This is a genomic window from Paucibacter sp. M5-1 (assembly GCF_027498415.2).
GTDB lineage: Bacteria > Pseudomonadota > Gammaproteobacteria > Burkholderiales > Burkholderiaceae_C > Roseateles_E.
Map to the genome: position 1 here is coordinate 2,248,299 of NZ_JAPZLM020000001.1, position 113,129 is coordinate 2,361,427.

Below are 113,129 nucleotides of genomic sequence, written 5' to 3' on the forward strand. Positions count from 1 at the left end.
CGCCGAGGTCGACGCGACCAGCGCCGTCTCCGAATCGATCGCGCAGGACAAGGACCTCAGCAAGCGCCTGCTGCAATCGGCCGGCGTGCCGGTGCCGATCGGCCGCCCGGTCGACAGCGTCGACGACGCCTGGGCCGCCGCGCTGGAGGTCGGGCTGCCGGTGGTGGTCAAGCCCCAGGACGGCAACCAGGGCAAGGGCGTGACGGTCAACGTCGCCAGCCGCGAGCATATGGAGATCGCCTACAAGGCCGCCGACGAGATCGGCCAGGTGATGGTCGAGAAATTCCTGCCCGGCAGCGACTACCGCCTGCTGGTGATCGGCGACAAGCTGATCGCCGCCGCGCGCCGCGATCCGCCGCATGTGATCGGCGACGGGGTGCTGACCGTCAAGCAGCTGGTCGACAAGGTCAACGCCGACCCCAAGCGCGGCGACGGTCATGCCACCTCGCTGACCAAGATCCGCTTCGACGACATCGCGGTCGCACGCCTGGCGCTGCAAGATCTGACCCCCGAGTCGGTGCCCGAGAAGGGCCGCCGCGTGATCCTGCGCAACAACGCCAATCTGTCGACCGGCGGCACCGCCACCGATGTCACCGATGACGTGCATCCCGAGGTGGCGGCGCGCGCGGTGGCGGCGGCCCAGGTCGTCGGCCTGCATGTCTGCGGCGTCGATGTGGTGGCCGAGAGCGTGCTGCAGCCGCTGGAGGAGCAAAGCGGCGGCGTGGTCGAGGTCAATGCCGCGCCGGGCCTGCGCATGCACCTGAGCCCCAGCTACGGCAAGGGCCGCCCGGTCGGCGAGGCCATCATCGCCCACCTCTACGGCCATGGCCACAAGAGCGAGGACGGCCGCATCCCGGTGGTCGCCGTCACCGGCACCAATGGCAAGACCACGGTAACGCGGTTGATCGCCCATCTGTTCGCGACCTGCGGGCTGAAGGTCGGCATGACCAATACCGACGGCGTCTATGTCGACGGCCGCCAGATCGACAGCGGCGACTGCTCGGGCCCGAAGAGCGCCCGCAATGTGCTGATGCATCCGGACGTCGAGGCGGCGGTGTTCGAGACCGCGCGCGGCGGTGTGCTGCGCGAGGGCCTGGGCTTCGACCGCTGCCAGGTGGCGGTGGTCACCAATCTCGGCGAGGGCGACCACTTGGGCATGAACTTCCTCAACACCGTCGAGGAACTGGCCCTGGTCAAGCGCGTGATCGTGCAGAACGTCGCGCCCAGCGGCTATGCGGTGCTGAACGCGGCCGACCCGGTGGTGGCCGCGATGGCGCCGGTCTGCCCGGGCCAGATCATCTTCTTCGCGGCCGACCGCCATCACCCGCTGATGGCCACGCACCGCGCCCAGGGCAAACGCTGCGTCTATCTGGACGGCGACCAGCTGGTCGCGGCCCAGGGCTCCTGGCGCGAGACCCTGCCGCTGCGCGACATTCCCTTCACCCGCGGCGGCACCATCCCCTTCCAGGTCGAGAACGCGATGGCGGCCGTGGCGGCCGGCTGGGGCGTCGGCCTGGACTGGGACACGATACGGCGCGGCGTCGCCAGCTTCAGCAACGATGCCGACAATGTGCCGGGGCGCTTCAATGTGATGGACTATCGCGGTGCCACCGTGGTGGCCGACTATGGCCACAACGCCGACGCGATGCGCGCGCTGGTGGCGGCCGTCGATGCGCTGCCGGCCAAGACCCGCTCGGTCGTGATCAGCGGCGCCGGTGACCGGCGCGACGAGGACATCCGCGCCCAGACCCAGATCCTGGGCCAGGCCTTCGATGAGGTGCTGCTGTTCCAGGACGCCTGCCAGCGCGGCCGCGAGGACGGCGAGGTGCTGGCGCTGCTGCGCCAGGGCCTGGAGGGAGCGACCCGCACCCGCCATGTGCAGGAGATCCGCGGCGAGTTCGTCGCGATCGACACCGCGCTGGCGCGGCTGCAGCCGGGTGATCTGTGCCTGGTGCTGGTCGATCAGGTCGAGGAGGCGCTGGCCCATTTGAGCCAGCGCATCAGCGCCGGCTGAACGCGACCTCCCCCTTTGGAGGTCGCCAGAGGCGGCATAAATGCGCAGTTTGGCCGGCCGGGGCCGCCCAGCCCCGGCCTAAGATGTAACCATCTTCGCGACCTGTCGCTGGCCCCGTGCAAGCGCCCCCGCCCTTCGTGATCTACGCGCTCGCGTTCAACCTCTCGGTCAATCTGATACTCGGCCTCGCGCTGTGGCTGGCCTGGTCGCGTGAACGCAGTCAGGGCTTCAACCGGCTGCTGGGCGCGAGCTTTCTGGCCCAGGGCCTGGCCACGCCGGCCTATCTGCTGTGGCGCCAGGGCGAGGGCCTGATCCACAGCCTCGGCGGCCTCGGCCTCGCGGCGTCGGGCGCGCTGAGCATGCTGATGATGGTGGCCGGTCTGCGCGACCTGGTTGGCCGCCCGCTGAGCTGGCGGCAGGCCACGGTGCTGGGCCTGGGCCTGCTGGGCCTGCTCGGTGCACTGCTGGACCAGAGCATCGCGGTGGCCCAGGGCAGCGGCGCCACGCTGAACACCTTGCTGGGCCTGGCCGCACTGCGCTGGCTCTGGCCGCATGGCAAGGCCGAGCGCCTGGCCGGCCTGAGCCTGGTACTGATCGGCCTGAACCAGTTCAATTTCGCGCTCGGCGGCGAGGCCGCCTTGGGCCTGCAGTCCAGCATAGGCGCGGCGCTGCGCATGCTGCTGGGCATCAGCCTGCTGCATGCGGCGCTGCGGCGTAGCAGCCTGGAGTCGCGCGGCCTGCGCACCCAGCTGCACTACATGACCGAGCATTCGCACCAGGGCGTGCTGGTGGCCCGCGAGGACGAGCCGCTCTATGCCAACGCGGCCCTGCTCGAGCTCTACGGCGTCGCCAGCCTGGCCGAATTCAAGCGCTACCAGCAGCAGCAGCCGGCAAGCCTGCGTGCGGCGGCTCTGCAGCGCCGGCGCGCCATCATCAGCGGCGAGCTGCCCCATGCGCACTGGGAAGGCGAGCGCCGGCGCAGCGACGGCAGCCTGATGCGGCTGATGTTCTCGTCCTGGCGCATCGACTGGGCCGACGGGCCGGCCGAGCATCTGGTGATCAGCGACGACACCGAGCGCTACAACGCCACCCAGGCCCTGCTGCACCAGGCCACCCACGACCCCGTCACCGGCCTGCCCAATCGCAGCGCGCTGCAGCAGCGCCTGCGCGAGCTGTGCGCCGAGGGCCGCCCCTTCGGCCTGATCTGGCTGGACCTGGACCGTTTCACGCTGCTCAACGAAGCCTATGGCCATGCCACCGGCGATGCGCTGCTGCGCGAGTTCGGCGCGCTGCTGCAGGCCGAGTTCGCGCCGCAGGCCCAGACCATGCATCTGGGCGAGGACGAGTTTGCGCTGCTGGTCATGGCCGGTGCCGAGCCGGCCCTGCTGCACGAGCTGACACGGCGCCTGCGCGCGCGGCTGGCGCGGCCCTTCGCGGTCGACGCCCACGAAATCTATATCGACGCCTCGATCGGCGTGGCCCGCTTCCCGCACACCGCCGGCGACCCCGAAGGCCTGCTGCGCGAGGCCAGCGCCGCGATGCACGAGGCCAAGCAGGAGCCCGGCAGCGCCGAACGCTGGGCCGACGAGGCCAGCAGCAGGCGCAGCAGCAGCGCGACCATGCTGGCCGAGCAGGCGATGCGCGCCGGGCTGAAGAATGCCGAGTTCGAGCTGGTCTACCAGCCCAAGATCGCCGCCGCCGGCGGCGCGCTGCTGAGCTTCGAGGCGCTGGTGCGCTGGCACCGGCCGGGCCATGGTGTGGTCAGCCCGGCCGATTTCATTCCGGCGGCCGAGCGCACCGGCCTGATCGTGCCGCTGGGCGCGATGCTGCTGCAGCAGGCCTGCCGTCAGCTCCGCGACTGGCGCGCCGACGGGCGGCTGGTGCTGCCGGTGGCTGTCAATGTCTCGCCGCTGCAGCTGCACGACCCGAGCTTTCCGGCCTTTGTCGCCCGCACCTTGCAGGCCTTCGATCTGCCGGCCGCGCTGCTGACCTTGGAGATCACAGAGACCGCCGCGGTGCGCGACGCCGACCAGGCCCGCGAGCGCATCAGCCGGCTCAACGAGCTGGGCATCAAGGTCGCACTGGACGACTTCGGCACCGGCTTCTCCTCGCTGAACCTGCTGCGCAGCATGCCGCTGGACGCGGTCAAGATCGATCGCAGCCTGATCGAGCCGATGCCGCAACGCACCGCCAGCGCGGTGGTGCGGGCGATCTGCCAGCTGGCCGCCGTGCTGGACCTCAAGGTGGTGGCCGAGGGCATCGAGACCCAGGCCCAGGCCGAGGCCGCGCGCGCCGCCGGCTGCAACGAGCTGCAGGGTTTTCTGTTCAGCAAACCGCTGTCGGCCGCTGCGGCGGGCGACTGGCTGGCGCGCCAGGCGGAGCCGGCACTCGGCTGACGCCGCCTCAGGCCGGCTGCGCGCTGACCTTGAAGGCCGCGACGATCTCGGCCAGCTTGTTGGCCTGCTCCTTCAGGCTCTCGGCCGCGGCGGCGGACTCCTCGACCAGCGATGCGTTCTGCTGCGTCATCTGGTCGAGCTGAGCGACGGCGGTGTTGACCTGCTCGATGCCCTGGCTCTGCTCGCGCGTCGCGCCGCTGATCTCGGCCATGATGGAGGTGACCTGGCCGACGCTGGCGACGATCTCGCCCATCGTGCCGCCGGCCTCGCTGACCAGGCGCGAGCCGGCCTCGACCTGCTCGACGCTGGCGCCGATCAGGGTCTTGATCTCGCGCGCGGCGCCGGCCGAGCGCTGCGCCAGCGCCCGCACCTCGCTGGCCACGACCGCGAAGCCGCGGCCCTGCTCGCCGGCACGCGCCGCCTCGACCGCCGCATTCAGCGCCAGGATATTGGTCTGGAAGGCGATGCCATCGATGGTGCCGATGATGTCGGCGATGCGGCGGCTCGCGCCGTTGATCTGCTCCATCGTGCTGACCACCTGGCCCACCACGGCGCCGCCGCGCTGGGCCACGCCCGAGGCGGTGGCGGCCAGCTGGTTGGCGCTGGCGGCGGCATCGGCGCTGTGGCGCACGGTGCTGGTCAGCTCCTCCATCGAGCTGGCGGTCTGCTGCAGATTGCTGGCGGTCTCCTCGGTGCGCTGGCTCAGGTCCTGGTTGCCCGAGGCGATCTGGCGCGCCGCCACCGCCATGTCTTCGCTGGTGGCGCGCACCTCGCGCATCACCGTGTCGATCTTGGCGACAAAGAGATTGAAGGAGCGGGCGATGTCGGCGATCTCGTCCTCGCCGCGGGCGAGCAGACGCTGGGTCAGGTCGCCATTACCGGAGCCGATCTCGTCCATCGCATCGCGCACGCCGGCCAGGCCCTTGAGCATCACGCCGATGGCCAGCGCCGACAGCAGCGCCGCGACCACCGCCACCGCGACCAGGGCCACACCGGCGGTGGCCAGCAGATCGCTCAGCGCGGCCAGCGCCTCGCCGCGCTCGGCAGCGGTCACCAGGGTCCAGTCGGTGCCGGGCACGCGGGTGGCCTTCAGGAAGAAGTCCTGTGCGCCGATCTCGGCCTCGACCAGCTCGGCGCCGGCAGCGCGGGCCAGCAGGGCCGGGCTCAGCGCGGCCGACAGCTCGGCCACCGGCTTGAGCGTCAGCGCGGCGTCCGGGTGGGCGACGATCTTGCCGCCCGGCTCGACCAGGAAGGCAAAGCCGCTGGGCGTCGGCTTGATCGACTTCAGGGTCGCGATCACATCGTCCAGTGCCACATCGGTGCCGGCCACCGCGCGGGTGCTGCCGCCGGCCTTGATGGCCATCGCGAAGCTGACCACCAGCTTCTTGCTCGACGAGGCGATATAGGGCGCGGTGATCACCGCCGCCTCACTGGCCTCGGCCAGCTTGTACCAGGGACGCGCGGTCGGGTCGTACTCGGCCGGGCGCTGGCGATCCGGCACCGAGACCATGCGCTTGTCGGCGCTGCCCAGATAAGCCAGGTCCAGGCGGCCGGACTTCAGCGCCTGCTCCAGCATGGGCTGGGGGCTGTCCAGCGCGGCGGCCGGCGTCAGCGCACTGACGATGTCCTTCTGCGCCTTGACCCAGCCTCCCATCGTGCCGGCATGGGCCTCGCCCAGATCGTTCAGCTGGGCCAGCACCTGGCGCTGGGCATGGCCGCTGACGCTCAGATAACTGGCCAGGGTCGCCACGCCGATGGCGGCGATCACGATCAGGATGCAGATCGCGATCAGGCGGCTTTTGATGGTCTTCAGCATGGGGCTCCGGGGGCTGGGCGCAAAGCGCACGAGTGTAGGCAGGCCAGGCCCCGGAACCAAGGGTAAACACCAGTTAGCGCGTGAACTCGGTCACGCGCCCCGCCTTCAGACCTTGTGCGTGGACAAGAGAATGCTGGTCTCGGTGTGCGCGATGCCCTCGATCAGGCGCACGCCGCTGAGCACCCGGTCGAACTCCTCCAAGGTGTCGGAGCGCAGCTCGGCGACCAGATCCCAGCGCCCATTGGTGCTGTGCAGGGCCGCCACATTGGGATGGCCGCGCAGCTCGCGCAACACCTCGGCCGCGCGGTTGCCCTCGACCGCGATGCTCATCAGCGCGCGAATGCGCTGGGCCTCGGCGGCAGGCCGCAGGCGCACGCTGTAGCCGACGATCACCCCCTCGCGTTCCAGCCGGGCGATGCGGTTCTGCACCGTCGCCCGCGCCACCCGCAGCTGGCGGGCCAGCGCGACGACAGGCAGGCGGGCGTTGTCGCGCAGCAAGGCGATCAATTCGCGGTCGGTGTCATCGATATTGGCCATAACGCCAATTTTATGCTAACACTTTGTCTAGCAAACCGGACAAATTGGTCGCTTTGCCATCTTTTCGTTAGCTGCACTCCTCTTCAGAATTTGCGCAAAGCGGCCAGCAAAAACGCCAGCCCGCGCCCGGAGACTTTCGATGACACGCTTTGTAGACGTACCCGCCCTGACCCAGCTGTTGCAACGACGTGGCGTCGCCGCGCTGATGGCCGAGCTCAGCGAGGCCTTGCGCGAAGACTTTCTGCGCTGGGAGGATTTCGACAAATCGGCCCGCGTGGCCAGCCATTCCGCCCAGGGCGTGATCGAGCTGATGCCGGTGGCCGATGCCCATCGCTATGCCTTCAAATACGTCAACGGTCATCCGGTCAACACCAGCCGCGGCATGTACACGGTGATGGCCTTCGGCGTGCTGGCCGATGTGGCCAGCGGCTATCCGCTGCTGCTGTCCGAGCTGACGCTGACCACGGCGCTGCGCACCGCCGCCACCTCGGCGATGGCCGCCAAGGCGCTGGCCCGGCCCGACTCGCGCCGCATGGCCCTGATCGGCAACGGCGCGCAAAGCGAGTTCCAGGCCCTGGCCTTCCACACCCAGCTGGGCATCAGCGAGATCGTCGCCTACGACATCGACCCGGCCGCCACCGCCAAGCTGGAACGCAATCTGGCCGCCTTCCCGGCGCTGAAGGTCCGCCGGGCGGCCTCGGTGGCCGAGGCGGTGCGCGGCGCCGACATCGTCACGACGGTGACGGCCGACAAGACCCGCGCCACCATCATCAGCCCCGAGATGATCGAGCCCGGCATGCACATCAACGGCGTCGGCGGCGACTGCCCCGGCAAGACCGAGCTGCATGCCGATGTGCTGCGCGCGGCGCGCATCTTCGTCGAGTACGAGCCGCAGACCCGCATCGAAGGCGATATCCAGCAGCTGCCGGCCGACCATCCGGTGGTCGATCTGTGGCGGGTGCTGGCCGGCAGTGCCGAAGGGCGCCAGAGCCGCGAGCAGGTGACGGTATTCGACTCGGTGGGCTTCGCGCTGGAGGACTACACGGCGCTGCGCCTGGTCTACCGCCTGGCCCAGGAGCTCGGCATCGGCCAGGAGGTCGAGCTGGTGCCGCCGGCCGACGATCCCAAGGACCTGTTCCGCCACACCCGGGGCGGGCGCGCCCAGCTCAGGCGCGCCGCCTGAAACGGGGCGTCGGCCGCAGCCGATGTGCAGTTTGTAGCGTTTTGCCGGTCCAGATCCGGCTATCGCGCGCTTGAGCCGGGGTTACAGTCGGACGCATCCCTGCACAGGACGTGTCCGAGGTCATATTGAGCCGCAAAGCTTCCAGCTCGCTGTTTGTCGCCATTGCAACGGGCGCCAGCATCGGCCTGCTGCTGCCGGCGCTGATCATCGGCGGCATCCTGATCGGCCTGCGCGAACCGCAGCAGGCCGAGCAGATCCAGCAGCGCGAGTTGCAGGCCAAGCTCGATGTGCTGGCCTCCAGCCTGCCCGAGCTGCTGTGGAACCTGGATGCGGTGGCCGCCCGCGAAGTGGTGTCGGCCATCATGAAGTCGCCCGAGGTGGTGCGGGTGCGGGTCAGCGATGCCTCGCAAGGCGTGCCCTTCATCGAGATGCGCTTCCCGGAGCGCCAGAAAGGCCAGCTCTACCAGGGCGAGCGCGAGATCTATCGCGGCAGCGCCCGCATCGGCCATATCCAGATCGAGCTGGACGACCATCTGGCCAGCGCCGCGCTGGCGCGCCAGCGCTGGCTCTACGGCGCCACCGTCGGCGGCCAGCTGCTGATCTCGCTGGCCCTGATCCTGGCGCTCTTGAACTCCCGCGTGATGCGGCCGCTGCGCGAGCTCGGAGGCTTCGCCAACGATCTGGCGGCCGGGCGTTTCGCGGCCCGGCTCAAGCGCGAGCGCGATGACGAGATCGGCCGCCTGGGCGGTCATCTGGAACATATGCGCGACGCGCTGCAGCAGCAGTTCGAGTCGCAGCGCGACCTGATCAATAGGCTGCGCGGCATGGCCGAGACCGTGCCGGGCGTGGTCTACCAGCTGCGCCTGCGCGGCAACGGCGAGTTCGCGTTCGCCTATGTCAGCGAGGCGGTCAAGGACTACTTCCGCCTCAGCGCCAACGAGCTGGCCGAGGACGCCAGCGCCTGGTTCGAGCAGCTTCATGCCGAGGACCGCAAGCCGGTGATGGACTCGCTGCTGGCCTCGGCCCGCCACCTGACACCCTGGCAGCAGGAATTCCGCACCCACCACCCCGACGGCAGCGAGCGCTGGCTCTACGGCAATGCGATCGCGCAGCGCGAGGAAGGCCAGGACGGCTCCGGCGTGCTCTGGCACGGCTTCCTGACCGATATCTCGCGCCAGCGCCGCGATGCGCTGGAGCTGGAGCGCTACCGCCATCATCTGGAAGAACTGGTGCAGGCGCGCACCGCCGAGCTGGCCGAGGCCACCCAGGCCGCCCAGGCCGCAAGCTTGGCTAAGAGCGCCTTCCTGGCCAATATGAGCCATGAGATCCGCACGCCGATGAATGCCATCATCGGCCTGACCTATCTGGTGCGGCGCGATGTCGTCGAGCCCGAGCAGCAGGAGCGGCTGCGCAAGGTGGCCGACGCCGCCGAGCATCTGCTCAGCGTCATCAACAATGTGCTGGACTTCTCCAAGATCGAGGCCGGCAAGCTGCAGCTGGACCGCGCCGAGTTCACGGTCGGCCAGGTGATGGACGGCATCTCCAGCATGCTGGCGCAGCGCGCGGCCGAGAAACGGTTGAAGGTCGAGCTTGAGCTCGACCCGGCGCTGGCGGCCCGCCCCTTGCTGGGCGATGCGCAGCGCATCGCCGAGGTGCTGCTGAACTTTGCCGGCAATGCGGTCAAATTCACCGACCAGGGCTTTGTGCGCCTGAGTGCCAAGGTGGCCCAGGAGTCCGGCAACTCGGTGCAGCTGCGCTTCGAGGTGCGCGACAGCGGCATCGGCATCGCCGAGGACGTGCAGCAGCGCCTGTTCCAGGACTTCGAGCAGGCCGACAGCTCGACCACGCGCCGCTACGGCGGCACCGGCCTGGGCCTGGCGATCTGCCGGCGCCTGGCCCGGCTGATGCATGGCGAGGTCGGGGTCGAGAGCGCGCCGGGGGCCGGCAGCCTGTTCTGGTTCACCGTGCTGGTCGAGAAGTTCGAGGGCCGGGCCCGACTGCCGCTGCCGCTGAGCCGCAACCAGGTGGCGCAGGAGCTGCAGAAGTCCTTTGCCGGCACCCGCGTACTGCTGGCCGAGGACAACGCGGTCAATCAGGAGGTCGCGGTGGCCCTGCTGTCCAGCGCCGGTCTGCAGGTCGATGTGGCCGAGGATGGCCAGCAGGCGGTGGACATGGTGGAGCGGCAGGACTATGCACTGGTGCTGATGGATGTGCAGATGCCCGTGATGGACGGGCTGGACGCGACCCGCACGATACGCCGCAGCGCGCGCGGCCGCGATCTGCCCATCCTGGCGATGACGGCCAATGCCTTTGCCGAAGAGCGCCAGCGCTGCCTGGACGCCGGCATGAACGACCATGTGGCCAAGCCGGTGGTGGCCGAGCAGCTGTTCGCCACCTTGCGGCTCTGGCTCAGCAGGCAGGCCACACCGACGAACTGAGGGCTAGCGGCTCTGCTTGATCAGCCGACCCGAGTCCTTCTGCAGCGGGCGGGCATTCATCGGGTAGAGCTTGGCAAAGATCTCGATCTGCTCGCCCGACAGCTGCACCGGCTGGCGCATCACCATCCACAGCACGCTCTCGCTGCAGGGCGGCGTCGTCAGCGAGCCCATATAGGTGTAGTAGCCGCGATCCTCGGGCAGCAGCTGCAGCAGGTCCAGCATGCCCGGCCCCGGCTGTGCCTCATGTTTTTCCAGCGGCAGATTGTTCCAGACGGTCTGCACCACGGCCTGCGCTTGATGGATGGGGCCGCGCTCCAGCAGCACGGCCAGTACCGCCAGCCGGCCCTCGGCGTCCTTGTGCACCAGATGGGCCACCATATCGAACTGGCGGCCATTGATGCGTTCCTCGCTGGGCCGATGGAAATGGAACTGCTGCAGCTCGAAGCGCCGCCCCATCACTTGCAGGAAGTTGCCCGGCGCGATATTGACCTGCACCGTGTGGCCGGTGTCCAGCACCGCGAAGCCGCTGGGCTTGTAGTCGAACTGGATGGGTTCCAGATCGACGCGAATGCCGTCGCGGATGTCGATCGGGCTCTGGCGCGTGCCGATGGCGCAGAGGCGGTACTCGGGCTTGAGCCCGCCCCAATGCTCGGGCGCGCCCTCGCCGCCATAGGCCCAGTGGATCTGCGCGGCCGGCTTGGCCGGCGCGGGTCTGCCGCGTTCATCGACGCGGCTGCGTGCCTTGGGCGGGGCGATAGGCTCGGTCTTTGACGTCAGGCGTTCGGCCAGTCGCTGGCGCAGCACGTCTGCCGACTCATCGCCGGCCGCCGGCTCGACCACGGCCGCTGCCACCGGCGGCTTCGGCGCTTTGCTCGTGCTCATGGCCGCCGGCCGGCCCTGGGCCACGGCGGCCGAGGCGACGAACAGCAGCATCAACAGACAGGCATGGCCGGGCGAAAGCGCCCGTATCGATGACAACATGATTTCTTCCGGCGCCGCCCATGCGGCCCCCTACCCCGTCTTCATCGGCCGAGCGGCGCCGCTCTTGAGCCGCGTCAGTACATCTGCGGCTTGACCTTGATCCAGGCCACCAGGCCTATGCCCATCATGCACATCGAGGCCAGCGCCAGCGCCACGGTCGAGTGCATCACCAGCGGCACGACGACGCCGGCCACCAGGCCATTGGCCGCGCTGCCGATGCAGGCCTGCAGCGAGGAAGCCATGCCGCGCCGGTCCGGCGCCTGGTCCAGCACCATCAGCGTCACGACCGGCACCATCAACGCCCAGCCGAAGGCAAAGACCGCGATCACCGGCAGCGCCCAGAAGGGGCTGGGCTCCAGCAGCAGGTTCAGCGTCACATTCAGCACCGAAACCAGCAGCATGATGACGAAGCCATGGCGAATCTGGTGGCGCGGCTTGATCTTGCCGGCCAGCCGGCCGCTCATCCAGGCCCCGCCCATGATGCCGCCGATCGAGAAGCAGAAGAACCAGAAGAACTGGGTCGGCGCCAGATGCAGGTGCTCGCCCAGAAACACCGGGGCCGCCAGCACATAGAGAAACATGCCGTTGAACGGGATGCCGCTGGCCAGGGCCAGGAGGAGGAAGCGCCGGTTGGTGCACATCTGCCGGTAGCCGCGCATCAGCGAGCCGATGTGGAAGGGCTGCTTCTGATCCTGGTGCAGGGTCTCGGGCAGCAGCCGCCAGTTCGCCACCACCAGGGCCGCGCCGATCAGCACCAGGAACCAGAAGATCGAGTGCCAGTCGGCATGGACAAACAGAAAGCCGCCCACCATCGGCGCGATCGCCGGCGCGATGCCGAAGAAGATCGTCACCTGGGACATCACCCGCTGCGCCTCCGAGGGCGGGAACATGTCGCGGATGATGGCCCGCGAGACCACCACGCCGGCACCGGCGGACATGCCCTGCACGGTGCGCCAGAACACCAGCTGGCCTATCGTGCCGGCCAGCGCACAGCCCAGCGAGGCCAGGGTGAACACCACCATGCCCCACAGCACCACCGGGCGGCGGCCAAAGCTGTCGGACAGCGCGCCATGGAACAGATTCATCACCGCAAAGCCCAGCAGATAGCTGGACAGGGTCTGCTGCATCTCGACCGGCGTCGCATTCAGCGCCTGCGCGATGCCGGAGAAGGCCGGCAGATAGGTGTCGATCGAGAACGGCCCCACCATGCCCAGACAGGCCAGCAGGACGGCAAGAGCCCAGCGCGGTGCGCGCCAAAGGGTGCTGGCATCGGGATTCATCGGGGTTTTGTGCGCTACACGCCCGCTCGGTCGGCAGGTCTGATGGGCAGTGCCGCAGTGTAGCGGCGCCCTCTAAACTCGGCACTCCTGTGGCTATGGCATGACGGAGCAATGACGGAACCCTTGAACATCGGCATCATCGGCCTGGGCGTGATGGGCCAGCGCATGCTGGCCCGTCTGGCCACCCACCAGCGGCTGCGCGCCGCCTGGGTCTGGGATGCCAATCCGGCGGCCGTGGCCCAGACCCTGGCCGCCTACCCGCAGCTACAGGCTGCGGCCAGTGCGGAGCAGCTGATCGCCACACCCGGCCTGCACAGCCTCTATATCGCGACACCGCCCGCTGCGCACATGAGCCTGTCGCATCTGGCCTTCGATGCCGGCCTGGCGGTGTTCTGCGAGAAGCCGCTGACGGTGGACTTCCCCGCCGCACAGGAGGCCATCGCCCGCATCGCCCGCGAGAAGCAGCGCGCTGCGGTGAATTTCTCGCTGGCTTCGGCGCCGGGCCTGGGCGCGCTGCAACTGGCCTTCGGCGCGGCCTCCAGGCTGCCGCTGGGCCCGCTGAGCTCGGTCGAACTCGAGGTGGCCTTCGCCGCCTGGCCGCGTCCCTGGCAGGCCGGTGCCGGCGCCTGGCTGGCCGAGCGCGAGGAAGGCGGCTTCACCCGCGAGGTGCTGTCGCACTTCGTCTTCGTGCTGCAGCGCGTGCTGGGCCATGCCGAGGTGCTGGACAGCCAGGTCGATTACCCCGCCGACGGCCGCAGCGCCGAGACCGCCTTGAACGCCCGGCTCGAAGCGGCCGGCGTACCCATCCGCATCGCCGCCCGGGTGGCCAGCGACGTGCCGGTGCCCGACCACAACCGCATGCTGTGGCGCGCCAGCGAGGGCGAGATCGAGCTGCGCGAGTGGTTCGGCGTGACCCAGCAGCGCCGCAGCGAGGGCTGGCAGCCGCTGGGTTCGTCCGACGCGCTGCGAGCCAGCAGCCAGGCCGACCAGCTGGACCAATGGGTGGCGCTGATCGAGGGCCGCTCGCACAGCCTGCCCGGCTATGCCGAGGCGCTGGCCGTGCAGCAGACCATCGAGGCGCTGCTGACAACCCGCTGAGTCAGTGAGTGACAGAGCCACTCGCTTCGCTCGGGCGGTCTGTCACGCCAATCAAAATAAGAGTGAAGCAAGCCGATAGGCCGGATTCTGTGCAAGACCTGACCCTTGCGGGCTTTGGTCCTGTGACCGCCATTCCTCTGGGCCGGGCATCACTGCCCGGCTCGGTGCCACCTACCCGCCAGCTCAGCGAGCCGCCTCGATACTGGCCTACTTGGTGTTGCTGCGCGTAGAGATTGCCCGTTTCACCCGATCCCATGGGCTGCGCTCATGGTCCCGCAGGGCTTGCACCCCGCACGTTTGATCGACTCGTCTCTGTTGCTCTGATCCTCGGCTCACGCCGGACAGCCGTTAGCTGCTACGCCGCTCTATGCAGTCCGGACCTTCCTCCAGCCCCAGGTTTCCCTGATCGGGCCAGCGGCGGTCTGGCTTGCTTCACGACCGCATTATCGTTCATCGCTTCAGGCTCGTGATCGCGCCCGCCATCATCGCGACGCCCAGCAGCTGCAACGGGCTCAAGGCGCGCCCGTAGACGGCCCAGTCGACCAGCACCGCCGCCGCCGGATAGACGAACTGCAGCAGCGCGATGCGGCCAGCCGGCAGCCGGTTGATGCCGGCATAGAGCAGCACATAGGCGAGGCCCGTGTGTATCAGGCCCAGACCGGCCAGCCAGCCCCAGGCCGCACCCCAGGCCGGCCAGCCCTGCGTCAGCGGCCAGGCCAGCAGCACCACGCTGCCGACCGCGCACTGCCACCAGGACAGTGCGAAGGAGCTGACCCCGCGCACCGATTTCGCGATCAGGGTCACGGCGGCATAGCTGAACGAGCCGCCCAGGCACATCAGCAGGCCCCAGCCATAGGCGGAGTCGATCTCCCGCCATTGGTCCAGCAGGCCGGTGGCCAGCGCCAGCCCCAGCAGCGCGATGAGCACCGCCGCGCCCTGGCGGCGGCTGAAGGGCTCGCGCAGGAACAGCACGCCAAAGGCCATCACCAGCAGCGGCTGCACATGGAAGACCATGGTGGCCACCGCGATCGAGCTGCGCTCGATCGCCGCGAAGAACAGCCCCCAGTTGACCAGCATCAGCAGGCCGGCCGCGACGGCGGCCAACAGGCCGCGCCGCGCCAGCCGCAGCTCGCCCAGACGCCCACTGATCAGCCCCCAGACCAGCAGGGCCAGGCCGCCGAAGGCACAGCGGAACCAGACCGCCGTCAGCGGATCCTGGCCGGCCTCCTCCAGAAACACGCCCAGCGTGCCCAGCAGCAGGCCGCCGGCCAGCATCAGGGCCTGGCCCTGGCGTTCTTCGCGGGAGGCTGTCGGTGCGGGAGCGAGTGTCGATGCAGGCATGCCGCGATGCTCGGCCAGCCGGCAAATCCTGTGAAGCGGATAGTTTTGCTGGCTACCATTCGCTTATCGAATAGCTGGAGCGAGCGATGCGGGATCTGCAACTGGACTGGCTGCGCGCCTTCGTCGCGGTGGTCGATGCCGGCTCGCTATCGGCCGCCGCACCGCTGCTGCACCGCTCGCAATCGGCCGTCAGCATGCAGCTGCAGAAACTGGAAGAGGCCGTCGGCCGGCCGGTGCTGCTGCGTGGCCCGCGTCATCTGGAGCTGACCCCGAGCGGCCAGGAGCTGCTGGGTTTTGCGCGCCGCATGCTGGAGCTGCATGGCGAGGCACTGACCGCGCTGCACGGCCCGCAGCTGGGCGGACGGCTGCGCTTCGGCGTGCCCGACGACTATGCAGCCGGCTATCTGACGCCGCTGCTGCGCAGCTTCGCGAACCGCCATGCCGGGGTCGAGATCGAGCTGGTCTGCGAGCAGTCGACCGCGCTGATCCCGCAGGTGCAGCGCGGCGAGCTCGATCTGGCCCTGGTCTCGCAGGACAAGCCCGGCCGCGGCACCCATCTGTTCGACGAACCCCTGGTCTGGGTCGGGGCCGCGCAGCACGAGGCCTGGCGGCGCGAGCCGCTGCCGGTGGCCGTCTACGAAAGCGGCAGCATGGCGCGCCGCGATGCGCTGGCGGCGTTGAACGCGCAGCGGCGCGGCCACCGCATCGTCTATCACAGCGCCAGCCTGGCGGGCCAGCTTGCGGCGGTCGAGAGCGGGCTGGCGGTGGCCGTGCTGACGCGCTGCAGCGTGCCGCCGGGCCTGCAGATCCTCGGCGACAAACAGGGTCTGCCACCGCTGCCCACGATGGCCGTGGCCCTGCTGCGCAGCCGCGCCTCGCGCACATCGGCGGCGGCCGATGCGATGCAGGAGCTGGCGCTGCGCACGCTTGCCTGACAGGCGGCGCGCGCCTCAGTCCTCGCCGTCTTCGGCCCGCTCCTCGTCGTCCTTCTTGGCCTGGCGGGCCAGCTCGGCCTCCAGCGGGCGCAGCGAATCGATCAGCGCTTCGGGTGGCTTGGGCGCGACCAGGCGCAGCGCCGGCGGCGGCAGCGCGCTCAAGTACGGCGGGCCGAACCAGTGCTGCTGGTCCAGCCGCCTGGCCACCAGCAGGGCCTGCGAGCAGACCAGAAAACCCAACACCCCCCAGGCCAGCGCCCGCCGGCCGCGCGGCCAGACCAGGCTGCCATGCCAGTACACAAGGCCTGCCAGCCCGAGCGGCAGGATCAGCCCTTCCAGCGGCAGCAGCTGGCGCAGCGAGAAGGCATAGGCCAGCAGCGGCAGCAGCGCGCCCACCAGGCTCATCAGCGCCACACCGACCAGGGCCCGCCACAGATGGCTGGCAAAGGGGAAGCGGTGCTGGAACAGCTGGGTCACCAGGGCCCAGAGCGCGGCCCAGCTCAGCAGCAGGCCCAGCGGCATCAGCACCGCGGCGGCATAGTCGATCCACGGCGAGCCCGGGTTCAGCGAGCTCCACTGGTCCAGCCACAGCGCGCCCAGCCACAGCAGCATCAGCCCCGCCAGCCAGCGCAGCGGCGGCGCCCCGGCGGCCAGCAGCAGCGGCTGCTCCGGCGCCAGCGCATCGCTGCTGCGGCGCAGGCGCAGCTGGGTGGCGCCGAGCTGGAATACCGCCCCGGCCCCCAGGGCCACCGACTCGCCGGCCGCCAGCCGCCGCCGGCCAAGCTGGCCGCCATTCAGGCTGGGTAGCAGGGCCAGCTGCGGGCCGGCCTCCTCCAGGCTCAAGCGGGCATGGGTGGCGGCCAGATGGCTGTCGTCCAGCACGATGTCGCAGTCCGGCGAGCGGCCGATCGAGACCGGCCAGGCCTGCAGCTTGTGGGTGGCGCGCACCTGGCCGTCGCGGCCCAGCACCTCGATCACTGCTGCTGCGCGCGCGTCCATCCGAAGCCTCCGAGGTAGTGGGCGCTCAGCTTGAGCGCGTTGTCAAAGCTGATGCCGCGGGCATCGAAACGGCCCAGCGCGCCCTCGGTGGCGCCATCCACCGTGGTCACCAGCACGCTCAGGTCGTGCAGGCCGGCCAGCTTGCGGTAGGCACTCAGGCAGATCACCGCGCGCAGCGGCGGCCCCTCCTTGACGCCCTTCTGGATGAACTCCTCGCGGCAGTGCGGCGCGGTGCGCTGCTTGTTGGAGCGGCCCAGGTTCTCGTTGCGAAAGCTGCCCGAGTACTGCTTGGCAAAGCGCAGCGCGCCGAGCTTGGCGCCGTCGTAGGCCTCGTGCGAGATGTCCAGATAGCCGGTCTGCAGCGCGCCATTGATGAAGACCGCATGCTCCATCCGGCATTGCGAGCGCTGGAAGTCCAGGCCCTTGCTGTCGGCCGGCGTGCCGCGCCCCCAGCAACGCATGAACTGCTCCTGCGGCACCGGCAGCCGGTAGCGCACATGATCGGCGCCGCGCCAGGGCTGGGCGATGAAGCGGCTCACCAGCTCGTCCTGATAGGCCATCAGCTGCTCGCGCAGGCGCGGCCAGGCCGGGCCGGCCAGCGGCTTGGCGGTGCGGCTGCGCTCGAACAGGCGCAGCGCGAACTCGGCCGGCACCAGAAAGCTCATCTGCTGGGCGAAGAACATCGCCGAGACATTGATGCCGACGACCCGGCCCTCCTCGTCCAGCACCGGGCCGCCGCTCATGCCCGAGTTGATGCTGCCCGAGTAGTAGATCAGCGCATCGAAGCTGCGCTCGACCAGGCCGTTGTAGGTGCCCTCGACGACGGCGAAGGCCACGTCGTGCGGGTTGCCCATCGAGTAGATGCGGTCGCCCTTGGACAGCGGCTGATCCAGCGGGCGAAAGCGCAGCGCGCCGGCATTCTTGAGCCCGGCGCCGACCACGCGCAGCAGCGCCAGGTCGCGCCGCACATCGAAGTCCAGCAGCTCCAGCTCGCCCGCCTGGCCCTCGGTGCCGGCATAGCGCAGGCGGTAGCGCTCGGGCTCCAGCGCGGCCTGGCTGATCACATGGTAGTTGGTGATCACATGGCCGTCCTCGCTGACCAGAAAGCCCGAGCCGACCGAGGCCTGGCTGTCCTGGTTCTTCAGCAGGGTGCGGATCTGCAGCAGCTGGCCACGGGCCCGCTCGTAGATGCGCCGGGCGGTGGCCGAGACCGCCGCGGCCGGCGCGCTGGCGGCCGCTGCCGGAGCTGCGGGCACCGGCTGCGGCTGAGCCAGCAGCGGCTGGGCCAAAACCTGCAGCAGCAGTCCGGCCACGATCAAGAGTTTGCGCAAGTCTGTTCCCTCCTCGTTGCGTCGCCGGCCATGCTAGCCGGTTTGCAGCCAGGAGGCCGCGCGGTCAGAGCAGTTTCCAGCCCAGCGACTCGCCGCCGCGCAGCGGCTTGAGCCGCGCCTCGCCGAAGGGCACGCTGTCGGGCAGGCTCCAGTCCTGCTTGAGCAGCGTGACGCGCTCGGTATTGCGCGGCAGGCCGTAGAAGTCGGCGCCATTGAAGCTGGCGAAGGCCTCCAGCTTGTCGAGCGCGCCCATGGCCTCGAAGGCCTCGGCATAGAGCTCCAGCGCGCTCATCGCGGTGAAGCAGCCGGCGCCGCAGACCGAGTTCTCCTTCATCACCGAGGCGTGCGGCGCGCTGTCGGTGCCGAGGAAGAACTTCGTGCTGCCCGAGGTCGCGGCCCGTATCAGGGCCAGGCGGTGCTCCTCGCGCTTGAGCACCGGCAGGCAGTAGTAGTGCGGGCGCAGGCCGCCGGTGAAGATGGCATTGCGGTTGTAGAGCAGGTGCTGGGGCGTCAGGGTCGCAGCCGTGTAGGCATCGGCGCTGTGCACATACTGTGCGGCCTCCTTGGTCGTGATGTGCTCGAACACCACCTTCAGCTCGGGCATGTCGGCCCGCAGCGGCGTCATCACGCGGTCGATGAAGACGGCCTCGCGGTCGAACACATCGATGTCCGGGTCGGTCACCTCGCCGTGCACCAGCAGCAGGAGGCCCTCGCGCTGCATCGCCTCCAGCGTCTTGTAGGTCTTCTTGATGTCGGTGACACCGGCATCGCTATTGGTCGTGGCGCCGGCCGGGTAGAGCTTGAGCGCGACCACGCCGGCGTCCTTGGCGCGCTTGATCTCGTCGACCGGGGTCAGGTCGGTCAGGTACAGCGTCATCAGCGGCTCGAACTTCAGGCCCTCGGGCACGGCCGCGAGGATGCGCTGGCGGTAGGCCTGGGCCTGGGCGGCCGTCGTGATCGGCGGGCGCAGATTGGGCATCACGATGGCGCGGGCGAACTGGCGCGCGGTGTGCGGCACGACGCTCTGCATCGCGGCCTCGTCGCGCAGGTGCACATGCCAGTCGTCGGGGCGAATCAGGCTCAGCTGGGTAGTGGTGGCGGTACTCATGGGCCGGCATTGTCGCACCCGTGGCCCGGTGGAATTCCCGCATGAAGCCCCCGCTATTCCCTGGACAGCGGCGCCGGCGCTCACCAACAATCGATGACCCTCACAGCACGGAGAAGCCATGTCCCGTCACGCCCTGTCCCTGATCGCCGCCGCCCTGCTGGCCGCCTGCGCCAGCACCGAAACCATCGGGCCGCCGGCCAAGGAGATGATTTATGCGGTGACCGCGAGCAACAAGCTGATCCAGTTCAACGCCGGCCAGCCGCAGAAGATCCTCAGCAGCAAGGCGCTGAGCGGCCTGGCCGCCGAGGAGCGGCTGCTGGGCATTGACTACCGGGTCGCCAAGGGCCAGCTGTTCGCGCTGGGCGACAGCGGCCAGCTCTACCGCATCAACACCGCCGACGGCAGCGCCAGCCGCATCGGCACGCCGGTGGCCCTGCCGCGCGAGGGGGCCACCGAATGGGGCTTCGACTTCAACCCGACGGTGGACCGCATCCGCGTCGTCAACGACGCCGGCTTCAATCTGCGCCTGCACCCGGACACCGGGGCGGTGGTCGACGGCAATGCGGACCAGCCGGGCCTGCAGTTCGACGGCCGGCTGGCCTATGACGCCGCCGACGCGAACGCCGGCAAGGCGGGCGCCCTGGTCGCGGCCGGCTACACCTACAACAAGGACAACGAGAAGATCACGACCAACTACGCGCTGGACGGCAAGCTGGGCACGCTGGTGCACCAGGGCACGAAGGAAGGCGTGACGCCGATGGTGTCACCCAATAGTGGCCGGCTCTACACGGTCGGCTCGCTGGGCCTGGGCACCTTCGAGCGGGCGACGCTGGACATCTCGGATGTATCCAACGCCGCCTACTCGGCCGTCACGCGCGGCAAGCTGTCGAGCTGGTACCGGGTCGATCTGGTCAGCGGCCGCGCGACGCTGATCGGTACGGTGGCCGGCGGCGAGGCGGTGGTGGGGGCTGCGATCGAGCCGTAAACACCTAGTCAGTTGGGGACAGAGCTACTCGCTTCGCTCGGGCGGTCTGTCCCGCAATGCCTATCAATGCTGCAGGATCTTCGCCAGGAAGTCCTTGGCGCGCGGTGAGCGCTCCTCGGGCTTGCCGAAGAAATCGTCCTTGCTGCAGTCCTCGACGATCTTGCCGGCGTCCATGAAGATCACGCGATCGCTGACCTTCTTGGCGAAACCCATCTCATGGGTCACGCACATCATCGTCATGCCCTCGTTGGCCAGCTGCACCATCACGTCCAGCACCTCGCCGACCATCTCGGGGTCCAGCGCCGAGGTCGGCTCGTCGAACAGCATCACGATAGGGTCCATCGACAGCGCGCGCGCGATCGCGACCCGCTGTTGCTGACCGCCCGACAGCTGGCCGGGGTGCTTGTCCTTCTGGGCGATCAGGCCCACGCGGTCCAGCATCTTCAGGCCGCGGGCCTTGGCGTCGTCGAGGCTGCGGCCCAGCACCTTGATCTGCGCAATGGTGAGGTTCTCGGTGATCGAGAGGTGCGGAAACAGCTCGAAATTCTGAAACACCATGCCGACCCGGGCACGCAGCTTGGGCAGGTCGGTCTTGGGGTCGGAGATCGAGATGCCGTCGACGACGATGTCGCCCTTCTGGATAGGCTCCAGCGCGTTGACGGTCTTGATCAGCGTGGACTTGCCCGAGCCCGAGGGGCCGCAGACCACGACCACATCGCCCTTCTTGATCGTCGTGCTGCAGTCGGTCAGCACCTGGAAGGGGCCGTACCACTTGGAGATGTTCTTGATATCAATCATGGCCAAAGCTTTCTAGCGAATGATGGCGATCTTCTTCTGCAGGCGACGCACCAGCATCGACAGGCTGAAACAGATCACGAAGTAGACGACGGCAGCCACCAGATAGGTCTCGACCGGCCGGTTGAAATTCTTGCCGGCGATCTCGAAGCCCTTCAGCAGATCGTAGGCGCCGATTGCATAGACCAGCGAGGTGTCCTGGAACAGGATGATGGTCTGTGTCATCAGCACCGGCAGCATATTGCGGAAGGCCTGGGGCAGCACCACCAGCTGCATGGTCTGGCGATAGCTCATGCCCATCGCATAGCCGGCATAGACCTGACCCTTGGGGACGCTCTGGATGCCGGCGCGCATGATCTCCGAGAAGTAGGCGGCCTCGAACACCGTGAAGGTGATGATGGCCGACAGCTCGGCGCGGTTGCTGGAACCCCACTCGCCGCCGACCGCAGCATAGAAGGCCGCAGGGATCAGCAGGAAGAACCACAGGATCACCATCACCAGCGGGATCGAGCGCAGCGTGTTGACATAGAAGGCGGCCGGCAGCACCAGCCACTTCTTGCCCGACAAGCGCATCAGCGCCAGCAAGGTGCCCAGCACGATGCCGCCAAAGGTCGCGATCAGCGTCAGCTCGACGCTGAAGATCAGGCCCTTGAGGATGAAGCTGGAGACGACGCTCCAGTCGAGGAAGGAAAAGTCGAGATTCATCGGCCACCTCCGAGGATGCCGGGCACCTGGACGCGCTGCTCGATGAAGAGCGCGATGCGGTTGATGGCGAAGGCCGAGACGAAGTACAGGCCGGTCACGGCCAGATAGACCTCAATGCCGCGCGAGGTTTCCTCCTGGGCCTGCATCGCGAACATGGTCAGCTCGGCGATCGAGACCGCGAAGGCCACCGAGGAGTTCTTGACGATATTCATGCTCTCGCTGGTCAGCGGCGGGATGACGATGCGAAACGCCATCGGCAGCAGCACATAGCGGTAGGTCTGCGGCAGCGTGAAGCCCATTGCCAGGCCGGCATAGCGCTGGCCGGTGGGCAGGCTCTGGATGCCGGCCTTGACCTGCTCGGCGATCCGCGCCGAGGTGAAAAAGCCCAGCGCGAACACCACCAGGATGAAGCTGGGCACCTCACGCAGCGGTGTGAACAGCGAAGGCAGCACGTGGTACCAGAGAAAGACCTGGACCAGCAGCGGGATGTTGCGGAACAGCTCGGTCCAGGCATTGCCCAGAGCCACCAGTCCCTTGCTCGGCGTGGTGCGCAGAATGCCCATCAGCGAGCCGACCACCAGAGCCACGATCAGGGCCAGCACGGCCACGCTGAGCGTCCATCCCCAGGCCGACAAGAGCCAGTCCAGGTAGGTGATGCTGCCGCCGCTGCCGAAGCAGCGCGGCACCATTTCCCCATCAATGGTGTCCTTGCAGAACACCTGCCAATCCCATGTAGCCACCGCTACCTCCGTCAAAAAATCGAGGCCGCCCGAACTGCGCCGAGCGGCCCCGTGTTGATGCCCTCAGGCCTTGCGTTTACTTCTTCGCGTAGTCTTCCATCGGCTTGTCATTGGGGTTGGCCCAGGCCGCCTTGGTGTTGTCATTGACCGGCATGCCGACCTTGGTGTTGGACGGCGGGATCGGCTGCTCGAACCACTTGGTCCACAGCTTGGCCAGCTCGCCGGACTTCATCATCGCCTTGATGCTGTCGTCCACCGCCTTCTTGAAGGCCGGGTCATCCTTGCGGATCATGATCGCGATCGGCTCGACCGACAGCACATCGCCGACCAGCTTGAAGTCGGCCGGGTTCTTGGCCTTCGCGATATTGCCGGCCAGGATGGCGCCGTCCATCACGAAGGCGTCGGCACGGCCCGACTCCAGCAGCAGGAAGCTGTCGGCGTGGTCCTTGCCGAACACTTCCTTGAAGTCCACACCGGTGGCGCGCTCGTTCTTGCGCAGGGTCTGGACCGAGGTGGTGCCGGTGGTGGTGGCGACGTTCTTGCCATTGAGCTGGGCGATCGAGTTGATGCCCGAATTGGCCTTGACGGCGATGCGCACTTCCTCGACGAAGGTGGTGACGGCGAAGGCCACATCCTTCTGGCGCGCCGCGTTATTGGTGGTCGAGCCGCACTCGATGTCGACGGTGCCGTTCTGCACCAGCGGGATGCGGTTTTGCGAGGTCACCGGCTGGTACTTGACGTCCAGCTTGGCCAGGCCCAGGGACTTCTGCACATCGGCCAGCACCTTGTGGCAGATCTCGACGTGGTAGCCGACAAACTTGCCATCGCCCAGCGTGTAGGACAGCGCGCCGGAGGACTCGCGCACACCCATCGTGACGGCGCCACTGTCCTTGATCTTCTTCAGCGTATCGGCCTGGGCCGACAGGGAAAAACCGGCAACGACGGCCAACACAAGCAATGTCTTTTTCATGGAAGCTCCTCTTTCAGAATCATTACGAGAACGCCAAGCAGATCACGGACCGGCCGAGCGCCGGGTACGGAGTTTCACGCATATCCGCCCTCCTGCCGCATTTGCAGCAAGATTTGAGCCACTATTTGCCGAGCACGCCGATGAAGGGCCGGACTCTAACGGTGCGTTCGCTGATCGCCCAATGCCGAATGCACGCACGGTTATGCAGCACACACATGAGGCTTCAGGGTTTTTCCTAGTTCCTAGCCCTCAGCTGCGCTGCGTCAGGTAATCCCACAGCGCCAGCGCCACCGGCTTGCTGCGCCGCGCCGCCTCGGGCCGTTCGCGGTAGATGCGCAGCTCCATGCTCAGCTCATACGAGCCCGGCGCGGTGGCCTGCACCAGACGTTTGGCTTTGAGTTCCTTCTTGACCGAGCTGGCCGGCAGGAAAGCCATGCCGTGGCCTTCCAGCGCCATCGCCTTCAGGCCCTCGGCCATATCGGTCTCGTAAATCGAATCGAGGTTCAGCGCCGTCGGCGAGTCCTTGACGACCAGCTCGACCAGCCGACCCAGATAGGCCCCGGAGGCATAGCTGAGGAACGGGATCTTCTGACCCGGATGCCCGGGCAGCGCGAACAGCGGCCGCCCCTGGGCATCGGCCTTGGCATAGGCGGCCAGGGTCTCGTGCCCCAGCGAGGCCATCTCGTAGCGCTCGGGGTCGAGCTGCAGCGGCTGGCTGGGGTGGTGGTAGACGATCAGCAGATCGCAGTTGCCCTCGCTGAGCTGCATCATCGCGTCGTGCACATTCAGCGCATTGAGGCGGCTCTTGACCGCGCCAAAGCGCTGGCGCAAGTCCATCAGCCAATGCGGAAAGAAGCTGAAGGCCAGCGAGTGCGGCACCGCGAACTCGATCATGTCCTGCCCCACCGCCTGGTGGCTGCGCAGCATATTGCGGGTGGCCTGCAGGCTGCCCAGCATCTCGACGGCCTGGCCCAGCAAGGTCTCGCCGGCGGCGGTCAGCCGGGTCGGGTAGGAACTGCGGTCCACCAGGTCGACCCCGGCCCAGGCCTCCAGCGCCTGGATGCGGCGCGAGAACGCCGGTTGAGTCACATGCCTGTGCTGAGCCGAGCGCGAAAAGCTGCGGGTCTCGGCCAGACTGACGAAATCTTCAAGCCATTTGGTTTCCACACTGCCCAGTGTAGCCCTGCGTCGCAGGCCCCTTGTTTGAGGTTCTCACCCCCCTAGGTAAAGGGGGGTGTGACGACACAATGTAACAAGGCTTGAGTACATTCGGGCGCGTAGTCCTCGAAGTTTGGCGTCCCCAACACCATCGAAGCGGAGCACCCCATGAGGCTCATCAAAGCACTGGCGGTAATTTCCCTGGTCGCGAGCGCGGCAGGCGCCGCCGCCGGCCCCATCAAGCTCACGTTCGATGGCCTGGGCCAGGCCGACAACACCTTGATGCGCGACCAGTACTCGGGCCAGGGCGTCAACTTCTTCTTCAACGCGGTGCTGGCCGGCGACAAGGGCTCCTACAGCAATATCGGCAATCGCCCCTCCGGCGACACCGTGCTGGGCCTGGTCGACCTCGATCCGGACCTGCCCGCCGCCGCCGCGTTCTGGGTCAATATCAAGGACGGCTTCGAGGACCTGCTGAGCCTGAGCTACCTCACCAACCAGAGCTCGGGTTCGCTGCGCATCTTCGACGGGCTCGATGGCCAGGGCAAGCTGCTGCGCGAGTTCAATCTGAGCAATGTCGTGCAGGAGAACTGCGGTGCCTTCTCGCTGTGCACCTGGCGCGACATCCGCACCGATTTCGAGGGCAAGGCCTACTCGGTGGTGTTCCAGGGCGGCAACCGGACCATGTTCTTCGATGACATGGTGTTCGGTGCCGCACAGCCGCCCGTCGATGTGCCCGAGCCGGCCAGCCTGGCCCTGGTCGCGGCCGGCTTCGGCGCGGCCCTGCTGGGCACGCGGCGCCGCCAGCGCGCCTGAGCGCAGCCCCGCGACCATAAGCAAGCCGCCACCCGGCGGCTTGTCTGCATTCAGGCCGGCGGCTCGGCAGCGCCGGACTGCTGCAGCCGCCACATCTGCGCATAGCGCCCGCCGCGCGCCAGCAGGTCCTCGTGATGGCCGCGCTCGATGATGACGCCCTGCTCCATCACCAGGATCTCGTGCGCATCGACCACGGTGGAGAGCCGGTGCGCGATCACCAGCACCGTCTTGTTCTGGCCCACCGCCTCCAGCTCGGCCTGGATCGCGCGCTCGTTGCGCGAGTCCAGCGCCGAGGTCGCCTCGTCGAAGATCAGGATCGGCGGGTTCTTCAGCAAGGTGCGGGCGATCGCGACGCGCTGCTTCTCGCCGCCGCTGAGTTTGAGCCCGCGCTCGCCCACCATGGTTTCGTAGCCCTTGGGCGTGGCCGCGATGAAGTCGTGGATATGGGCGGCGCGGGCCGCCCCCTCGACCTCCTCGCGCGAGGCACCGGGCCGGCCATAGGCGATGTTGTAGGCCACCGTGTCGTTGAACAGCACCGTGTCCTGCGGCACGATGCCGATCGCGCGGCGCAGCGAGCCCTGGCTGACGCCGCGCACATCCTGGCCGTCGATCAGGATGCGGCCGGCGTCGAGGTCGTAGAAGCGGTAGAGCAGGCGCGCCAGCGTGCTCTTGCCCGAGCCGCTGGGGCCGACCACGGCCACCTTCTTGCCGGCCGGGATCTCGAAGCTGAGGTTCTTCAGGATGGGCCGCGCGGCCTCGTAGGCGAAGCTGACGTTCTCGAAACGCACCGCCGCACCCGCGATGCGCAGCGCCGGCGCCCCTGGCGCATCGGCCACCTCGCGGTCGCGCTCCAAGAGCGTGAACATCTTGTCCAGATCGGTCAGGCTCTGCTTGATCTCGCGGTAGATCACGCCGAGAAAATTCAAGGGGATGTAGAGCTGGATCATGAAGGCATTGACCATCACCAGGTCCCCGAGGGTCATCGTGCCCGACACCACGCCCTGGGTCGCGCGCCACAGCATCGCGACCAGCGCGGTCGCGATGATCAGCTGCTGGCCGGTATTCAGCAGCGACAACGTGGACTGCGACTTCAGCTGCGCGCGGCGCAGCTTCTCCAGGCTTTCGTCATAGCGGCGCGACTCGAAGTCCTCGTTGTTGAAGTACTTGACCGTCTCGTAGTTCAGCAGCGAGTCGATCGCCTTGCTGTGCGCCACCGAGTCGAGCTCGTTGAGCTGCTTGCGGAACTTGGTGCGCCACTCGGTCACCAGCACGGTGAAGCTGACGTAGAGCACCAGGGCCGCGATCGTGATGCCGGCAAACCAGATGTCGTATTTGACGGCCAGCAGGCCCAGCACCAGGGTCACCTCGATCAGGGTCGGCACGATGCTGTAGAGCGAGTACGAGATCAGCGAGTGCACGGCCCGCGTGCCACGCTCGATATCGCGCGTCATGCCGCCGGTCTGGCGCTCCAGGTGGAAGCGCAGGCTCAGATCATGCAGATGGCGGAACACCTGCAGTGAGATGCTGCGCGCCGTGCCCTCGGTGGCCTTGGCGAAGATCAGCTCGCGCAACTCGGTGAACAGCGAGGTCATCAGGCGCAGCGCGCCATAGGCCAGCAGCAGGCCCAGCGGCAGCACCAGCAGGGCCTGCGGATCGCCGGGCTTCAGCGACAGGCTGTCGACCAGTTGCTTCAGCAGCAGCGGCACGCCGACATTGCTGAGCTTGGCGCCCAGCATGAAGCCCAACGCCAACCCGACCCGCCAGCGGTAGCGCCACAGATAGGGCAGCAGCTTGGCAATCGTCGCCCAGTCGGAGCGGGGCGGGGCCGGTGCGGCGGCGGGCTCGGGGCTGACGGCCGGGGTCGAGAGACTTGTGCGCATGTTTTTTGCTGGACATCGGACGGTCGCCGACAATGAGTCCAATTTTCCCAGGTATGCATCATGAGCCACGCTTCAAGCCCTTCCCCTGAAAACAACGCCACCCCCAGCAGCCAGCCCGGCATGCCGCGCGAGCTGGTGCTGCGTGTGATGCCGATGCCGGCCGATGCCAATGCCAACGGCGATATCTTCGGCGGCTGGATCATGGCCCAGGTCGATCTGGCCGGCTCGGTGCTGCCCAGCCGGGTCTCGCGCGGCCGGGTCGCGACGGTGGCGGTCAACGAGTTCATCTTCAAGCAACCGGTCTCGGTCGGCGACCTGCTGAGCTTTTACGCCCAGGTCAAGCGCATCGGCCGCACCTCGATCACGGTGCATGTCGAGGTGGTGGCCGAGCGCAACCCGGCCAACCCGCAGGTGGTCAAGGTCACCGAGGCGAACCTGACCTATGTGGCGATCGACCGCGACGGCAAGCCCCGGGTGTTTGCCGAACAGGTGTGAAAACTAGGGTCCTGATCCTCGGCGGCGGCGCCATCGGCAGCGCCATCGCCGCCCATCTGGGCGCCGAGCCGGGTTTCGAGATCTTCGTGCTGGAGCGCGACCCGAGCTATGCGCAGGCCTCCTCGGCCCTGTCCGCCGCATCGATACGCCAGCAGTTCTCGACCCCGCTGAACATCGCGCTGTCGCAGTACGGCCTGCAAGTGCTGCGCGCGGCCGGCGCCGAGGCCGGCTTGATCGAGCGCGGCTATCTCTATCTGGCCAGCCCGGCCGGTGCCCCTGACTTGCGCGAGCTGCATGCGCTGCAGACCGCCCATGGCGCCGACATCGCCCTGCTGGCCCCGACGCAGCTGAGCGAGCGCTGGCCCTGGCTGGCCACGCAAGACCTGGCCCTGGGCTCCTGGGGCCGCAGCGGCGAGGGCTGGTTCGACGGCTGGGGCCTGCTGCAGGCCTTGAAGCGCCAGGCCCAGGCCCTGGGCGTGCAGTATCTGAAGGGCGAGGCGCTGGCGCTGCGGCGCGACGCCAGCGGCGCCCTGGTCGGTGTCGAGACCGATACCGACCAGCGGCTGCACGCCGATCTATATGTGCTGGCCTGCGGCGCCTGGTCCGGCGCGCTGGCCGCCACTGCGGGCCTGGCCGTGCCGGTCAGTGGCAAGCGCCGCAGCGTCTACGCCTTTCGCACGCCCGAGCCGGCCGCCGACTGCCCGCTGGTGATCGATCCCTCGGGGCTGTGGTTCCGGCCCGAGGGTGAAGGCCAGTTCATCTGCGGCGGTCCGCCGCTGGGCGAGGACGCCGACGGCCTGCCGCTGGACCCCGAGCCCGGGCTGTTCGAAGAGCGGCTCTGGCCGGCGCTGGCCGCGCGCGTGCCCGGCTTCGAGAGCCTGCGCCCGCAGCGCGCCTGGGCCGGCTACTACGAGATGAATGCCTTCGACCACAACGGCCTGGTCGGCCCGCTCGACGCCTGCCCCAACCTGCTCTTGGCCTGCGGCTTCTCGGGCCACGGCCTGCAGCACGCGCCGGGTGTCGGCCGCGGCCTGGCCGAGTGGATCGCGCACGGCGAGTACCGCAGCCTGGACCTGAGCCCGCTGACACCCAATCGCATCGCGGCGGGCCGCCCCTATCTGGAACTCAATGTGATCTGAATCGGGCTCAGGCCAGCTTGAAGGGCAGCTCGCGCAGCGGCTTGCCCGTCAGGCGCGTGATCGCGTTGGCAAAGGCCGGGGCCAGCGGCGGCAGGCCCGGCTCGCCCATGCCGGTGGGCGGCTCGGCGCTGGGCACCACATGGACGGCGATCTGCGGCATGTCGGTGATGCGCGGCACCGCGAAGTCGCCGAAATTGCTCTGCTCGACCACGCCGTCCTTCAGCGTGATCGCAGCCCCCGGTAGGCACATCGACAAGCCCATCAGCGCCGCACCCTGCACCTGCGCCTCGATGCTGCGCGGATTGACCGCCAGATTGCAGTGCACGCCGGCGGTGACGCGGTTCAGCAGCGGCTGGCCGTCCTTCAGCGAGGCCTCCACCACATAGGCCACCACGGTGCTGAAGGACTCGTGCACCGCGACGCCCCAGGCGCGGCCGGCCGGGAGCTGCTTCTTGCCATAGCCGCTCTTGTCGACCGCCAGCTGCAGCGCGGCGCGGTGGCGCGGGTGCTTGTCGCCAATCAGGCGCAGGCGGTAGGCCACCGGGTCCTGCTTGGTCGCACGGGCGATCTCGTCGAGCAGGGTCTCCATCACATAAGCGGTGTGGGTCGAGCCCACGCTGCGCCACCACAGCACCGGCACGTTCACCTTGGGATGATGCACCGTCAGCCGCATAGGCAGCGGATAGGGCTCGCGCAAGCCCTCGGTGGCCGTGCCGTCGATGCCGTTCTTGACCATGAACTGGCCGAACACGGTGCCCGTCGTGATGGACTGGCCGACCAGCACATGGTCCCAGGCCAAGACATTGCCGCGCTCGTCGAAGCCGATGCGGGCGCGGTGCAGATGCATGGGCCGGTAGTAGCCGCCCTTGATGTCGTCCTCACGGCTCCACAGCGTGCGGATCGGCGCGTCCAGGCCGGCGGCCCGGGCGGCCTTGGCGACGTTGCAGGCCTCGACCACATAGTCGCTCGACCCGACAAAGCGCCGGCCGAAGCCGCCGCCGGCCATCTGCACCTGCATCGTCACCTGCTCGGGCTTCAGCCCCAGCACGCCGGCCGCCGCGGCCGCGTCCAGGCCCGGGCACTGCGTGCCGACCCACAGCTCGGCGCGGTCCTTGCCGAGGCTGACCGTGCAGTTCAGCGGCTCCATCGGCGCATGGGCCAGGTAGGGAAAGACGAACTCGGCCTCCAGCTGGCGCGGGGCCGTGGCCAGCGGCGCCATGTCGGCGTCGAAAGCGCGCGCGCCGGGCTGCTTCGCCAGCTCGCGGTACTGGGCCAGCAGCTTTTCGCTGTCGACCTTTTCGACGGTGCTGGTGTCCCAGTCCAGCTTCAGCGCCTCGCGCCCCTGCTTGGCTGGCCAGTAGCCCTCGGCCACCACGGCCACGCCCTCGCCGCCCTGGTCCACCGGGATGCGCAGCACCGCCTTGACGCCCTTGATCGCCCGCGCCGCGCTGTCGTCCAGCGAGCGCAGCCGGGCGCCGAACACCGGTGGGTGTGCGACCACGGCGGTCAGCTGGCCGGGCAGCCGGGTGTCGATGCCGAAGTCCTGCCGGCCGCTGCTCTTGGCGCGGGCGTCCAGCCGCGTCGTCGCACGGCCGATCAGGCGGAAGTCCTTGGGGTTCTTCAGCGTGACCTGCTCGGGCACCGGCAGCGCCATCGCGGCCTCGGCCAGCGCGCCATAACCCAGCTTGCGGCCGTCGGCGGCGATCACCTGGCCGGCCTGGGTGCGCAGCGTGGCCACATCGACATTCCAGCGTGCGGCGGCGGCGCTCAGCAGCATCGCGCGGGCGCGTGCGCCCAGCTCGCGGTACTGCGTGTAGCTGTTCTTGATCGAGTTCGAGCCGCCGGTCATGTGCAGGCCGAACAGCGGGTCGAGGTAGGCCGGGTCGCTGGAGCCGTTGCGGCTGCGTACCAGGCCCCAGTCGGCGTCCAGTTCCTCGGCCAGAATCATCGGCAGGCCGGTCTGCACACCCTGGCCGAACTCCAGCCGATTGATGGTGACCGTGACCTCGCCATTGGGCGCGATCTGCACAAAGGCCGAGGGTTGCTGTGTCGGCTTCAGTCCGGCCGCGGCGGGGGCTTGCGCGCTGGCCAGCAGCGGGTAGGCACCGAGCGCCAGGCCACCGGCGCCGGCGAGCTTCAGAAAGCTGCGGCGCGGCAGCGCGAGGGTAGATTCGTCGGCAGCGTCGCGTTCCAGCAGGTCTTGCAGCGCGCGCGGCATCTCAAGCGTGTGGTTCAACATGGTGGGCGCTCCTTCAGGCCAGGGTCTTGGCGGCATCGGCCACCGCGGCACGGATGCGGGCATAGGTGCCACAGCGGCAGATATTGCCGGCCATCGCGCCGTCGATCTCGGCGGCCGTGGGCTTCTTGCCTTTGGGCAGCGACTTCAGAAAAGCCGTCGCGCTCATGATCTGGCCGCTCTGGCAGTAGCCGCACTGGGCCACGTCATGCTTGACCCAGGCCGCATGCACCGCCGCGCCGACCTTGTCGCTGCCATCGGTCGTGGCCTCGATGGTGCGGATCTTCTTGCCCTCGGCCGCCGAGATCGGCGTGATGCAGGCGCGGATCGCCTGGCCGTCCAGATGCACGGTGCAGGCGCCGCACAGCGCCGCGCCGCAGCCGAACTTGGTGCCGGTCATGCCCAGCGTGTCGCGCAGGGCCCAGAGGATGGGGGTGCCGGGATCGGCGTCGACCGCGTGATCGCGGCCATTGACATTGAGGGTGCTCATCGCTGGGGCTCCGTCGGTAGGGAATGGCGGCCAGTGTCCGCGCCCGGCGTCGGCAGCGCTTGCCCGTTCCGACGCTTGTCTTGCCAATTTCGATGTTCCGTCGCCGGATCCGTCAGCTGCCGCTCGCGCCGGCGCTACAGTGGCTTGGCCTCGACCCCTCTGCTGCACAACACCCCGCCCATGACCATTGCCCGCCTGGCCCAGGAGATCGGCAAGATTGCCCGAACTGACGGCAGTCACCCAAGCGCTGTGGCCGCGCTGAGCGTCCACAGGCTCAGCGCCAGGAGCGATCCCCTGCCCTGCTTCTACGAGCTGGGCCTGGCCGTCATCGCACAGGGCGCGAAGCAGGTGACGCTCGGCGAACAGGTGATGAGCCTCGGTCCGGGCCAGTCCCTGCTGACGACCGTGGATCTGCCGGTGCTCGCCCAGATCACCCGGGCCGACCTGGCCGAGCCTTTTCTGGGCCTGATGCTCAAGCTCGATGCCCGCCACATCCTGCAGCTGGCCGCTCAGATGGAACTGCCGGCGCTGCCGCGCGAGCAAGCCCCCGGCGCCGTCTCGCTGAGCCCGCTGGACCAGCCGCTGCTCGATGCGATGGTCCGCCTGCTGCAGTTGCAAGACGAGCCTCAGCTGTGCGCCAGCCTGGCGCCGCTGATACAGCAGGAGATCCTGGTGCGACTGCTGAGCGGCCCGCATGGTCCCTATCTTCGGCAGCTGGTGGCGGCGGGCTCGCCCAGCCACCAGATCGCGCAGGCCATGGCCTGGCTGAAACAGAACTTTGTCCACGATGTGCTGATGGACGAGCTGGCCGCGCGGGTGCATATGAGCCCCTCGACCTTCCGGCTGCACTTTCGCAACCTCGCCGGCATGAGCCCGCTGCAGTACCAGAAGCAGCTGCGCCTGCAGGAGGCGCGGCTGCTGATGCTGAACCAGGCGCTGGACGCCGGCAGCACGGCCGCGCGCGTGGGCTACGAGAGCGCCTCTCAGTTCAGCCGCGACTACAGCCGCTTGTTCGGCGCCCCGCCGCAGCGCGACATCCAGCGCATGCGGCGCCTGCCGGCCGACGGAGCCTAGCGGCGCGGCGGCTTTCCCCACTCCCTCACCAGCCGCTCCGCCAGCGCCTCGGCCCAGGCCGCATAGCCGGCCGGGTTGGGGTGGAAGCCGTCGCGCGCCATCAGGCGCACGGCGGCCTTGCCATGCAGATGGGCCGGCAGGGCCTGCATGCCGCGCCGGGGCTGGGCCAGCAGGTGGCGGCCCAGCGCGCGGTTCATGCGCAGGGCCTGGGCCCCCATCAGCCAGCGCAGCGGCTGCGGCAGCAGCGGAAAGCTGTGCATCGGCGGCACCGCGCTGTGCAGCGTGAAACGCGGCGCGGCGGCGCGCTGCTGCAGCAGGTCATCGATCTGGTCGAGCTGCTGCAGCCAGCGCCGGGGCGAGAGCTGGCCGACCACATCATTGACGCCCAGCGCCGTCACCACCACATCGGCCGGGAAGATCTCGCTGACGCGCAGATGCTCGAGCGCATTGGCCGTCGTGTGGCCGCTGCGGGCCAGCACCTGCCAGCGCACCATGCCGCCCAGGCGCCGCGCCAGGGCCCGGCTCAGATGGCCGGCCAGCGCCTCGTCCTGGCTCGGCGCGCCGACACCGGCGGCGGACGAATCGCCGACGATCAGCAGGCGCAGCACCAGCGGGCCCTCGCCGGTCACGCCAGCCCGCTGGCCCTCGGCCTCGGGCAGGCGCAGGGCCTGGCGCCGCACGCGCGCGCCCTGCCACAGCAGCAGCGGCGCCAGCGCCAACCGCACGATAGGCGCGAGCTGCAACATGCCGAGGGCTTACTCGAACTTGCTGAAGTCCGGCTGGCGCTTCTGGAAGAAGGCCTGGAAGGCTTCCATCGCCTCGGGGCTGCGCAGGCGGGCGCCGAAGATCTCGGCCTCGGTCTTGATCGTCGCCAGCACGGCCTCGGCCTGCGGCGCGCGCATCAGACGCTTGCTCTCACGCACCGCGCTGGGGGCCAGCTTGTTGAAGCGCTCGGCCACGCGGCGCGCATGGTTGACGACCTCGCCGGCCGGCAGCACCGCATTGGCAATGCCGCACTCGACCGCCTGCTCGCCGGTAAAGGGGTCGCCCAGCAGCAGCTTCTCGGCCGCGCGGCGGTTGCCCATCAGCTGCGGCACCAGCAGGCTGGAAGCGAACTCGGGCACCAGGCCCAGGCTGACGAAGGGCATGGCCAGACGGGCGTCGTCGGCAACGAAGACGAAATCGCAGTGCAAGAGCATGGTGGTGCCGATGCCGATGGCACCGCCGGTCACGGCGGCAATCACCGGCTTGTCGCAGCCCAGCAGCGCGCGCATGAACTGGAACACCGGGGCGTCCTCGCCCGAGCGCGGGCGGGCCATGAAGTCCTCGAGATCGTTGCCCGAGGTGAAGATGCCGGGCTGGCCGTAGATCAGCACGGCGCGAACCTCGCCGGCCGTGGCGGCCGCGTTGATCGCATCGGCCATCTGCTGGTACATGTCCGAGGTCAGCGCGTTCTTCTTCTCGGGGCGGGCGATTTCGATGCTGGCCACGCCGTTGACGATGGCGGTCTTGATGGTCATGTCGGGGTCTCCTTGGAATGGATGTGATTGTCGGGGTTCGCGGCGGCCCGGGCCGTGGCCGTGAGCGCCTGCACCTGGGTCCAGTGGTTGGCCAGGTGCATCAGGTGGGCGCGCTGGTATTCGGCGCGGTCCAGCTGGCCATAGGCGAAATGTGGCTTGAACTGGCCTTTGTGCGCGCTGAAGGCCTGCATCGCGTCCAGCAGGCGTTGCACCGCGATCTTCAGGCCTTGCTCGGGATCGAGCGCGGGCGCACCGGGAATCGGCTCGGCAAGATCGTGGCTCATCTGGCCACGGGCGTCGAACACCGCGAAGGCGGTTCGGCCCAGCGTCTGCTGGAACAGCGCGCTCCTGGCTTCGGGATAGCCCTGGATCGAGAACTCGATGCTTTGCGCCAGATGCTGCAGCAGCTGCGGCAGGCTCCAGCGCTCGTGCGCCAGATGGTGCTGGCGCAACATCAGCTCCAGCACCGACTCGCGGGCCTGCTGCCAGCTGCTGAAGCCGGGCGAGAGCTCGCCGGCGCAGCCGCTCAGCAGCAGCGGCGAGGCGCAAGCCAGCAGCAGATGGCGGCGCTTCATCTCAGCCAGGCCGGCACCTGCGGCCACAGGCTGGCCTCGAAGTGCTTGCGAAAGAAACCGAAATGGCCGATGCGGCGTGCGCCGACGTCCTTCGGTGCGATGCGGCGCAGCTCGGGGCTGGCACCGGCATAGAAGCCGTGCAGCGACTCGGTGTTGCGGCGGGACATGAACTCGTCGTCGGTGAAGGCCAGCGACAACATCGGCGTGCGCAGCGCGGCGTAATGGGCACGCAGCGCCTCGCCACCCTCGCCCATCATGTAGCCGGGGTCCAGGCACCAGCGCCGCCACTGCGCCATCACGCCGCGCGGCAGATCGCCCACCTTGCGCAGCTTGCGGCCCGGGAAATAGCCGAACAGCGGCAGGGCGAGCGGCACGACGACATACCAGAGCCACCAGACATAGCGCCTCAGGCCCGCCGAGTTCTCGCGCCAGTAGCCGCTGCCGCAGCCGACGGTGATCGCGCGGCTGACACGCTCGCGGTTGGGCAGCAGGCCGAGAATCTGACCGCCCAGGCTGTGGCCCAGCCAGTGAACCGGTGTCGTCTCGCTGCCCAGGCGGCGCGACAACTCATCCAGCGCGGCGGCAGCATCGCGCTCGGCCCAGGTGCGGATGTCCGCGTCCAGGCCCTTCAGCGAGCGCCGCATCTCGGCCGGCCGCGAAGCGCCCATGCCGCGATAGTCGAAGCTCAGCACCAGCCAGCCCTGCGCCGCCATCCAGTGGGCGAAGTCGGCGTAATAGCGCTGCTCCACGCCCATGGCCGGCGCGATCAGCAGGCCGGCCCTGGCCGTGGCTGCATTGCCATACAGATGGCCCTTCAGTTCAAAGCCGTCGCCGGCGCGGAAGCTGATCGTCATGCTGCGGAACTCCCCAGCGAAAGCGCGGCCGAGGCCGCGCTTGTCAGGAACGCTTACAGGCGTTCGATGATGCCGGCCGCACCCTGGCCGGCGCCGACGCACATGGTCACCATGCCGTACTTGGCGCCGGTGCGGCGCAGGCCGTGGATCACCGAGGCGGCGCGGATCGCACCGGTGGCGCCGAGCGGGTGGCCCAGCGCGATCGCGCCACCGTTCGGGTTGACCTTCGTGCGGTCCAGCACGATGCCCTTGCTGTCCAGATCGTTCAACACGGCCAGTGACTGGGCGGCGAAGGCCTCGTTCAGCTCGATCCAGCCCAGGTCCTGGGCCGAGATGCCGGCCAGCTTCAGCGCGGCCGGGATGGCCTCGATCGGGCCTATGCCCATGATCTCGGGCGGCACGCCGCGCACCGCGAAGCTGACGAAGCGGGCCAGCGGGGTCAGGCCGAAGCGCTTGACCGCGGCTTCAGAGGCGACGATCAGCGCGCCGGCGCCGTCCGAGGTCTGCGAGCTGTTGCCGGCGGTGACGCTGCCCTTGGCGGCGAACACCGGCTTGAGCTTGGCCAGGCCCTCGGGCGAGGTGTCCTTGCGCGGACCTTCGTCGGTGTCGACGATGCGCTTCTTCAGGTTCACCGAACCATCAGCCAGATTGGGCGAACGCTCAAGGATCTCGAAGGGCGTCATCTCGTCCTTGAAGTGGCCGGCCTCGATGGCGGCCAGCGCGCGGCGGTGCGACTCCAGCGCGAACTCGTCCTGGGCCTCGCGGCTGATCTTCCACTGCGCGGCCACCTTCTCGGCGGTCAGGCCCATGCCATAGGCCAGGCCGATGTTCTCGTCGCGTTCAAAGATCGCGGGAGGCAGGCTGGGCTTGTTGCCGCCCATCGGCACCATGCTCATCGACTCGACGCCGCCAGCGATCATCACCTCCGATTCGCCGATGCGGATGCGGTCGGCCGCCATCGCCAGCGCGGTGATGCCCGAGGCGCAGTAGCGATTCACCGTGACGCCGCCGACCGTGTTCGGCAGGCCGCTCAGCACGGCCGCGACGCGGGCGATATTCATGCCCTGCTCGCCCTCGGGGAAGGAGCAGCCGATGATGGCGTCCTCGATCACCTTGGGGTCAAGACCCGGCACCTGGGCCAGCGCGGCCTGGATGGCGCGGCTCAGCATCTCGTCCGGACGGGTGTTCTTGTAATAACCCCGGCCCGACTTGCCGATGGGCAGGCGGGTGGCGGCGCAGATATAGGCTTCTTGAACTTGCTTGCTCATGATGTGTTCCAGTCAGTTGGGGACAGAGCTACTCGCGTTGCTCGCGCGGTCTGTCCCGCAAGGTCATTAGTTCCGAACCGGCTTGCCGGTCTGCAGCATGCCCATGATGCGTTCCTGGGTCTTGGGGTGCTCCAGCAAGCTGCAGAAGTGCTTGCGCTCCAGCGACATCAGGTATTCCTCGTCGACCAGCGAACCGGCTTCGACCTCGCCACCGCAGACCACATCGGCAATCAGGGCCGCCAGGTGGTAGTCGTGGGCGCTGATGAAGCCGCCATCGCGCATATTGGCCAGCTGGCCCTTGATGGTGGCGATGCCCGAACGGCCGGCCACCGGGAACAGCGCCTTCAGCGGCGGACGGTAGCCCGACTCGAACATGGACTTGGCCTGGCTGGAGGCGACGTGCAGCAGCTCGTCCTTGTTCGGCACGACGATGTCGCTGTCCAGCAGGAAGCCGTTCTTCTTCGCTTCCAGCGCCGAGGTCGCGACCTTGGCGGTGGCGGCGGTCGTGAAGCCGTCCTTCAGGAAGGCGAAGATGTCCGCGTCGGCATTGCCGGCCTTGGCCATCTCGGCCGCACGGCGGGCGATATAGGTCAGACCGCCGCCACCGGGGATCAGGCCGACGCCCACTTCCACCAGGCCCACATAGCTTTCCATATGCGCGACACGGCGCGCGCAATGCACGGCCAGCTCGGCGCCGCCGCCCAGGGCCAGGCCGCGCATCGCGGCAACCACCGGCACATTGGCGTAGCGGATGCGCAGCATCATGTCCTGCAGCTTCTTCTCCTCCGGCGCGATGCCCTTGGCACCCGACTTCATGAAGACCGGCATCAGCGCTTCGAGGTTGGCACCGGCCGAGAACACATCGTCCGGGCTCCAGATCACCAGGCCCTTGTACTTCGCCTCGGCGATCTCGACGGCCTTCAAGAGGCCCTCGGTCACGGTGGGGCTGATCAGGTGCAGCTTGGCGGTGATCGAGGCGATCAACACCTCGCCGTCCAGGCTCCAGACGCGGATCTCTTCGTTCTTGAACTCCTCGGTGCCCGCCTTCAGCGGCTCGGCCGCGCCCTCGCCCACCAGGGACTCGGGGAAGGCCTGGCGCTCATAGACCGGCAGCTTCGGCTTCGCCTTGAACTTGCCCTCAGCTGCGCTCCAGGAGCCATTGGCGCTGTGCACGCCGCCGTTCTCGGCCACCGGGCCTTCGGTCACCCAGGCGGGCAGCGGAGCGCTGGACAGGGTCTTGCCCTCGGCGATGTCGGCCGAGATCCACTCGGCGACCTGCTTCCAGCCGGCGGCCTGCCACAGCTCGAACGGGCCCTGGCTGCTGCCGAAGCCCCAGCGCATTGCGAAGTCGATTTCGCGCGCGGTATCGGCCACGGTGTTCAGGTGCACGGCGGCGTAGTGGAAGCTGTCGCGCAGGATGGACCACAGGAACTGGGCCTGCGGGTTGCTCGACTCGCGCAGCAGCTTGATGCGGTCGGCGGCGGGCTTCTTCAGCATGCGGGCGACGATGTCGTCGGCCTTCTTGCCGCCGGCGACGTACTCACCGGTGGCGAAATCGAGGCGCTGGATGTCCTTACCGACCTTTTTGTAGAAGCCGGCACCGGTCTTCTGGCCCAGCGCGCCCTTCTCGATCAGCGCGGCCAGCACCTTGGGTGTGGCATAGGTCGAATAGAAGGGGTCGTCCTTCAGGTTGTCCTGCATGGTCTTGACGACATGGGCCATGGTGTCCAGGCCCACGACGTCGGCGGTGCGGAAGGTGCCGCTGGAGGCGCGGCCCAGCTTCTTGCCGGTCAGGTCGTCCACCACGTCGACCGACAGGCCGAACTTCTCGGCCTCGATCATCGTGGCCATCATGCCGGCGATGCCGACGCGGTTGGCGACGAAATTGGGCGTGTCATTGGCGCGCACCACGCCCTTGCCGACGGCGGTGGTGACGAAGCTCTCCAGCTGGTCGATGACTTCCGGACGGGTGGTCGGCGTGTTGATCAGCTCGACCAGGTACATATAGCGCGGCGGGTTGAAGAAATGGATGCCGCAGAAACGCGGCTTGATTTCTTCGGGCAGCACTTCGCTGAGCTTGGTAATCGACAGGCCCGAGGTGTTGGACGCGACGATCGCGTGCGGAGCGATGAAGGGGGCGATCTTGGTGTAGAGATCGAGCTTCCAGTCCATACGCTCGGCGATGGCCTCGATGATCAGGTCGCAATCCTTCAGCAGCTCCAGATGCTCCTCGTAGTTGGCCTGCTGGATCAGCGCGGCGTTCTCCGGCACGGCCAGCGGCGCGGGCTTGAGCTTCTTCAGGCCCTCGACGGCCTTGCTGACGATGCCGTTCTTGGCACCTTCCTTGGCCGGCAGGTCGAACAGCACGACCGGCACCTTGACGTTGACCAGGTGCGCAGCGATCTGCGCGCCCATCACGCCAGCGCCGAGCACGGCGACTTTGCGAACTTGGAATCGACTCATGGTTTGCATTCCTTCAGAAAAATGGGCATCGAGGGCGCTGCGGCTCACTCGACGCGAATCCAGGTCTGGGTGCGGCCCAGCATGGGCATGCCGACATAGCCGCGCACTTCGAGCTTCTTGCCGCCCTCGATGGGCTTGATGCGGACCTTGTAGATCTTGCCGTCATTGGGATCGAGGATCTCGCCGCCGTCCCACAGCTCGGCATCGTCGGCGTTCTTCTTGACGTTGCGAACAATGGTCAGGCCGATCAGGGGCTGGTCCTTGCGGTCGTCGGCGCATTTGTCGCATTTGGACTCCTGCTTGGCGGGATCGACGATCTTCTCGATCTTGGCGCTGAAGACACCGGCGCTCTCGCTGATGCGCACCAGCGATTTCTCCTGCTTGGTCTTGTCATCGATGGTCTTCCACAGCCCGCTGGGCGTGGCTTGGGCCAGGGCGATGCCCGAGAGCAGGCTCAGGATGGTGGCAGCAACAAGCGATTTCATGGTGTCTCCTTTATGGCGTTATTGAAATCAAGAAAATCAGAACAGCGCTTCGTCCATCTCCATCAGCGGGTTCAGGCCGGCGCGCGCGGTGCGGATCAGCGAGGCGGTCTCGGGCAGCAGCTTCGCAAAATAGAAGCGCGCCGTCGAGAGCTTGGCGGTGTAGAACGGGTCGCCCGAGTCCTTTTTCTCCAGCGCGATCTTGGCCATGCGGGCGAAGAAGTAGGCAAAGGTCAGATGGCCGACGACGCGCAGATAGTCCACCGCTGCGGCACCCACCTCGTCGGGGTTGCCAAAGGCCTTCATGCCGATCTCGGTGGTCAGCTTGGTGACCTTGTCGCCGATATCGGCCAGCGGGTTGATGAACTCCTGCATCGCCTCGTTCGTGCCCTCTTCCTCGACGAAGGCGGCGATCTTCTTGCCGAACTTCTTCAGCGTGGCGCCGTTGTTGGACAGGATCTTGCGGCCCAGCAGGTCCAGCGACTGGATCGTGTTGGTGCCTTCGTAAATCATGTTGATGCGGGCATCGCGCACATATTGCTCCATGCCCCACTCGTGGATGAAGCCATGGCCGCCAAAGACCTGCAGGCAGTGCGAGGTGGCGATCCAGCCGTTGTCGGTGATGAAGGCCTTGATGATGGGGGTCAGCAGCGCGACCTCGGCCTCGCATTCCTTGCGCTCGTCCTCGTCGTCCGAGCTCAGCGCCTTGTCCAGCTGCAGGCCCACATAGGTGTTCAGCGCGCGGCCGCCCTCGGCATAGGCGCGCGCGGTCAGCAGCATCTTGCGCACATCGGGGTGCACGATGATGGGGTCGGCCGGCTTGTCCAGCGCCTTCGGGCCGCTCAGCGCGCGCATCTGGATGCGATCCTTGGCGTAGGCCACGGCGTTCTGGTAGGCCACCTCGGTCAGGCCCAGCGACTGGTTGCCCACGCCCAGGCGGGCGGCGTTCATCATCACGAACATCGCGGCCAGGCCCTTGTTGGGCTGACCGACCAGGGTGCCGACGGCGCCGTCCAGCACGATCTGTGCGGTGGCATTGCCGTGGATGCCCATCTTGTGCTCCAGGCCGCCGCAATAGACCGGGTTGCGCTCGCCCAGGCTGCCATCGGCATTGACCTTGAACTTAGGCACCACGAACAGCGAGATGCCCTTGGAGCCCTCGGGCGCCTCCGGCAGGCGGGCCAGCACCAGGTGGATGATGTTGTCGGCCATATCGTGCTCGCCGGCCGAGATGAAGATCTTCTGGCCGGTGATCTTGTACGTGCCGTCGGCCTGCGGTTCGGCCTTGGTGCGCAGCAGGCCCAGATCGGTGCCGCAATGCGGCTCGGTCAGGCACATGGTGCCGGTCCACTCGCCGCTGGTCAGCTTGGGCAGATAGGTGGCCTTCTGCTCGGGCGTGCCATGGGCATGCAGGGCCTCGTAGGCGCCATGGCTCAGGCCCGGGTACATGGTCCAGGCCTGGTTGGCCCCGTTCAGCATCTCATAGAAGCCCTGATTCACGATCACCGGCAGACCCTGGCCGCCGTACTCGGGATCACAGCCCAGCGCCGGCCAGCCGCCCTCGACGTACTGCTTGTAGGCTTCCTTGAAACCCTTGGGCGTGGTCACCTCATGGGTGCTCTTGTCCAGGGTGCAACCTTCGGCGTCGCCCGACAGGTTCAGCGGCGCGATCACCTCCGCCGCGAACTTGCCACCCTCTTCCAGCACCGCATTGATGGTGTCGGCGTCGATGTCGGCATGGGCCGGCAGCATCTTGAGCTCATCGACCACGTTCAGCAGCTCGTGCATCACGAACTTCATGTCGCGCAGCGGTGGGTTGTACTGGGGCATGTCTAACTCCTCGGTTTCGATTCAATTCAGAACGGGTTCAGGTCTGGGGCCGCTTGCCGGTTTTCTTGGCGGCGGCCGCCGCGGATTTGCTGCCGGCGGCCTGCAGGCCTTCGGGCGTGGCATAGAAATTCACGATGCGCTCGAAGCCGACGCCGGCACGCTCCAGCGCGCCGGGTCGGCGCAGAAAGCGCGCATCGTGGTGCAGGGACAGGATCAGCCCGTGCAGCTCAAACAAGATCTGTTCCACATCGGCATCGGCGCGCAGATGGCCGGCGTCCAGCGCCAGCACGATGGCCTTGTGCAGCGCCGCGTGCCAGGCCTTGACCATGCTGACCAGGGCGTCGCGCACCGGGCCGGGCCGGTCGTCGAACTCGACCGCGCCGCTGATGTAGATGCAGCCCGAGTCGATTTCCACCGAGACCCGGCGCACCCAGTGCTCGTAGAGCGCGCGCAGCCTCGGCAGGCCGCGCGGCTCGCGGATCGCGGTGAAGAACACCTCTTCCTCGAACTTGGCGTGATATTCCATCACCACCGCGATCTGCAACTCCTCGCGTGAGCCGAAATGGGCGAACACGCCGGACTTGCTCATCTTGGTGACGTCGGCGAGCGCGCCGATCGACAAGCCCTCCAGCCCCATATGCGAGGCCAGGCCCAGGGCCGCCTCCAGGATGGCGGCGCGGGTCTGCTGGCCTTTTTGCAGGGAGCGCACGCCGCGGCGAGGCATCTCGTCGCCGTCGGTGGGCTTGGGGCTGGGCAGGGCGGACACGGTGCGGGGGACTCTGTGGAATTCGCTGGAAAGCCGAATAATAAAACGAACGGTCGTTCTATTTTGCAGAAATCGACAGAAGGCCGTGCAAGTATTCGTGGCGATTTCTAGAGCCGCCCGCCTAGAAGTTCACGCCATCCCGCCAGTCTGGGTCGCGCAGATGTCAGGCCGTTGACGCTGTGGCCGCCGGCGCACAGCGCCTGTCTGCGGGGCTTCAGCACTTGAGTCAGTACGCACTCTTGCAGTACGCTGCGGCCAGGAGGTCAATGCTGTGGATGTTCTTCAACTGGATGTCTCCGGCCGGCCGCAAGCCTGGATCACGACCAAGGAGGCCGCCGTGATCTATGCCAGCGACGGCGTGGCCTGGACTCTGGGCAACCCCTGTCATGTGATGCGCGGCGGCCTGCAGCGCCGCACCGGCCTGCAGTCGCGCATCGAAGTCCACCCCATCATCGCGGTGCGCGGGGCCGTGCCCAGCCGTGCCTGGCGCTCGGCGCCGGCGCTGTCCAATCCCAAGCTCTTTGTGCGCGACCGCTATGTCTGCGCCTACTGCGGCCACAGCCACCACGCCGACGACCTGACCCGCGAACACATCATCCCGACCTCGCGCGGCGGCCGCGACAGCTGGATGAACTGCATCACCGCCTGCCGCGGCTGCAATGGCCGCAAGGGCAGCCGCCTGCCCGAGGAGGCCAATATGAGCCTGCTCTATCTGCCCTATGTGCCCAGCCTGCACGAGGACATGATTCTGCGCGGCCGCCGCATCCTGGCCGACCAGATGGAGTTCCTGCTGGCCAGCGTGCCCCGCTCCAGCCGGCTGCATGCCTGAGTAAAGACTTGTTGCATCGCCGGCGCCCGCCGGTCAACCGCTTCACAATACGGACCGTTGGGCTCAGATCTGCCCCGAGGAGACCGTGATGAAGAAGTTGTTGATTGCCGCCGCCGTGGTGACCCTGGCCGCCTGTTCGACCACCAGCCCCGATGTGGTGCAACGCGGCGATGCCCAGCGCATGTCCCAGGTCCAGGACGGCACCGTGCTGTCGGTGCGCCCGGTCACGGTCGATGGCTCGCAAAGCGGTGTCGGCGGCGTCGCCGGTGGCGTGGTCGGCGCGATTGCCGGCTCCAATGTCGGCGGCCGGCGCGAGGGCCAGATCGTCGGCGTGCTCGGCGCGGTGGCCGGTGCGGCACTGGGCAATGCGATCGAGCGCAATGTCACCAAGGAAGAGGCGGTCGAGATCCTGGTCCAGCTGCGCAACGGCGAGCGCCGCGCCATCGTCCAGGCCAAGGGCAATGAAACCCTGAACCCCGGTGAGTCGGTGATCCTGGTCACCACCGGTGGCAAGACCCGGGTGACCCGCGCCCCGGTGATCAGCGGGGCCGCCAGGAGCTGAGCCCTGCCGCTCTTGGCAGCGCTTGGCTGCGCTCGTTTCATCCAGCTTGGGTTTTTGCAGGGCCGCTGACGGCCAGGCGCAACGTATGCTTGGCGCTCCTATCAAACGCAGGAGATTAGAACGATGCCCGCCACCCTGACATCCGCGCTGAGCCTGGCCGGCCGCGTGCTGCTGGCCCTGATCTTTGTGCTGGCCGGTCCCGGCAAGCTGGCCAACCCGGCCGGCACCTCCGCCTATATGGCCAGCTCCGGCCTGCCCGCCAACCACCTGCTGGCCCTGGCGGTCGGCGCTTTCGAGCTGCTGGCCGGCCTGGCCCTGATCGTCGGCTTCCAGACGCGCTGGGCTGCGCTGGCGCTGGCCGGCTTCACGCTGGTGGCCAGCTTCCTATTCCATGCCTTCTGGGCCCTGCCCGCCGAGCAGCAGATGATGCAGCAGCTGCTGTTCATGAAGAACATCGCGCTGGCCGGCGGCCTGCTGGTGCTGGCCGCGCATGGCGCGGGCGCGCTGAGCCTGGACGCGCGCAGCCGGCACTGACGAGTCCGCAGCCCCCTTCAGTGGGCGCGGCGCTTGCGCCGACCCGCGAACACCCAGGCCACGGCCAGCACGCCGGCGGCCCCCAGGCCCATGACCCAGGCCGAGCCGAAGCGCTCGACCGCCAGCCCGGCAACGCTGACCCCGGCCGACTGGCCGAGAAAGAAGCAGGAGGCAAAGGCCGACACCGCAGCGCCGCGCTGCGCCGGCGCCATCTGTGTGGCATTGAGCTGCAATGTGTTGTGCAGCATGTAAAAGCCCAGGCCTGCCAGCAGGCAGGCCGGCGCCGCCACCCACCAGGCCGGCGTCAGCGCCAGGCTCAGCAAGGCGATGAACAGCAGGCCGCCGCCCCAGCGCGCCAGCCCCACCTCGCCCAGTCCCTTGACCAGCCGCGCCGAGCCCAGCGCGAACACAAAGCCGCCCAGACCGAACAGCATCACCAAGGAGCCGGCCAGCGACAGCGACAGCCCGAAATGCCCGTGCAGATGCGAGGCGATGAAGGCGAAGGGGCCGTAGAGGAACAGCCCCTCCAGAAACACCGTCAGCAGGACCACGCGCGCCCAGGGCAGGCCCAGGATGTGCGAGAAGTCGTCGACCATGCGGCGCAGCTGCGAGCCCTCGGCCGGCCGCATCTGACGGGCATGCGCCGGCAGCTGGCGGTTGACACGCCACAGCGCCGCGCTGATCAGCACGAACAGGCCTGCCAGCATGAAGAAAGGCGTGCGCCAGCTCAGATGGTCGGCCGCGAAACCACCCAGCCAGACGCCTGCCGAGAGCCCGACGATCTGGCCGATCAGAAAGCGCGCCAGCACCGGCTGGCGCCGTTCGTAGGCCACCACATCGCCGATCCAGGCCATGGACAGCGGGATGATGGCCGCCGCCGTGGCCCCGGCCAGCACCCGCGCGAACAGCAGCCACTCGAAGCCGCCAGCCAGCGCGCACAGCAGCGAGGTGGCGCCGCAGGCCAGCGAGGCCCAGACGATCACCCGGTACTTGCCATAGCGGTCGCCCAGCGGCCCGAACACCAGCTGCGACAGGCCATAGGCGATCGAGAACAGGCTGATCACCTGCGCAGCCTGGCCCAGGCCGACGGTGAACTCCTGCGCGAGCCGCGGCAGCAAGGCATCATTGACGCGCAGGGCCACCCCGCTGCCGAAGGCGGCCAGCGACAGGCAGGCGATGGCAAGAGCGGGAAGCTCGGCCGCAGGCTCGCCGGGAGCGCTGGCCAGTGGTGCTCGGGTGTTGGCTGGTTCCATGGGTCGGGCCATTCTTGCCGATACCGGCCGAACCAAGCAGCGATCAGGCGCGCCCATCGCACCAGCGATCGCCCCGCCGCTCAGGCCACGCGGCCGCCCAGATAGAGCTCGCGCACCTGCGGGTCGCTGATCAGCTGATGGGCGGCGCCGGTCAGGGCCACCGTGCCCATCGACAGCACATAGGCACGGTCCGAGATGCGCAGCGCCTCCATCGCGTTCTGCTCCACCATCAGGATGGCCACACCCTCCTTGGCACGCACCTGGACAATGGCCTCGAAGACCTCCTGCAGCATCTTCGGCGACAGACCGGCCGAGGGTTCATCAAGCAGCAGCATGCGAGGACGCGGCATCAGCGCCCGCGCCAGCGCCAGGATCTGGCGCTCGCCGCCCGACAGCGAGGCGGCCGGCGCGGCGATCTTGCGCGAAAGCACAGGATAGAGCGCACACAGCTCCTCGATGCGCGCGCCCACCTGACGCTCGGCCAGGTGATGGCCGCCGACCTGCAGGTTCTCGCGCACGCTCAGCGCCGCGAACACGTTCTCGGTCTGCGGCACAAAGCCCAGGCCGGCACGCTGGATCTTGCGGTGCACCGGCATGTCCGACGCCTCCTGACCCTCCAGCAGCACCCGGCCGCTGCGCGGCGTCAGGTAGCCGGCGATGGTCTTCAGCAAGGTACTCTTGCCGCAGCCGTTGGGGCCCAGCAGCGTGACGATTTCCCTGGCCTCGGCGCGCACGCTCATGCCGCGCAGGATGTCCACCTCGGGCGTGTAGCCGGCGATGACGTTGTCGACGACGATCATTTAAGCCGCCTCCTTTTGCTTGACGGTATGCGCGGCACCGCCGCCCAGATAGGCCTGCAGCACACGCTCGTTGGACGCCAGCTCGGCGGGCTTGCAGCTGGCGACGATGTGGCCGCGATCCAGCACGATGCAGCGCGAGCAGACCTCGCGGATGAAGTGCATATCGTGCTCGACGATCACCAGGGTCATGCCCTGCCGGTTGAGCCGCTTCAGCGCGGCGACGATGTCGTTGCGCAGGTTCGGGTGCACGCCGGCGGTGGGCTCGTCCAGCATCAGCAGCCGCGGCTCGCCCATCAGCGCGCAGACGATGCCCAGCAGCTTCTTCTGCCCGCCGGACAGGGCCGCGGCCGGCAGATCACGTACGGGGGTCAGCAGCAGCTCGTCGAGCAGGGCCGTGGCCTTCACGCGGGCTGCGGCCTCGGCCTTCTTCGAGGCGGGGCTGCCCAGCAAGGTGGCCCAGAAACCGTGCTGCGTGGTCGCGGCGGCCATCGCGACCTCGATCACCGACATCTTCTTCGGCATGGCCGGCAGCTGGAAGGTGCGGCCGACGCCGGCCGCGACGATCCGGTGCGCCGGCAGGCGCCCGATCGCGCGGCCCTGCAGCAAGACCTGACCCGCATCGATGGCCTCGAAGCCGGTGATGGTGTTCAGCAGCGTGCTCTTGCCCGAGCCGTTGGGGCCCAGCAGGCCGACGATCTCGCCGGGCTGGATGCTGAAGCTGACGTCCTGCAGCACCTGATTGCCGCCAAAGGCCTTGGCGACGGATTTCACATCAAGAATGGGACTGCTCATGGGATCTTGCGCAATTTCTCGCGGACGAGGCCCTCGCTGCGCCACAGCAGGCAGGCCAGCAGGATGAGGCCGATCAGGCCCAGGCGCAGCGCGCCCGAGACATCGGAGTCGAGTTGGAAATAGTCCTTGGCGAAGGGCACGGCCGCATAGGCCGCCTGCACCAGCAGCACGCCGACCAGCACGCCGGCCGTGTTGCCCAGGCCGCCTATCATCAGCATGGTCCAGAGCAGAAAGGTCTCGGAAGCCAGCATGTAGTCGGGCCAGACAAAGCTCATGTAGTGCGCATAGAGCGAGCCGGCCAGGGCCGTCAGCGCGGCCCCGGCCAGGATGGCGCGGGTCTTCAGCGACTTCAGGTCATAGCCCATGCAGGCGGCCAGCTGCGGCTCCTCGCGCATCAGCCGCAGCGCCCGGCCGAAACGGCCGTTGCCGACCCGGCTGCAGGCCAGCGCGGCGGCAGCCAGGGCCACGAGCACCAGGCCGAGGAAGCCCAGCGCGCTCCAGGGACGCGCCCAGGCGTCGAACAACGAAGGGATCGCGCTGATGCCCTGGGCGCCGCCGGTCAGCCAGCCCTCGTTGGTGGCCACGGTGCGCAGGATCTCGGCGATCGCCAGCGTGGCGATGCCCCAGTAGTCCGAGCCCAGCTGCTTGCCCAGCCGCGCGACGCAGCAGCCCAGTGTGCAGGCCAGGGCCACGCCCAGCGCTGCGCCGAGCAGCGGCGAGTAGCCGGCCTGGATCGCGATGCCGGTGGCGTAGGCGCCCAGGCCCGCGAAGGCGATATGACCAAAGTTCAAGAGCCCGGCATAGCCGGCCTGCAGGTTCAGGCCCAGGGCCATCAGGCCGTAGATGCCGGCCACCGTCAGTGAGGAAACGAGGAAATCAAACACGGCGCACCTCACGGTCGAACAGGCCGTAGGGCTTGAACAGCAGGGCCAGCAGCAGGATCAGGAAGGAGGCGGCGCTGATATAGGAGACCGGCATGAAGACCATGCCCTGGCCGCCGAACACAGCCAGCAGCGGGCCGAAGTTGATATTGGTCACCGCGGTCTCGGTCAGCGCGATCAGCACGGCGCCGGCCACCGCCCCCATCGGATTGCCCAGGCCACCGAGGATGGCGGCGGCGAACACCGGCAGCAGCAGGTCGTGGCCCAGATTGATGTGGGCACCAGTCGACAGCGCCAGCATGCTGCCGCCCAGGGCCGCGATCGCGCCGCTGCTGAAGTTGACCGCTCGGGTCAGACCCTCGGCATCCAGGCCCGAGGCGGCGGCCAGCGGCGCATTGCTGGCCAGCGCGCGCAGTGCGCGGCCCGTGCGGGTGCAGAACAGCAGCAGCGTGAAGACCAGCAGCACGGTCAGACTGGTGGCTACCGTCATCGCCTGCAGCGGCGTGATGCGCGCGTCCAGCAGCACCCAGGGGGCGGTCAGCGGCAGATTGAACATGCGCGGGAAGGAGCCCGCCAGGCCCTGCATGGAGGCGATGATCAGCATCGCCACGGCCAGCGAACCTATCATCGTGATGGCCGGACCAGCGCGCAGCAGGCGGCGGAACACCAGCAGGTGCAGCAGCAGGGTCAGCACCCCAGTCAGCAGGCAGGAGACGAGGATGGCGGCCACCAGAGGCAGGCCGGCGGTCTGCAGGGCGAAGGTCATATAGGCCCCCAGCATCGCGTACTGCACATGGGCGATATTGGGGAACTTGACCAGCCCGTAGACCATGCTCAGACCGAGGGCGATCAGCGCCAGGTCGGAGGCACGCAGCAGCGTGTCGACGAGAAATTGAAGCATGAGGAGGGGGCGTACAGCGAGGGGCAAGACCCGGCCCCGGCTGGTGCCGGGACCGGGGCGATCTATCAGCGGGGGACTACTTTCCCGTCGTATTTCAGCTTCGCGTAGGGCGGATCGATGCGCTGGCGCTGGTCATCAAACACGATGGGGCCGGTGACGCCCACATAGCCGCCCTTGCCCAGTTCCTTCAGCGCCGCCTGCACGGCGGCCGGCTCGGTCGACCTGGCCTTGTTCATCGCGGCGGCCGTCATCAGCACGGCGTCATAGGCATAGCCGGTGTAGGAGGTCTTGGTGCCTTCCTTGTACTTGGCATTGAAGGCGGCCTGGTAGGCCCGGCCGGCCTCGCCATAGACATTGCCGACTTCCATGCCCAGCTGCCCCTGGGCCACGGCGGCCGGCGTGTCGGACAGGCTCATGCTCAAGAGGATGGCGTACCAGGGCTTGGCGCGCAGGCCCAGCTCGAAGGCTTCGCGGTTCAGCACCGCGGACTCCTGGCCATAGGCGGTGTAGATATAGGCGTCGGGCTCGGCGCGCGACATCTGCTGCAGCTCGCGGCGGTAGGTGCTCTGGCCCTGGGTGTAGAGCACCTCGCTGACGATCTGGCCGCCCAGCTTGGTGAACTCTTCCTTGAAGCCGTGCGCAACGCCCTGGCCGTAGGCATTGTTGGGCGCCAGCATCGCGACCTTGCGATAGCCCAGTGCCCAGGTGTCGGCGGCCGAGAACTTGTTGCCCAGGTTCTCCAGGCCGATCAGGTTGAAGGAAGTCGCGCCGAGCTCGCGGATCTTGACGCTGGTGCTGGCGATATTGATGTGGGTGACGCCCTCCTTGACCAGATACTGGGCCATGGGCAGCGTGATGCCCGACGAGTACTCACCGATCACGACCGGCACCTTGTCGACGCTGACCAGCTTGCGCGCCGAGTTCAGCGCCGTGGTCGGGTTGCCGCCCGAGTCCTCGACGATGACATTGAACTTCTTGCCGAGCACGCCGCCCGAGGCATTGACCTTGTCGACAGCCAGGGCCACGGCACGGCGCACGTCCTCGCCCACGGTGGCGTTGGAGCCGGTCAGCGAGAGCACGGCGCCCATCTGGATGGTGTCCTGCGCCTGAACGGCGCTGCCGATCAGCGCCAGCAGGGCGAGGCTGGTCATACGAAGTTTCATCGTCGATCTCCGGTGGTGAGGTGGGTGGGGATGGGAATCAGCCCGCTTGCATATGCGGGTAGCGGTGGTCGAGTGCCGGCACGAAGGTTTCCTTGACCGTGCGTGGCGAGGTCCAGCGCAGCAGGTTCAGCGCCGAGCCGGCCTTGTCATTGGTGCCGCTGCGGCGCGCGCCGCCAAAGGGCTGCTGGCCGACCACCGCGCCGGTGGGCTTGTCGTTCAGATAGAAGTTGCCGGCGGCCTGGCGCAAGACCTGAGCCGCTTGCACCAGCGCCCCGCGCTCCTGCGCGAACACCGCGCCGGTCAGCGCATAGGGACTGGTGCGATCGACCAGTTGCAGCACCTCGCCCCATTGCGCATCGGCATAGACATGAACCGCCAGCACCGGGCCGAACAGCTCGGTGCTCATCAGGCGGTGGCCGGCATCAAGCACCTGGATCAAGGTCGGCGGGATGAAGAAGCCGACGCGATCATCGGCCCGGCCCGGGCTCAGGACCTTGGCCTGGGCATCGTCGCGGGCCGCGTCGATGGCCGCGGTCACGCGCTCGAAAGCGCGGCGGTCGATCACCGCGCCCATGAAGTTGCCGAAGTCGCTGACATCGCCGACGCGCACCGAGGCGATCAGGTCCAGCAGGCGCTCCTTGACCCGCGGCCACAGCGAGGCCGGGATGTAGGCACGCGAGGCGGCACTGCATTTCTGGCCCTGGTACTCATAGGCGCCGCGCAGCAGCGCGACGGCCAGCGCCTCGACATCGGCCGAGGGATGGGCCAGCACGAAGTCCTTGCCGCCGGTCTCGCCGACCAGACGCGGATAGGCGCGGTAGTTCGGCAGATTCTGGGCGGTCTGCAGCCACAGCTGGTCGAACACGGCGGTCGAGCCGGTGAAATGCAGGCCGGCGAAATGCTCGCTGGCCAAGGCCACCGCGCTGATCTGCTGCGCATCGCCGGGCAGGAAGTTGATCACGCCCGGCGGCAGGCCGGCCTCTTCCAGCAGTTGCAGGAACAGGTAATTGGACAGCGCCGCGGTGGCCGAAGGCTTCCACAGCACCGTGTTGCCCATCAGCGCCGGCGCGGTGGCCAGATTGCCGCCGATGGCGGTGAAGTTGAAAGGCGTGACCGCGTAGACAAAGCCCTCCAGCGGGCGGTAGTCGCTGCTGTTGCGCAGGCCCGGCGTGGAGACGGGTTGCATGGCCGCGATCTCGTGGGCGAACTGCACATTGAAGCGCAGGAAGTCGATCAGCTCACAGGCGGCGTCGATCTCGGCCTGCTGGGCGGTCTTGCTCTGACCCAGCATGGTCGCGGCGTTGAGGCGCTGACGCCAGGGGCCGGCCAGCAGGTCGGCGGCCTTCAGGAACACGCGCGAGCGCTCCTCAAGACTCCACTGCGACCAGTCGCGCTGTGCGGCAGCCGCGGCGGCAATCGCTTCGCGCGTCTGTGATTCGCCCGCCTGTGCGACCTGCGCCAAGCACTGCCCGTGATCGTGCGGGCTGCGGATCTCGACCCGTGCACTGGTACGTATCTCGCGTCCACCGATCACCAGCGGAATGTCCTGCATCTGCCGCGACTGGGTCAGCAACTCGGCCTGCAGCGCGGCGCGCTCGGCCGAGCCCGGCGCATAGCCCAGCACCGTCTCATTGACGGCCCGATAGCCAGGGGCGCCCAGTGCGCAATCGATTCTTGTCATCTGTCTATTTATCCAAACAAGTACATATTGGATCCAATAATAGACTCAATGGATCCTGTTGCACAATAGCGTTTACGCGAGTTGCGGGACGGGACACCGATGGCAGCCAGAAAAGAAGCGAAGGCCCTGCATGAGGCGATTCGCGAACAACTGAGACAAGAGATCGTCAGCGGCGCCCTGCCCACCGGCACCCAGCTGCGCCAGGACGCGCTGGCCACCCGCTTCAACGCCAGCCGCATCCCGGTGCGCGAGGCGCTGCGCCAGTTGGAAGCCGAGGGCCTGGTCGCCCACCAGCTCAACCGCGGCGCGGTGGTGGCCGGCATGAGCGTCGAACAGATCTGCGAGTTGCTGGACATCCGGGTGGCACTGGAATGCCATGCGGCGCGGCTGGCGGTGCCGCAGATGGTGGAGCGCGACTTCGCGGCCATGGAGGCCATCCTGAAGGCCTACTCGGAATCGCAGTCGATCCCGGAGTGGGCCGAGCACAACCGGCGCTTCCATCTGGCGCTGTCCGCCCCCGCCAATAACAAGCGGCTGCTGCGCCTGATCGAGGAGTTCTGCCTCAACACCGACCGCTACACCCATGTGGCAATGTCGCGCGCCACCGGCAAGGACAGGCCGCAGGAGGATCACTACCGCATCGTCGAGGCGGCACGGGCCGGCGATGCCGACCAGGTGGCCGCTCTGCTGGAGGTCCACATCCTGGATACCAAGAAAGAGCTGATGGCCAGTGCCCGCGCGCAGGACCGCGAGGCCGGCTTGTCGCTACGCTATTGAAACCTTGCATTCCCGCGCGGCGCTACCATATCTGCCCTGCGTGCCGCCCGGCCCGCCGCCCAACAAGACCTGCTCAGCGTGACCCTGCCCTCCGAATCCCCTGCCCTCCTGCCCGCCAAGGTGCAGCGCATCTCCAGCGCCCGCCTGCCCACCAAGCATGGCGAGTTCGTCGTCCATGTCTACCAGGCGGCCGACCATCCGGATGAGCATGTGGTGATCGTCAAGGGCGATGTGGCGCGGCCCGAGGTGCTGCTGCGCATGCACTCGGAATGCTTTACCGGCGACATCCTGGGCTCCCTGCGCTGCGACTGCGGCGAGCAGCTGGCGCTGGCGCTGCAGCGTATCGAGGCCGAGGGCGGCGTCGTGATCTATCTGCGCGGCCATGAGGGGCGCGGCATCGGCCTGGGGCAGAAGCTGCGCGCCTACGCGCTGCAGGACAAGGGGCTGGACACGGTGGAGGCCAATCTGGCCCTGGGCCTGCCCATTGACAGCCGGCGCTTCGACGCGGCGGCCGACATCCTGCGCGACCTCGGCGTGCAGTCGGTGCGTTTGATGAGCAATAACCCTTTCAAGGTGGCCGCGCTCAACGAGCTGGGCATTGCCGTGATCGCCCGTGAGGGCCATGAGGTCGAATCCAACGAGGAAAGCGGCCGCTATCTGAAGACCAAGCGCGAGAAGCTCGGCCATCAGCTGCACATGCTGCCGTAATGGCACGGTTTTGTGCGCAGGGCGTTCACCCCTGACGCCGCGGCCGATTTCAAGCCCGCGATTAACCCTGATTCCGCAACGCTGCATTCCACGAACCCGCTCTTTTGATCTCGGTCCGTGCCCGGATCTGTTGGCCTATGCAACGGTGTCGAGGGACACCCGAGCATCGGTGGTCACATCCATCCGGTGGCCTCCCAACATCGAAAGACGAGTTCATGAAGTACAAGACTTTTGCCTTCTCCGCCCTGGCCCTGGCCGCCAGCTCGATGACCTTCGCCCAATCGAACAGCGGCAGCAGCCAGGTCACGCTGTATGGCGTGGTCGATGCCAATGTGCAGGTGCTGGATGGCGCCTCCACGCTGAGCCGTGTGCAGTCCGGCGGACTGAACGGCTCGCGCTTCGGCATCCGCGGCACCGAAGACCTGGGCGGCGGTTTGCGCGCCTTCTTCACGCTGGAGTCCGGTGTCAATCTGGACGACGGCACCAACGGCCAAGGCGCCTTCTGGGGCCGTCAGGCCTTTGTCGGCCTGGCCACGCCCTACGGCAAGGTGTCGCTGGGCCGCCAGTACGGCAGCGTCTACGCACTGACCAGCGACTTCAGCCAGTTCTCCAACAACAACACCGGCGCCTCGACCGCAGTGATCGGCGGCTTTGGCGGCTATGAGCCGGTGCGCGGCAGCAATAACACGGCCACCGGCAACGGCGGCCCGGCCCGCGTCAACAACTCGGTCAAGTTCGAATCGCAGAACTACGACGGCTTCAGCGCCGGTGCCTTGTACGGCGCCGGTGAGGTGGCCGGTGGCACCACCGACAACCGCATCGCCGACATCTACGGCCGCTACACCAAGAACGGCTTCGACGCGATGCTGTCCCTGGTGGACGACAAGGCCGATGTGATCGGCCAGAACATCCGTACCGTCTCGGCGGCGGCCGCCTACGATATGGGCAGCTACCGCTTCAACGGCGGCGTGATGCAGATCAACGACCGCAGCAGCGCCGACCGGGATGGCACCGGCTACTGGCTGGGCGCCAGCTACCGCCTCGGCTCGCACCTGCTCAAGACCCAGTACGTCCAGAGCAAGAACGACGGCAGGCTGGCCGACGGCAAGACCCAGGCCTTCGGCGTCGGCTACCAGTACGACCTGTCCAAGCGCACCGCGCTGTACTCCTCGCTGACCCAGTTCAAGAACGAGGGCGTCGGCTACGCCAACCGCGCCGCCGGTTCGCTGTCTTCGGGACTGACCAGCGCCTCGGACCGCGATCTGACCGAGGTCGTCGCCGGCATCCGCCACAGCTTCTAAGCCACTCGGCTTGTCAGCACAGCCCACCCCTTGCGGGTGGGCTTTTTCTTGGGCGCGCGTGATTTTGTAGGCGTCGTCCTACCGCGACACCCGCCGCGCGCCGGGAGACAAGGCCGGGAGGCTTCAAGATAATCGCGCCATCCCATGCTTGCCTGCCCGCCCCCCGCCGTCATGTCCGCCCTCCGCTGTTTTTTGGTCGAAGACAGTCCCACGATCCGGGCCGAGTTGATAGCCACGCTGGAGGAAATGCTGCCGCTGCAGGTGTTGGGCTGGGCAGACAACGAACACGATGCGCTCGAATGGCTGGACCAGCCCGAGCACCAATGCGACCTGATCCTGATCGACCTGTTCCTCAAGAGCGGCTCGGGCATGGGCGTGCTGGCCACCGCCGGCAAGAAGGGCGCGGCCGCCAAGCGGGTGGTGCTGAGCAATTACGCCACCGTCGACATCCGGCGCCGCTGCCTGGCGATGGGGGCCGACCGGGTGTTCGACAAATCCAGCGAGATCGACGAGCTGGTCGACTACTGCCGGACTATTGAATCAAGCCATTCTTGAGTGCGTAGTAGGTCAGATCGCTGTTCGAGGCCAGCTTCATCTTCTCCATCACGCGGGCCCGGTAGGTGCTGACCGTCTTGACGCTCAGACACATCAGCTCGGCCATCTGGCCGACCGTCTCGCCCTGGGCCAGGCGCAGAAAGACCTGCAGCTCGCGCTCCGACAGCTGCTCGTGGGCAGGCTTGTCGTGATCGCCGCCCAGGCCCTCGGCCAGCAGTTCGGCCACCGCCGGCGTGATGTACTTGCGGCCGCGCGCCACCGTGCGTATGGCCAGCACGATGTCCTCGGGATCGCATTCCTTGTTCAGATAACCGCTGGCGCCCTGGCGCAGCAAGGTGGTGGCGTAATGGCTTTCGGGGAAACCGCTCAGTATCAGCACCGGCAGCTCGGGCGCGCGCGCCTTGATCGCGGCCAGCGCATCGACGCCGCCATGCTCGGGCATCGACAGGTCCATGATCAGCACATCGATCTCTCCGGCGCGCACCAGATCGAGCGCCTCGCGCCCGTTGGCGGCTTCGCCGGTGACACTGATGTCGACCTGCTCGGCCAGATACTGGCGCAGGCCGGCGCGGACAATGGCATGGTCATCAACGATGGCAACACGGATCATGATGGCTGCAACGGCGCGCGTCGTCTTGAGATGAACACAAAGAGAGTTTAGGTCATGCATGCCGATCAATTTGCCTTGCTGGAGCGACTGCAACGCAGCGCCTACGTCTTTCCGCTGGCGGTGCTGGCCGCCGCGCTGATGATCAGCATCAGCGAGGGCAGCTATGTGAAGGCGCGCGGCACGCTGACCGAGCTGACCGAGATGGGCCGCGCGCGGCTGATGATCTACAACATCAAGCTGCGTGCTACCGATGCCGAGTCGGCCCAGCGCGGCTATCTGCTGACCCGCCGGCGCGAGTATCTGGGTCCCTACGAGGAGGCCAACGAAGACCTCGGCCGCGCCATGAAGAGCCTACGCGCCCACTACACGCAGCTGCAGGACGAACCGGCCCTGGCCTTGCTCACGCAGCTCGAACAGGCGGTGGGCGCCAAGATGGGCGAGCTGGCCGAGGTGCTGGAACGCCAGGAACGCGGCCGCGCCGACAGCGCACTGGAGCTGATACAGGCCGGCATCGGCCGCGACCAGATGGAGCTGATACGTGCGCGCGCCGAGGAGCTGATGCACCGCGAGAACCTGCGCGTCGGCGCGGGGCTGCGTGAGGTCGTCAACGCACTGCTGCAGAACCGCATCGGCGTGGCCGCGATGACCGCGCTGAGCCTGCTGGCCCTGGCGATGTATCTGCGCCAGAGCCGTGCGCTGTCCCGGCAAAGGCTGGCGCTGGCCGAGGCCGTCAAGGCCGAGCGCGATCTGCTGGAGAGCGAGGTCCATCGCCGCACCGAGGAGCTGACCCAGCTGGCCACCCATCTGCAGAGCGCCCGCGAGGACGAGCGCAGCCGGCTGGCCCGCGAGCTGCATGACGAGCTCGGCGCGCTGCTGACCGCCGCCAAGCTCGACGCCGCCCGCATCAAACCCAAGCTGCCACCCGAGCTGCAGGAGCGGCTGAGCCATCTGAACGAGGCGCTCAACAGCGGCATCGCGCTGAAGCGCCGCATCATCGAGGATCTGCGCCCCTCCTCGCTGACCCATCTGGGCCTGCTGCCGGCGCTGGAGATCCAGGCCCGCGAGTTCAGCGAGCGGCTGGAAGTGCCGGTGCTGACCGAGCTGGAGGCGGTGCCGCTGTCGCCGCGCGCCGAGCTGACCCTCTACCGCCTGGTCCAGGAAGCCTTCACCAATATCGCCAAGTACGCGAACGCCAGCGAGATCCAGGTCAGGCTGCTCAACCGCGACGGCCGCGCGCTGATCGAGGTGCGCGACAACGGCCAGGGCTTCGACACCCAGCAGCAGACGCTCTCCTCGCATGGCTTGCTGGGCATGCGCTACCGGGTCGCGGCCGAAGGCGGCCAGCTGATGATCAGCTCGGTGCGCGGCAAGGGCACGGTACTCAGCGCCAGCCTGCCTCTCCCCGCCTCGCCGCCCGCCGCGCCCCTGTAGGACCGCGCCTACAAAAGCGTCCGCCGCCGCCTCACAGCCGCACGGGCGCTGCGCTGCTGGGCCGCGCATGACCGGATTCCTATAGTGAAGTCATCAAATCTTCACTAGGAGCCCCGCTCATGCTGCACTACGCCGTTGTCTTCTTTCTGATCGCCCTGGTGGCCGCTGTGTTCGGCTTCGGTGGCATTGCCGCCGGTGCCGTCGGCATCGCCAAGGTGCTGTTCTTCGTCTTCGTGATCATGGCCCTGGTCAGCTTCGTGATCGGTCTGATGCGTCGAGGCTGAACCCGTTCACTGTCATCACACCCAAGGAGCTCACGATGAAAACCACGACACAACAGCTGGCCATTTATGCAGGTGTCAGCCTGTCGGCCCTGGCCCTGATCGCCTGCCAACCCAAGCCCGATGAACCGACGGTCGGCCAGAAGGTCGACGGCGCGATCAGCCAGGCCGAGCAAAGCGCCGAACAGGCCAAGGCCAAGGCCGAGGAGATGGCCCGCGATGCCAAGACCGCCGGCGGCGCTGCGATGGACAAGGTCGAGACCGGCCTGGGCGACGCGGCCATCACCGCCAGCGTCAATGCCGAACTGGCCAAGGACGCTCAGCTCAGTGCCTTGAAGATCAATGTCGACACGCGCGAAGGCCGGGTCGCGCTGAAGGGCACGGCCCCCACCGCTGACGCGCGCGAGCGTGCCACCCAGCTGGCCGCTGCGGTCAAGGGTGTGATCAGCGTCGACAACCAGCTGAGCATCGAATCGCGTGGCTGAGTGAGCCCGCAATCCCGAAGGGAGCCGGCCACCATGCAAGCCCTTGCCGACATCAGCCAGGCCACCCGCCTGGACGGTCTGAGCCCGGCCATGCAGAGCTATCTGCGTGAACGGGTCAGCGAAGCCGGGGCCGACGCGCCCTGGCTGCTGCCGACCCAATGGCAGATCCGGCTCTACCAATGCCTGGGCGATGCGGGCAGCGCCCGCGCCCTGTGCCGGGATCTGTTGAGCCTGGCCGACACCAACGCAGCCGACGATGCCGGCCTCGTCGCCGTCTTCGAGTGCGCGCCCTGCCAGGACCGTCGTTCCTTCGAGGCCAGCCTGGCCACCCATCTGCGCCTGATGCAGCAGTTCGACACCCGGCTGTCGCTGACCCATCTGCGCGGTCATGTCGATGAGGCTCGGCTGCAGATCATGTCGCGCAGGGTGCGCATGATTGCGCTGCACGCCGATGCCGAGCGCTTGTCGCGCGTGCTGCCCTGCCCCGTGCTGGCCTTCTCGATGCTGTGAGCGCGGGCGCGCGCCTCAGAGCCGCGGCCGGGCCCGCTCCAGCAGCCGTCGGCAGGCCTGCAGCATCTGCTGATCGGCGGCGCTGTTGCCGCTGTCCATCAGGGGCAGCAGCGCAGCCAGGGGATTGATCAGGCCCAGCAGCACGGCCGGCACCAGCCGGCGCATCAGCGGCTGGGCCTGCAACTGCCACTGCGGATCGGCAAGACTGCCGCTGATCTGCACCGGCGTGCGCAGCGACAGCGGGCTGAAATCCTTCGGTGCCACCCGCAGGCGCAGATCCAGCTGCTCGCTGGCCAGCGACAAGCGCCCCTCCATCCACAGCGTCGAGTCCTCGGTATCGAGCACCAGCGCGCGTGGCACGACCTGACCCTCGGACACATCCAGATCGGCCAGCGCGCAATGCAGCGGCAGCGCGCTGTCGCCGCGCAGCAGCAGGCCCAGGCCCTGAGCCAGATCGACACCGGCGGCCTCGACGGCCAGGTGCGAGATCGCTCCCTGCGACAGCGTCGCGGTGACGCGGCCGCGGGCGCTGGCCAGCAGCTCGGCGGTCGAACGACCCTGGCCGTTGAGCTTGAGCCGGCCGCGCATCTGGCCGCTGATCCAGGCCGGCTGGCCCGGCGTGCGGCTCTGGCGCAGCCAATGCGCGAGATCAACCTCGGCCCAGTTCAGCTCGGCCTGCCACAGCGCCAGCGCGGCGCGCCCGTCCAGCCTGATGGCGCCGGCCAGGCGGCCGTGCGAGGTGCCGGCCTGCAGATCCTGCAAGCTCAGCACCCCGTCCTGCAGCAGCAGCCGTGCGCGGGCCGGCGCCAGCGTATCGGCCAGCGCGCTGCCGAGCTCGATGCGCTGCAGATCGATCTTCACATCGGCATCCATCGCCCGCAGCGAGGGCAGATCGAATTGCCGTCTGGGCAGCACGCGATCACCGGCCGCGCGGGGGCCGGGCTCGACCGGCACGCCGATCGCCGGCCCCAGATCGGCCAGCCACAAGGCCTCGCCGCCGAGGCGGCCACTCAAGGCCGGACGCCCGCTCGCCTCCTGCAGCACGAAACTGCCGTTCAAGCGGCTGCGTCCCAGCAAGGCCTGTTCCACCTCGACCTGCCAGCGCGGGCCTTCACGGGCCAGGCGACCTTGGAACTTGAACGCAGCGGTGCTGGGCAGGGTCAGGCCCAGCGCATCGCCGATGGCCGACAGCGAAGGCCCGCCGAGCCGGTAGCTGCCGGCCAGGCCCTGCAGGCCCAGCAGCTCGCGCAGCGAACCCTCGAAATCCAGCGACGTCGCGCCCGCTCGCAGCTGCAGGCGCAGCGGCACCGCCGCCCCGCCGCCGGCATTGACCCAGGGCAGCGGCGAGGCCGTGTCCAGCCAGGCTTGCAAGGGCCGTCCCAGATACTCGCCATGGGCGGTGGCAAACAGACCACCGTCGCGGCCATCGCGATCGGCGATCGCAAAGTCGATCGTCGCGCTGAGGCGGCGCGGTCGGTCGTTCAGCAAGATGCGTCCGCCGCCCAGCCGCAGCTGCTCGAACTGCAGCAAGGCCGCGCCCTCGCTGGATTGCGCTCCGGTCTGCAGCGTCCAGCTGGCGCGGCCCTGCGGGTCGCGCCACAGATCGAGATCGGCCGAGCGGGCCTGCAGCGAGCGCACGCGCAGGCTGCCGCTGCCGCGCCAGTCCCACAGATCCCAGTAGCGCAGGCGCAGTTCCACCGCCTCGGCGCGCAGGGTCGGCGTCTGCGCCCGCCAGGCGGGACCGGCGATCAGCAGATGGTCGGCCCGCAGGCGCAGGCCGCCGAGCAGGCGCAGCTGCAGCACGGCCCCGCCCTCAGTGGCCGACGCGAAACGGACTTCGCGGCCCAGGCGCTGCGACAGCATCTGCGCCAGCGGCGCGGCCAGCCAGGGCCAGCCTAGGCTCTCACCGACGGCAAAGCCGCCGGCACACAGGGCCAGACCGATCAGAGGCAGGCGCAGCTTCATCAGGATCCGATCGGAGGATGGTGCGTGCTAAAAAAAAGCCACCCGGCGCGTACTCGCGACGGGTGGCCGAGGCTGCGGTCCCTTGGGGGCTCAGGATCGCACAGACAACTCGTTCTTGACTTGCTTGACGCCGCTGACGCCGCGCGCCAGCGACTCGGCCATCGCACGCTCGTTCTGGCTCTTCGCAAAGCCCGACAGCATCACGGTGCCGTTGAGCGTCTCGACGCTGATCGCGGCCGCGTCGACCTGCTTGCTCTCGACAAACTTCGCCTTCACCGCTGTCGTGATGGCCGAGTCATCGATATAGGCGCCGACCGTGGACTGGCCACGGCTGACGGCGCAGCCCTGCAGGGCCACCAGGGACAGAGCAGTTGCCAATGAAATAACGATTGCACGGGTAGACATGATCATCAGAGTTCTCCTTAGGTTTTATTGCTGGACCGGCGGCTGGCTGACAGCCTCGGTCGTGTCGTACAGAAACGGGAAAGCCACTTCGTAGCCCAGCTCAAGAGCGGCCGCATCGACCGGCTCAAGCGGCGCGTGCGGGGCCCACAGGGCTTGAGGGAAATCACTGAAACTCATGGGATCCTCCTGTTGCGGTGGGCCGCCTTGGACTGATCGGCGCTTACTTCTTCTTGCTCAACTCATTGCCGATGGCGCCGCCAACCACCGCGCCGCCGACCGTGCCCACGGTGCTGCCGCCGGTGGCGGCCGCACCGACCACCCCGCCGACCACCGCACCGACCGCGGTATTGGCCTCGCGCTTGCTCATGCCGGCACAGGCGCTGAGGCTGAGCGCCAACGTGGCCATGGCCAGGGTGGAGAGAAGACTGTGTCTGTTGATTTTGTTCATGCTGGACTCCTGTAAGGGATGGGAGCAGTGTGCGCGGCGAGGCGGTCGACAAGAATCAGCCAAGCTCGCGAAGCCGTGTCAGACAGCGCCGACACGCCAGTGCCGGCTTCGCAGCAAGCACCTATCTCGGCACGAAGCCGGCAAAACCCGCAAAATCATGGGCAAACCACAACGGCCGGTATCCACCACGCCATCAATGGACAGACTCACCGCTCCCTCCGCCACACCACAAGCCAGCCTGCCGAGCTCCAGATGGCTGACCCTGCCCGCCCCGCTGCTGGCCGCCCTGTTGGCGGTGCTGCTCTGGCTGAGCCTGGCGCCGCCCCAGGTCATGCATGTGATGCGCGAGGGCGGCCCGATCGAGGGCATGACCGAGATCCTCTACTTCTTGCTGGCTGCCGCGCTGTGGTTGAGTCCGCGCGCGGCGGGCGAGTGGCGCACGACGCTGGCGCTGTCGGTGATGCTGGCCGCGGCCGGCGCGCGCGAGATGGACCTGCACAAGCACTGGACCGGCACCAGCGTGCTCAAGGTCAGCTTCTATCTGCGCGACGCACCGCTGCACCAGAAGATCGTCGCCTTCGTGATCCTGGCGCTGATCGCCGCGGCCGCCATCGACCTGCTGCGCCGGCATGGCCAGACGCTGTGGCAGCGTCTGAAGGCGCGCGAGCCGGTGGCCTGCAGCATCGCGCTGTTCTTCGTCACGATGGCCATCAGCAAGGTGCTGGACCGCTCGATCAACGTGCTGGCCGAGGACTTCGGCATCGCCAGCTCGGCCTCGGTGCTGGCCCTGGTCTCGGCGCTGGAGGAGACGGTGGAGCTGTCCCTGCCGGTGATGGCCGGCCTGGCGCGCTGGCAGTATCTGCGGCTCGGAAGGGCCTAGCATAGGCAGCCATGCGCCTACTCGTCGTTGAAGATGATGCCCAGCTGGGCGATGCCCTGGCCAGCGGCCTGCGCCAGCTGGGCCATGCGGTCGACTGGTTCCGGGATGGCGCCAGCGCCGGCGCCGCGCTGGCCGGTGCGCCCTATGACGCGATGGTGCTGGACCTGGGCCTGCCCGGCGGCGATGGCATGCAGTGGCTGGCGCGCTGGCGCGCCTCCGGGCTGGCGCTGCCGGTGCTGATACTGACGGCACGCGACGCGGTGGAGCAGCGCATCGCCGGGCTGGACGCCGGCGCCGACGACTATCTGGTCAAGCCCATCACGATAGACGAGCTGGCCGCGCGGCTGCGCGCGATGCTGCGGCGCTCGGCCGGCCGGGCCCAATCGGTCTGGCAGCATGGCGCGCTGGCCTATGACCCGGCGACCAAGCAGGTGCGCTGGCGCGGCCAGCCCGTCGAGCTGACCGGGCGCGAGATGGCGCTGCTGGAGGTCTTGATGGCCCACCCGCAGCGCGTGCTCAGCAAGGAGCATCTGAAGGACAAGCTCTACGACTGGAGCGGCGGCGAGCCCGAGGGCAATGCGCTGGAGGTGCATATCCACCATCTGCGCCGCAAGATCGACCCGGCCATCGTGCGCACCGTGCGCGGCGTCGGCTATGCGCTGGGCGCGGCCGAGGAGGCCCAATGAGCTTGCAGCGGCGGCTGCTGCTCTATCTGCTGATGTGTGCGCCGCTGGTCTGGGGCGTGGCGCTGTTCATCTCGGTGGACCGGGCCCGGCATGAGGTCAATGAGCTCTTCGATACCGAGATGATCCGCCTGGCCCGCCAGGTGCAGGCGACGCTGAGTTCGACCCAGCCGGGCGAGCGGGTGCCCGCAGCACCAACCGAAGGCGCGGCCGATGCCGGCGAAGCCGATGTGCGCGATCTGGCCATCGCGGTCTGGGATGCCGGCGGCCAGCTGCTGCTGTCCGACCGCGAGGGTGTGCAGCTGCCGCGCCGTGCCGAGGCGGCGGGTTTTGTCGACCTGACGCTGGAGGCCGAGCCCTGGCGGGTCTACTACCTGCAATCAGCCGGCGGGCAATGGCTGGTGGCAGCCGGGCAGAAGGCCTATGAACGCGACGAACTGGTGTTCGACCTCACCGCCAGCCAGCTCGGGCCCTGGCTGCTGGTGCTGCCGGTGCTGCTGCTGGCGATGGCCTGGGCGGTGCGGCGGGCGCTGGCTCCGGTGCACCAGCTGACCGCCGAGCTGCAGGGCCGCGGCCCGAATGATCTGCAGCCGGTGCCGCAAAGCCATGCGCCGGCCGAGCTGAAGCCGCTGGTGGGGGCGATGAACGGCCTGTTCGAGCGCATCGATTCCATGCTGGCGCGCGAGCGCCGTTTCACCGCCGATGCCGCCCATGAGCTGCGCACGCCGCTGGCCGTGCTGCGCGCGCAATGGGATGTCGTGCGCCGCTCGGCCAGCGCCGAGGAGCGCGCCGCCGCCGAGGCCAAGCTGGGTGCCGGGCTGGAGCGCATGGACCGCCTGGTCACCCAGATGCTGGCGCTCTCGCGCCTGGAGGCCAGCGCCGGCCTGGGCCACAGCAGCGAGCTGCACTGGCCGACCATCGTCGAGCAGGTGATCAGCGACTGCCTGCCGCTGGCCGAGCGCCGTCGCATCGAGCTGGCCTGCGACTGGCCGGCGCCGGGCGAGCATGCGCTGCCGCTGCTGGGGGACGAGCAGCTGATGATGGTGCTGCTGCGCAATCTGCTGGACAACGCGCTGCGCTACGCGCCGCCGGGCACGACGGCCACGCTGCGCTTCGAACCCGGGCGGCTCAGCGTCGAGAACGCGGGCGAGCCGCTGACGGCCGAGCAATTGGCGCGCCTGGGCGAACGCTTCCACCGCAGCGAGGGCCAGGCGGAGAGCGGCAGCGGCCTGGGCCTGTCCATCGTGCAGCGCATCGCCGCGCTGCACCGGCTGAAGCTGGCGTTCGGCGCCGGCGCCGACGGGCGCGGCTTCCGGGCCGTGCTGAGTCGGGCCTAGCCGGGCTCAGCCAGGCTTAGCGGGACTTGGTCTTTTCGAGCAGAGCCCGCGCCTCCTCGCGCCGACCGGTGTCGGCGATCTGGCGGCCGGGCCGGGCCGGCGCCTGCAGCGCGCGCTCCAGATAGGTCTGCGCCTCGGCCGGCTGCCTGGTCTCGATCAGGTACTCGGCATAGAAGAAGTTCGGGTCTATGCCCTTGGGATTCAGCGCCAGCGCCTTTTGCAGCAGCTCGCGCGCCTTGGCCTTGTCGCCGAAAGCGATCGGCCAGCCCGGCACCTTGTAGTACAGCACGCCCAGGCTGTTGTAGGCCGAGCCGTCCAGCGCATTGCCGTCGATCTGTATCGCCGCTTCATACAGCGCCTTGGCCTGCTTGACCAGGCCCAGCGCGCCCAGGCCACCCTTTTCACCAGCCCAGGAGCTGACGACGATGCCCTCCCAGACCAGCGGCTCGCTGCGGCCGGCAAAGCTCTCGCTGAGCTTGTGGGCCTTGGCGGCCAGGGCCTCGAAGCGCTTCTCGCGCTCGGCCGCCGGGGTCTGGTAGCGGATCACCTCCCAGTCGTGCTGGATCTCGGTGACGGCGTCGTCGACAGCGGCGGCCTGGGCCATCGGTGCGCCAGCCAAAGCAAGCAGCATGCTCAGGTGCAATGAAATCTTCATGGGTGAGTCCTTGTCAGCAAGTGAGGGTCGCGGGGGCGCCGTCCGGGGACGGTTGTTGCAGCAGCGGCGGCAGGCTGCGGCGGTGTTTGGTGAAGGCGCCGTCCAGCAGCGGGCCGGCCAGGCCGTTGAGCCGGACCGCCAGCGTTTCGGGAAAGCCGATGAAGCGCTCGGCGCCCTCGCTCTCCAGCAGGCGCAGCAGGGCCTGGGCAACCCGCTCGGGCGCGTCCATCGCGGTGCCGGTGGCGCGGTTATAGGCCTGCACGCCGGCGTTGTTGAACTCGGTGCGGGTGCTGCGCGGGCCCAGATACTGCACCCGCACCCGGCTGTCGCCCAACTCGCGGCGCAGCGCCTCGGCAAAGCCGCGCAGGCCGAACTTGCTGGCGCTGTAAGCAGAAAAGCCCGGCAGACCCAACCGCCCCAGCGCCGAGCCGATGCAGATGATTTGCGCGCGCGGCTGGCAGCGCAGATGCGGCAGCAGCGCCTGGCTCAGCAGCATCGGTGCGAGCAGATTGATGTCCAGCAACTGGCGTATCGCAGTGGGCTCCAGGGTTTCGAGCCGGCCGAAGCTGGGCGCGCCGGCGCCATGCACCAGCACATTGCAGCCCCAGTCGGCCGCGATCTCGGCCAGCGGCCGCAGGCGCTCGGCCTGGGCCAGATCGGTGGCCACCCAGCGCAGCCGCGCCGGCTCGACGCCATGGCGCTGGCCCAGCTCATGAACCTGGGCGGCCAGCCGGGCCGGCGAGCGGCCCACCAGCAGCAGCGCGGCGCCGGCCTGCAGCAGGCTGTCGGCCACCGCGCGGCCGATGCCGCCGCAGGCCCCGGTCAGCAGCACACGGGCTTGGGCGGCCTTCATGCCAGGGCCTCGGCGGCTTGCGGCTTGGGCAGCGGCAGGCTGCGAAACACATCGCCGTAGAGGCGGAAGAACACGCGCGCCGCATGGATGATGTCGGCCTGGTCACGCGGGTCCTCGATCTGCGCCATCAGCAGCTCGAAGTGCTGGATGTGCTCCCGGTCCAGCGTGCCGTGCGAGCGCAGATAGCTGAAGGCGGCATCGGGCAGGCCCAGCGGCTGCTGGATCTGGTCGGCCGCCATCAGGGCCAGCGAGACGCTGGTGCCCTCCAGCACCAGCACCATGCCGAAGAATCCCAGCGGATTGACGCGGGCGATGGTGTCGTAGGCATAGGCCACCATAAGCTCGGTGGCCGCGCCGGGCCTGCCGTGGCGCACCGCCTCGGCATCGCCGCCGCAGGCCTTGATGTCGTTGAGTATCCATTCGTCATGGCCCTGCTCTTCCTCGATGTACTCGTCCAGCGGCCCTTCCAGCCAGCGATTGCGCTCGGGCAGTGCGGCCTTGCAGGCGCGCAGCAGCGGCACCGTGTGGCGCACATGGTGGTAGGCCTCGGTCAGGAAGGCGATATAGCTGGGCAGCGAGACCTCGCCGCGCAGGCAGCCCTGGATGATGGGCGTGCCGAGCAGGGCCTGGCGGGCATCGGCAGTCTGGGCCAGCAGCTGGGTATGGAAAGACATCGGTGACAAGTCCTTGAAGCGATGGGGCAAGCGGTGGATCAATCAAGCGGGACAGGCCAGCGCGTCGGCATGGCGGTCCCAGATGGCGGGGCGTTGCGGCCGGCCGTTGGCGGTGGCCAGGCCGGTCTCGGGGCCGAAGGCAGCGCGGGCGCGCACCCAGGACCGGATGCGGGCGTAGTCGGGCAACTGGGTGTTGGCGGCATCGACGGCGGCCTGCAGCTCGGCCTCGTCGGCAGCGGTCTGCAGCGGCCACAGCACCGCGCTGAGCGCCGCTTGCCCGTCGCCGAAGACCACCGCCTGGGCGATCGCCGGCTCGCCGCGCAGCGCGGTCTCCACCCACTCGGGCGAGACATTGCGGCCAAACGCGGTGATCAGCAGGTGTTTCTTGCGGCCACTGATGTGGACGAAGCCGTCGGCGTCGATATGGCCCAGATCGCCGCTGGGCCACCACTCGGGCACCGGCGTCGGATCGCGCAGATAGCCGGCGAACAGGCTGCCGGCCACCTCGATCTCGCCGTCCGCCGCGACGCGCAGCCGCGCATGCGGCAGCGGCCGGCCGGCGCTGCCGGGACGGTCGGCGCCGGGCAGGTTCAAGGTCTGCACCGAGGCAGCCTCCGACAGGCCGTAGCCCTCGTACGCCGGGATGCCCAGCGCGCGGGCATCGTCCAGCAGCCTGGCGCCGACCGCCGCGCCGCCGACGGCCACCAGCTTCAGCGAAGCCGGCGCGCGCTGGCCGCTGCGCGACAGATAGCCCGCCCAGGCGCGCAGCATCTGCGGCAGCAGGATCAGGCTGTCGGGCCGCTGCGCGACGACGGCGGCATGAAAGCGCGCCGCATCGAAGCTCGATGAGCCCGTCAGCCCCAGCTCGGCCAGTGGCAGCACGACGCAGCTGGCGCCGCGCCGCAGCGGCGCCATCAGGCCGGCAATGTTCTCCAGCAGCACCGCGAAGGGCAGCGCGCAGAGATGGCGGCGGATGTCCAGCGGCGCCATCGCCTGCACCAGCCCGGCCGCGACCCGCTGCAACGCCGCGCCATCGAGGCAGACGCCCTTGGGCGCGCCGGTACTGCCGGAGGTGAAGGTGATCTTGGCCGTGCCGGCCGGCAGAGCCAGCGGCGGCGCCGGCAAACGCAGGCATACCAGGGCCTGAGCGGCGAGTTCACACGGCTGGGCCGGCGCCTGCGGCCAGCGCGCGGCCAGCGCGGCGGGCGCCAGCAGCGTGTCGACCGCGGCCGCCTGCAGCGCATGGCCCAGCTGCTCGGGCGTGAAGAACAGTGGCAAGGGCACATGGACCACCTCGGCCAGCGCTGCGGCCAGGTCGGCGATGACCCAGGCGGCGGAGTTGTCCATCAAAGTGGCCAGCACGCGCGTGCCCTCGGCCCGGAGGCGGCGCGCCAGGCCATGGGCGGCGCTCTCCAGCGCCTCGCGGGCCCAGGTCTGGCGCCCATCCTCCAGCGCGGCGCCGGGCCCCAGCAGCAACCCGCTCATGAGGCCTGCCTGGCTGCACGATCTGCACGACGACGGGCCAGCTGCTGCAGCGCCTGCGGCAGATGGCCGGCCAGCACGACCGGGCGGTGTTCGTAATAGCTGCCCCACAGCCGCGCCTCGTCGGGCTCCAGCACGGCCGGGTCGGCCAGGCCCAGGGCCAGCGGCGTGACGCCGATGCGCAGGAACAGATGGCGCAGCTCGGTGGTCAGTGTGCTGACCACCCACTCGAAACCCTGCTCGGCCAGGTGCGGTCCCATCAGCATGATCAGGCGCCGGCCCTCGCCGGAGCGGGCCGCGGCCAGATGGCCGACCTCGACGATGCGCCCGCGTGCCGGCGTCGCCGCGCCGGCCTGGCGGGCCAGCAGCTGCTCGATAGGCGCCGCCAGATAACGCTCCAGGAACAGCGTCTCGCTGGCGGGCCGGTAGCCGGCGGCCGCAACGATGTGCTCGCCGCTCTCGTCGCACAGGCTCAGCAGCAGCGGCGCGAACTGCCGCAGCGTGGCGCCGAAGCGCTGGGCATAGATGGCGGCGATGAAGGCCTCGACGGCCTTGCGGCCGGGCTCGCCGGGCCGATGCAGCCGCAGACGCGAGCCTGCCGCGAGGGGCGCCGCAACCGACGTTCGGGTGTCGGAGCACGGGGGCGAGAAACAACAGGCAGCGCTCAGCAAGTTCACTCCTTCGCAAACCCGCCAGGGGCGGCGGGTCGGTATGGGAGCGGATGCTCGGGGCTGGCGATTAAGCGTGCATTAAGCGAGAAGAACCGGTCCGGGCGCCGCGCGGGTAGGACAAGGGCTACAGCCGCAGGCGGGGCCGTCCGCTTCGCGGCGAGCGCTGCGGGGACGATGCTGAGCCCTGTTCACGGCAAACCTGGAGACGCTCATGACACAGACCGCCCTCATCACCGGCAAGGTCGAGTACCGCGAAGGCGACGGCCCCAGCATCGTGATACGCAAGGGGCCGATCGAGGTCCAGACCACCCGAGCCGACGCCACGCTGAGCTGGGTCGACGGCGAGACCCATGGCTCGGCGGCGATACCGCTGGGCGATTTCAAGCGCTTCGTCGCCAAGGGCCTGATCAAGATGGGCGATGAGATTCCGCCGGCTTGATTGATCTGGCTCAAGGCCCACGCGGCCGCAATGCCTAGACTGGCCTGCACCGGCACCATCCATCGCAGGGCCCCCCGATGAGCTATCGCAGCCTTCTCGTCCACCTGGATCAGACCCCGCAATGCACCGAGCGCAGTCGACAGGCCATCGCGCTGGCGCAGCGCATGGAATGCCATCTGGTCGGCCTGGCGCCCACCGGGCTGCTGAATTTTCCGGTGGTTCCCGAGGCCGGCGCGGCGCTGGCCGAGTTCAACACCATGGCCTGGGAGCTGCTGCAGCAGCAGGCCGATCAGGCCGCCGCGCTGTTTCGCGCCGCCTGTGCCGCCGCTGGTCTGCGCTCCTGCGAGGTGATCGTCGACCCGGCGGACACCGCGTCCTCGCTGGTGCGCCATGCCCATTGCTCGGACCTGCTGCTGATGAGCCAGCCCGACCCCGACAGGCCCGGCCACACCCAGGCGCGCGCCGTGCTCGAGCAGGTCCTTTTGCACAGCGCCCGCCCCACCCTGCTGCTGCCCTATGCGGCCAGCTTCAAGACCCTGGGCCAACGCGCCCTGGTGGCATGGGATGACAGCCGCGAGGCCGCACGCGCCCTCAACGATGCCCTGCCGCTGCTGCGTCAGGCGCAAAGCGTGCAGCTGCTGAGCTGGCGTGAGAGCCTGGAGGATGAAGACCTGCGGCCGCGGCTCGCGGCGCTGCAGCAATGGTTGGCCTGGCAGGGCGTGGCCGCCGAGGCCCGCGAGGAACGCAGCGAGATCGGTGTGGCCGAGGCCCTGCTGTCGCGCGCGACCGATCAGGACGCCGACCTGATCGTGATGGGCGCCTATGGCCACTCGCGCTGGACCGAGCTGGTGCTGGGCGGAGCCACACGCGGGCTGCTGGACGCGATGACGGTGCCGGTGCTGATGTCGCACTGAGGCCTGCGGCCCTCAGCGCGGGGGCGCGGCCAGGTCGCGCAGCCGCTGGTGGGCCGCGTCCTGCGGGTCCGGCGGCACGCTCTGCCGCGCGCTCAGGTAGCGGGCGCTGAACACATCCAGATAGGCCTCCAGCGTCTGCGCGGCGTACAAATCGCCGGCCAGGGCCAGGCATAGCGCGGCCACTTCGGAGGTGCAGAAATGGTGCTCGTGGCTGGAGCGGCGCAGGCGGTAGCGCGAGAGCTGCTCGGGCCTCAGGCTCAGCACCGGCAAGCGGTCCAGATAAGGGCTTTTGCGGAAGATCTTGCGCGCCTCGGACCAGGTGCCGTCCAGCAGCACGAACAGCGGGCGGCGCCCGTCGGACGGCGGCGGCGCGGGCTCGCTGACCACCCGCTCGGGCGCCGCCACGAACTCGCCGGGAAACACCAGATAGGGCTGCCACTGCGGATCGGCCAGCAAGGCCGGCAGCGCCGGATCGACCGCGACGCGGGACCAGGCGAAAGCGTGGGTCTGCGGAAGCACATCGGCCACCAGCCAGCCCGTGTTGCTGGGCTTGAGCGGCTCGAACTCGGCCATGATCAGGCACAGGGCCGCGCGCGGCGGTGCCACCAGCTGCGGCCGCAACGCACACATGCAGTGGCTGGGAATCAGGCGGCAGCGCGCACAGCGCTCTTTGCGGGGTGTGCCGCGATCGAGATGGGGGCGGTTGCTGCTGTGCGCGAGGCAGGCGGCACGCAGGCGGGAAACGGCATGGGGCATCCGGGCAGTCTAGGGGCTGCCGGCGCCCCGGCTCAATCGCTCCAGCTGAGCATGGGGCCGAGCCGGCGCTGCGCGATGAAGACCGCCTCGCGCAGCGACAGCGCGGCGCCGCCGTTGTGCCAGTCAGCATGGGGCAGGTCGAAGAGCACGTAGTAGCAGTCGGCGACGCGATCGCGCGCGAGTTCGGGCGGGTCGTCGTCATCGCCGCTGCCCATGAGCAGGTGGTGGTGCACGATGCGGACGTGGCAGGCGCTGACCCCGCCATGAAACCACAGGCCCTGCTTGACGCAGGGCAGGCGCTCGAGATCCTTGTTGTCCATGTCTCCGGCCTCCATTGGGGGTCGCTGTGCGACTCAGGGGCTGAACAGTTCTGATGAAGGACCTGCAAGCCCGCAGGGGCGCGGCCTGTTCTTGATCCTCGCCCTGCCCGTCTTATTCAGGCCCGCCGTGCAGCGTATCAAGGCTTGCATGACCCTGTCGACCTATGTCGCCGACTTGCCGGCGCGCGAACAGGGAGTGTCGGCCGACTGGATGCTGGCGCCCCGGCGACACCCCTGTTCAGGCCTTCACTTCGACCACCTGCTCGAAGCCGCCGAAGATCATGCGTTTGCCGTCGAAGGGCATCGGCGGGTTGCCGGGTGTGGCGGGATCCATGCGCGGGTCTTCCATCATCTTCTTCATACCTGCGTCGCGTGTGGCCTTGTCAGGCCATTCGACCCACGAAAAAGCCACCGTCTCCTCGGCCGTGGCCTGGACTGCGCGGCGGAAGTCGGTGACTTTGCCGTCGGGAACATCGTCGCCCCAGGCTTCGATCACACGGATCGCGCCGAGCTCGATGAATAGCGAATCGAAATGACGCGCGTGCTCTATGAACTGCTGCTTGTTGGCGGTGGGGACCGCGATCACGAAACCATCGATGTATGGCATGTCTTCACTCCTGTTCAGTTGAACGCTCGGCGCGCCCACCTGAGGATGGCGCCTCGCATCTCATCGACGAATGACCGGCATCCATATCGACATAGCACGCCGGCAGGGAGGACAAGCCTACTCGACAGAGTCATCACCGAGTCAGTCGTCGCGGCGACCTCAGCGCGGCGATGAGCTGAGCACTTTGGGATGTCCACACCATGTCCCAGAACGCGCCCTGAACCGAAAGCAGCAAGGGCCTGCATACGCAAGCCCTTGATTCGCAAACATAATTTTTGGTAGGCCGTGCAGGACTTGAACCTGCGACCAAAGGATTATGAGAACTTCAAACCGGGATTTTGCGAGATTTTTCGGGACGAGCATATCCTTATAAATCAATAGGTTACGTCTACCGCCGTTCCAGGCGATCTCTTAGCATCCTCTCTGAAACTGGCACCAGACTGGCACCAGGAAATTGGAGGACAAAAATGAGCGGACTGGCACCAGCGTCTTTGGCGCTGCCAAAACAGCTTCTGGCGCTGCCCGCCGGAGCCTTCATCACGATCGAGAAGTTGGAGCAAGGCGGCTCCTTGCAGGCGCGCAGATTGAGTACGGGCGCGGTCCAGTTCTACTGGCGTTACGCAAACGAGGGCCGCACGCACCGCGAGCCGCTCGGCCCCTACGACCCGGTGTCGCCGCCCAAGAAGCTGGAGCCGACATCACGTGGCTTGAGCGTCGCTGCCGCCCGCGAACGGTGCCGCCAGCTGTCTCTCAAGCATACGAAGCTTCAAGGCATCGGTGGTCTCAAGGAGGCCAAGGCCATTGAGCGCCGGCAGTATGTGGCCGACAAGGAGGCTGCGGCGACCCGGGCCACGCATTCGCTGGGCAAGCTGCTTGATGATTACGTCAAGCACCAGGCGAACCAAGGCCGTATCAGCGCCCGCGAGGCGAAGAACCTCTTCGATCTGCATGTGGTGAAAGCCTGGCCAGCGCTGGCCCAGACGCCGGCAAGCGAAATCACCCAGGACCAGGTGATCGACATGCTGCGACGGCTGACTGAGCAGGGCAAGGGGCGCACATCGAACAAGCTCCGCGCCTATCTGCGGGCGGCCTTCCAGTGCGCCGTCGATGTGCGCGTGACAGCGTCGATTCCGGTCGCATTCAAGGCCTACGCCGTTCAGACCAACCCGGCAGCTCAGACGCGCCGCGATGGGCGCTTCGACGGCGCGGACAAGCGTCCGCTGAGCGCCGATGAACTCCGCACCTACTGGCACTTGATCGAGAAGCTGCCGGGGCTGCGCGGTCGTTGCCTGCGCATGCACCTGCTCACCGGCGGCCAACGCATTGAGCAGCTCGTGCGTCTGCGCTGGGCGGACGTACGCGCCGACTCGATCACGATCCATGACACCAAGGGCCGCCCAGGGCGAGGCCCGCGAGCACACACTGTGCCCATCATCAAGGCGGCCCTGCGCGACCTGCAGGGATTCGAGCGCGTCGGCGACCATGTCTTCTCCACGACGAAGGGCGTCAAGCCCATCTCAGGCACGACCTTGTCGGGCTGGGCAGCGCAGGCTGTCGGTGATGCGATTGAAGGTTTTCAGCTCAAGCGCGTTCGATCAGGCGTAGAGACGCTGTTGGCTGCGAACCGCATCAGCCGCGAAATTCGCGGGCACGTTCAATCGCATGGGCTTACTGGCATCCAAGCGCGGCACTACGATGGGCACGACTACATGCTGGAGAAACGTGAGGCGCTCGAGCTGCTGGCGGGTGAGCTCACTGGCGCTGTAACGCGGTCCAAGGCCGCCAAGCCTCGGCGCGAAACGGCTTCAGCGAGCCTGCGTACGACGCGCTAACCAGACAAGCACCAATCGCCAGTCTTACATTGCCATCGATGCGAGCCAATACCGCCCTCGCCTTCGACGACGGCGCTTCTGTCGCCGACCTCAAGTCGCGCATCACATCTGCACGACTCACTGCGGCGCGTGCCGTCAACTCGGAACTGGTGGGCTTGTACTGGGACATCGGCCCCGCCATTCGCGAATAGCACGCTGTGCAAGGCTAGGGCGACAGTGTTGTCGAGCGGCTTTCCAGAGACCTCAAGCGATCCTTCCCCGTCACGACCGGCTTCTCGGCGATGAGTCTGTGGCGCATGCGCCCGATGCACGAGACCTACACGTCGCCGACCTTCCTCTCATAGCTTGTGAGAGACACAGCTCCGCACATCAAGGCGGCAAAGCCCAAGCGTGCAAGCAGAGTCCTCCGAGGCAAGAAGGATGCATACACTTGCTAGATTCGGACAAAAGGTGAAAGACGCGGCAACAGTTGGCCACTCAATCATCCGGATCGAACCGCATAGAGAACTGAATCACGCCAATCAACCAACTGGGGTCGGCTGAGCCGTGATCCACTCCTGCCGGTGACTTGGCGGGAGCCGCCTCTCAGTAGCTGGCTGCGTTCGCAGGGCAACAACCTGCCTCAGCGGAGAACCTGGGCCGAGCAATCCCTGGTGGGCGGCAAGCACTGTCGCTTGCGTTCTGCTCCTGGCCCCCAGTTTGTCAAGTACCGCCTTTGCGTGTGACTTCACTGTTCCCAGTGCGATGTTCAGCTCGGATGCAATCAGCTTGTTCGAAAGACCGCTTGCCATCAATCGGAGGATCTCGCTCTCCCGGAATGTCAATGGTGTGCGCGTCAAGCTAATCGCGACGTGCGCTGCGGCGACTTCGCACAGGTAAGGCGAGCCTCGACCCACGACACGAACCGCCTCCACGAACTCATTGATCCCGCAGCTGCCAAGTAAATAGCCTCCAACGCCTGACTGAAGTGCAGCCCGTACGTCAGACTCGCTGTCCCGCCATGTGATGACGACGACTCGCGGAGAGTTCTGCGCTCCCGATGCGCGGAAACGATGATGATGAGTCCACGCCATACCGCTGTCGTAATCGCAAATCACGACCTCGGCCTCCGGAATTGAGCCGCTGCTGGGCGACGTGACCACCTTTATGCCAGGGGCATCCATCAGCGCGGCATTGATACCTGCCGCAAGCAAAGGATCGTTGTGGCGCGTAAGCGCTCGTAGGGGATTGAAGAGCGAATTCAAGGTCTTCTCTCCGGTTGCTGCTGATGGGTCGGAGTCTAGGTGAGCAGTGCTGGGCAGGGTTGGAGAAGTCCGTTAATTGGCGTTAATCCCGCTTCGCATGTATCCGTCCGGCCAATTCATCTTGAAGTCGCCAAGCGCAACTGCAAGGATCGTGTCCGCCTCGTCGTGGACATAAACATCCACGGCCGGCCACCGGACTTCAAGGTGACTTGGGCGGACGTATACCCAACGACAACCAAGTGCCACATAGCGTGAGTCCGTTCGGCGTAGGCCACGGACTGCATTCGCTGCAAAGCTGCTCGTCAGGTCTGCCAAGCCTAAGCACTCCCGGCATGCAGGCGAGTCATCTCCGCCTCACGACGCCTTTACCTCCTCGCCGATACCTTGTACTGCCAACCTCACGCGATTTCTCTGCGAGCCGCTCGCGCTGCTCAATCAGGGAGCCCATCAGCACTCGAATCTTCGTCGGCAGCGATGGCGATAAGCCTCGGCCTTCATGCGGGTAACGATACGCGCAATCCGTCCCGTTGTAGCCATCCCTCACCGTCACGGGGATAGCAATCACACCAAGGCCTTCGCGAAGGCGCCGTCGCCAGAAACCGCCACGATGAGCTTTTGCGTCGCTCGTGTGGCCGCGACATAGAAGAGCTTCGCCTCGTCTGCTGGCTCTTCGCCGCCTTGCGGCATCTGTCCGACGCCCGCAATCGCCACGACTGGAAATTCCAGCCCTTTGCTGGCGTGCATTGTCATCACCTTGATCGTGTTGGCCAGTGGATCGAAGTCGCCCGAGCGGTGCCGGACATGATGTGGCAACCTTCGATAGTCCAAGCTCCTAGCGCATTGGTCCATGGTGCTGTGGTCCCGGCACAGAACAGCCATGTCACCCCACGCATGGCCTTCCTGATGCGCGGCTGATAGGAGCTCGGCAATCGTCGAGGGCTCCTGATTTGCCGTAGGCACGCGGACGATCAGGGGTTCCGGCCCGTCCCTGCCACAACTCAGCGGCTGAACCAGAGGTACGCCATCCTCGTCCTGCACGTCAGGTTGCAGAAACTCGGCTGCAACGCGATTGGCGGTTTGCAAGATTTGCTTTGTGTTGCGGTAGTTGATCTTGAGGATCGTGGTGCGGCCAGCGGCCTGTATGCCTACGCTCTTGAAGCTGAAGCCGCGAGCCCGGCTCTTGCCGTAAATATCCTGTGCGCTGTCGTACAGGATCAACAAGCTGTTGGTCTCGGGATCGACCATTTGCGTGACCAGCTTGAGCCATTCATGTTGGAAGTCATGGCCTTCATCGACCAGCACCGCCTGGTACTGCCCGGAGGGAATCTGCTTGCGGTCGACGCCGCGAATCACGTTGTGGACCATCTGGTCGAACATCCCCGGGCCTTGAGGCGGGATGGGCTGTCCGTACGCCACCAGTTGCTGTCGACACCATTTATGGAAATTCCGAACGTGCACCCTTTCGGTCAGGCCCTTGGCGGCAAACAAGGCGGCCAGCTTCACCGCCAAGGGCTCGTTGTAGCAAAGAACCAGGATGGGCCGGTTGGAGGGAGCCTTTGCCAGCAGCTCGGCCCGGTAGCCCAGGATCATCGTCTTGCCGGAGCCTGCTACCCCGTGAATTACGCGGTGGCCCTCCCCGAGGCTGCGAGCCAATTGCTCCTGCTGTATGTCCATCACGCGCATGATGCTGGGCAACTCTTGCGGATCTTCCGAGAGGAGGCTGCCCTGAACCGGGAGTCTCACCTGCGGGAACATGATCCAGCGCACCCGCTCGAGCTGTGGCACCGAGATGGCCTTGCCGAACGCATGGGGGAACATGTTCCACAGTCGCTGCTGGAACGCCTCTGGCTCTGCGGACTCCAGCATCTCGTCCTTGCAGATAACGAGATGGGGCTCGATCGCCTGGTCGAGGCCTGCCTGCTCGAATTGCTTGCGGGTGATGTTGGTGAGGACCACACCGCTCCCCCAGGGGAAGGCCAGCTTGCCGCGGTGGGGACCATCAGCATGAATTAGTTCGGCGTCTCGTTCCAAGGCGTTGACGACCTGGATCGCACAGTGGCGGGCCTGAGTCGCCGGATTGACGACCGACTTGAGTCGGTTGTCGCCGAGTATGGTCCAGGTCTCCCGGCTGGCCTCCTGGATAGTCTCGAGCAGCCAGTCCTTCGCCTCGAGGATCAAGATGCCGCGGCGGGGATGAATGATGACGAAGTCGGGGTGAGTCTGCTTAGGGCCGACGGGGACGTCATACCAAAGCATGTAGTCCTCATCGAGCTTGCGTTCCAGACGCTCTGCAATTCGCCGCTCGCCCGGCGTCATGCGCCCAGCACAGGCGCTCATTGCAGGAATTAATACCGCCATATTTTTATCCTCCTTGGGTCGGAGGATAGGGTGCTATCTGGCGCAGGAGGAGCTTGTATGTCGTGAGGAATCCACGTTTGCGGTCGGGACAGGCCTAGATGGCTCCTGTTAACTACTTGAGCTCCCCACCACCACAAATCTGTTTCGAGTAATAACTGCAATTGCGCCGCAGCACCAGTGCGCCGACGCTTAGTTCGCAAGCCCATTCAGATACCTCAGTGGGAGTCAAACCTAAGCTAGGCCAGTTAGAGCTTGAAGAGGCTGACGACCTCAACCATGCGCACGGCCTGTTGGTTCAGGCTCTCGGCTGCAGCGGCTGCTTCTTCCACCAGTGCGGCGTTCTGCTGCGTCACCTGGTCGAGCAGGGTGATAGCCTGATTGATCTGGCCGATGCCGCTGGTCTGTTCGTGGGCGGAGGAACTGATCTCGTTGATCAAGATGGCCACGCTCTTGACTTGGCTGACGATGTCGTTCATCGACTCGCCGGCCGAGCCAACCAGGCGGCTGCCCACGTCCACGCGCTCGACACTGGCGCCGATCAGGGCCTTGATTTCCTTCGCAGCCTCGGCCGAACGACCAGCCAGGCTGCGCACCTCGGAGGCAACAACCGCGAAGCCCCGGCCCTGTTCGCCGGCACGCGCCGCTTCCACCGCAGCGTTCAACGCCAGGATGTTAGTTTGAAAGGCGATGCCGTCGATGACGCCGATGATGTCGCTGATCTTGCGCGAGGCCTCGCTGATGCCCTCCATCGTGGCTACAACCTGACCGACCACCTCGCCGCCCTTGGTCGCGGCAGCGCTGGCCGAGCTGGCCATATCGTTGGCCTTGCGCGCCGTCTCGGCATTGTTCTTGACCGTAGCGCTGAGTTCTTCGACCGAGGCCGCAGTCTCTTCCAGGCTGCTTGCCTGGCTTTCGGTGCGCTGCGACAGGTCGGTATTACCGGCAGCAATCTCGTTCGCCCCGGTTGAGATGTTCTCAGCGCCGTGACGCACCTCACTGACCATGCGCGACAGGCCGTTGCGCATCTCCAGCAGGCCGTTGAGCAGCTGGGCCGCCTCGTCGCGGCCGCTGATCTGAATGTCGCTGCCGAGGTCTCCGCGCGCCACTCGTTCGGTGGCGGCCAGCGCGGTCTGTAGCGGACCGGTGATGCTAACGGTGAGGCGCCAGGCCATCAGAGCGGCGGCGGCCAGTACCAAGATGCCGGCCGCGCTGATCAAGCCGACAATGGCGCTGTTACCGGCATTGGCATGCTCAGTCGCATCCACGCTGTTGGCCTTCTGGATCTTGATGAATGCAACCAGCTCGACCACAGCCTTGTTGAGCAGGGGATCGATCTTGTCAGTGATGATCTTGGCGGCCTGCTCGGTGTTGAACTGCGCAGCCAAGTCCACCGCTTCCTTGAAGAAGGCGTCCATCTGGCTATCGATCTCACCCAGCCGTGCCAGCAGCGCCTTTTCATCGGCGCTTAGCTCGGTCGCTTCGAGCTTGTTCTTGGCGGCGAGATAGGCGGCGCGCTGCTTTTTCGCTTCGGCCTCATTGCGCTGTACGTCTGCGACTTCGGTCTGCAATCCCATATTGCGCACGGCTACGGCGCTGCTGAGCAAACTGTTGCGCATCTCGTTTGCGACATCCTCCTGCGCCGCAGCGCGCTGCAGGGTCTCCAACAGCGCCGTGCGGCTAGCGCCATTGCTGAGCATTGCGCCCACAAGCATCACGATTGCTGCCAGCAGGATAAGGCCAAAACCGAGACCCAGACGGAGCCCAATTTTCATACTTCGTAAATTCACAGATAGGTCTCCGCTGAGTTTTTTACATTGACGCCGTCGCTTCAGGAGCGTTCGACTACTGTTTGTAGATACCTGCGCCAATCACCGTGTCGCCCGCACGCTCAACATAGACGATCTTGGGTTCGAGTTTCTCCGTGACTGGGTTGCGGAACTTGAACTCACCGGTCCAACCCTTGCCCTTGGTCTTTGCCGTGTCGAGGACCATCTGCACGATCATCTTGCCCTCCGGATCCCTCAGACCGCTGAGGTCCTTGCCGACCAGCTTCGCGTTGGCGCCATGGGCCAGGTTCTTTCCGGTCATGTCGTAGACGAAGACATAGAGGTCCCTATCTTTGAAGGACTTGCCGTTGGTGAACTCTTCATAGGCCTTGTCGGGACCGTTGGCCTTGATGTAGGTGACGGCCTTCTTGACCATGGCTTCGGCCTCGGCGGCGGTGCCGTACTCGGCCGCATGGGCGGCCCCCACAAGGCTCAGGCCCATCAGGCCCACGCCCATCATTGTTTTGAAGGCAGCAAGAAATTTCATGGGAAGTTCTCCGTAATCAGCTTGGCGGTAATGCCTGGCCGGCGGCAGTCAGTCGGCAGGCGGGAAGACGCTGGGGCAGGTGCAGCACACCGTGGCGGTCACCAACCCTCAGACTTGAAAAGTTTGATCGCTCTCCTCCCGGACCATGCGGCCGATAAACCGCGCCAGATCCCGTCAAACGCAGCCTTCGTTTCCGAAGAGGGAAGTTGCGTCGGGTGTGGAGAAACAAGCTGGGTTCCATTAATAGTTGTCGAGTTCCGGTGCTTCACGAGCCAGCGCCTCAATGTCATCGAACGAAAGATCACCGCATGGCGTGGAACTCGCAGCATTTGGAGTTAAGGCGTGTGGACGGCAACTTGGCCACTCAAGAATCTGCGTCGGGCTGAACAGCGTTTGCATTGTTTCAGCGCGCCCTTTCTCCCAACAGCATCGAAAGCCGGACCAAGCTCAATAAATGTCCGGGCACCTCATCTTGAGCGATCTGCTGATGACGGCCAGGATGGTGTCCACCAGACCAATTGAACTGACCCCTGCGCGCAGGACGTGGTCAAACCAGGAGCGCAAACGGGTTGAAATACCGAAGTTGCAAATCGGTGCGCCGATAACTACTGTGTCGGCAGCCCTAAGCTTCGATATCAATTCATCCGATATATGAGGTGCCGCATGCTCCGTGACAGTGTCGGGATACGGCAGAATTCCAGCAACATTAGCTGCCGCCAGGTGCGAAATATGCTCCGAACCAAAATCTCGACGAATGAATGTAGATCCAGGAGATGCCCGCAGAAGTCGCTGAACCGCCTCTCCTACTAAGGCCCTTGAGACAGAGCCACCTCCGGGCACACCGTTATTCAGAATCAAAATATTCAACGCGACCGCCTTGTATTTGATTGACTTGCTGATCGCAGCTTAGCCTCTGCCGACCCACGCGAGCGAAACCTCAAGGGATGAGTTTATGCTAGTCCTTTAGGCCGATTGACTTCCTACAATAGGCTGCTAGGTTGCGGCGATTTACTCAGCTTCACAATAGCCGTCGCTTCAATACTTGAATTCCTTGTAGTCAAGTTCAGGAACAGTTTTCGCAAAAATCCGCTCCATTTCAGAAAGCCGGACCTTACTGGCAGCATACATTAAACGCTCAGTACATGCCTGACCCAGTCTCGACGAAATATGCGCATTAACCTGCAATGCACCGACAATGGCAGAAACCTCAATCGCCTTTCGAATTTCAGGATTATTCTTCATGTAGATGTCGGCGTTAGCCTTGACCAAGATTGCGTGGGTGATACGTCCCAAAGCAAGCATTTTCAGCAAAGACTCAATCTTGTTTGCGCTCTGCTGCTGAGCGCCGAACGAAGTGAGTTGTCCGGGGATCTGAAAGCCGCGCAACGTTCCTATCACTGAATTACCATCCAGGGGGTAACGATATGCAGGCATTCTGGTATATAGCGCCACCTGCATATTCATCATCGGCACTCGCACGCCATTCGGATCGACTCCCTTCAGGCTAGCCTCACCCATCAAAAGAACTTGAGCGCGCCCCGCTGAAAAGTCGGCGATTGCTCGCGAATAGGGAACCTCGCCCAATTCAAATTCGAGCCCTGACACCTTGAGGATACGCTCGGTGAGTTCACGCATCAAGGCAGTTGATCCCACCATCACTTCCATGTCAGAGCGGTCCACTAGCGTAATGTGAACGGCGTGAATTTTTGAAGTGCATGGAGGTATCCCAATAGGACCAGCCAGGCTCGGCAAAGAGAACAAGGCAAGCAACGGGGCAGCTAAGGCCGTGTGCCGAACCGTCTCTAAATTCGTCAACACAGTAAACCATACTCGCCAGCCAGAGTTAGATCCGCGATTAATGTTGGTGTGGACTACCTTAGACACTGCTTCGCACCAAAGTCGGACAATTCGAGCTACAAGAATATATTCGAAACAGATCATATTCAATGGAAACTTTGACCAACGGCCACAGTCTAAGCCGATGACTACGCAATTGAGCGCACAATCAATAAGTAGGCCGCGACACCAACAGGCAGTGCCGTGAAAGCGCCTGAAGCGGCTGCATTGCGGGCCGCTATGCATACTTTCTTCGGAAGACTTACACCCGGCCGCCCACCCTAATCATTGAGTGATATTAGCTTGAGCAGTGATACTGAAGCTCTTTCAAAAATATTCTTGCTTTCGGTATAAAGCGAGTTGTGCGCTGCCTCTGCATCATCATTTCTCGAATCGCCCCGGGGTTCCCCAGACACATTTGAACCGTTGGAAATGGCGTCTATCGAACTCCGCCGGCAACGAATCACTGGCAGTGTCGTGATGGCGGCTAGGGTTGTAGAGCACCTCGATGTAGTTGAAGAAATCGGTTCTGGCGTGATCGCGGGTCGAGCAGTTCTGGCGGCGGATGCGTTCACGCTTCAGCAGTTGGAAGAAGCTCTCGGCCACGGCGTTGTCGTGGCAGTTGCCGGGACGGCAAATGCTGCTGACTTGGTTATGGTCGCGCAGGAAGTCCTGTCAGTCGTGGCCGGTGAACCGGACTGCTTGGCAAACTGCGTTGCAGCCTTTTTGAGGATGTCGCGCTCCTCGGTCACGCGCTTGAGCTCGGACTTCAAGCGGCGCAGTTCGTCGGTTTGCGCCAGCTGGACCTGGCGCTCGCCAGGTGGTGTTCGGCGCGCCTTCATCCACTCGTACAGGCTGTGCTGACTCACGCCAAGCCCGGCCGACACGTCGGCCACCTTCTGCCCAAGCTCCGTGATCTACTTGACCGCTTCAGCCTTGAACTCTTCAGGGTATCTCTGCTTACTCGTGGCACCTCCTAATGGTCCTCAGGTTTGAGGCTCAGAGGTGTCTAGAAAACCCGGGGCGACTTAATGGTGGAGCTAGTGGCATCAACAGGAGACTGCTTGTTCATCACAGCTACTTTCAATTCAAGCTTGTAGGTCGGCGAACTGAGTCACGCCAACAATGCAATAGCTTGCCGAGCAGCGGCAAGAGATGCCTCTCGAACATCTGGCGCGTAGTTGGTCATCTCGGCCCGAATGAATGTGACGTCCGTTAGCCCCATGATGCCAAGCAGATGCCGGAGATAGGGCTCCTGAAAATCGAGTTCTCGACCTACTCCCTCAGAACAAGAGCCTCCTCGGGACTTGACGACGATGACGCGCTTGCCGGTCAGCAACCCCTTAGGCCCTGACTCTGAGTAGCTGAATGTGACGCCTGCGCGCAAGACGTAGTCAAACCAAGAGCGTAAACCGGTTGAAATACTGAAGTTGTACATCGGTGCGCCGATGACTACTGTGTCGGCAGCCCTAAGCTCCGATATCAGTTCATCCGATATATGACGTGCCGCATGCTCCGTGATCGTGTCGGGATCCGCCCGAATTCCGGCAACATTAGCTGCCGTAAGGTGCGGAATAGGCTCCGAACCAAAATCTCGACGAACGAATGTAGAGCCAGGAGATGCCCGCATAAGTCGCTGAACCACCTCTCCAACCAAGGCCCTTGAAATAGAGCGGTCCCCGAGCACACTGCTATTCAGAATCAAAATATTCAACGCGTCCGCCTTGTATTTGATTGATTTGTTGGTGGCAGCTTAGCCTCTGCAGGCGCACGCGAGCGAAACTGCAAGGACTGAGTGCATGCTATCCCTTTAGGCGGTTTACTTTCCCCCAATAGGCTGTTAAGAGGTGGCGAGTGCGGTAGTGATGTCGGTTATAACTGGCGCCGGCGGTCAGAATTGAGATCTCCCGGCTCCCTCCATCGCACATTCGGCCATCGGGAGCGGACAATCTGATTCTGCCTGTGCAGCCCTACTCACGGACAGTTAGCTAGTCCGCAAGCTCATGGTCGCGAAACGCCATCGCAGCGGACATTTGGCTGACCCACGGTGAAAACTCGCGCGCATCTGGCTTTCCGCCGATTGGCAATGCGGGACTAAAGAAATAGCCCTGCATCAAACGGCAACCTAGACTAGAGAGAACAGATAGGTGCGACTGGAACTCAACACCCTCAGCGACTACCTCTATGCCCAACTCTGACGCCATCGTCAGGACGGCACGAAAGATCGACTGGTCTCTCTGGCTCAAATGAACGTCCCTCACAAATGAGCGATCCATTTTGAGAGCGCTGATGGGTAGGTGCCGCAGATGTGCGAGGCTTGAGTAGCCGGTGCCGAAGTCGTCGAGCGCAACGAAAACACCCATAGCGCGAATACGGTGGAGCTCCGAGACGCAGGCATCAAAGTTCTTCATCATGGCCGATTCAGTAATCTCTATAACCAGCCGGGATGGCGCAATGCGCTCCTGGTCAATGACCATCGCGAGCACATCGGCGAAGTTCTTCTGCAGTTGCACGGAAGAGACGTTGACGTTTACCTTGATCGAACCGATGCCGTGAGCATCCCAGCGACTGATCAGCTTCGCGGCCTCCCGAAGCATCATCTCGCCAAGTTGGTGTATCAGTCCTGACTCTTCTGCGATTGGGATAAATGTTTCAGGGCCAATCACCGAGCCATCGGACGGGGACCATCGCATCAATGCCTCGACAGCCACAAGCTCCCTTGTCTCCACACAGATGATGGGCTGAAAAACTGGGTAGAAGCCGCCTGACAGAAGGCTCAAATTCATACTGTTTTCTACCTCGTCTCGCTTGCTGCTCTCTGCATTCATGGCCAGCTCATAGAATGAAAACTGGTCTCGGCCGCTTTGTTTAGCGTGGTACATCGCCAAATCGGCACACCGCAACAAACCGGTTTCTTCGTGGGTATCGCACGGAAAGCGGGAAACGCCGATGCTGCACTTGGCAAAGAGTTCGACGTTACCGATCTTGATAGCCGGCTTCAAAGAGTCAATCAGCTTCTGGCAAACGCGGGAAATGTCCTCCTGCCGCTGGGCGCCCTCGAGAATCACCGTGAACTCGTCACCGCCCATTCGGGCGACAAAATCCACTTCCCGCAATTGGCTGCGCAAGCGCTGCGCAACAGCTCTCAGGAAGGCGTCACCAACGTTGTGGCCATAGGTGTCGTTGACCAACTTAAATCGGTCCAGGTCAATGAAGATTAATGCAAAACCTTGGTTGCTTCGATTGGAGCGATGAATTGCAGCTGTTAGATTTTCTTGGAAGAAGCGGCGATTCGGGAGCGCCGTCAACTCATCGTAAAACGCTTGATGGCTCAAGAGGGATTGAGCCTCTTTAAGTGGCGCGATGTTTGAGGCGATCACGATCCAGTAACTGTGAGTGTTCTGATCACTCCGAACAACCGCAGCGCTTCCCCACAGAGGGATCAGACGACCGCCCGGGACAACCGCCTGTGCTTCACCGCGCCAAGACTCCCCTCGCTTGAGCAGGTGGTGGACCTCGCGACCTGTAGACGCGAGAAAGTCTTCACTGAAAAGGGAGAACAGCTGCGCACCAGCGAGACAGGGTCGCTCGAAAACGGCAACGGCCTGCGGGTTAGCCATCACAACTTCGCCACCTGGCTTGCAAATCAAGATTATGTCGTTCGCGTTCTCAAACACAGCCTGAGTCAATCGCCTGTTGAGCTCTTCTTGGTAGCGAACGGTAATATCTATGTGGAGAAGGACCGCCCCGCCCGTAGGGAGCGGTGTGCTACGAAGCAAGTAGCGTCGACTCTCCGATAGCACTTCGCATGGATATTCGAACTCGAACGGCTGTTCCTTTCGCAGCAACTCAGGTAAGCCCCGATAGGTCGCCTCTGCTCTATTCAGGCAATGCGTAAGGTATGAGTCCTCGACATCGCATTCGAGTAAACCAGGATTACCGCTCTCGCAAGCCAACTGTCGCCAAGCCTCGTTGAACTGTTCGATCCTCCCATCGCGATCAAGGACGACAACAGCGTCGCCTATTCCATCGATGACCTGCTGTAGCTTTTCAGCCTGCCGACGCAGATCTTCGCGCGCCTCCAGAAGGCAGGTAACGTCCGTGAATACGACTACCGTCGCGTGCGCACAGTCGTCAGCATCGAATAGCGCAAAAACGAGGCATAGCGAGCTGCGCATCTGATCAGCCTGCTGCCAATGCACCTCCCGCCGAACTGCCACGCGCCCCGCCAACGCTTCATTACTGAGAGCACTTAGCTCCAGAGCAAGGTCTGTTGGCAACAGGTCTGCCTCTGCAATGCCGCGAACATCCCGATGAAGCCCGAAGCTTTGCGAAAACTGCGCGTTCACGTAACTATATGTCCCGTCCATTCGCTTGATTGCAACAGGGTCAGGGGCTAAATCGAGGGCTGCCTGCAGCCTCTCAAACGTCTCCAAAGCGGTCCGTTCGGCGGCGCGCTGTAAGGTCCGATCCCAGAAGATCAATAAAAAGCGCTGACGATCCGACCGGCTGGCGTTTGCGGAGCACTGATTTTCCGGTGAGTTGAAGCCGGAGAAATAAGGCTCACATGAAACCTCAAAGTCACTGCCGGCGAAACTGAACGCGCCGACTCTGGGGGTGGCATCCCGCACGCAATCCTGCACCCAATTTATGACGGTGGAAGGGAGTGCGCTGTCGCCGATTTCGCACACCGATCTACCAAGCAGCGATACCGCCGCCCGGTTGGCGTGCTCCACTATCAGCCCGTCTGTCAGAACCAGGAGCGGCGACTTCACTGCCTGGAGGATGAAATCAAGCTCGTCGTTTCGATGCTGAAACTTCAGGGCTCTGGCGACCAGTTCATCGTTTGCCGATTGCAACTCTTTGTTCGCGATCTGCAGAACCTTGGCTACCGACTGAAGTTCTTCGTTCGATGCTTTCGGTTCCACGACAACGGCGCCAACATTTTCATGTTTCGCCGCGATGGCTAGCGCAGCCTGCGACTCGACCACCACCCCACCGACTCCGTCCGCCACACCAATCGACCAGCACGCCGGCAGGTCGCTTCGATTGAAAACAAGCAATAGAAACCCAAGATCAGCCGGGTAGAGGGACAACGTGACAGTAGCTCGCTCAGCGACAAGTTCAATCGCCTCGCCTGTCTCTGCCTCTAGTGACTCTGCATGCCGGCCGACAAGACGCAACAACTCCAAGCGCAACGGCGTGGGTAGAAGCTCCGGTGCACTCAGTGCTAGCTGATCCGATGGTAAACAAAAGTAGCGCTGCCCATTCCCGAGGAATCGCCGGATCCCTAAGGTCCTGTCGAGCAATGCTGCATCGGGAGAGAGGTGCTTCAGCAGAGCGTCGCCAGCCAACCTGGAGATGTCGCTCGCATCAGACGAAGCTTTCGCTCGACACGAGTCGCCCTCCGGAACCTGGGCCAAAAGGGGAGAACGCTGCTCTAGTTCCGCAGGAATGTCGATCATTGATCCATTGCGCTTTGGTGAGGATGTTTGCCCGGGGCGCACTCGCTCCGGCCACACGTAAGACAACTGGCTCGTCACGGTGGTCTCGGCCGGGTCTCCCGACAAATAACTGGGCTTTGACATGCGCGGGCGAGCGAGAGCGATTAAATAGGTGGACAGGCTCTCCAAGAGACGTGTGCTTGGCTCTGCTAGAGCAGGTCACTCATCGCCTCAACGTGGTCAACGTGGTCGTTGCTGCTGTGGCTAACCATTTAATTCAGATGCTGACTGGCAGCCCAGGCACCGCCTTTTCTGAACTCATGACACATCTGTGCTAAGACAACTTGAACACAGCTACTGCTTGCACTAATTGCTGAGCCTGGCCCTTAAGGCTTTCTGCAGCAGCTGCACTCTCCTCTACCAGTGCAGCGTTCTGCTGCGTCACCTGGTCCATCTGGCCGACTGCATCGCCGACTTGCTCGATACCCGAGCTTTGCTCAACGCTAGCCGACGTGATCTCCGCAACAATGTCGCTCACGCGCTGGATTGAGCCAACGATCTCGACCATCGTCTTGCCCGCCTTGTCAACCAACACGGAGCCATGCTCCACCTGCTCGACACTATGGCTGATCAGGGCCTTGATTTCCTTGGCCGCTTCAGCGCTTCGCTTCGCCAGACTACGCACCTCGGAGGCCACGACAGCGAAGCCTCGGCCCTGTTCACCTGCTCGGGCCGCTTCAACAGCGGCATTGAGTGCAAGGATGTTGGTCTGAAAAGCGATGCCATCAATAACCCCAATGATGTCGCCTATCCTGCGGCTGCTGTTGCTGATGCCGTCCATGGTATTGACGACGTTGCTAACCACCTCACCGCCATGGGCCGCGACGGCCGAGGCGCTTTGAGCCAGCTGATTTGCCAGCTTGGCACTGTCGGCATTTTTGCGGGTGGTAACAGCCAACTCTTCCATTGTGGCGGCAGTCTGCTGCAATGCGCTGGCTTGCTCTTCGGTGCGTTGGCTCAGGTCCTGGTTGCCTTGGGCAATCTGCGCACTGGCCGTAGCCACGCTTTCGGAGTTTCTACGTACGTTGGACACCACCTGTACAAGGCTGGCCTGCATGCGATCCATTGCCAGTAAAACCTGGCCGGCCTCGTCTTGCGTGGTGATGTCGATCTTGCCAGTTAGGTCACCGGCGGCAACACGCGCCGCCGCCATTGAGGCCTGGTTCAGCGGCCTCGCTATAGACCGAATAAGCCATGCAGCAACCGCCAGCGCTACCGCCAATCCCAGCACTGCAAAGCCGACCATCGCATTGCGCGCCGTGGCATAAGCGCTGTCGCTATTCTTGCTTTCAGCGACACTACCGAGGTGGTTGAGTTCGATCAACTTCAGAAGTTTGGCGCTGGAGCTACGGTACAGTTTGCGAGAGTCACCTTCGAGCAAAGATTTAGCCTTGTCGTTCTCGTTATTTCTCGACAGGGATAGCACCTGATCATGGATCTGCAGATACTGCCTCCGATCAGCGACAAACGCTTCGTAGAGCTGGCGCTCTTCGTCGCTGCTGATCAGTGGCACATAGGCTCGTTGGTCGTCCTCGAATTCCGCCAGGGCATCGGCCAACATCTTCTCGATGCCGGCCATCGCCTTTTCGTCGGTATTTAGTACATGTTGGAACTCTGCAACGCGGAAGTCAGAGGTCCTTGTGTTCATCTGATTCACGTACTCGACACTGGGCAGCCAGTTCGTTGTGATCTCCTTGGTAGACGCACGCATCACACCCATTTGCCAAAGCGCAAGTAAGTTGGCACCCAGCAGCATCGCAGCCAAGAGCCCGAAGCCAAGTTTCAAGCGATTAGCAATCGTAAGATTCTGGAACATCTCCGCCGTTCTCTTTTCAAAGGTGTGAGCACCGACGCCGTAGCACGCCGCTGACGAAGTCGCAGATCACGACCTCGGTCACCGGAATCGAACAGCATCTAGGCACCGTGAACAATGAGATCCCAGAAGCATCTGCCAGTGCGGCGTTGATACCTGCCGCCGGCAAAGAGTCGCTGTGGCGCTCAAGTTCTCGTAGGGGATTGAAGAGCGGATTCAAGATCTTCTCTCCAATCACTGATGGGACCGACTCTAGGCGAGCACTGCTGGAAACGGTTTGCGAGGCCCGTTAATTGGCGTTAATCCTCCTGCGGCAACACTGCCTCACTGGACCGCCACGGGGCGGTTCATCACAGAGCTTTTGGACGAATTTGATTCCGGGCCACTGCGCCGTTGCGATGCTAGATCGCCCGTTCGACTCCGTCGTGCTCGACCTGCGCTTGCAGGAAATGACGGGGTTCAGCTGCTCGGCAGGCTGATGAGTGCGTGCCGAGCAGTACGCACAAGCACACTGTGACGGTGATGCCGGCATTCGTGCAACTGCCCATGCCGCAACATGTGCAGGCCGCACTGCCGCCGGCGTCGGCGCACGTCCAGGACACCATCTCGGTGGAGATCCGCCGGGGAAGCACCGCGGCGCAAGCCGAACTGCCACTGGATGCTCGCAGTGCCGCCTGGCTGCGCGAGGTCCCGGGTTGACCGCGTCGATGCGGTCTGGCTGGCCGGGCAACCGCCGGACATGCGACTTGGAACCAAAGCCGCGCTAGCCCGTGCCGTAGGCATCTACGGTGCCGCACATCCGCACCACGCGCACTTGTTCACCAACCGGTGACACCAACCGCATGAAGGTCCTCGTGAACGATGGCATCGGCGTGTGGCTGGTGGCTGGTGGCTGGTGGCTGGCGCGAATCGTAGGGGTGTTCAGCCTCGCGCATGGCCCCAGCTACCTTTCGCCAATGCTGCCCGCACGCACATCAAGCTCATGGTGCGCGACAAGATTAGAGTTTAGTTCGCGGAACTACTCGACATGCTGCACACAACCGTGCGCGAGCCGAAACCATTTGCGCTGGCCAATGTAGTTTCAATCGAGAGGCCAACACCAAGCTGCCGGTCCCAGTCCGCTCGAACCGATGCCGCCCGAGGATCACAGCTGATCACGACTGACTCCTGGTTCGATAGCCGAGATGGCCGGAAGACCCCGCAGCTCTCATCTTAAGGATGGGCTTGGCGGGCAAAGACCCAGGCTTACCGCAATGGGCAGTCAACACCAAGGAGCCGCACGATGGTTCTCGACCCGACTCACTCACACCCAGGGAGAGGCGCCCGATCAATCTGCAGCTGGAACATCCCAGGTCTGAGTAGTACTAAAGATAGACAACGGTTGCCCCATTAGGTGCGCTGCATGCCTGAGCTGCGCTACTTACGCTAACCATATAGGTCGGGAGCGGGGGAACGGTCGCCTCCCAGGACGCGAGATGCAGCCCATCACCCAGGCTCTAGCGCGACTCGCAAGCAACCCGGGCCAACTGCAATCTATACGACCAATACTCCCTTAGGAACTCTCATGAATTCCCTCGAAGAAATCAATTCCCACTCCAATCTGTCGCGCCGGCAAGTGCTGGGCGGCAGCGTCCTGGCGATCACTGGCCTCGGCCTGGCCGAATCGGCCCTAGCCCAATCCCCCTCGACCAAGAACGCCGCAGATCGCGGCATCACAAAAGGAAAGCAGACCATGAGCAACACCATCGTCACCAAGGATGGCACCCAGCTTTACTACAAGGACTGGGGCACCGGCCGTCCCATCGTCTTCAGCCACGGTTGGCCGCTGAATTCCGATAGCTGGGAGGCGCAGATGCTGTTCCTGGCATCGCGCGGGTTCCGCTGTGTTGCCCATGATCGCCGTGGCCACGGCCGCAGCAGCCAGCCCTGGACCGGGCACGAGATGGACACGTACGCAGACGACCTGGCTACGGTTATGGAGAAGCTCGACCTGCGCAACGCAATCCTGGTGGGCTTCTCCACAGGTGGTGGTGAAGTTGCTCGCTACATCGGCCGACACGGCAGCAAGCGGGTTGCCGGCGCAGCGCTCATCGCTGCCGTGCCGCCGCAGATGCTCAAGACTGCGACAAACCCGGGCGGCTTGCCGATGGAAGTGTTTGACGGCATCCGTGCTGGCGAGATTGCCAATCGCTCACAGCTCTACAAGGACATCGCTTCGGGCCCCTTCTTCGGCTTCAACCGGCCCGGCGCGAAGATTTCGCAAGGGCTGATCGATTCGTTCTGGGCGGCCGGTATGCAGGCAAGCCACAAGGCCACTTTCGACTGCATCAAAGCGTTCTCGGAAACCGACTTCACGGCAGATCTGAAGAAGATCGACGTTCCGACTCTGGTGGTGCATGGCGACGACGACCAGATCGTTCCCATCGATGCATCGGCCCGAGCAGCAGCCACGTTGGTCAAGAACTCGAAACTGATCGTCTATGCCGGTGCGCCGCACGGCCTTGCAGACACGCACAAGGACAGGCTCAACAACGACCTGCTGGCTTTCGCGAAAAGTCTGGGCGACTGAGCCTACGGCTAACGTCTCAGAGAGGGCGGTGATATTCGGCCGCTCCCACCGCAGCGCTGCAATTCACCTCTCCAACCTACCAAACCTCCTCCACGAAAGTCCTATATGAGCAAGCTCCAAGTACTCACACCGCAGAACTCTCAACTCATCATCATTGATCACCAGCCGCAAATGGCCTTCGGCGTTCAGTCGATGGATCGCCAGGCGCTGAAGAACAACGTCGTGGCGCTGGCAAAGTCAGCCAAGGTGTTCGAAGTCCCAACCGTGATCACAACCGTCGAGACCGAGAGCTTCTCGGGACACACCTATCCGGAGATCCTTGCAGTCGTCCCAGAGGCGCCGCTTCTGGAGCGCACCTCGATGAACTCCTGGGACGACCAGAAAGTGCGGGATGCACTCGCCATCGGCGCTGCGCAGGGTCGTAAGAAAATCGTCGTGGCCGGCTTGTGGACCGAGGTCTGTAACCTGACATTCTCGCTCTCGTGCATGCAGGACACCGACTACGAGATCTACATGGTGGCCGACGCCAGCGGCGGAACCAGCAAAGAAGCCCACGACTACGCCATGCAGCGCATGGTGCAGGCCGGCGTGGTGCCGGTGACCTGGCAGCAAGTGCTGCTGGAGTGGCAGCGCGACTGGGCCCGCAAAGAGCGCTACAGCGCAGTGATGGACATCGTGCGGGAGCACAGCGGCGCCTACGGCATGGGCGTCGACTACGCGTACACCATGGTTCACAAAGCGCCCGAGCGAAGCCCGCACGGCCCGATGCTCTCGCCCATCCCAGCGCAGTAAGGCCTGACCAGGAGAACGCACGATGAAGGTCTATTTGCTTTCGCTTGGCGCCGGCGTTTTGATCGGAGTGATCTATGCGCTGATCAACGTGCGCTCTCCCGCTCCGCCGGTGGTAGCGCTGCTTGGGCTGTTGGGTATCCTGATCGGCGAGCAGCTTGTGCCGCTGGCCAAGCGGGCGATATCCGGCGAGTCGGTTTCGGTAGCTTGGTTTCATCAGGAATGCACGCCGCGCATCACCGGTATAGAGAACAGGAAGGACATAGCATGATGAGTTCGAGCGGCTTTGCTGATCTGATTCTTTACAACGGTCTCATCACCACGATGAATCGGAGCCATCCAGAGGCGGAGGCCGTCGCGATCAAGGAAGGGACGTTCATCGAAGTGGGAAGCGATGCCGATTGCATACTCAACTGTCGCGGCCCACACACCCGGCTGATTGACCTGCGCGGGCAGCGTGTTATCCCGGGGTTGATCGACAGCCACATCCACCTGATCAGGGGAGGCCTCAACTTCAATCTGGAGCTGCGCTGGGAGGGTGTACGTTCGCTCGCCGACGCAATGGCCATGCTCAGGGAGCAAGTGGATCGCACACCGGCACCGCAGTGGGTGCGGGTGGTTGGTGGCTTCACCGAACACCAGTTCGCCGAAAAGCGCTTGCCAACACTTGATGAACTGAACGCCGTGGCACCGCACACGCCGGTGTTCATCCTGCACCTCTACGACCGCGCGCTGCTCAATGGAGCAGCACTTCGCGCCGTAGGCTACGACAAGAATACGCCTAACCCGCCGGGCGGAGAGATCCAGCGCGACGCCGCCGGTAACCCGACGGGGCTTCTGCTGGCCAAGCCGAACGCACTGATCCTCTACGCCTCTCTGGCAAAGGGCCCAAAGCTGGATCCCGACGACCAAGTCAACAGCACGCGGCTGTTCATGCGCGAGCTGAACCGCCTAGGCGTTACCAGCGTCATCGATGCGGGAGGCGGTTTTCAGAACTACCCGGACGACTACCAAATCGTCGATAGGCTCGCCAAAGACGACGAGCTGACGGTGCGGATCGCCTACAACCTGTTCACGCAAAGCAAGGGCGGTGAGCTGGGCGACTTTCAGCGCTGGAGCGACCTACTCGCGCCGTTGGCAGGCTCTGAGACTTATCGCCACAACGGCGCCGGCGAAATGCTCGTATTCAGCGGTGCAGATTTCGAGGATTTCCGCGAGGCGCGACCCGACTTGCCGCCAAACATGGAGCCCGATCTGGAGGCGGTGATCCGCCACCTCGTTCAGAAGCGCTGGCCCTTCCGCATGCACGCCACCTACGAGGAGACGATATGCCGCGCGCTTGACGTGTTTGAGCTGGTCAACCGGGACATACCTTTCGACGGCCTGCACTGGTGGTTCGATCATGCAGAGACCGTGAGCCTGCAAAGCATTGAGCGAATCAAGGCGTTGGGTGGCGGCATTGCCGTGCAGCACCGCATGGCATTTCAAGGCGAGTACTTTGCGGAGCGATACGGTGCCAAGGCCGCAGAACAGACGCCGCCGATTCGCCGAATGCTCGAGGCCGGCCTGCCGGTGGGCGCCGGCACCGACGCTACGCGTGTTGCCAGCTACAACCCGTGGACCTCACTCAGTTGGCTGGTCACCGGCAAGACAGTGGGGGGCATGCGCATGTACGGAGAAGGCAATCTGCTCGACCGCCATACCGCGTTGCGCCTCTGGACGCACAGCAACACCTGGTTCAGTCACGATGAGGGGCGCAAAGGGCAGATTGCCGTAGGCCAGCTCGCCGACCTAGCCGTGCTATGCCGCGACTACTTCGCTATCCCCGAAGACGAGATCAACGAACTGTACGCCGAGCTGACGGTCATGAACGGCAAAGTTGTGCACGGCAGCGGCCCCTTTGCCGACCATGCGCCGCCGCTACCACCGGCCAGCCCGGACTGGAGCCCGGTGAATCGCTTTGGCCCGTACCGGCATCACACCCCAGGCGCCGGCATGTTCACAAACACAAAAAATAACCCAGCCAAGTTTCTGTCCAGTTGCTGCAGTACCCCCTGCGGCGTACACGGCCATGCGCACGCCAAGGCGCTAGCCAGCAGCGTGCCTGCCGATGACCGGGGTTTCTGGGGTGCCCTGGGCTGCGCCTGCTGGGCGTTCTGATCATGACCCGAATCCCTCTATCGAGCCAAGTGCCTCTGGGTTTGCTGCGCCGCGTCGCGCTGTTTGGCCTGCTATTGCCCTACCTCATCAGCGCTGTGAGCAAGCTATTGGACTGGCCGGGCGCGCAGGCAGAGGTGCAAGCGCTCACCGGTATCGCCTCCGGATTCCTTGTGGCGGTTGTCGCAGCTGGCGTGACCTCGCTACAACTCGTCTGCAGTCTCTGGCTGCTTGCCGATTGGCGAGGCGCCTGGCTGGCTGGGGTTGCGCTCAGCGCGTTCACTTTGGCCGCAACCCTGCTCGCGCACACTTGGTGGGGCTTGCCAGTCGGCCCGGAGCGACAGCACGCCTTCAACGGGTTCTGGGAGCACATTGCTATCTGCTGCGCGCTGGGCTTTGCAGCTTTAGTGAGCGCCCGAGAAGGTGCCGACCGATGAGCGAGACCACTTCGGCCTGGAGCCCGTTTCGCCATCGTGTCTTTGCGCTGATGTGGGCGGCAGCACTACTCGGTAACGTCGGTACCTGGATGCGCGACGTGGGCGCCGGGTGGCTGATGACCTCGCTCTCCCCCAGCGCGACCTTCGTAGCCTTGGTGCAAGTGGCTGGTACCCTGCCCATCTTTATGCTCGCGCTGCCTGCAGGCACGCTCGCCGATCTGGTAAACCGCCGCAAGCTGCTCATCGGAGTGAACTTGCTTTTGGGCAGCGTGGCGCTGTTTCTTGGCGTTGTCACACAAATGGGGTTGATGACGCCACTTCTGCTACTGGGGGCGTTGTTTGTAGGTGGTATCGGCTCCGCGCTCGCCACCCCAGTGCTGCAGTCGCTGACCCCGCTGCAGGTGCCACGTCCCGAGTTGCGCGCCGCTATCGCGCTGAACAGCATGGGGTTCAACGTGTCGCGCGCCATCGGCCCCGCACTGGGCGGCCTGGTCATCGCGCTGCTGTCCATCCAGGTGGCCTTCTACCTGGATGCCGTGAGCTACCTCATCGTCATTGCTGCGCTGCTGTGGTGGAAGGCCGCCGCCACGCCCGCCTCACAGGAATCACCCGAGTCCTTCGGAGGCGCATTGGTCACCGGCCTGCGATACGTGTGGAATGCGCCGCAGTTGCAACGAACGCTGCTGCGCGCAGCTAGCTTCTTCCTCTTCGCAAGCTGCTTCTGGGCGCTGCTTCCGCTGCTGGTGCGCCAGCAGCTTGGCGGCAGCGCAGGAACCTACGGCTGGCTGCTCGCCTGCACCGGCGTCGGTGCGGTGCTTGGCGCGCTCCTGCTTCCTCGGCTACGCCAGCGACTGAGCACCGAGACAACAGTGCGCCTGGGTACCGGCCTCACCGTCGCAGTGCTGGCGCTACTGGCAGTGACACGAAATGTGCCGCTGGCAGCACTCGCGCTGAGCCTTGCCGGCATGGCATGGATTGGTGTACTGACAAGCGCCAACACCGCCGCGCAAATGCTCCTGCCCGACTGGGTACGCGGGCGAGGTCTTGCCGTCTATCTGATGGCCTTCTACGGCTCGATGACTGCCGGAAGCCTCTTGTGGGGCAGCATCGCCGATTCTGGCGGGCTGCAACTGGCCTTCTTTGCAGCAGCTTGCCTTGGGCTGGGCGCGCTGGTGCTCGCGTACTGGAAGCCACTACCTGAGGCAGACCCCGATCTCACCCCCTCGCTGCACTGGCCTGAGCCCGCGCTGAACGGCGACGCCGGCGATCGCGCCGTACAAGTGCGCATCGAATACAACATCCCCGCAGAGCACCGGGCCGAGTTCCTGACACGGATGGAAGCTCAGTCCCGGGAGCGCCGCCGTGATGGCGCACTGCGCTGGTGGCTGACCGAGGACGCCGAACGGCCTGGGCGCTTCGCTGAGCACTTCATTGAGCCGAGCTGGCAGGAGCATCTGCGACATCATCATCGAGTAACGCACGAGGATGCCGATCTTCAGGCCCGTGTGATTGCACTTCACAGAGGATCCACTCCTCCGGATGTGAAGCATGAGCTTGTCGCCAAATAGAAAAGAGACACATGCACCGACGCGCCTGTTTAGCGGCACTCCTTGCTGCACTTCCTGTAGCTGAAGCTAGCCGTCCACTTCGCGCAGGCTTGATCGATGTACCCCCCTGGGGCTGGGCCAACCCTGGACAGCTTTGCGGTGCTTATGCAGAGTGGCTTGTGCAGTTTGGCTACCAGCTCGGCGAGGACTTTCAGTTGGAGTTACGTCCATTGGCACGAGTTGGGGCGGAGCTCAAGAGCGGCCGGCTGGACTTTGCCTTGATGACAGAGCAGCCGTTTCTCGACGCACACTCGCTTGGCAAAGTGACAGAGCTTGACGTCGTTGTATTGGGCGACGTAGATCGCGGCGGCAGCGTTGGAGTATTGCGCGGCGTGTCGCTTCCAGTAGCGCTGCAAAGCGCAATGTGGGAACGGGTAGACCTTCAGTCTGTGCGCAGCCAAGTGGAGATGCTCCGGATGGGGAGACTTCAGGCTGCGGTCGGCGTGCGGCAGAGCTTCGAGGCCACTGTCGGTGGGGCGGGTGCGCGCGAGCTCTTGGCCACCGCCCGCCCTGTAGAGACACGCTCAGTTCAGCTTTGGATCGGGACGCATTTGCTGGGTACAACCACCGCAGCCAAGATGAGAGGCGCGCTGAAAAGAATGCAAACGCTGATCAGCCCGACGCAGCTTCTTGAGTGGCCAAGTTGCCGTCCGCACACCACTCATCCTACTGCTTCGCAGTCGACGAAATGAGTTGTCCTTCCGTTCGATGACATCGACGCACTGTCATGACAAGTCAGATGCGCCGAAAAATGTTCAATGGAGCCCAACGGATTCTTGATATCGAACTATCCACTCCCTCCGGTACGTTTGCGCCCAGGCAGTACAGGCACATCTGCGTCCAAGGTAAACCGCCTTTGACGCGCCGATATGCCGGTGGCGGTCAAGCGCCGCCCGGGTAGGCTCATGAATGCCAAGTCCGAATTGTGTTTGATAGTCCGAAACTACTTTGCGGATTTTTCGCCGCTGAACTAGGAATACTACTTCGCTTATCGAGATTCAAAGGCGAAATATATAGCTACAGTCTTGACTGTCATTGAACGTCGGGTGATGTTCGGTGGGCGGAACTGCTGCAAGCTCGCGCTGGGGCCGCACTAGTTCTCACTGACTGGCCGACCACTACCCACATCGGCTGCTATTGCGGGACTCATTCAGCATGCAGCGACCTTCAATGTTATTGAGCAAGCCTCTCGTCGACATACCAATACCAAAAGTGGATTTAACCAGTGCTGCACAATCACCTTTTCATTGAATCGACCCGAGGCCAAGAAAATTCTTTACCAGGGTTTCAAGTCCTTGTTAAAAAACTCAAGGACCTTGCCCCCTACAAATGGAATTCCGATCATGCTAATTCCAGCTGATATTCCAGAAAATTTGCTGATTAAGAGCTACAACCGAAGCTGGAGCAACGTACTTGTCGATGTAACAGATTACTCTTGCGATGGTCAAGTTATTCAGCGGCTGCCCCACGAAGACAAACTCAGGCTGAGTGTCCTTCTGGAAGAAGTGGGGCGATATCGTTGTGAGCCGAGAGAGAAGCCTGACGTTCCTTGTGTCGTCAAACCACGCGACATGAGCATTATCCCGGCTGGAATGCCGCTCTTCGGATACAGCGCGGACGTGCGTTTTGCAAAGGTTGCCCACATCGTCTTCGATGAGGCACTCTTAGAGAAGCATGAGATCACGAAAAATCTTAGCGTTGCAAGCACACCGAGACTTCGATTTGCGGATGATCGGGTCTGGACCCTTGTCAAGTTGTTATCCGAAGCCATGCAAGATGCAGATCCTTCTTCACAGCTGTACGGGGACTCGTTAATCACCGCCATCGTAGCTCGGCTGCTTGACCAAACAAAACCTAGCACGAACGTTGGACTCTCGGATCTGCAGCTCAGGGATGCCATCGGCTTTCTCGACGCGCAACTGCCAAATCGCGTGGACCTGGCAACCCTGGCGAGCCTCGCTGGTTTGTCGAAGTCGCATTACTGCCGGGCCTTTAAGGCATCTACTGGAATGGCGCCATACCAATGGCAACTAAACGAACGAATAGAGCGTGCAAAGTGCTTGTTACTAGATACACGCCACTCAATGGATGATATTGCCGAAGTTACTGGATTTGCAGATGCAGCACATTTCGGGCGGACTTTTCGTAGGATTACTGGTGCTACTCCAGCACTCTGGAGAACGCACCGGCTTACCTAATATGAAGTCTGCCGCCATGATGCACTATCAATATATCTATTACCGATCTCTGCCCCATGGTAATTCACATGGGATGCCCAATTGACAGCGACAGGTCTATGGCACAAGCTCGCCAGCGCCAGCAGTGCTAATTTGACCGTATGGTCTCCTGGCAGCAAGTGTTCGGCTGCAGCAGCCGTACGAATATGACCTGTTCGGCTTAATCGAGACAGTAATTCTTAGAAGACGGCGGGTTGCAAGTCTCGGCGGAGGTGCTGTTTGAACTCCGCCGGGGTCAAGTATTGCAGGCTGCTGTGAGGACGGGCCTCGTTGTAGTGGTTGCGCCAGGTTTCGATGATCACGGCGGCCTCGCGGCGCGAGCGGAACCACTCGATGGACAGGCACTCGTCTCGGAATTTGCCGTTGAAGCTCTCGTCGGTGCCGTTCTGCCAGGGCTTGCCGGGATCGTTCAGCACGGTAGCGATGCCGGCGCTCGAGATCCACTCCAGGATTGCCTGGCTGACGAACTCCGGCCCGTTGTCCGAGCGCATGAACAGCGGCGCGCCGTGCAGGCTGACCAAGCGCGACAAGACTTCGATCACGCGCTTGGACCGGATGGCGCCTGCTACGTCGATGGCAAGGCACTCCCGGGTGTACTCGTCCACGACGGTCAAGCACTTGATCTGCTGGCCGCTGGCGGTGGTGTCGAAGACGAAGTCATAGGCCCAGATCATGTTGGCCTTGAACGGCGTGTGGATGCGAGGCCGCATCGAAGCAATGCGCTTGCGCGGGCGTTTCCTGGGCACCAGCAGGCCCGCCTGGCGCCACAGACGGTGCGTGCGCGACCAACTCAGCTCGAAGCCCTTGCGGCGCAGGAACACGCGGATGCGGCGATAGCCGTAGCGCGGATACTGGGCCGAGAGCTCCTTCATGGCCGCGAGCACCGGAGCGTCCTTGGCAGGCAGCCGCAGCTTGTAGCTGGGCGTGGCACGCGACATCCCGATCAGCCCGCAAGCCCGGCGAAGACTCAAGCCCCGTGCGCGCACGAAGGCAAGCTGCTCTCGCCGAGCCAGCGGGTTCACCATTTTTTTGCGTTGATCTCTTTCAGGATCGCGTTGTCCAGCGCCGCTTCGGCCAGCAGCTTCTTGAGTCGGCTGTTCTCAAGCTCCAAGGCCTTGAGTCGCTTGACGTCAGCCACGTCCAACTGGCCGAAGTGCTTGCGCCAGGCGTAAATCGTGGGTGCGCTGACCTTGTGCTTCTTGGCCACGTCGGCCACCGTGGTGCGGTCCGCTTCGCGCAGGATTGCGACCATCTGCTCTTCCGTGAATCGACTCTTCTTCATGGGCTCCTCTTTGGGCGGGAGCCATCTTCCTAGAAATCAATGTCTCGGAGAAACCGGGCAGGTCAAATAGACGCGGCTGCGAAGCTGTCAATCTCCGATTCGCTCAAGATCCGCACAGGCCTCCGTGCCCTGCCAATAGTCTTTGCCTACCTGACCTCGCGTCACTGTCGATGGGTAGGTCACGCCACCTACTGCTTCTCAAAGGCTGCAGAGCCATCGAGCCGAAGCCAGCGCTGGCCCGATTAACTGTTACCAGCGCGTCCGCGCGACCCAGCCGCCGCGCGGGCGCCAAGACTGGTTCTGCAACGTCGGTTTAGAAAGTCTCGGTGTGCTGCACCGCCTGAACGGGCCGCGCCGCAGTGGTCCGCCCCGAGGACCGTGGCGCCACCGAATGGCGCCGGCACGAGGACGGGCTCGCTCTGCCTACTCTGGATTGACGAGCATAGAACCAGCAGTCTTGCCTTCTTCGATGGCTGCGACAAACCAGCTTGGGCGCTTGCCACGCCCCGTCCAGGTACGCCCCTTGCCATCTTGATACTTGGCCTTGCCGGTTACCATTGAGACCTTCGCCGCCTTACCGCCCTTTGCCTTACGGGCTCCACTTGTATTGATCTCCTTGACCGGTTTGGCGAAGAGCTCTTCGGCCGTGAGGTCGTAATGCGCGATGGCTTCCTGGATGCGCCCAATCACATCCGATCGTTCCTTCTGCCTTAGCGCGTCGGCCTGGTCTTGCAGTTTTTCAATCTGTGCGAGCAGTTGCTTTAGATTTTTTGCCATCGTGAGTTCCGTTGAGGCTCAGTTGCGGAGTTTCCGAATACATCGGATGACACGCCCGCGGTGTTTCAGCGTTGGCGTGGCTCCTCGTACGGATACAAGTGCATACCGCGTAACTGATCGTGACGTGCGTGCCCGGATTATGTTCCTTCAGCATTGAGTGCTGGAATACAGGCGGTTTGGAGCTTGCAAAGAGTATCTAGGCTGTAGCTCAACACGCTCTGCTCAAGGGCACAGCGGTATGACAGCGTACAGTCCAAGGCCCCACGTCCCCCAAGCCTACGCAGGCAGGCGACAATCGCATATCGCACAAACAAACGAGGCGCAGAGTGGCCTAGTTTCGAGCGATTGGAGCTCTGGGACGCCATTGATCATGGTCTGTCAAGAGCGGAGACGGAATTGGGCTTCCACTGCTGGTGGCGGCGACTCAGGATACTGGCGAGATGCAGCCTCAAGCATGGCAATTCGGAACGTTCACCCTTCTTCCGAGGCAGCGTTTGTTGCTCGACGGTGACTCGCCGGTGTGCGTTGGCGGGCGTGCGTTGGATCTACTGATCGTTCTGATTGAGGCTGCAGGGTCGGTCGTGCCCCGCTCCGAGCTCATCACACGTGTTTGGAAGAATGTCATCGTCGATGAAGGCAGTCTGCGTGTTCATATCGCCGCTCTTCGGCGGGTGCTGCGTGATGACGGAGACGGCCAACGCTTCATTGTCAATGTACCTGGCCAGGGCTATTCATTCATTGGCGAAGTCTTGACAACGGCAGTCCACAGCGTGAACACCACCTGGCCCAAGCTGAACATTGTGCGCAGTCCTTTACCGCCCTTGCTGACCAGGGTTGTTGGCCGGGACGAAGCGATCCGGGATGTCAGTTCCATGGTTGCGGAGCATCGCCTGGTCACCATCGTTGGCGCGGGAGGCGTCGGCAAGACGACGGTTGCTGTCGCTGCGGCGACGCAACTCGCAGCTGTCTATCGGGACGGCGCACGCTTCGTCGATCTCGCACCGCTGACCGAGCCGCGTCACGTCGCCAGCGCGTGCGCAAACGCCATTGGAGAGTCTTCGCAGCCCATTGTGGATGCGAGCGACCTGGCAGGACTATTGGCGGGTCGGCAGATGTTGATCGTGCTCGACAACTGCGAGCATGTTGTGGAGGCTGTGGCCACATTAGTCGAAGCCCTACTTGCCTCTGCGCCTGGCGTACACCTGTTGGCCACCAGCAGAGAACCGATACGTGCGCCAGGAGAGCATGTCTTCCGACTAGCGTCGCTTGAGCTACCGCCGGCTTCGGGACCGCTGACGGCTGAGCAGGCAGCTGCATTTGCTGCGGTGCAGCTCTTTACTCAGCGCACGGCGGCGAGTTTCACGGGGTTCAAGCTCCTGGATGAGCACGTGCCATATGTCACTGAAATATGTTGGCGCCTTGATGGCATTCCGCTTGCTATCGAGCTTGCTGCTGGCCGAGTAGAGCAACTGGGCGTTCGCGGACTGTCGTTGCGCTTGGAAGACAGTTTTGCGGTCCTCACCAAGGGGCGACGGACTGCGTTACCACGGCAACAGACACTTCGTGCTGCCATTGAATGGAGCTATGAGCTACTGACCGAGACTCAGAAGTCAGTGCTCATGCGCCTCTCAGTCTTTGCAGGCAGCTTCTCTTTCGACTCCGCATTAGCGGTTTGCGAAGACGAATTGTCGGCCAACAGCTGCGATGCCATTGATGAGTTGGTCCTCAAATCCCTGATCACGATCGACTCGTGTGCTGACGTTGCTCGCTATCGGTTGCTCGAGATGACTCGAGCTTACGCGCTCGACAAGCTCAGGCACTCGGGTGATCTAGCGGCGGCTTATCGAAGTCATGCGCAGCACGTGTGCAGCATTTTTGAGGGCTTGGAAGCAGGGTCTCCGCTTGATGCCGGCTTCAGAGATACGTCGCATGGACGTTGGATCGACGACATCCAAATCGCGGTACAGGCAAGCTTCTCCACCCTAAGAGATCCCGGGCTTGCCATGCGCCTTCTCGCCGTTACCGCCTCAGTGTGGTTTCAGCGATCTCTAATTAGTGAGTACCGAGCAAGGGCTGAGGAGGTGCTCGAGAGAGCTTCCGAGCTTCCTCTACAGCATGACGCTACCGCTATGCGCTTTTGGCATGCACTGGGCCTTGTCTACTGGTACACCGGGGGATCGGTCTCCGAGGTGGCGCAGGTATTCGGACGAACGTACGACCTCGCGCGAGCACTGCGAGACGTTGACTTCGAAAGGATGGCCCTGTGGGGGCTGTGTGTGGAACGGTGCGGATCAGGAAGCTATGGTGCAGCGCTCGATCTCGCTCAAAGGCACGCAGCGTTGACACCCTCTGGATCCGGATCCGAAGCTGAGATTCAAAGCGGGCACATGATGCAGGTTTGTTTGCATCTTATGGGTGACCAGCAGGCGTCGAGAAACGCAGCAATTGCGTCTTTGCAAATCATCCACCGGACTGCGCAGAGCGGCGCACTGAATGCTTTCCAGCCCGATCCCCGTGCGGCAATCAATTCATTCCTTTCCCGGACTCTATGGATACAAGGACTCCCCGATCAAGCGCTTGAGGTCGCAGCGGGAGCTGTGCAGTCCGCGAGGTCGATGCAACATGCCGTGACGCTTTGCTTCACCCTGTTCGGACAGTGCGCGGTATTGCTTTGGTGTGGCCGTTGGTTGGATCTGGAACGGGAGGCCAATGAGTTGATGGAAGTAGCGAGGGATCGACGCCTTATTTTCTGGGAGACCTGGGCTCAGGCCTACAAGGATGCTTTGGCTGTTGGCGCCGAAGGTGTAGTCGTGCCTAAAAGGCGTTACCCAATCCTCGGGCCGCACCACGCCGAAGTGATGGCCACAGTCAGCGATGAGTTGCTCGAGGGGGATGCGTTGATTCGAGCTGAGGCCGGTCAATGTCCTTGGTGCGCGCCGGAGGTGTTTCGGGCGCAGGGTGAGAAGTTGCTCCGCCAAGGCGCCGCATCGCATGAGGCAGAGCGGTGGTTCCTGCGCGCGCTCCGCTCGGCACAAGAATCAAAGGCATATTCTTGGGAACTGAGAGCCGCCACCAGCCTCGCTGGAAGCTGGCTGCGTCAGAATCGGAGAGCGGAGGCCGAAGGGTTGTTGAGTGGTGTATTGGGTCGATTCACGGAAGGTTTCGACACGTTGGACCTGCAGCGCGCCCGGCGCATGCTGAAGGGGTGAGCAGTTACTGCTGATCCACGCCAAAAGCAAAGAAGTGTGTAATCTCTGATCGACGAACCGCTTGACGTCCCGCGTCCATTGCGACCTCTATCTCCTGTTCCGAAAGCTTCAAACGTGTCTCGATGGCACGAGCCCGAGCCGCAGTCGCCGGCTCTACGTGCTGAAAGCTGAGAAGGTCGACCAGGAATTCGACGTCATCACAGCGCCATCCTTTTGGAACGCCGCCCAGCGCTACCAGCGCCTCGGCGCTGAGACTGCAGCGATGCAGGACAAGAGCATCCCTCCACTTCTCCATCGCGGCCTGAAAGGAGAAGGCTGCCAGTCGTGCGGCCGCGTCAATTGCGGCATCCGTGGCGGCCATCGCGGAATCGATAGCCCCCGGTCCCTCCAACTGACGGTTCCAGGTCCCGCTAAGTCCGCGGCCAGCGTCCACAACGAGGAACAGCAGCTTCCGGACACGGATCGCATCCTTAGCGGTCATTGGACTGTAGGCGTTGCTCGCCAAAGCGCGTGAAATCAAGATACTGGACAAGCCGAAATTGTCTGTCACGCCGCCGTCGACCAGCTTGACGAAAGCAGGTCCGTCAGCATCCCGGTAGCTGTGCATGGCCTCTGCAATGGATCGCACGAGCCGCGGCGTTGACAAGCTGGACAAAGTGGGCTCGACGAATGCAGCCTCGGCGGTGGGGCATCCCGCCGCAAAAGTCTTCAGCACCGTTGGCTTGAAGACGACCGGCACTGCCATCGACGCGGCGACCGCATCAGCGATCGGGTAAGACCGAATGTCTGAACACAGCGCATTGAATAGGCCCGGCAGGAAAGGAAAGCTTGTGCGGTGATACAGGTCGGTCGCGTTGATCCACACATCCACATTCCGCCGGGCATAGAGATCCCCGAACGTTGCCCCCCCGAAGACTTCGGCGTCCAGCACCTCCGCGAAGTTAGAGCGGTCGTTGAGGCCGCCGCCAAACAGCCTGGCCCAGTTGGCGGGCGAGACGAGGCTCAGATTCATCCGCGCCTCAAAGTCCCGCTTGAGGACGCGGGACTTGATGTCTGCCAGGCCCTTGCGCCCGTAGAGCCCGTAGTAGGCCGCAGTCAGAGATCCCCCAGAGACAGAACTCACGAAGCTCACCTGATCGAGGAGGTCGCCTCGCGGGGTTTTTGTCTCGGCCAGACCTTCAAGCACCCCCGCGGCAAACGCAGAGGCCCTGAGCCCTCCGCCAGAGAAGGCAAGCGCGACGGTGTAATCCTGGACGATGTCTTGCGGGCGATCCATGTTTGCCGGAACGCCGGCGAGTAGCGGGACGTTGGCTGGTGAGCGTGGCGGCGATGCGCAGCCGCAGAGTGAGGCTGAGATACAAAGGGAGATGAATGTCGCACGCATGGTGGATGCACCTCAGCTCACCGAGCGCCGTAGTAGCCGCCGAAGTGCTTGATGGGTGACCAGCCGGGGAGGATCTCGGGCAATGCTGGCGAAAGCCTGCCGTAGTCCTGCGTGCCGAACACCACTCGGCCATCCATGACAGTCAACACCGAAGACACGGACTTGATCTGTGATTCCGGGACCGTGAAGTAGTCGCGATCCAGCAGCACGAAGTCCGCCAGGTGGCCGGGAGCGATCAGGCCCATCTCGGATTCGGCATTCATGAACCATGCTGGCCTGCGGGTGAACAGATCGAGCGCTTCGGCGCGAGACAGGCGATTGTCTTTGGCCAGCACTTCGGTGCCGGACACCGCCCTACCCGTCACCATCCAGCTAATACCCACCCAGGGGTTGTAGGAGGCGGCCCGGAATGCATCGGTGGTCATGGCCAGCGGGATGCCGCTGTCCATGAGCTCACGTAGGCGGGGTGTGAGCAACGCTTTGTCGCGGCCGTGGGTCTTGATGAATCCGTCGCCGTGCAGGGCCATCTTGGTGTCCAAGGCGATGCCGCCACCGAGCCTCTTGACCCTGGCGATGTTGGCAGAGCTGATGGTTTCGGCGTGCTCGATGCTCCAGCGCAGACCTTGCAGCGGCGTCTTCTCGTTCAGCTTCTCCAGCGCATCGAGAAACGGTGTGATGTTCTCGTCGTAGCTTATATGAAGGCGGAACGGAATGCGTCGTTGGACCAACCGGGCCACGTCCTTCTCCACCAGTTGCCGCATCCTCTCTGGCTCGATGATGACGGCCGGGCGGTCGAAGTTCTCGTGGTCGTGCACATCGAGGCAGAGCACTTCGCCAGCCCCCCGGTAGACATGACCATGCGCCAGGTTCGCATGCAGGTTATGACCAGGGCTGATCGGCGCTGTTCTCGTGATGGCCCGGATCTGCGCCTCAACCATGTTCATGGGGGTGCCGTCGCCGAACTGCATGTCCACGAAAGGCATGCGCACGTTGAGTCGGTTGTCGCGGGCCAGGACGGCCAGGTTGGCCTGCAGTTTGGGATAGCCCCGGTTTCCCGCGTCGATGGCCGAGGTAATGCCGAAGCGGTTCAGGCCGTGGATGGTATGGATCAGCGAGCTCACCTCGTCGTCGAAAGACGGCTGCGGCACCATGGTCTCCATGGCGATGAACGTGAAGGTGTGACCATGCACCACTCCCGTGTACCGCCCTTGGGCGTCCTTCTCGAATTCGGTGCCAGGCAGTTCAGGAAACCGGCTGGTGCCCACGCCGAACGCGTCCATTGCCTGCTGGTTCATGAAGGCACGGTTGTAGGCGTACTGCACGATGAACGGCCGGTTCGGCACGGCATTGCGCAGTTCGTCCATGGAGGGGAACCGGTTCTCTTCGAACTGGTAGGGGGACCACCCGCCAATCACCTTGACCCAATGGCCTTCCGGCGTTCGCTTGGCCTGCTCGTTCAACATCTCCAGTGCGCGACGCAGCGTCGGCACGCCGTCCCACCGCACGGTGTAGTTGAAACCGCTCTCGTTGAGCACATGCGTGTGCGCGTCGATGATGCCCGGGATGAGCCGGCGACCGCGCGAGTCAATGACTCTCGTGCCGGCACCTTTCAGTTCGAGCATCTGCGCATCGGAACCGACCGAATAGATGCGCCCGTGCTTGACGGCCAGTGCGGACGCCTCGGGCTGGGCCGGGTTGCCGGTGAAGATCTTCGCGTTATGCACAATCAGATCTGCACCAGACGTCTCTTGCTTGGGCTGGGCCCAGGTACTGGTCAGGCCATGCATGGCCATGAATGCAATCAGAAATCTCAGGATCATTGCTGTCTCTTTCGATGAATCTACAGAAAGCCCGTCGGTACGCGCGCTGGCGTCGACCGATCAGCCCTTGAATACCGGAACGCTCCCGCTCAATAAACTGCGATCACCAGCGGTGACGAGCAGCTTGCGCAAGCGCTCGATGTTGGCCTCCCCAGTGGATAGCGACTCCGCCGAGGTGTGCACCGAGTAGCGCCCCAGGTGGAGCTCATGGGCATGCGGGACTGCGCTGCCGATCACGACCACCGCGTCTTCATCGCGATTCGCCTGAATGGAAAAGGGTTGCGCGGACTTCTCGAACAGAAGCATCTCGCCCGCTTGTGCCGCCACATCCCCTCTGAGCCCTCCACTTGCAACCGCAAGCCAAGCCACCGTCTGCTGCTCGGGCGGGACGAACGTCCAACGCGTACCCGCGCGCAGCTTGACCAGCAAATAAGTAACGCCGTGGGGTGATCTCGCCGGGCTACTGACGCCGCCGTAGCTGCCCAAGATCACATGGGCCGGCCCGGTCGTCGGCACGCAATGCGCCTCGACATACTGGCTTTCGACCGTCTCATGCTCAAGCTCAGGATCCAGAGCGATCCACAGCTGAAAGCCTTTGACCCTTGGCGACTTCCCTGCGGACATCTCCTTGCCGTGCCACACGCCACCGCCGGCACGCATCCACTCGAAGCCGCCGAATGCGATATACCCTGAACCGTCAGCGGGGTCATCGAAGTGCAGGTCGCCGTCAGCGAGCACCGTGATCGTCGCAAGACCCGAGTGGGGATGGACCGAGAACTGCGACCGCGGATCGTGCAGGTCGAGGTCGAACAGATCAAGGAATACGAAGGGCTTGAGGATCTGCCCCAGATCGCCAGGACTCATCAGCCGACTGATGGGCCCTTGGGTGGTGCCTCGCGTCCGATAGATGATCGGGCGGGCGCTGACCACGGCCGCAACTTCCTTCTGGCTAAGTTGGTTCATATTGTTCATCCATTTCCATGCATTGGTTGTAAGGACCCTGCTACTCCGACTGGACGACGGCGCGATGCTCAGTTCGACGCGTTAGGCCATCATCGCGATCAGGCCAGCGCGCTAACGGATCAAGGCGATGCTGAAACAGTGCGCCTTCCGTCGAACAACACCAAAGTGGCACCCTTGCCACGCTGCTCTCTTGCGATGATCCCGAACTTCTGCGATCAGCTCGCGAGGGCCAGCCGCATTGGCAAGCGGCGGACCATCACATTCAGTGCTCCCGGGGCTCATGAAACACGGACGAAGTTGTGCGCTGACAGCGGACCATTCAGCGAGGCGAGCGGCCCGCCAACATCCAGTGCGCCGAGATCAACCGGGAAGAAGCCGCTTGCATCAATGACCTGGCGTACTTGGATCTTGGCGTCAGCATCGTCACCTGAATAGAACAACACACGCCGTCCCCCAGCCACCGCCGGTTGCAGCAGCCCATCGGCGTTAAGGTCGTTGAAGGCTTTGACTAATCTGGCGCCGGGCACAAACTGCCGAATGATTTGGCTCGAATGCTTTCCACCCAGATCCACCGCTTTGATGCCATACACAGCTAGTGGATTGGTCGGATCATTCGCATCCGGCGAGGCAGGGTCGATGAACTCTACAGGGTTGGTTCCGTCGATCACGATCCGGCCATTCCACGCAGGCAGCCCGTCCAGTACACGTTCCGCGTCGACCCAGCGGACAGCGACCAGCACGATGTCAGCGCTGGCGGCTTCTTGTACGGTGCCTGCCTTGATCGAGGTTCCGAGCTCGTTGACTAATGAAACGAGAGAGTCAGGCCCGCGGCTGTTGGAGATAGTGGCCGAGATCCCACTCTTTGCGAGCGCTCTGGCAAAGTTTGAGCCAAGAGCGCCAGCGCCGATGATTCCGATAGACATGATGTGTTCCTTGTGGGTTGTGGGTCTTGACAGAGAAACCACGCTCAGTCCCGATAGGCAGCAGCGCGGGATCGACTTCGACAGCGCTGGTCTTCGCGCAACGACGTGCTGTTGCTATTGCATAAGCTCACGCACATCAGAAACGTCGGCACTGAACGCAGGTTGAGTTGGTTCATGTTTTCTTCCTCTTGGAGAACACCGCGCGGCGTACGCATAGAGTCGGCTTCTCGGGAATCGAACCCGCAGGAGGTCACATCGACCAGGATGCTCGTACAGCGAATTGCTTGCCTTGCGCTCGATTGCGCGCATCGAACTCCTTGTAAAAATGCGCTGTCAGCTGCGGCAATTTCGAGCCCGGGTTGAAGAAGCTGATGGCAGGCCCCAAAGCAGTCACGCGCGCGCGATTGCCATCCTGAAATCTGGCGCCGCCCAACTTATCGTCGCTGACCTGTCGGTAAAAGTAGCCGCCCAGTCCGAGCACCCAGGGGCCCATGTGTTGGCCCACAGCGAACTCATGCTGGTACTCGGTGCCTGATCGGTACTGGGTGTCCTTGTTCTTCCCATGCAGGTTCAGCTGTATGTTGGAAGAGACTTCTAGTCCATTTGCGCTGATCCAAGTGAAGGCAAGCGCGGGGGACACCGTCCAGTGGTTGGCACCGGTGTTGATGAGGCGGTCGGCCCTGTAAGACCCGGTGGGCAGTTGGAGCTCCAAGCGGCCATTGACAAACAGCCGGCTCGACGGTGTCCACTTTACGATCACCGGCACAAGGGTCACGTCGCCAAGCGCACTGCTGCTGCCATTTAGGCTTTGCGCGCCTGTCGGTGCAGGCACCGTCAGGCGGTTGCTCATGTCCAGGTACGGGATCACGGCAGAGAACCCGTACTCCCCGCCGAGCAACGAGATGTCTGTGGTCTTAACCAGCGCAAGTGCCGCACTGTTGACCTTCAACTTGGCGCGGACTGCGGATGGCTTGCCGTTCGTATCGCGCAACTCGTCAGCGCTGTAGGCAGAAAGCCGGACGCCCACCGCCAAGTCGACGGAAGTCGGCGGCAGCATTCCCGCGCCGAAGTTGTTCACGCCAAATGGTGTGATGGGGGCACCGTTTTCGACGCCATCGGCCACGGTGGCAGTGATCGCCAATGCCAGGGCAGTTAGTTGTTTGACCACCTTGCGGTCAAATAGTGAATTCATGAACAACTCCATTGGTCCGTCTCAGAACATCGTGCCGTTCATCGCGGCCATGAAGGCCATCGGGTTCCAATACTCCCGATAGCTGACGATCAGTCCATCCTTGAAAGTCACAAACGTGGCGTAGCTCATCTCATAAGGATTGCCATTGCTGATGACGCGGCCGGACACGCTCCACTCGGCGATCGCCATGTCGGGGTCGTCAGTTGCGCGGATCGTCATGGTGGGCGCGCGCTGCAGATCGATGACGCTCGGATAGTCCTTGAGGTACTCATAGATGGCCGCACGGCCGATCAGCTTTCTGGACGCCTCGTCGGGCGAGAAGGGGAACTCAACGACGACGTTCTCATTGCAGAGTTGAGCCCAGCCCTTGATGTCTTTCGCCAGAAAGGTGTCGAGTGCGCGTTTAAGCAGTTGAGGTGCGGCCGGCGTGTCGGCGAGACCGGTGGAAGAAGGTGTGGCTGTGCCATCGAGAGATGCTTGCTGCATGTGCGTTTCTCCGCGTTGAAGCGAGTGGAAAGAAGGCTGCGCTCTGGCGGCAAACGCCCGGGCGTCGATACAGACTCCGCAACCGCAGTTGCCGATCCGGTCTTCTGCTTAGGCCATGCCGGCCGCAATGCGTTCGGCCAGCATCATGGTGGGAAACCCCGTTGCGACGGACGGCACGTCCGGCCACACCGAGGCGTCAACGACGCGCAGGCCATGGATGCCACGCACCCGCCCGTCGATATCCACCACGGCTCCCGCATCGCGCGGTCCGCCCATGGGGACGGTGGAAGTCGGATGCGCATAGCTCTGCACGGTGGCCGTCAGCGTTGCGGAAATGGCAGCTCGGTCGCCATGCGCCGGACCAGGCGCCAGTTCCTCGCTCACGATGTCGGCCAAGGGTTGTTGGCGCGCGATGTCGCGAATCATCTCGATGCCATCGACCAGGCGCTCGCGGTCGCCATCATCCGTGAGGAAACCGAGATCGATTACGGGTGCTGCATTGGGGTCGCGGCTGGCAATGCTCAGCGAACCAACGGAACGCGGCCTCACCAACGCTGCGAACAACAGGAACATCGCGCCTTGGGGCGGCTGGCTTCCTTCGGGGATTGGTGCGGTGCTGATGTTCAGGTCGGCTTCGCCATTGATTGCCTGGCGAGACGACGTCCACAGCATGGCGCCGATGGGCGCGTACGGTAGGCCGACCGCTTCCTTTCGGATGGACCACACGGTGGGAACCAGCGGGTGGTCCTGCAGACGGCGACCGACAGGCAGTTCGGAGACGACAGGAATGTCGAGACCACGCAGCACTTCGGAAGGGCCGATGCCCGAACGCATCAAGATGGCTGGGCTCACATAGGTGCCAGCCGACAGAATCACTTCGCCAGCCGATACAACGGTGCCGTCCGCCAGCCGGACCCCCTGGGCACGTCCTTGCCTCACCACGACCGCATCGACCAGCGTCTCGTCGCGGATGGTCAGGTTGGGCCGAGCACGCACGATGTCACTCAGAAGCGTCATTCCGGTGTTGAGCCGCACCCCCATGCGAGTGTTCATCACGTATGGGCCCACGCCGAGCGGCTGCGCGGTCGCGAATCCTTGAGTGCGCTTGTAGCCGGCAGCCAGGGCCGAGGCGACGAAATCGCGGTGCTGGTCTGACAACTCTTCGTCGCCGAGCTGATGGATGGGGAACGGGCCGTCGCTGCCTTGACCGCCCAATCCGGAGGTTCGCTCCAGCGAACGATAAAACTCCTGCGCGCCCTGCCAATCCAATGCACCGAGGTCATGTGCCTTGATCCAACGGTCGTGATCGGCTTTCGGCAGTCGTATCGCGACTGCGCCGTTGATGGCCGACGAGCCGCCCAACACTTTGCCTCGGTTCAGCTGCAGCCGCCTGCCCAACACACCAGGCTCGCTTTGGAAGCCCCAGTCATGTTGCGGATCTCCTCCCACCAGATCTTGGCGGCGAACCGGGTCGGGATACGCGTTCGGTGGATAGGACTTGCCCGCCTCCAACAATAGGACGCGACGAGACGGATCAGCACTCAGTCGATTGGCCAAAACCGCGCCAGCGGAACCGCCACCAACAATGATGACGTCGAATCCCGCTGCATCCGCACGGCCTAGTTCTACGGCGTTACCTGATTGATTGCTGCTCACTTTTCTCTCCAGAGGGTTCATGCTCGGCCCGTGCCGCGCGATGTGGAGAAGTCTCGCGGGCTATCGGTCTTTGTGCGTTGCAGGCATTGCGCCGATGATGCCAATCTTGCGGCTCGATGTGTTCGCAGTGGACTGCGAGTGGTGCGTCTTCTAGCCTCGATGCAGCGAGTTGCCTACCGACGGATCGGCGAATCTGAACTAACCCCGTTTGCTTCAGCGCGACTGGAACAGGCTGCGACGCAGCCAGCCCTTAAGACGTCACCCCATGACGGAGTGAGCTCTCATTGGTGCATCAGCGCGCTTGAATGCGAACCAAGCGGCGATGATCAGAGGGGCTTCTGCGATAGTGCTTGATGAAGATTCGCGCCAAGACTTGGCTGGAAGAGTATCCGACCTCTTGGGCGATCTCCGTGATAGATAGCTCGGTGCATCGCAAAAGTTCGCTTGCCCTCTCCATCCTTAGCTGCGTGAGATAGACCCTGGGTGGCACACCAACGCTTTGCTTGAACATGCGCGCAAAATGGAAGAGCGAGAGGCCAGTCTCCGCAGCCAGTTCCTCAAGGCAGAGATCCTCTGACAGTCGAGCCCTCATCAGTTCAAGGCAGCGCCGTTTGGCCCAAGGGGCAAGGCCGCCATTCGCCGGTGCGAACGGTGCGCCACTGAGCCGGCAGAGCTCGGCCAGAATTTCGCACCCTGCGGCCCGCACGAGCAGACGTGACGGAGTTCCGTCTTCGTCACACAACACCCAAAGATTCTGGAGTGCTGATCGAATGACCGCCGAATGAAAGAACCCTTTGTAGAGTTGCAGGCGCTCGACTGAGAACTGGCCGTTGGCTGCTTCATCAAGTACCTGCTGCCAGTGCAAGAGCGGGAAGGATAAGCTGCGAAGCTGGTGAGTCG

103 protein-coding genes, 1 other RNA gene and 1 pseudogene (2 of these 105 cut by a window edge) are annotated in these 113,129 nt (G+C 65.1%); 39 read left to right on the plus strand and 66 right to left on the minus strand.

All coding sequences use genetic code 11. The features are described from left to right. Both cphA and O5M90_RS10500 read left to right on the plus strand, forming a co-directional pair. A protein-coding gene (gene cphA, locus O5M90_RS10495; RefSeq protein ID WP_262970064.1) for a cyanophycin synthetase crosses the window boundary here: on the plus strand, positions 1 to 2,014 show its 3' portion. Its footprint begins 566 nt before the window's first position; 2,014 of the gene's 2,580 nt are visible here — the last part of the coding sequence; its start codon lies beyond the left edge, outside the window; the stop codon is at positions 2,012 to 2,014. Between the two features lie 116 nt (positions 2,015 to 2,130). Then, complete coding sequence (locus O5M90_RS10500) at positions 2,131 to 4,410, plus strand: putative bifunctional diguanylate cyclase/phosphodiesterase (protein ID WP_269838615.1); 2,280 nt, start codon at positions 2,131 to 2,133, stop codon at positions 4,408 to 4,410. A gap of 7 nt (positions 4,411 to 4,417) precedes the next feature. Here O5M90_RS10500 and O5M90_RS10505 read toward each other — a convergent pair whose 3' ends face one another. Both O5M90_RS10505 and O5M90_RS10510 read right to left on the minus strand, forming a co-directional pair. Beyond that, on the minus strand, positions 4,418 to 6,226 hold the full coding sequence (locus O5M90_RS10505; RefSeq protein WP_269838614.1) for a methyl-accepting chemotaxis protein: 1,809 nt from the start codon (positions 6,224 to 6,226) through the stop codon (positions 4,418 to 4,420). Positions 6,227 to 6,331: 105 nt separating this feature from the next. Continuing rightward, a complete protein-coding gene (locus O5M90_RS10510) occupies positions 6,332 to 6,763 on the minus strand; it encodes an Lrp/AsnC family transcriptional regulator (protein ID WP_137941181.1) in 432 nt (143 codons plus the stop codon). A 139-nt stretch (positions 6,764 to 6,902) separates the two neighbouring features. Between O5M90_RS10510 and O5M90_RS10515 the strand changes: the two genes are divergently transcribed. Next, positions 6,903 to 7,946, plus strand: a complete 1,044-nt coding sequence (locus O5M90_RS10515) for an ornithine cyclodeaminase (protein WP_269838613.1) — start codon at positions 6,903 to 6,905, stop codon at positions 7,944 to 7,946. 125 nt (positions 7,947 to 8,071) lie between these two features. After that, positions 8,072 to 10,384 (plus strand): hybrid sensor histidine kinase/response regulator, encoded by a 2,313-nt coding sequence (locus O5M90_RS10520; RefSeq protein WP_269838612.1) that lies wholly within the window; start codon positions 8,072 to 8,074, stop codon positions 10,382 to 10,384. A 3-nt stretch (positions 10,385 to 10,387) separates the two neighbouring features. Here the strand turns inward: O5M90_RS10520 and O5M90_RS10525 are convergent, their stop codons facing one another. Both O5M90_RS10525 and O5M90_RS10530 read right to left on the minus strand, forming a co-directional pair. Beyond that, positions 10,388 to 11,365, minus strand: coding sequence for a carbonic anhydrase (locus O5M90_RS10525; protein ID WP_269838611.1), 978 nt, complete (start codon positions 11,363 to 11,365; stop codon positions 10,388 to 10,390). Positions 11,366 to 11,439: 74 nt separating this feature from the next. After that, complete coding sequence (locus tag O5M90_RS10530) at positions 11,440 to 12,645, minus strand: multidrug effflux MFS transporter (RefSeq protein WP_269838610.1); 1,206 nt, start codon at positions 12,643 to 12,645, stop codon at positions 11,440 to 11,442. A gap of 111 nt (positions 12,646 to 12,756) precedes the next feature. Here O5M90_RS10530 and O5M90_RS10535 point away from each other — a divergent pair, with 111 nt between their 5' ends. Further along, complete coding sequence (locus O5M90_RS10535) at positions 12,757 to 13,743, plus strand: Gfo/Idh/MocA family protein (protein ID WP_269838609.1); 987 nt, start codon at positions 12,757 to 12,759, stop codon at positions 13,741 to 13,743. A 60-nt stretch (positions 13,744 to 13,803) separates the two neighbouring features. Here the strand turns inward: O5M90_RS10535 and rnpB are convergent. Beyond that, an RNA gene (gene rnpB, locus O5M90_RS10540) (RNase P RNA component class A) lies at positions 13,804 to 14,177 on the minus strand. A gap of 16 nt (positions 14,178 to 14,193) precedes the next feature. Then, positions 14,194 to 15,084 (minus strand): DMT family transporter, encoded by an 891-nt coding sequence (locus O5M90_RS10545; RefSeq protein ID WP_269838608.1) that lies wholly within the window; start codon positions 15,082 to 15,084, stop codon positions 14,194 to 14,196. Positions 15,085 to 15,170: 86 nt separating this feature from the next. On the opposite strand from O5M90_RS10545, the gene O5M90_RS10550 reads away from it, so the two are divergent. Continuing rightward, positions 15,171 to 16,019, plus strand: coding sequence for a LysR substrate-binding domain-containing protein (locus O5M90_RS10550; protein WP_269838607.1), 849 nt, complete (start codon positions 15,171 to 15,173; stop codon positions 16,017 to 16,019). A 15-nt stretch (positions 16,020 to 16,034) separates the two neighbouring features. On the opposite strand, the gene O5M90_RS10555 is transcribed toward O5M90_RS10550, so the two are convergent. The 3 genes from O5M90_RS10555 to pyrC all read right to left on the minus strand — a co-directional run bounded on the left by O5M90_RS10555 (position 16,035) and on the right by pyrC (position 19,457). After that, positions 16,035 to 17,018: an FHA domain-containing protein gene (locus O5M90_RS10555; protein WP_269838606.1), complete on the minus strand. Its 984-nt coding sequence runs from the start codon at positions 17,016 to 17,018 to the stop codon at positions 16,035 to 16,037. After that, a complete protein-coding gene (locus O5M90_RS10560) occupies positions 16,994 to 18,349 on the minus strand; it encodes a S1 family peptidase (protein ID WP_440402012.1) in 1,356 nt (451 codons plus the stop codon). The genes O5M90_RS10555 and O5M90_RS10560 overlap by 25 nt, the downstream gene beginning before the upstream one ends. Positions 18,350 to 18,413: 64 nt before the next feature. After that, positions 18,414 to 19,457 carry a dihydroorotase gene (gene pyrC / locus O5M90_RS10565; protein ID WP_269838604.1) on the minus strand — a complete coding sequence of 348 codons (1,044 nt, stop codon included), beginning with the start codon at positions 19,455 to 19,457 and terminating at the stop codon, positions 18,414 to 18,416. Positions 19,458 to 19,575: 118 nt separating this feature from the next. Between pyrC and O5M90_RS10570 the strand changes: the two genes are divergently transcribed. Beyond that, on the plus strand, positions 19,576 to 20,442 hold the full coding sequence (locus O5M90_RS10570; RefSeq protein WP_269838603.1) for a DUF4394 domain-containing protein: 867 nt from the start codon (positions 19,576 to 19,578) through the stop codon (positions 20,440 to 20,442). A gap of 63 nt (positions 20,443 to 20,505) precedes the next feature. On the opposite strand, the gene O5M90_RS10575 is transcribed toward O5M90_RS10570, so the two are convergent. The 5 genes from O5M90_RS10575 to O5M90_RS10595 all read right to left on the minus strand — a co-directional run bounded on the left by O5M90_RS10575 (position 20,506) and on the right by O5M90_RS10595 (position 24,819). Next, positions 20,506 to 21,240 (minus strand): amino acid ABC transporter ATP-binding protein, encoded by a 735-nt coding sequence (locus O5M90_RS10575; RefSeq protein ID WP_137941193.1) that lies wholly within the window; start codon positions 21,238 to 21,240, stop codon positions 20,506 to 20,508. 12 nt (positions 21,241 to 21,252) lie between these two features. Beyond that, on the minus strand, positions 21,253 to 21,942 hold the full coding sequence (locus O5M90_RS10580; protein WP_137941194.1) for an amino acid ABC transporter permease: 690 nt from the start codon (positions 21,940 to 21,942) through the stop codon (positions 21,253 to 21,255). After that, positions 21,939 to 22,631 carry an amino acid ABC transporter permease gene (locus tag O5M90_RS10585; RefSeq protein WP_137941295.1) on the minus strand — a complete coding sequence of 231 codons (693 nt, stop codon included), beginning with the start codon at positions 22,629 to 22,631 and terminating at the stop codon, positions 21,939 to 21,941. Before O5M90_RS10585 ends, O5M90_RS10580 begins: the two co-directional genes overlap by 4 nt. A gap of 127 nt (positions 22,632 to 22,758) precedes the next feature. After that, entirely contained in the window at positions 22,759 to 23,652 is an 894-nt protein-coding gene (locus O5M90_RS10590; RefSeq protein WP_137941195.1) for an amino acid ABC transporter substrate-binding protein, read from the minus strand. Positions 23,653 to 23,901: 249 nt separating this feature from the next. After that, a complete protein-coding gene (locus tag O5M90_RS10595; protein WP_137941196.1) occupies positions 23,902 to 24,819 on the minus strand; it encodes a LysR substrate-binding domain-containing protein in 918 nt (305 codons plus the stop codon). A gap of 159 nt (positions 24,820 to 24,978) precedes the next feature. Here O5M90_RS10595 and O5M90_RS10600 point away from each other — a divergent pair, with 159 nt between their 5' ends. Then, positions 24,979 to 25,626, plus strand: a complete 648-nt coding sequence (locus O5M90_RS10600) for a PEP-CTERM sorting domain-containing protein (protein ID WP_269838602.1) — start codon at positions 24,979 to 24,981, stop codon at positions 25,624 to 25,626. Positions 25,627 to 25,676: 50 nt separating this feature from the next. Here the strand turns inward: O5M90_RS10600 and O5M90_RS10605 are convergent, their stop codons facing one another. Next, on the minus strand, positions 25,677 to 27,506 hold the full coding sequence (locus O5M90_RS10605; protein WP_269838601.1) for an ABCB family ABC transporter ATP-binding protein/permease: 1,830 nt from the start codon (positions 27,504 to 27,506) through the stop codon (positions 25,677 to 25,679). A gap of 120 nt (positions 27,507 to 27,626) precedes the next feature. On the opposite strand from O5M90_RS10605, the gene O5M90_RS10610 reads away from it, so the two are divergent. Together O5M90_RS10610 and O5M90_RS10615 are read left to right on the plus strand one after the other, a co-directional pair. Then, positions 27,627 to 28,001, plus strand: a complete 375-nt coding sequence (locus O5M90_RS10610) for an acyl-CoA thioesterase (protein ID WP_137941296.1) — start codon at positions 27,627 to 27,629, stop codon at positions 27,999 to 28,001. Further along, on the plus strand, positions 27,998 to 29,140 hold the full coding sequence (locus tag O5M90_RS10615) for an NAD(P)/FAD-dependent oxidoreductase (protein ID WP_269838600.1): 1,143 nt from the start codon (positions 27,998 to 28,000) through the stop codon (positions 29,138 to 29,140). Before O5M90_RS10610 ends, O5M90_RS10615 begins: the two co-directional genes overlap by 4 nt. A gap of 7 nt (positions 29,141 to 29,147) precedes the next feature. Here O5M90_RS10615 and O5M90_RS10620 read toward each other — a convergent pair whose 3' ends face one another. Both O5M90_RS10620 and O5M90_RS10625 read right to left on the minus strand, forming a co-directional pair. Further along, positions 29,148 to 31,379: a xanthine dehydrogenase family protein molybdopterin-binding subunit gene (locus O5M90_RS10620; RefSeq protein ID WP_269838599.1), complete on the minus strand. Its 2,232-nt coding sequence runs from the start codon at positions 31,377 to 31,379 to the stop codon at positions 29,148 to 29,150. Positions 31,380 to 31,392: 13 nt separating this feature from the next. Next, the gene (locus O5M90_RS10625; protein WP_269838598.1) at positions 31,393 to 31,866 is read right to left on the minus strand and encodes a (2Fe-2S)-binding protein; all 474 of its coding nucleotides are present in this window, start codon (positions 31,864 to 31,866) and stop codon (positions 31,393 to 31,395) included. 180 nt (positions 31,867 to 32,046) lie between these two features. Here O5M90_RS10625 and O5M90_RS10630 point away from each other — a divergent pair, with 180 nt between their 5' ends. Then, entirely contained in the window at positions 32,047 to 32,940 is an 894-nt protein-coding gene (locus O5M90_RS10630; protein WP_269838597.1) for an AraC family transcriptional regulator, read from the plus strand. Here the strand turns inward: O5M90_RS10630 and O5M90_RS10635 are convergent. The 9 genes from O5M90_RS10635 to O5M90_RS10675 all read right to left on the minus strand — a co-directional run bounded on the left by O5M90_RS10635 (position 32,937) and on the right by O5M90_RS10675 (position 42,656). Continuing rightward, positions 32,937 to 33,686 carry an SGNH/GDSL hydrolase family protein gene (locus O5M90_RS10635; protein ID WP_269838596.1) on the minus strand — a complete coding sequence of 250 codons (750 nt, stop codon included), beginning with the start codon at positions 33,684 to 33,686 and terminating at the stop codon, positions 32,937 to 32,939. The genes O5M90_RS10630 and O5M90_RS10635 overlap by 4 nt on opposite strands. Before the next feature lie 9 nt (positions 33,687 to 33,695). Next, a complete protein-coding gene (locus O5M90_RS10640) occupies positions 33,696 to 34,460 on the minus strand; it encodes an enoyl-CoA hydratase (protein WP_137941204.1) in 765 nt (254 codons plus the stop codon). After that, complete coding sequence (locus tag O5M90_RS10645; RefSeq protein ID WP_269838595.1) at positions 34,457 to 35,035, minus strand: DUF1569 domain-containing protein; 579 nt, start codon at positions 35,033 to 35,035, stop codon at positions 34,457 to 34,459. The genes O5M90_RS10640 and O5M90_RS10645 overlap by 4 nt, the downstream gene beginning before the upstream one ends. Then, positions 35,032 to 35,889, minus strand: coding sequence for an alpha/beta hydrolase family protein (locus tag O5M90_RS10650; RefSeq protein WP_269838594.1), 858 nt, complete (start codon positions 35,887 to 35,889; stop codon positions 35,032 to 35,034). The genes O5M90_RS10645 and O5M90_RS10650 overlap by 4 nt, the downstream gene beginning before the upstream one ends. 53 nt (positions 35,890 to 35,942) lie before the next feature. After that, positions 35,943 to 37,157, minus strand: a complete 1,215-nt coding sequence (locus O5M90_RS10655) for an acetyl-CoA C-acyltransferase (RefSeq protein ID WP_269838593.1) — start codon at positions 37,155 to 37,157, stop codon at positions 35,943 to 35,945. 66 nt (positions 37,158 to 37,223) lie between these two features. Beyond that, positions 37,224 to 39,620 (minus strand): 3-hydroxyacyl-CoA dehydrogenase/enoyl-CoA hydratase family protein, encoded by a 2,397-nt coding sequence (locus O5M90_RS10660; RefSeq protein ID WP_269838592.1) that lies wholly within the window; start codon positions 39,618 to 39,620, stop codon positions 37,224 to 37,226. Positions 39,621 to 39,664: 44 nt separating this feature from the next. Then, complete coding sequence (locus O5M90_RS10665) at positions 39,665 to 40,105, minus strand: DUF2147 domain-containing protein (RefSeq protein ID WP_137941209.1); 441 nt, start codon at positions 40,103 to 40,105, stop codon at positions 39,665 to 39,667. A gap of 36 nt (positions 40,106 to 40,141) precedes the next feature. Beyond that, entirely contained in the window at positions 40,142 to 41,932 is a 1,791-nt protein-coding gene (locus O5M90_RS10670) for an acyl-CoA dehydrogenase C-terminal domain-containing protein (RefSeq protein WP_269838591.1), read from the minus strand. A gap of 37 nt (positions 41,933 to 41,969) precedes the next feature. Further along, positions 41,970 to 42,656, minus strand: coding sequence for a TetR/AcrR family transcriptional regulator (locus tag O5M90_RS10675; RefSeq protein WP_262970377.1), 687 nt, complete (start codon positions 42,654 to 42,656; stop codon positions 41,970 to 41,972). A gap of 313 nt (positions 42,657 to 42,969) precedes the next feature. Here O5M90_RS10675 and O5M90_RS10680 point away from each other — a divergent pair, with 313 nt between their 5' ends. The 3 genes from O5M90_RS10680 (at position 42,970) to O5M90_RS10690 (ending at position 44,623) form a co-directional block, all read left to right on the plus strand. Next, complete coding sequence (locus tag O5M90_RS10680) at positions 42,970 to 43,527, plus strand: HNH endonuclease (RefSeq protein WP_137941211.1); 558 nt, start codon at positions 42,970 to 42,972, stop codon at positions 43,525 to 43,527. An 88-nt stretch (positions 43,528 to 43,615) separates the two neighbouring features. Further along, a complete protein-coding gene (locus O5M90_RS10685) occupies positions 43,616 to 44,089 on the plus strand; it encodes a glycine zipper 2TM domain-containing protein (protein WP_137941212.1) in 474 nt (157 codons plus the stop codon). Positions 44,090 to 44,212: 123 nt separating this feature from the next. Next, complete coding sequence (locus tag O5M90_RS10690) at positions 44,213 to 44,623, plus strand: DoxX family protein (protein ID WP_269838590.1); 411 nt, start codon at positions 44,213 to 44,215, stop codon at positions 44,621 to 44,623. 17 nt (positions 44,624 to 44,640) lie between these two features. Here the strand turns inward: O5M90_RS10690 and O5M90_RS10695 are convergent, their stop codons facing one another. From O5M90_RS10695 to pruA, 7 genes are all read right to left on the minus strand, one after another. Beyond that, the gene (locus tag O5M90_RS10695) at positions 44,641 to 45,876 is read right to left on the minus strand and encodes an MFS transporter (RefSeq protein ID WP_269838589.1); all 1,236 of its coding nucleotides are present in this window, start codon (positions 45,874 to 45,876) and stop codon (positions 44,641 to 44,643) included. 80 nt (positions 45,877 to 45,956) lie between these two features. Next, a complete protein-coding gene (locus O5M90_RS10700) occupies positions 45,957 to 46,676 on the minus strand; it encodes an ABC transporter ATP-binding protein (RefSeq protein WP_269838588.1) in 720 nt (239 codons plus the stop codon). Further along, positions 46,677 to 47,468 (minus strand): ABC transporter ATP-binding protein, encoded by a 792-nt coding sequence (locus O5M90_RS10705; protein ID WP_269838587.1) that lies wholly within the window; start codon positions 47,466 to 47,468, stop codon positions 46,677 to 46,679. Continuing rightward, the gene (locus O5M90_RS10710; protein ID WP_269838586.1) at positions 47,465 to 48,352 is read right to left on the minus strand and encodes a branched-chain amino acid ABC transporter permease; all 888 of its coding nucleotides are present in this window, start codon (positions 48,350 to 48,352) and stop codon (positions 47,465 to 47,467) included. Before O5M90_RS10710 ends, O5M90_RS10705 begins: the two co-directional genes overlap by 4 nt. Further along, complete coding sequence (locus O5M90_RS10715) at positions 48,345 to 49,250, minus strand: branched-chain amino acid ABC transporter permease (RefSeq protein ID WP_269838585.1); 906 nt, start codon at positions 49,248 to 49,250, stop codon at positions 48,345 to 48,347. The genes O5M90_RS10710 and O5M90_RS10715 overlap by 8 nt, the downstream gene beginning before the upstream one ends. A gap of 65 nt (positions 49,251 to 49,315) precedes the next feature. Continuing rightward, a complete protein-coding gene (locus tag O5M90_RS10720) occupies positions 49,316 to 50,413 on the minus strand; it encodes an ABC transporter substrate-binding protein (RefSeq protein ID WP_262970094.1) in 1,098 nt (365 codons plus the stop codon). Positions 50,414 to 50,450: 37 nt separating this feature from the next. Continuing rightward, on the minus strand, positions 50,451 to 52,094 hold the full coding sequence (pruA, locus tag O5M90_RS10725) for an L-glutamate gamma-semialdehyde dehydrogenase (protein ID WP_269838584.1): 1,644 nt from the start codon (positions 52,092 to 52,094) through the stop codon (positions 50,451 to 50,453). A gap of 99 nt (positions 52,095 to 52,193) precedes the next feature. Between pruA and O5M90_RS10730 the strand changes: the two genes are divergently transcribed. From O5M90_RS10730 to O5M90_RS10745, 4 genes are all read left to right on the plus strand, one after another. Next, positions 52,194 to 52,871, plus strand: coding sequence for a GntR family transcriptional regulator (locus tag O5M90_RS10730; RefSeq protein ID WP_137941221.1), 678 nt, complete (start codon positions 52,194 to 52,196; stop codon positions 52,869 to 52,871). Positions 52,872 to 52,949: 78 nt separating this feature from the next. Further along, positions 52,950 to 53,579: a GTP cyclohydrolase II gene (gene ribA, locus O5M90_RS10735; RefSeq protein WP_262970096.1), complete on the plus strand. Its 630-nt coding sequence runs from the start codon at positions 52,950 to 52,952 to the stop codon at positions 53,577 to 53,579. Between the two features lie 215 nt (positions 53,580 to 53,794). After that, a complete protein-coding gene (locus O5M90_RS10740; protein WP_262970097.1) occupies positions 53,795 to 54,880 on the plus strand; it encodes a porin in 1,086 nt (361 codons plus the stop codon). Positions 54,881 to 55,024: 144 nt separating this feature from the next. Continuing rightward, entirely contained in the window at positions 55,025 to 55,435 is a 411-nt protein-coding gene (locus O5M90_RS10745) for a response regulator (protein WP_269838583.1), read from the plus strand. On the opposite strand, the gene O5M90_RS10750 is transcribed toward O5M90_RS10745, so the two are convergent. After that, complete coding sequence (locus tag O5M90_RS10750; protein ID WP_137941224.1) at positions 55,413 to 56,045, minus strand: response regulator; 633 nt, start codon at positions 56,043 to 56,045, stop codon at positions 55,413 to 55,415. The two genes, O5M90_RS10745 and O5M90_RS10750, sit on opposite strands and share 23 nt — an antisense overlap. A gap of 54 nt (positions 56,046 to 56,099) precedes the next feature. Here O5M90_RS10750 and O5M90_RS10755 point away from each other — a divergent pair, with 54 nt between their 5' ends. The 4 genes from O5M90_RS10755 (at position 56,100) to O5M90_RS10770 (ending at position 58,752) form a co-directional block, all read left to right on the plus strand. Next, positions 56,100 to 57,476, plus strand: a complete 1,377-nt coding sequence (locus tag O5M90_RS10755) for a CHASE3 domain-containing protein (protein ID WP_262970098.1) — start codon at positions 56,100 to 56,102, stop codon at positions 57,474 to 57,476. Between the two features lie 119 nt (positions 57,477 to 57,595). After that, entirely contained in the window at positions 57,596 to 57,760 is a 165-nt protein-coding gene (locus O5M90_RS10760; protein WP_137941226.1) for a DUF1328 domain-containing protein, read from the plus strand. A gap of 35 nt (positions 57,761 to 57,795) precedes the next feature. Continuing rightward, on the plus strand, positions 57,796 to 58,242 hold the full coding sequence (locus O5M90_RS10765) for a BON domain-containing protein (RefSeq protein WP_137941227.1): 447 nt from the start codon (positions 57,796 to 57,798) through the stop codon (positions 58,240 to 58,242). Between the two features lie 33 nt (positions 58,243 to 58,275). Continuing rightward, positions 58,276 to 58,752 carry a hypothetical protein gene (locus O5M90_RS10770; protein WP_137941228.1) on the plus strand — a complete coding sequence of 159 codons (477 nt, stop codon included), beginning with the start codon at positions 58,276 to 58,278 and terminating at the stop codon, positions 58,750 to 58,752. Positions 58,753 to 58,767: 15 nt separating this feature from the next. Here the strand turns inward: O5M90_RS10770 and O5M90_RS10775 are convergent, their stop codons facing one another. The 4 genes from O5M90_RS10775 to O5M90_RS10790 all read right to left on the minus strand — a co-directional run bounded on the left by O5M90_RS10775 (position 58,768) and on the right by O5M90_RS10790 (position 61,570). Next, positions 58,768 to 60,717, minus strand: coding sequence for an AsmA family protein (locus tag O5M90_RS10775; RefSeq protein WP_269838582.1), 1,950 nt, complete (start codon positions 60,715 to 60,717; stop codon positions 58,768 to 58,770). Between the two features lie 90 nt (positions 60,718 to 60,807). Next, positions 60,808 to 61,122: a BON domain-containing protein gene (locus O5M90_RS10780; RefSeq protein WP_137941299.1), complete on the minus strand. Its 315-nt coding sequence runs from the start codon at positions 61,120 to 61,122 to the stop codon at positions 60,808 to 60,810. A 24-nt stretch (positions 61,123 to 61,146) separates the two neighbouring features. Beyond that, positions 61,147 to 61,299 carry a hypothetical protein gene (locus tag O5M90_RS10785; RefSeq protein WP_269838581.1) on the minus strand — a complete coding sequence of 51 codons (153 nt, stop codon included), beginning with the start codon at positions 61,297 to 61,299 and terminating at the stop codon, positions 61,147 to 61,149. Between the two features lie 43 nt (positions 61,300 to 61,342). Next, positions 61,343 to 61,570: a glycine zipper 2TM domain-containing protein gene (locus tag O5M90_RS10790; RefSeq protein WP_269838580.1), complete on the minus strand. Its 228-nt coding sequence runs from the start codon at positions 61,568 to 61,570 to the stop codon at positions 61,343 to 61,345. A 196-nt stretch (positions 61,571 to 61,766) separates the two neighbouring features. Here O5M90_RS10790 and O5M90_RS10795 point away from each other — a divergent pair, with 196 nt between their 5' ends. The 3 genes from O5M90_RS10795 to O5M90_RS10805 are packed head-to-tail and all read left to right on the plus strand — an operon-like array spanning position 61,767 to position 64,470. Further along, positions 61,767 to 62,450, plus strand: a complete 684-nt coding sequence (locus tag O5M90_RS10795) for a hypothetical protein (protein ID WP_269838579.1) — start codon at positions 61,767 to 61,769, stop codon at positions 62,448 to 62,450. Between the two features lie 11 nt (positions 62,451 to 62,461). Further along, positions 62,462 to 63,136 carry a response regulator gene (locus tag O5M90_RS10800; protein WP_137941232.1) on the plus strand — a complete coding sequence of 225 codons (675 nt, stop codon included), beginning with the start codon at positions 62,462 to 62,464 and terminating at the stop codon, positions 63,134 to 63,136. Continuing rightward, complete coding sequence (locus O5M90_RS10805) at positions 63,133 to 64,470, plus strand: ATP-binding protein (protein WP_269838578.1); 1,338 nt, start codon at positions 63,133 to 63,135, stop codon at positions 64,468 to 64,470. Before O5M90_RS10800 ends, O5M90_RS10805 begins: the two co-directional genes overlap by 4 nt. Before the next feature lie 16 nt (positions 64,471 to 64,486). Here the strand turns inward: O5M90_RS10805 and O5M90_RS10810 are convergent, their stop codons facing one another. From O5M90_RS10810 to O5M90_RS10830, 5 genes are read right to left on the minus strand one after another with little or no spacing between them, the layout of a single operon-like run. Further along, entirely contained in the window at positions 64,487 to 65,125 is a 639-nt protein-coding gene (locus tag O5M90_RS10810; protein ID WP_137941234.1) for a tetratricopeptide repeat protein, read from the minus strand. 13 nt (positions 65,126 to 65,138) lie between these two features. Next, the gene (locus tag O5M90_RS10815) at positions 65,139 to 65,978 is read right to left on the minus strand and encodes an SDR family oxidoreductase (protein ID WP_137941235.1); all 840 of its coding nucleotides are present in this window, start codon (positions 65,976 to 65,978) and stop codon (positions 65,139 to 65,141) included. Then, positions 65,975 to 66,652 (minus strand): TenA family transcriptional regulator, encoded by a 678-nt coding sequence (locus tag O5M90_RS10820; protein WP_440402016.1) that lies wholly within the window; start codon positions 66,650 to 66,652, stop codon positions 65,975 to 65,977. The genes O5M90_RS10815 and O5M90_RS10820 overlap by 4 nt, the downstream gene beginning before the upstream one ends. A gap of 42 nt (positions 66,653 to 66,694) precedes the next feature. Beyond that, positions 66,695 to 68,137, minus strand: a complete 1,443-nt coding sequence (locus O5M90_RS10825; RefSeq protein WP_269838576.1) for an AMP-binding protein — start codon at positions 68,135 to 68,137, stop codon at positions 66,695 to 66,697. Further along, on the minus strand, positions 68,134 to 68,805 hold the full coding sequence (locus O5M90_RS10830) for a thermostable hemolysin (protein ID WP_269838575.1): 672 nt from the start codon (positions 68,803 to 68,805) through the stop codon (positions 68,134 to 68,136). Before O5M90_RS10830 ends, O5M90_RS10825 begins: the two co-directional genes overlap by 4 nt. A 211-nt stretch (positions 68,806 to 69,016) precedes the next feature. On the opposite strand from O5M90_RS10830, the gene O5M90_RS10835 reads away from it, so the two are divergent. Both O5M90_RS10835 and O5M90_RS10840 read left to right on the plus strand, forming a co-directional pair. Further along, positions 69,017 to 69,244, plus strand: a complete 228-nt coding sequence (locus O5M90_RS10835) for a hypothetical protein (protein WP_262970109.1) — start codon at positions 69,017 to 69,019, stop codon at positions 69,242 to 69,244. A 77-nt stretch (positions 69,245 to 69,321) separates the two neighbouring features. Next, positions 69,322 to 70,158 carry a universal stress protein gene (locus tag O5M90_RS10840; RefSeq protein WP_262970110.1) on the plus strand — a complete coding sequence of 279 codons (837 nt, stop codon included), beginning with the start codon at positions 69,322 to 69,324 and terminating at the stop codon, positions 70,156 to 70,158. Positions 70,159 to 70,170: 12 nt separating this feature from the next. Here O5M90_RS10840 and O5M90_RS10845 read toward each other — a convergent pair whose 3' ends face one another. From O5M90_RS10845 to O5M90_RS10855, 3 genes are all read right to left on the minus strand, one after another. Next, the gene (locus O5M90_RS10845) at positions 70,171 to 70,914 is read right to left on the minus strand and encodes a tRNA-uridine aminocarboxypropyltransferase (protein WP_269838574.1); all 744 of its coding nucleotides are present in this window, start codon (positions 70,912 to 70,914) and stop codon (positions 70,171 to 70,173) included. 32 nt (positions 70,915 to 70,946) lie between these two features. Then, a complete protein-coding gene (locus O5M90_RS10850) occupies positions 70,947 to 71,234 on the minus strand; it encodes a hypothetical protein (protein WP_269838573.1) in 288 nt (95 codons plus the stop codon). A gap of 238 nt (positions 71,235 to 71,472) precedes the next feature. Beyond that, positions 71,473 to 71,841 carry a DUF1428 domain-containing protein gene (locus tag O5M90_RS10855; protein ID WP_269838572.1) on the minus strand — a complete coding sequence of 123 codons (369 nt, stop codon included), beginning with the start codon at positions 71,839 to 71,841 and terminating at the stop codon, positions 71,473 to 71,475. A 467-nt stretch (positions 71,842 to 72,308) separates the two neighbouring features. Between O5M90_RS10855 and O5M90_RS10860 the strand changes: the two genes are divergently transcribed. Together O5M90_RS10860 and O5M90_RS10865 are read left to right on the plus strand one after the other, a co-directional pair. Next, on the plus strand, positions 72,309 to 73,673 hold the full coding sequence (locus O5M90_RS10860; RefSeq protein ID WP_269838571.1) for a tyrosine-type recombinase/integrase: 1,365 nt from the start codon (positions 72,309 to 72,311) through the stop codon (positions 73,671 to 73,673). A gap of 38 nt (positions 73,674 to 73,711) precedes the next feature. Further along, entirely contained in the window at positions 73,712 to 73,864 is a 153-nt protein-coding gene (locus O5M90_RS10865; protein WP_269838570.1) for a hypothetical protein, read from the plus strand. Between the two features lie 330 nt (positions 73,865 to 74,194). On the opposite strand, the gene O5M90_RS10870 is transcribed toward O5M90_RS10865, so the two are convergent. From O5M90_RS10870 to O5M90_RS10915, 10 genes and pseudogenes are all read right to left on the minus strand, one after another. After that, entirely contained in the window at positions 74,195 to 74,917 is a 723-nt protein-coding gene (locus O5M90_RS10870) for a response regulator transcription factor (protein ID WP_269838569.1), read from the minus strand. Positions 74,918 to 75,478: 561 nt separating this feature from the next. Next, positions 75,479 to 77,275 carry a DEAD/DEAH box helicase gene (locus O5M90_RS10875; protein WP_269838568.1) on the minus strand — a complete coding sequence of 599 codons (1,797 nt, stop codon included), beginning with the start codon at positions 77,273 to 77,275 and terminating at the stop codon, positions 75,479 to 75,481. A gap of 245 nt (positions 77,276 to 77,520) precedes the next feature. Further along, positions 77,521 to 79,047 carry a methyl-accepting chemotaxis protein gene (locus O5M90_RS10880; RefSeq protein ID WP_440402018.1) on the minus strand — a complete coding sequence of 509 codons (1,527 nt, stop codon included), beginning with the start codon at positions 79,045 to 79,047 and terminating at the stop codon, positions 77,521 to 77,523. Positions 79,048 to 79,117: 70 nt separating this feature from the next. Then, positions 79,118 to 79,588: a cache domain-containing protein gene (locus O5M90_RS10885; protein WP_269838566.1), complete on the minus strand. Its 471-nt coding sequence runs from the start codon at positions 79,586 to 79,588 to the stop codon at positions 79,118 to 79,120. Positions 79,589 to 80,035: 447 nt separating this feature from the next. Next, positions 80,036 to 80,455 carry an NAD(P)H-dependent oxidoreductase gene (locus O5M90_RS10890; RefSeq protein ID WP_269838565.1) on the minus strand — a complete coding sequence of 140 codons (420 nt, stop codon included), beginning with the start codon at positions 80,453 to 80,455 and terminating at the stop codon, positions 80,036 to 80,038. A 168-nt stretch (positions 80,456 to 80,623) separates the two neighbouring features. Beyond that, positions 80,624 to 81,253: a hypothetical protein gene (locus tag O5M90_RS10895; RefSeq protein WP_269838564.1), complete on the minus strand. Its 630-nt coding sequence runs from the start codon at positions 81,251 to 81,253 to the stop codon at positions 80,624 to 80,626. A 552-nt stretch (positions 81,254 to 81,805) separates the two neighbouring features. Continuing rightward, positions 81,806 to 82,341: pseudogene (locus O5M90_RS10900) on the minus strand (IS3 family transposase). A gap of 197 nt (positions 82,342 to 82,538) precedes the next feature. Then, positions 82,539 to 83,138 carry an FMN-dependent NADH-azoreductase gene (locus O5M90_RS10905; RefSeq protein WP_269838563.1) on the minus strand — a complete coding sequence of 200 codons (600 nt, stop codon included), beginning with the start codon at positions 83,136 to 83,138 and terminating at the stop codon, positions 82,539 to 82,541. A 274-nt stretch (positions 83,139 to 83,412) separates the two neighbouring features. Further along, complete coding sequence (locus O5M90_RS10910) at positions 83,413 to 86,889, minus strand: EAL domain-containing protein (protein ID WP_269838562.1); 3,477 nt, start codon at positions 86,887 to 86,889, stop codon at positions 83,413 to 83,415. Positions 86,890 to 87,202: 313 nt separating this feature from the next. Next, positions 87,203 to 88,744, minus strand: a complete 1,542-nt coding sequence (locus O5M90_RS10915) for a methyl-accepting chemotaxis protein (protein ID WP_269838561.1) — start codon at positions 88,742 to 88,744, stop codon at positions 87,203 to 87,205. Positions 88,745 to 89,260: 516 nt separating this feature from the next. On the opposite strand from O5M90_RS10915, the gene O5M90_RS10920 reads away from it, so the two are divergent. From O5M90_RS10920 to O5M90_RS10960, 9 genes are all read left to right on the plus strand, one after another. Beyond that, positions 89,261 to 89,440: a hypothetical protein gene (locus O5M90_RS10920; RefSeq protein WP_269838560.1), complete on the plus strand. Its 180-nt coding sequence runs from the start codon at positions 89,261 to 89,263 to the stop codon at positions 89,438 to 89,440. An 865-nt stretch (positions 89,441 to 90,305) separates the two neighbouring features. Beyond that, positions 90,306 to 91,310 (plus strand): alpha/beta fold hydrolase, encoded by a 1,005-nt coding sequence (locus O5M90_RS10925; protein WP_269838559.1) that lies wholly within the window; start codon positions 90,306 to 90,308, stop codon positions 91,308 to 91,310. 105 nt (positions 91,311 to 91,415) lie between these two features. Then, positions 91,416 to 92,102 carry a hydrolase gene (locus O5M90_RS10930; protein ID WP_269838558.1) on the plus strand — a complete coding sequence of 229 codons (687 nt, stop codon included), beginning with the start codon at positions 91,416 to 91,418 and terminating at the stop codon, positions 92,100 to 92,102. Positions 92,103 to 92,124: 22 nt separating this feature from the next. Continuing rightward, positions 92,125 to 92,370, plus strand: a complete 246-nt coding sequence (locus tag O5M90_RS10935; protein WP_269838557.1) for a XapX domain-containing protein — start codon at positions 92,125 to 92,127, stop codon at positions 92,368 to 92,370. After that, on the plus strand, positions 92,370 to 94,259 hold the full coding sequence (locus O5M90_RS10940; protein ID WP_269838891.1) for an amidohydrolase: 1,890 nt from the start codon (positions 92,370 to 92,372) through the stop codon (positions 94,257 to 94,259). The genes O5M90_RS10935 and O5M90_RS10940 overlap by 1 nt, the downstream gene beginning before the upstream one ends. A 2-nt stretch (positions 94,260 to 94,261) precedes the next feature. After that, positions 94,262 to 94,693 carry a DoxX family protein gene (locus tag O5M90_RS10945; protein WP_269838556.1) on the plus strand — a complete coding sequence of 144 codons (432 nt, stop codon included), beginning with the start codon at positions 94,262 to 94,264 and terminating at the stop codon, positions 94,691 to 94,693. Next, positions 94,690 to 96,261, plus strand: a complete 1,572-nt coding sequence (locus O5M90_RS10950; RefSeq protein WP_269838555.1) for an MFS transporter — start codon at positions 94,690 to 94,692, stop codon at positions 96,259 to 96,261. Before O5M90_RS10945 ends, O5M90_RS10950 begins: the two co-directional genes overlap by 4 nt. Positions 96,262 to 96,272: 11 nt before the next feature. Next, the gene (locus tag O5M90_RS10955; RefSeq protein ID WP_440402019.1) at positions 96,273 to 96,992 is read left to right on the plus strand and encodes a hypothetical protein; all 720 of its coding nucleotides are present in this window, start codon (positions 96,273 to 96,275) and stop codon (positions 96,990 to 96,992) included. 651 nt (positions 96,993 to 97,643) lie between these two features. Then, positions 97,644 to 98,498, plus strand: coding sequence for an AraC family transcriptional regulator (locus O5M90_RS10960; RefSeq protein WP_269838553.1), 855 nt, complete (start codon positions 97,644 to 97,646; stop codon positions 98,496 to 98,498). 218 nt (positions 98,499 to 98,716) lie between these two features. Here the strand turns inward: O5M90_RS10960 and O5M90_RS10965 are convergent. Together O5M90_RS10965 and O5M90_RS10970 are read right to left on the minus strand one after the other, a co-directional pair. Then, positions 98,717 to 99,819 (minus strand): IS3 family transposase gene (locus tag O5M90_RS10965; RefSeq protein WP_269838552.1). Its coding sequence is split into 2 segments (ribosomal slippage): positions 98,717 to 99,561 and positions 99,561 to 99,819, totalling 1,104 coding nucleotides; the frame shifts between segments, so codons are not numbered across the junction. A 423-nt stretch (positions 99,820 to 100,242) separates the two neighbouring features. Beyond that, positions 100,243 to 100,596 (minus strand): H-NS histone family protein, encoded by a 354-nt coding sequence (locus O5M90_RS10970; RefSeq protein WP_269838551.1) that lies wholly within the window; start codon positions 100,594 to 100,596, stop codon positions 100,243 to 100,245. Between the two features lie 440 nt (positions 100,597 to 101,036). Here O5M90_RS10970 and O5M90_RS10975 point away from each other — a divergent pair, with 440 nt between their 5' ends. Continuing rightward, positions 101,037 to 103,805: an ATP-binding protein gene (locus O5M90_RS10975; RefSeq protein WP_269838550.1), complete on the plus strand. Its 2,769-nt coding sequence runs from the start codon at positions 101,037 to 101,039 to the stop codon at positions 103,803 to 103,805. Positions 103,806 to 103,809: 4 nt separating this feature from the next. Here O5M90_RS10975 and O5M90_RS10980 read toward each other — a convergent pair whose 3' ends face one another. From O5M90_RS10980 to O5M90_RS11015, 8 genes are all read right to left on the minus strand, one after another. Next, complete coding sequence (locus O5M90_RS10980) at positions 103,810 to 105,189, minus strand: patatin-like phospholipase family protein (RefSeq protein WP_440402020.1); 1,380 nt, start codon at positions 105,187 to 105,189, stop codon at positions 103,810 to 103,812. Between the two features lie 17 nt (positions 105,190 to 105,206). Then, the gene (locus tag O5M90_RS10985; protein ID WP_440402021.1) at positions 105,207 to 107,009 is read right to left on the minus strand and encodes an amidohydrolase; all 1,803 of its coding nucleotides are present in this window, start codon (positions 107,007 to 107,009) and stop codon (positions 105,207 to 105,209) included. 60 nt (positions 107,010 to 107,069) lie between these two features. Then, a complete protein-coding gene (locus O5M90_RS10990; RefSeq protein ID WP_269838546.1) occupies positions 107,070 to 107,981 on the minus strand; it encodes a pirin family protein in 912 nt (303 codons plus the stop codon). A 269-nt stretch (positions 107,982 to 108,250) separates the two neighbouring features. Continuing rightward, positions 108,251 to 108,895 carry an NADPH-dependent F420 reductase gene (locus O5M90_RS10995; protein WP_269838545.1) on the minus strand — a complete coding sequence of 215 codons (645 nt, stop codon included), beginning with the start codon at positions 108,893 to 108,895 and terminating at the stop codon, positions 108,251 to 108,253. Between the two features lie 250 nt (positions 108,896 to 109,145). Beyond that, positions 109,146 to 110,087 carry a SphA family protein gene (locus tag O5M90_RS11000; RefSeq protein ID WP_269838544.1) on the minus strand — a complete coding sequence of 314 codons (942 nt, stop codon included), beginning with the start codon at positions 110,085 to 110,087 and terminating at the stop codon, positions 109,146 to 109,148. 21 nt (positions 110,088 to 110,108) lie between these two features. Beyond that, positions 110,109 to 110,573: a nuclear transport factor 2 family protein gene (locus O5M90_RS11005; protein ID WP_269838543.1), complete on the minus strand. Its 465-nt coding sequence runs from the start codon at positions 110,571 to 110,573 to the stop codon at positions 110,109 to 110,111. Positions 110,574 to 110,681: 108 nt separating this feature from the next. Then, positions 110,682 to 112,229: a GMC family oxidoreductase gene (locus O5M90_RS11010; protein ID WP_269838542.1), complete on the minus strand. Its 1,548-nt coding sequence runs from the start codon at positions 112,227 to 112,229 to the stop codon at positions 110,682 to 110,684. Positions 112,230 to 112,521: 292 nt separating this feature from the next. Then, a protein-coding gene (locus tag O5M90_RS11015) for an AraC family transcriptional regulator (RefSeq protein ID WP_269838541.1) crosses the window boundary here: on the minus strand, positions 112,522 to 113,129 show its 3' portion. It continues 283 nt past the right edge of the window; 608 of the gene's 891 nt are visible here — the last part of the coding sequence; its start codon lies beyond the right edge, outside the window — the gene reads right to left on this strand; the stop codon is at positions 112,522 to 112,524.

Coding starts and splice junctions, on each gene's coding strand:
- pruA (WP_269838584.1), bottom strand. CDS start 52,094: ATGACAAGAATCGATTGCGCACTGGGCGCCCCTGGCTATCGGGCCGTC.
- O5M90_RS10840 (WP_262970110.1), top strand. CDS start 69,322: ATGAGCTATCGCAGCCTTCTCGTCCACCTGGATCAGACCCCGCAATGC.
- O5M90_RS10705 (WP_269838587.1), bottom strand. CDS start 47,468: ATGAGCAGTCCCATTCTTGATGTGAAATCCGTCGCCAAGGCCTTTGGC.
- O5M90_RS10625 (WP_269838598.1), bottom strand. CDS start 31,866: ATGAGCACCCTCAATGTCAATGGCCGCGATCACGCGGTCGACGCCGAT.
- O5M90_RS10675 (WP_262970377.1), bottom strand. CDS start 42,656: ATGCCTCGCCGCGGCGTGCGCTCCCTGCAAAAAGGCCAGCAGACCCGC.
- O5M90_RS10800 (WP_137941232.1), top strand. CDS start 62,462: ATGCGCCTACTCGTCGTTGAAGATGATGCCCAGCTGGGCGATGCCCTG.
- O5M90_RS10970 (WP_269838551.1), bottom strand. CDS start 100,596: ATGGCAAAAAATCTAAAGCAACTGCTCGCACAGATTGAAAAACTGCAA.
- O5M90_RS11000 (WP_269838544.1), bottom strand. CDS start 110,087: ATGAATTCACTATTTGACCGCAAGGTGGTCAAACAACTAACTGCCCTG.
- O5M90_RS10620 (WP_269838599.1), bottom strand. CDS start 31,379: ATGTTGAACCACACGCTTGAGATGCCGCGCGCGCTGCAAGACCTGCTG.
- O5M90_RS10785 (WP_269838581.1), bottom strand. CDS start 61,299: ATGAGTTTCAGTGATTTCCCTCAAGCCCTGTGGGCCCCGCACGCGCCG.
- O5M90_RS10575 (WP_137941193.1), bottom strand. CDS start 21,240: ATGATTGATATCAAGAACATCTCCAAGTGGTACGGCCCCTTCCAGGTG.
- O5M90_RS11005 (WP_269838543.1), bottom strand. CDS start 110,573: ATGCAGCAAGCATCTCTCGATGGCACAGCCACACCTTCTTCCACCGGT.
- O5M90_RS10685 (WP_137941212.1), top strand. CDS start 43,616: ATGAAGAAGTTGTTGATTGCCGCCGCCGTGGTGACCCTGGCCGCCTGT.
- O5M90_RS10640 (WP_137941204.1), bottom strand. CDS start 34,460: ATGACCATCAAGACCGCCATCGTCAACGGCGTGGCCAGCATCGAAATC.
- O5M90_RS10715 (WP_269838585.1), bottom strand. CDS start 49,250: ATGCTTCAATTTCTCGTCGACACGCTGCTGCGTGCCTCCGACCTGGCG.
- O5M90_RS10750 (WP_137941224.1), bottom strand. CDS start 56,045: ATGATCCGTGTTGCCATCGTTGATGACCATGCCATTGTCCGCGCCGGC.
- O5M90_RS10740 (WP_262970097.1), top strand. CDS start 53,795: ATGAAGTACAAGACTTTTGCCTTCTCCGCCCTGGCCCTGGCCGCCAGC.
- O5M90_RS10845 (WP_269838574.1), bottom strand. CDS start 70,914: ATGCCCCATGCCGTTTCCCGCCTGCGTGCCGCCTGCCTCGCGCACAGC.
- O5M90_RS10915 (WP_269838561.1), bottom strand. CDS start 88,744: ATGTTCCAGAATCTTACGATTGCTAATCGCTTGAAACTTGGCTTCGGG.
- O5M90_RS10805 (WP_269838578.1), top strand. CDS start 63,133: ATGAGCTTGCAGCGGCGGCTGCTGCTCTATCTGCTGATGTGTGCGCCG.
- O5M90_RS10850 (WP_269838573.1), bottom strand. CDS start 71,234: ATGGACAACAAGGATCTCGAGCGCCTGCCCTGCGTCAAGCAGGGCCTG.
- O5M90_RS10660 (WP_269838592.1), bottom strand. CDS start 39,620: ATGAGTCGATTCCAAGTTCGCAAAGTCGCCGTGCTCGGCGCTGGCGTG.
- O5M90_RS10765 (WP_137941227.1), top strand. CDS start 57,796: ATGAAAACCACGACACAACAGCTGGCCATTTATGCAGGTGTCAGCCTG.
- O5M90_RS10790 (WP_269838580.1), bottom strand. CDS start 61,570: ATGAACAAAATCAACAGACACAGTCTTCTCTCCACCCTGGCCATGGCC.
- O5M90_RS10580 (WP_137941194.1), bottom strand. CDS start 21,942: ATGAATCTCGACTTTTCCTTCCTCGACTGGAGCGTCGTCTCCAGCTTC.
- O5M90_RS10555 (WP_269838606.1), bottom strand. CDS start 17,018: ATGGACGCGCGCGCAGCAGCAGTGATCGAGGTGCTGGGCCGCGACGGC.
- O5M90_RS10730 (WP_137941221.1), top strand. CDS start 52,194: ATGGCAGCCAGAAAAGAAGCGAAGGCCCTGCATGAGGCGATTCGCGAA.
- O5M90_RS10775 (WP_269838582.1), bottom strand. CDS start 60,717: ATGAAGCTGCGCCTGCCTCTGATCGGTCTGGCCCTGTGTGCCGGCGGC.
- O5M90_RS10690 (WP_269838590.1), top strand. CDS start 44,213: ATGCCCGCCACCCTGACATCCGCGCTGAGCCTGGCCGGCCGCGTGCTG.
- O5M90_RS10975 (WP_269838550.1), top strand. CDS start 101,037: ATGCAGCCTCAAGCATGGCAATTCGGAACGTTCACCCTTCTTCCGAGG.
- O5M90_RS10990 (WP_269838546.1), bottom strand. CDS start 107,981: ATGAACAATATGAACCAACTTAGCCAGAAGGAAGTTGCGGCCGTGGTC.
- O5M90_RS10860 (WP_269838571.1), top strand. CDS start 72,309: ATGAGCGGACTGGCACCAGCGTCTTTGGCGCTGCCAAAACAGCTTCTG.
- O5M90_RS10630 (WP_269838597.1), top strand. CDS start 32,047: ATGACCATTGCCCGCCTGGCCCAGGAGATCGGCAAGATTGCCCGAACT.
- O5M90_RS10505 (WP_269838614.1), bottom strand. CDS start 6,226: ATGCTGAAGACCATCAAAAGCCGCCTGATCGCGATCTGCATCCTGATC.
- O5M90_RS10655 (WP_269838593.1), bottom strand. CDS start 37,157: ATGAGCAAGCAAGTTCAAGAAGCCTATATCTGCGCCGCCACCCGCCTG.
- O5M90_RS10755 (WP_262970098.1), top strand. CDS start 56,100: ATGCATGCCGATCAATTTGCCTTGCTGGAGCGACTGCAACGCAGCGCC.
- O5M90_RS10670 (WP_269838591.1), bottom strand. CDS start 41,932: ATGCCCCAGTACAACCCACCGCTGCGCGACATGAAGTTCGTGATGCAC.
- O5M90_RS10935 (WP_269838557.1), top strand. CDS start 92,125: ATGAAGGTCTATTTGCTTTCGCTTGGCGCCGGCGTTTTGATCGGAGTG.
- O5M90_RS10545 (WP_269838608.1), bottom strand. CDS start 15,084: ATGCCTGCATCGACACTCGCTCCCGCACCGACAGCCTCCCGCGAAGAA.
- O5M90_RS10635 (WP_269838596.1), bottom strand. CDS start 33,686: ATGTTGCAGCTCGCGCCTATCGTGCGGTTGGCGCTGGCGCCGCTGCTG.
- O5M90_RS10820 (WP_440402016.1), bottom strand. CDS start 66,652: ATGTCTTTCCATACCCAGCTGCTGGCCCAGACTGCCGATGCCCGCCAG.
- O5M90_RS10665 (WP_137941209.1), bottom strand. CDS start 40,105: ATGAAATCGCTTGTTGCTGCCACCATCCTGAGCCTGCTCTCGGGCATC.
- O5M90_RS10780 (WP_137941299.1), bottom strand. CDS start 61,122: ATGTCTACCCGTGCAATCGTTATTTCATTGGCAACTGCTCTGTCCCTG.
- O5M90_RS10835 (WP_262970109.1), top strand. CDS start 69,017: ATGACACAGACCGCCCTCATCACCGGCAAGGTCGAGTACCGCGAAGGC.
- O5M90_RS10770 (WP_137941228.1), top strand. CDS start 58,276: ATGCAAGCCCTTGCCGACATCAGCCAGGCCACCCGCCTGGACGGTCTG.
- O5M90_RS10910 (WP_269838562.1), bottom strand. CDS start 86,889: ATGATCGACATTCCTGCGGAACTAGAGCAGCGTTCTCCCCTTTTGGCC.
- O5M90_RS10720 (WP_262970094.1), bottom strand. CDS start 50,413: ATGAAACTTCGTATGACCAGCCTCGCCCTGCTGGCGCTGATCGGCAGC.
- O5M90_RS10880 (WP_440402018.1), bottom strand. CDS start 79,047: ATGAAAATTGGGCTCCGTCTGGGTCTCGGTTTTGGCCTTATCCTGCTG.
- O5M90_RS10945 (WP_269838556.1), top strand. CDS start 94,262: ATGACCCGAATCCCTCTATCGAGCCAAGTGCCTCTGGGTTTGCTGCGC.
- O5M90_RS10810 (WP_137941234.1), bottom strand. CDS start 65,125: ATGAAGATTTCATTGCACCTGAGCATGCTGCTTGCTTTGGCTGGCGCA.
- O5M90_RS10985 (WP_440402021.1), bottom strand. CDS start 107,009: ATGATCCTGAGATTTCTGATTGCATTCATGGCCATGCATGGCCTGACC.
- O5M90_RS10885 (WP_269838566.1), bottom strand. CDS start 79,588: ATGAAATTTCTTGCTGCCTTCAAAACAATGATGGGCGTGGGCCTGATG.
- O5M90_RS10610 (WP_137941296.1), top strand. CDS start 27,627: ATGCCGCGCGAGCTGGTGCTGCGTGTGATGCCGATGCCGGCCGATGCC.
- O5M90_RS10925 (WP_269838559.1), top strand. CDS start 90,306: ATGAATTCCCTCGAAGAAATCAATTCCCACTCCAATCTGTCGCGCCGG.
- O5M90_RS10815 (WP_137941235.1), bottom strand. CDS start 65,978: ATGAAGGCCGCCCAAGCCCGTGTGCTGCTGACCGGGGCCTGCGGCGGC.
- O5M90_RS10645 (WP_269838595.1), bottom strand. CDS start 35,035: ATGAAGCGCCGCCATCTGCTGCTGGCTTGCGCCTCGCCGCTGCTGCTG.
- O5M90_RS10980 (WP_440402020.1), bottom strand. CDS start 105,189: ATGCGTGCGACATTCATCTCCCTTTGTATCTCAGCCTCACTCTGCGGC.
- O5M90_RS10600 (WP_269838602.1), top strand. CDS start 24,979: ATGAGGCTCATCAAAGCACTGGCGGTAATTTCCCTGGTCGCGAGCGCG.
- O5M90_RS10525 (WP_269838611.1), bottom strand. CDS start 11,365: ATGTTGTCATCGATACGGGCGCTTTCGCCCGGCCATGCCTGTCTGTTG.
- O5M90_RS10855 (WP_269838572.1), bottom strand. CDS start 71,841: ATGCCATACATCGATGGTTTCGTGATCGCGGTCCCCACCGCCAACAAG.
- O5M90_RS10930 (WP_269838558.1), top strand. CDS start 91,416: ATGAGCAAGCTCCAAGTACTCACACCGCAGAACTCTCAACTCATCATC.
- O5M90_RS10995 (WP_269838545.1), bottom strand. CDS start 108,895: ATGTCTATCGGAATCATCGGCGCTGGCGCTCTTGGCTCAAACTTTGCC.
- O5M90_RS10535 (WP_269838609.1), top strand. CDS start 12,757: ATGACGGAACCCTTGAACATCGGCATCATCGGCCTGGGCGTGATGGGC.
- O5M90_RS10550 (WP_269838607.1), top strand. CDS start 15,171: ATGCGGGATCTGCAACTGGACTGGCTGCGCGCCTTCGTCGCGGTGGTC.
- O5M90_RS10895 (WP_269838564.1), bottom strand. CDS start 81,253: ATGGAAGTGATGGTGGGATCAACTGCCTTGATGCGTGAACTCACCGAG.
- O5M90_RS10515 (WP_269838613.1), top strand. CDS start 6,903: ATGACACGCTTTGTAGACGTACCCGCCCTGACCCAGCTGTTGCAACGA.
- O5M90_RS10825 (WP_269838576.1), bottom strand. CDS start 68,137: ATGAGCGGGTTGCTGCTGGGGCCCGGCGCCGCGCTGGAGGATGGGCGC.
- O5M90_RS10650 (WP_269838594.1), bottom strand. CDS start 35,889: ATGACGATCAGCTTCCGCGCCGGCGACGGCTTTGAACTGAAGGGCCAT.
- O5M90_RS10585 (WP_137941295.1), bottom strand. CDS start 22,631: ATGGTGCCGCGCTGCTTCGGCAGCGGCGGCAGCATCACCTACCTGGAC.
- O5M90_RS10760 (WP_137941226.1), top strand. CDS start 57,596: ATGCTGCACTACGCCGTTGTCTTCTTTCTGATCGCCCTGGTGGCCGCT.
- O5M90_RS10875 (WP_269838568.1), bottom strand. CDS start 77,275: ATGGCGGTATTAATTCCTGCAATGAGCGCCTGTGCTGGGCGCATGACG.
- pyrC (WP_269838604.1), bottom strand. CDS start 19,457: ATGAGTACCGCCACCACTACCCAGCTGAGCCTGATTCGCCCCGACGAC.
- O5M90_RS10695 (WP_269838589.1), bottom strand. CDS start 45,876: ATGGAACCAGCCAACACCCGAGCACCACTGGCCAGCGCTCCCGGCGAG.
- O5M90_RS10570 (WP_269838603.1), top strand. CDS start 19,576: ATGTCCCGTCACGCCCTGTCCCTGATCGCCGCCGCCCTGCTGGCCGCC.
- O5M90_RS10590 (WP_137941195.1), bottom strand. CDS start 23,652: ATGAAAAAGACATTGCTTGTGTTGGCCGTCGTTGCCGGTTTTTCCCTG.
- O5M90_RS10795 (WP_269838579.1), top strand. CDS start 61,767: ATGGACAGACTCACCGCTCCCTCCGCCACACCACAAGCCAGCCTGCCG.
- O5M90_RS10745 (WP_269838583.1), top strand. CDS start 55,025: ATGCTTGCCTGCCCGCCCCCCGCCGTCATGTCCGCCCTCCGCTGTTTT.
- O5M90_RS10700 (WP_269838588.1), bottom strand. CDS start 46,676: ATGATCGTCGTCGACAACGTCATCGCCGGCTACACGCCCGAGGTGGAC.
- O5M90_RS10865 (WP_269838570.1), top strand. CDS start 73,712: ATGCGAGCCAATACCGCCCTCGCCTTCGACGACGGCGCTTCTGTCGCC.
- O5M90_RS10940 (WP_269838891.1), top strand. CDS start 92,370: ATGAGTTCGAGCGGCTTTGCTGATCTGATTCTTTACAACGGTCTCATC.
- O5M90_RS10950 (WP_269838555.1), top strand. CDS start 94,690: ATGAGCGAGACCACTTCGGCCTGGAGCCCGTTTCGCCATCGTGTCTTT.
- O5M90_RS10955 (WP_440402019.1), top strand. CDS start 96,273: ATGCACCGACGCGCCTGTTTAGCGGCACTCCTTGCTGCACTTCCTGTA.
- O5M90_RS10510 (WP_137941181.1), bottom strand. CDS start 6,763: ATGGCCAATATCGATGACACCGACCGCGAATTGATCGCCTTGCTGCGC.
- O5M90_RS10960 (WP_269838553.1), top strand. CDS start 97,644: ATGCTAATTCCAGCTGATATTCCAGAAAATTTGCTGATTAAGAGCTAC.
- O5M90_RS10530 (WP_269838610.1), bottom strand. CDS start 12,645: ATGAATCCCGATGCCAGCACCCTTTGGCGCGCACCGCGCTGGGCTCTT.
- O5M90_RS10605 (WP_269838601.1), bottom strand. CDS start 27,506: ATGCGCACAAGTCTCTCGACCCCGGCCGTCAGCCCCGAGCCCGCCGCC.